General features: G+C 49.5%; 72 protein-coding genes and 1 pseudogene (1 of these 73 running past the window's edge). 34 read left to right on the forward strand and 39 right to left on the reverse strand.

The genetic code is table 11. The features are described from left to right. The 3 genes from ACN0YH_RS23890 to ACN0YH_RS23900 form a co-directional block, all read left to right on the forward strand. A protein-coding gene (locus ACN0YH_RS23890; protein WP_417382109.1) for a choice-of-anchor Q domain-containing protein crosses the window boundary here: on the forward strand, positions 1–105 show its end. The gene continues 17,109 nt to the left of window position 1, outside the view; only the last 105 of its 17,214 coding nucleotides appear in the window; its start codon lies off the left edge, out of view; it ends in the stop codon at positions 103–105. A 302-nt stretch (positions 106–407) separates the two neighbouring features. Then, complete coding sequence (locus ACN0YH_RS23895) at positions 408–1,193, forward strand: hypothetical protein (RefSeq protein ID WP_417382110.1); 786 nt, start codon at positions 408–410, stop codon at positions 1,191–1,193. Between the two features lie 13 nt (positions 1,194–1,206). After that, entirely contained in the window at positions 1,207–1,938 is a 732-nt protein-coding gene (locus tag ACN0YH_RS23900) for an endonuclease/exonuclease/phosphatase family protein (protein ID WP_417382111.1), read from the forward strand. Positions 1,939–2,025: 87 nt separating this feature from the next. Here the strand turns inward: ACN0YH_RS23900 and ACN0YH_RS23905 are convergent, their stop codons facing one another. Continuing rightward, on the reverse strand, positions 2,026–2,397 hold the full coding sequence (locus tag ACN0YH_RS23905) for a hypothetical protein (RefSeq protein ID WP_417382112.1): 372 nt from the start codon (positions 2,395–2,397) through the stop codon (positions 2,026–2,028). Positions 2,398–2,972: 575 nt separating this feature from the next. Between ACN0YH_RS23905 and ACN0YH_RS23910 the strand changes: the two genes are divergently transcribed. Then, positions 2,973–4,298: a sulfatase gene (locus tag ACN0YH_RS23910; protein WP_417382113.1), complete on the forward strand. Its 1,326-nt coding sequence runs from the start codon at positions 2,973–2,975 to the stop codon at positions 4,296–4,298. Between the two features lie 181 nt (positions 4,299–4,479). On the opposite strand, the gene ACN0YH_RS23915 is transcribed toward ACN0YH_RS23910, so the two are convergent. Continuing rightward, the gene (locus tag ACN0YH_RS23915) at positions 4,480–4,803 is read right to left on the reverse strand and encodes a hypothetical protein (RefSeq protein ID WP_417382114.1); all 324 of its coding nucleotides are present in this window, start codon (positions 4,801–4,803) and stop codon (positions 4,480–4,482) included. Between the two features lie 260 nt (positions 4,804–5,063). Beyond that, positions 5,064–8,762: a glutamine synthetase adenylyltransferase gene (locus ACN0YH_RS23920; protein WP_417382115.1), complete on the reverse strand. Its 3,699-nt coding sequence runs from the start codon at positions 8,760–8,762 to the stop codon at positions 5,064–5,066. A gap of 378 nt (positions 8,763–9,140) precedes the next feature. Between ACN0YH_RS23920 and ACN0YH_RS23925 the strand changes: the two genes are divergently transcribed. After that, the gene (locus tag ACN0YH_RS23925) at positions 9,141–10,412 is read left to right on the forward strand and encodes a hypothetical protein (protein WP_417382116.1); all 1,272 of its coding nucleotides are present in this window, start codon (positions 9,141–9,143) and stop codon (positions 10,410–10,412) included. Between the two features lie 22 nt (positions 10,413–10,434). Here ACN0YH_RS23925 and ACN0YH_RS23930 read toward each other — a convergent pair whose 3' ends face one another. The 4 genes and pseudogenes from ACN0YH_RS23930 to ACN0YH_RS23945 all read right to left on the reverse strand — a co-directional run bounded on the left by ACN0YH_RS23930 (position 10,435) and on the right by ACN0YH_RS23945 (position 16,039). After that, a complete protein-coding gene (locus ACN0YH_RS23930) occupies positions 10,435–12,621 on the reverse strand; it encodes a prolyl oligopeptidase family serine peptidase (RefSeq protein ID WP_417382179.1) in 2,187 nt (728 codons plus the stop codon). 279 nt (positions 12,622–12,900) lie between these two features. Next, positions 12,901–12,993, reverse strand: a pseudogene (locus ACN0YH_RS23935) (MJ0042-type zinc finger domain-containing protein); the annotation flags it as partial. A 237-nt stretch (positions 12,994–13,230) separates the two neighbouring features. Continuing rightward, positions 13,231–13,803 carry a hypothetical protein gene (locus ACN0YH_RS23940; RefSeq protein WP_417382117.1) on the reverse strand — a complete coding sequence of 191 codons (573 nt, stop codon included), beginning with the start codon at positions 13,801–13,803 and terminating at the stop codon, positions 13,231–13,233. A 154-nt stretch (positions 13,804–13,957) separates the two neighbouring features. Next, positions 13,958–16,039: an ABC transporter ATP-binding protein gene (locus ACN0YH_RS23945; RefSeq protein ID WP_417382118.1), complete on the reverse strand. Its 2,082-nt coding sequence runs from the start codon at positions 16,037–16,039 to the stop codon at positions 13,958–13,960. Between the two features lie 402 nt (positions 16,040–16,441). Here ACN0YH_RS23945 and ACN0YH_RS23950 point away from each other — a divergent pair, with 402 nt between their 5' ends. Further along, entirely contained in the window at positions 16,442–17,896 is a 1,455-nt protein-coding gene (locus tag ACN0YH_RS23950; protein WP_417382119.1) for an MATE family efflux transporter, read from the forward strand. Between the two features lies 1 nt (position 17,897). Here ACN0YH_RS23950 and ACN0YH_RS23955 read toward each other — a convergent pair whose 3' ends face one another. From ACN0YH_RS23955 to ACN0YH_RS23970, 4 genes are all read right to left on the reverse strand, one after another. After that, a complete protein-coding gene (locus tag ACN0YH_RS23955) occupies positions 17,898–18,635 on the reverse strand; it encodes a lipoate--protein ligase family protein (RefSeq protein WP_417382120.1) in 738 nt (245 codons plus the stop codon). Position 18,636: 1 nt separating this feature from the next. Continuing rightward, entirely contained in the window at positions 18,637–20,019 is a 1,383-nt protein-coding gene (lpdA, locus tag ACN0YH_RS23960; protein WP_417382121.1) for a dihydrolipoyl dehydrogenase, read from the reverse strand. 62 nt (positions 20,020–20,081) lie between these two features. Then, a complete protein-coding gene (gene odhB / locus ACN0YH_RS23965) occupies positions 20,082–21,269 on the reverse strand; it encodes a 2-oxoglutarate dehydrogenase complex dihydrolipoyllysine-residue succinyltransferase (RefSeq protein WP_417382122.1) in 1,188 nt (395 codons plus the stop codon). 315 nt (positions 21,270–21,584) lie between these two features. Next, positions 21,585–22,529: an SMP-30/gluconolactonase/LRE family protein gene (locus ACN0YH_RS23970; RefSeq protein WP_417382123.1), complete on the reverse strand. Its 945-nt coding sequence runs from the start codon at positions 22,527–22,529 to the stop codon at positions 21,585–21,587. A 214-nt stretch (positions 22,530–22,743) separates the two neighbouring features. On the opposite strand from ACN0YH_RS23970, the gene ACN0YH_RS23975 reads away from it, so the two are divergent. The 6 genes from ACN0YH_RS23975 to ACN0YH_RS24000 all read left to right on the forward strand — a co-directional run bounded on the left by ACN0YH_RS23975 (position 22,744) and on the right by ACN0YH_RS24000 (position 30,489). Further along, positions 22,744–23,925, forward strand: a complete 1,182-nt coding sequence (locus tag ACN0YH_RS23975) for a M20 family metallopeptidase (RefSeq protein ID WP_417382124.1) — start codon at positions 22,744–22,746, stop codon at positions 23,923–23,925. A 462-nt stretch (positions 23,926–24,387) separates the two neighbouring features. Further along, positions 24,388–24,720, forward strand: coding sequence for a PadR family transcriptional regulator (locus tag ACN0YH_RS23980; RefSeq protein WP_002643791.1), 333 nt, complete (start codon positions 24,388–24,390; stop codon positions 24,718–24,720). 220 nt (positions 24,721–24,940) lie between these two features. Then, complete coding sequence (locus tag ACN0YH_RS23985; RefSeq protein WP_417382125.1) at positions 24,941–26,068, forward strand: hypothetical protein; 1,128 nt, start codon at positions 24,941–24,943, stop codon at positions 26,066–26,068. A gap of 50 nt (positions 26,069–26,118) precedes the next feature. After that, on the forward strand, positions 26,119–27,576 hold the full coding sequence (locus ACN0YH_RS23990; protein WP_417382126.1) for a hypothetical protein: 1,458 nt from the start codon (positions 26,119–26,121) through the stop codon (positions 27,574–27,576). Positions 27,577–27,620: 44 nt separating this feature from the next. Continuing rightward, complete coding sequence (locus tag ACN0YH_RS23995) at positions 27,621–29,081, forward strand: hypothetical protein (protein ID WP_417382127.1); 1,461 nt, start codon at positions 27,621–27,623, stop codon at positions 29,079–29,081. Between the two features lie 40 nt (positions 29,082–29,121). Continuing rightward, positions 29,122–30,489: a prealbumin-like fold domain-containing protein gene (locus tag ACN0YH_RS24000; RefSeq protein ID WP_417382128.1), complete on the forward strand. Its 1,368-nt coding sequence runs from the start codon at positions 29,122–29,124 to the stop codon at positions 30,487–30,489. Here ACN0YH_RS24000 and ACN0YH_RS24005 read toward each other — a convergent pair. The 5 genes from ACN0YH_RS24005 to ACN0YH_RS24025 all read right to left on the reverse strand — a co-directional run bounded on the left by ACN0YH_RS24005 (position 30,452) and on the right by ACN0YH_RS24025 (position 40,257). Beyond that, on the reverse strand, positions 30,452–34,678 hold the full coding sequence (locus ACN0YH_RS24005) for a c-type cytochrome (RefSeq protein WP_417382129.1): 4,227 nt from the start codon (positions 34,676–34,678) through the stop codon (positions 30,452–30,454). The genes ACN0YH_RS24000 and ACN0YH_RS24005 overlap by 38 nt on opposite strands. A gap of 84 nt (positions 34,679–34,762) precedes the next feature. Beyond that, positions 34,763–35,368 (reverse strand): hypothetical protein, encoded by a 606-nt coding sequence (locus ACN0YH_RS24010; protein ID WP_417382130.1) that lies wholly within the window; start codon positions 35,366–35,368, stop codon positions 34,763–34,765. A gap of 285 nt (positions 35,369–35,653) precedes the next feature. Beyond that, positions 35,654–37,141: an AAA family ATPase gene (locus tag ACN0YH_RS24015; protein WP_417382131.1), complete on the reverse strand. Its 1,488-nt coding sequence runs from the start codon at positions 37,139–37,141 to the stop codon at positions 35,654–35,656. A gap of 71 nt (positions 37,142–37,212) precedes the next feature. Beyond that, entirely contained in the window at positions 37,213–38,934 is a 1,722-nt protein-coding gene (polX, locus tag ACN0YH_RS24020) for a DNA polymerase/3'-5' exonuclease PolX (protein WP_417382132.1), read from the reverse strand. A gap of 141 nt (positions 38,935–39,075) precedes the next feature. Further along, positions 39,076–40,257: a hypothetical protein gene (locus tag ACN0YH_RS24025; protein WP_417382133.1), complete on the reverse strand. Its 1,182-nt coding sequence runs from the start codon at positions 40,255–40,257 to the stop codon at positions 39,076–39,078. 763 nt (positions 40,258–41,020) lie between these two features. Here ACN0YH_RS24025 and ACN0YH_RS24030 point away from each other — a divergent pair. From ACN0YH_RS24030 to ACN0YH_RS24040, 3 genes are all read left to right on the forward strand, one after another. After that, positions 41,021–41,974, forward strand: coding sequence for a tetratricopeptide repeat protein (locus ACN0YH_RS24030; RefSeq protein ID WP_417382134.1), 954 nt, complete (start codon positions 41,021–41,023; stop codon positions 41,972–41,974). 399 nt (positions 41,975–42,373) lie between these two features. Further along, positions 42,374–43,384 carry a GTP cyclohydrolase FolE2 gene (folE2, locus tag ACN0YH_RS24035; RefSeq protein WP_417382135.1) on the forward strand — a complete coding sequence of 337 codons (1,011 nt, stop codon included), beginning with the start codon at positions 42,374–42,376 and terminating at the stop codon, positions 43,382–43,384. A 257-nt stretch (positions 43,385–43,641) separates the two neighbouring features. Continuing rightward, entirely contained in the window at positions 43,642–44,487 is an 846-nt protein-coding gene (locus ACN0YH_RS24040; RefSeq protein ID WP_417382136.1) for a 3-keto-disaccharide hydrolase, read from the forward strand. 204 nt (positions 44,488–44,691) lie between these two features. Here the strand turns inward: ACN0YH_RS24040 and ACN0YH_RS24045 are convergent, their stop codons facing one another. From ACN0YH_RS24045 to nadD, 6 genes are all read right to left on the reverse strand, one after another. Further along, entirely contained in the window at positions 44,692–45,984 is a 1,293-nt protein-coding gene (locus ACN0YH_RS24045) for an NAD(P)/FAD-dependent oxidoreductase (protein WP_417382137.1), read from the reverse strand. A gap of 148 nt (positions 45,985–46,132) precedes the next feature. Continuing rightward, a complete protein-coding gene (locus ACN0YH_RS24050) occupies positions 46,133–46,669 on the reverse strand; it encodes a hypothetical protein (protein ID WP_145230842.1) in 537 nt (178 codons plus the stop codon). A 67-nt stretch (positions 46,670–46,736) separates the two neighbouring features. Further along, positions 46,737–48,047, reverse strand: coding sequence for a coproporphyrinogen-III oxidase family protein (locus ACN0YH_RS24055; RefSeq protein ID WP_417382138.1), 1,311 nt, complete (start codon positions 48,045–48,047; stop codon positions 46,737–46,739). 80 nt (positions 48,048–48,127) lie between these two features. Beyond that, positions 48,128–49,363 carry a PQQ-binding-like beta-propeller repeat protein gene (locus ACN0YH_RS24060; protein WP_417382139.1) on the reverse strand — a complete coding sequence of 412 codons (1,236 nt, stop codon included), beginning with the start codon at positions 49,361–49,363 and terminating at the stop codon, positions 48,128–48,130. Next, on the reverse strand, positions 49,351–50,550 hold the full coding sequence (locus tag ACN0YH_RS24065) for an iron-containing alcohol dehydrogenase (protein WP_417382140.1): 1,200 nt from the start codon (positions 50,548–50,550) through the stop codon (positions 49,351–49,353). The genes ACN0YH_RS24060 and ACN0YH_RS24065 overlap by 13 nt, the downstream gene beginning before the upstream one ends. A gap of 371 nt (positions 50,551–50,921) precedes the next feature. Beyond that, the gene (nadD, locus tag ACN0YH_RS24070) at positions 50,922–51,524 is read right to left on the reverse strand and encodes a nicotinate-nucleotide adenylyltransferase (RefSeq protein WP_417382141.1); all 603 of its coding nucleotides are present in this window, start codon (positions 51,522–51,524) and stop codon (positions 50,922–50,924) included. 176 nt (positions 51,525–51,700) lie between these two features. On the opposite strand from nadD, the gene priA reads away from it, so the two are divergent. The 3 genes from priA (at position 51,701) to ACN0YH_RS24085 (ending at position 58,387) form a co-directional block, all read left to right on the forward strand. Next, the gene (priA, locus tag ACN0YH_RS24075; protein ID WP_417382142.1) at positions 51,701–54,028 is read left to right on the forward strand and encodes a replication restart helicase PriA; all 2,328 of its coding nucleotides are present in this window, start codon (positions 51,701–51,703) and stop codon (positions 54,026–54,028) included. 153 nt (positions 54,029–54,181) lie between these two features. Next, positions 54,182–57,160, forward strand: a complete 2,979-nt coding sequence (locus tag ACN0YH_RS24080; RefSeq protein ID WP_417382143.1) for a PQQ-dependent sugar dehydrogenase — start codon at positions 54,182–54,184, stop codon at positions 57,158–57,160. A gap of 192 nt (positions 57,161–57,352) precedes the next feature. Next, positions 57,353–58,387 carry a hypothetical protein gene (locus ACN0YH_RS24085; protein WP_417382144.1) on the forward strand — a complete coding sequence of 345 codons (1,035 nt, stop codon included), beginning with the start codon at positions 57,353–57,355 and terminating at the stop codon, positions 58,385–58,387. A gap of 9 nt (positions 58,388–58,396) precedes the next feature. Here ACN0YH_RS24085 and hemW read toward each other — a convergent pair whose 3' ends face one another. Next, entirely contained in the window at positions 58,397–59,623 is a 1,227-nt protein-coding gene (gene hemW, locus ACN0YH_RS24090) for a radical SAM family heme chaperone HemW (protein ID WP_417382145.1), read from the reverse strand. After that, positions 59,592–61,004 (reverse strand): hypothetical protein, encoded by a 1,413-nt coding sequence (locus tag ACN0YH_RS24095; protein ID WP_417382146.1) that lies wholly within the window; start codon positions 61,002–61,004, stop codon positions 59,592–59,594. The genes hemW and ACN0YH_RS24095 overlap by 32 nt, the downstream gene beginning before the upstream one ends. 202 nt (positions 61,005–61,206) lie before the next feature. Between ACN0YH_RS24095 and holA the strand changes: the two genes are divergently transcribed. The 3 genes from holA to murJ all read left to right on the forward strand — a co-directional run bounded on the left by holA (position 61,207) and on the right by murJ (position 64,567). Continuing rightward, the gene (gene holA / locus ACN0YH_RS24100; protein WP_417382147.1) at positions 61,207–62,223 is read left to right on the forward strand and encodes a DNA polymerase III subunit delta; all 1,017 of its coding nucleotides are present in this window, start codon (positions 61,207–61,209) and stop codon (positions 62,221–62,223) included. Between the two features lie 232 nt (positions 62,224–62,455). Further along, positions 62,456–62,878: a hypothetical protein gene (locus ACN0YH_RS24105; protein WP_417382148.1), complete on the forward strand. Its 423-nt coding sequence runs from the start codon at positions 62,456–62,458 to the stop codon at positions 62,876–62,878. Between the two features lie 63 nt (positions 62,879–62,941). After that, on the forward strand, positions 62,942–64,567 hold the full coding sequence (gene murJ / locus ACN0YH_RS24110) for a murein biosynthesis integral membrane protein MurJ (protein ID WP_417382149.1): 1,626 nt from the start codon (positions 62,942–62,944) through the stop codon (positions 64,565–64,567). 82 nt (positions 64,568–64,649) lie between these two features. Here the strand turns inward: murJ and ACN0YH_RS24115 are convergent, their stop codons facing one another. Next, a complete protein-coding gene (locus tag ACN0YH_RS24115; protein ID WP_417382150.1) occupies positions 64,650–65,690 on the reverse strand; it encodes a DUF1559 domain-containing protein in 1,041 nt (346 codons plus the stop codon). A 397-nt stretch (positions 65,691–66,087) separates the two neighbouring features. Between ACN0YH_RS24115 and ACN0YH_RS24120 the strand changes: the two genes are divergently transcribed. After that, entirely contained in the window at positions 66,088–66,267 is a 180-nt protein-coding gene (locus ACN0YH_RS24120; RefSeq protein WP_417382151.1) for a hemin uptake protein HemP, read from the forward strand. Between the two features lie 204 nt (positions 66,268–66,471). Here the strand turns inward: ACN0YH_RS24120 and ACN0YH_RS24125 are convergent, their stop codons facing one another. Further along, positions 66,472–66,954, reverse strand: coding sequence for a hypothetical protein (locus tag ACN0YH_RS24125; RefSeq protein WP_417382152.1), 483 nt, complete (start codon positions 66,952–66,954; stop codon positions 66,472–66,474). A 375-nt stretch (positions 66,955–67,329) separates the two neighbouring features. Between ACN0YH_RS24125 and xylA the strand changes: the two genes are divergently transcribed. From xylA to ACN0YH_RS24170, 9 genes are all read left to right on the forward strand, one after another. Beyond that, positions 67,330–68,640, forward strand: a complete 1,311-nt coding sequence (gene xylA / locus ACN0YH_RS24130; RefSeq protein ID WP_417382153.1) for a xylose isomerase — start codon at positions 67,330–67,332, stop codon at positions 68,638–68,640. 266 nt (positions 68,641–68,906) lie between these two features. After that, complete coding sequence (locus tag ACN0YH_RS24135; RefSeq protein WP_417382154.1) at positions 68,907–69,071, forward strand: hypothetical protein; 165 nt, start codon at positions 68,907–68,909, stop codon at positions 69,069–69,071. A 785-nt stretch (positions 69,072–69,856) separates the two neighbouring features. Next, positions 69,857–72,052, forward strand: coding sequence for a serine/threonine protein kinase (locus ACN0YH_RS24140; protein WP_417382155.1), 2,196 nt, complete (start codon positions 69,857–69,859; stop codon positions 72,050–72,052). Between the two features lie 22 nt (positions 72,053–72,074). Further along, positions 72,075–72,464 carry a DUF6547 family protein gene (locus tag ACN0YH_RS24145; protein WP_417382156.1) on the forward strand — a complete coding sequence of 130 codons (390 nt, stop codon included), beginning with the start codon at positions 72,075–72,077 and terminating at the stop codon, positions 72,462–72,464. A gap of 73 nt (positions 72,465–72,537) precedes the next feature. Then, positions 72,538–72,975, forward strand: a complete 438-nt coding sequence (locus tag ACN0YH_RS24150; protein ID WP_417382157.1) for an SMI1/KNR4 family protein — start codon at positions 72,538–72,540, stop codon at positions 72,973–72,975. 158 nt (positions 72,976–73,133) lie between these two features. Then, entirely contained in the window at positions 73,134–73,658 is a 525-nt protein-coding gene (locus ACN0YH_RS24155) for an RNA polymerase sigma factor (RefSeq protein WP_417382180.1), read from the forward strand. Beyond that, the gene (locus ACN0YH_RS24160; protein WP_417382158.1) at positions 73,648–74,787 is read left to right on the forward strand and encodes a hypothetical protein; all 1,140 of its coding nucleotides are present in this window, start codon (positions 73,648–73,650) and stop codon (positions 74,785–74,787) included. The genes ACN0YH_RS24155 and ACN0YH_RS24160 overlap by 11 nt, the downstream gene beginning before the upstream one ends. A gap of 100 nt (positions 74,788–74,887) precedes the next feature. Then, positions 74,888–75,244 (forward strand): hypothetical protein, encoded by a 357-nt coding sequence (locus ACN0YH_RS24165; protein ID WP_417382159.1) that lies wholly within the window; start codon positions 74,888–74,890, stop codon positions 75,242–75,244. 116 nt (positions 75,245–75,360) lie between these two features. Beyond that, a complete protein-coding gene (locus tag ACN0YH_RS24170; protein WP_417382160.1) occupies positions 75,361–76,098 on the forward strand; it encodes a hypothetical protein in 738 nt (245 codons plus the stop codon). A gap of 839 nt (positions 76,099–76,937) precedes the next feature. Here the strand turns inward: ACN0YH_RS24170 and ACN0YH_RS24175 are convergent. From ACN0YH_RS24175 to ACN0YH_RS24185, 3 genes are all read right to left on the reverse strand, one after another. Next, entirely contained in the window at positions 76,938–77,273 is a 336-nt protein-coding gene (locus tag ACN0YH_RS24175) for a hypothetical protein (RefSeq protein WP_417382161.1), read from the reverse strand. A 129-nt stretch (positions 77,274–77,402) separates the two neighbouring features. Beyond that, positions 77,403–77,717, reverse strand: coding sequence for a hypothetical protein (locus ACN0YH_RS24180; protein ID WP_417382162.1), 315 nt, complete (start codon positions 77,715–77,717; stop codon positions 77,403–77,405). A 234-nt stretch (positions 77,718–77,951) separates the two neighbouring features. Further along, complete coding sequence (locus ACN0YH_RS24185) at positions 77,952–78,089, reverse strand: hypothetical protein (RefSeq protein ID WP_417382163.1); 138 nt, start codon at positions 78,087–78,089, stop codon at positions 77,952–77,954. Between the two features lie 468 nt (positions 78,090–78,557). On the opposite strand from ACN0YH_RS24185, the gene ACN0YH_RS24190 reads away from it, so the two are divergent. Together ACN0YH_RS24190 and ACN0YH_RS24195 are read left to right on the forward strand one after the other, a co-directional pair. Beyond that, positions 78,558–80,030, forward strand: coding sequence for a hypothetical protein (locus ACN0YH_RS24190; RefSeq protein WP_417382164.1), 1,473 nt, complete (start codon positions 78,558–78,560; stop codon positions 80,028–80,030). Then, the gene (locus ACN0YH_RS24195) at positions 80,020–81,408 is read left to right on the forward strand and encodes an arylsulfotransferase family protein (RefSeq protein ID WP_417382165.1); all 1,389 of its coding nucleotides are present in this window, start codon (positions 80,020–80,022) and stop codon (positions 81,406–81,408) included. Before ACN0YH_RS24190 ends, ACN0YH_RS24195 begins: the two co-directional genes overlap by 11 nt. A 619-nt stretch (positions 81,409–82,027) precedes the next feature. Here ACN0YH_RS24195 and ACN0YH_RS24200 read toward each other — a convergent pair. Then, positions 82,028–82,543 (reverse strand): hypothetical protein, encoded by a 516-nt coding sequence (locus ACN0YH_RS24200; RefSeq protein WP_417382166.1) that lies wholly within the window; start codon positions 82,541–82,543, stop codon positions 82,028–82,030. Positions 82,544–83,251: 708 nt separating this feature from the next. Between ACN0YH_RS24200 and ACN0YH_RS24205 the strand changes: the two genes are divergently transcribed. Then, positions 83,252–87,628, forward strand: a complete 4,377-nt coding sequence (locus ACN0YH_RS24205) for a hypothetical protein (RefSeq protein ID WP_417382167.1) — start codon at positions 83,252–83,254, stop codon at positions 87,626–87,628. Positions 87,629–87,999: 371 nt separating this feature from the next. Here ACN0YH_RS24205 and ACN0YH_RS24210 read toward each other — a convergent pair whose 3' ends face one another. From ACN0YH_RS24210 to ACN0YH_RS24250, 9 genes are all read right to left on the reverse strand, one after another. Further along, a complete protein-coding gene (locus tag ACN0YH_RS24210) occupies positions 88,000–88,626 on the reverse strand; it encodes a recombinase family protein (protein WP_417382168.1) in 627 nt (208 codons plus the stop codon). A 304-nt stretch (positions 88,627–88,930) separates the two neighbouring features. Then, positions 88,931–89,335 (reverse strand): hypothetical protein, encoded by a 405-nt coding sequence (locus tag ACN0YH_RS24215; RefSeq protein ID WP_417382169.1) that lies wholly within the window; start codon positions 89,333–89,335, stop codon positions 88,931–88,933. Between the two features lie 20 nt (positions 89,336–89,355). Beyond that, positions 89,356–89,802 carry a hypothetical protein gene (locus ACN0YH_RS24220; protein WP_417382170.1) on the reverse strand — a complete coding sequence of 149 codons (447 nt, stop codon included), beginning with the start codon at positions 89,800–89,802 and terminating at the stop codon, positions 89,356–89,358. Positions 89,803–89,938: 136 nt separating this feature from the next. Beyond that, positions 89,939–90,418, reverse strand: coding sequence for a hypothetical protein (locus ACN0YH_RS24225; RefSeq protein WP_417382171.1), 480 nt, complete (start codon positions 90,416–90,418; stop codon positions 89,939–89,941). Positions 90,419–90,872: 454 nt separating this feature from the next. Continuing rightward, positions 90,873–91,439, reverse strand: a complete 567-nt coding sequence (locus tag ACN0YH_RS24230; protein ID WP_417382172.1) for a hypothetical protein — start codon at positions 91,437–91,439, stop codon at positions 90,873–90,875. A gap of 442 nt (positions 91,440–91,881) precedes the next feature. After that, the gene (locus tag ACN0YH_RS24235; RefSeq protein ID WP_417382173.1) at positions 91,882–94,101 is read right to left on the reverse strand and encodes a DNA/RNA non-specific endonuclease; all 2,220 of its coding nucleotides are present in this window, start codon (positions 94,099–94,101) and stop codon (positions 91,882–91,884) included. Positions 94,102–94,651: 550 nt separating this feature from the next. Beyond that, positions 94,652–95,233 carry a hypothetical protein gene (locus ACN0YH_RS24240; protein WP_417382174.1) on the reverse strand — a complete coding sequence of 194 codons (582 nt, stop codon included), beginning with the start codon at positions 95,231–95,233 and terminating at the stop codon, positions 94,652–94,654. Between the two features lie 256 nt (positions 95,234–95,489). Next, positions 95,490–96,881, reverse strand: coding sequence for a hypothetical protein (locus ACN0YH_RS24245; RefSeq protein ID WP_417382175.1), 1,392 nt, complete (start codon positions 96,879–96,881; stop codon positions 95,490–95,492). 217 nt (positions 96,882–97,098) lie between these two features. Further along, a complete protein-coding gene (locus tag ACN0YH_RS24250; protein WP_417382176.1) occupies positions 97,099–97,284 on the reverse strand; it encodes a hypothetical protein in 186 nt (61 codons plus the stop codon). Positions 97,285–97,399: the final 115 nt, after the last annotated feature.

The following is a 97,399-nucleotide window of genomic DNA, read 5'->3' on the forward strand; positions in this document are numbered from 1 at the left end:
GCTCATGCTGAAAATGAGCTGGAGTGGGATCTGGAAGTTGACCTGGATGCAGAGCAGGAAGCGATGGATGACGCCTTCACCAACTGGGAAGGACCACTGCTGTAAAGTCTGTTTCCGATTGTGCTGAATGGAATTAGACTGTATCCAGTTTTACTGTAGCGTCTCCAGGGCCATTTGGACCGAGTATAATAGTTTGAGAGACGCTATGGATAAATGTGATGCGCCTTAAAATTGGCCCTCTGTAGATGAATTTCATTTACAGAGGGTCTTTTTTTTGCAGGTATTAATATGCACTCGATTCTTTCCTCTCTCGCTGACGGGCGGTAAGATATGGTGAAGGGATAGTCCCCAGGATGAATCTTTTTGACAGATGTATCGTTTTGCCTGCTTCATGAGGAGAGACTGTTTTGCATCGTATTCGTTTTAAATATTGTTTATGGCTGCTGGTCTGTAGCCTGGCTGGCATGCTGACGACGACTGTCGCCGCTGCGGAGTGGGGAACTTTGACGGGGCAGTTTATCTATACCGGGCAGGTTCCTCAGCCTGAAAAGCTGGATATCAGTCGCGATGAGGCAATTTGTGGAAAATTCAGCGATCTGATTGTGGAGCAGGGCCTGCTGACAGGAAAAAATGGTGGATTGCAGAATGTCTTCATCTACCTGCGGGAATCGAGTCTGGATGAGTCTCGAATTCACGCTGATTATCAGGAGCTGCCTGAAACAGTCACGATTCAAAATAAAGGCTGTATCTTTCAACCGCATGTGGCGGGACTGTGGGTGAACAGGCAAAAATTACTGGCTGAAAATAAAGACTTGTGTGCGCACGGCTTTCAGGTGAAAGGTTACAGAAATACCAGTCTGAATCAGGTTCTGCCGCCTGGTCAAGAGATGACCCACACGTTCGAGTATGGTGAAAAACTCCCGCTAAGGATGAGCTGCAGCATTCATCCCTGGCAGGAAGGCTGGCTGGTTGCATTGAACCACCCTTATTTCGCAACCTCGGATGAAATGGGACGGTTCAAGATAAAAAACCTGCCGGTCGGCGCGTGGGAATTTCAACTCTGGCAGGAGAAGGCAGGTTATCTGGCAGCCAGACCAGAGTGGAAACGCGGACGTATTAAACTGCAAATCAAGCCTGGTGAGAATGATCTGGGGGTGATCAAGGTGGCTCCTGCGGTGTTCGCAGACAAATAACAGCGAATTGATTATGCGATTATTAAGCTATAATATTCATAAAGGCATCGGTGGCAGAGATCGTCGCTATCAACTGGAACGCGTCATCGGGGTGATTGAACAGGAAAACCCTGATATCATCTGTCTGCATGAAGTGGACCGCAACGTCAGACGTTCCCGGTTCAATAATCAGCCAAAAATCTTTGCAGACTATTTCAATATGCAGGAGTCGCTGTATCAGCTCAACGTCAAGCTGAAGACAGGCGGGTATGGTAATCTGATTATGTCGCGCTGGAACTTTTTATCTCAGCATCAGATTTCCTTAACCAACAAATGGCGTAAGGCACGTGGCGCGCAAATTGTGACGATTGATTCGCCGGAGGGGGCATTCCAACTGGTGAACTTCCATCTGGGCCTGGCGGAAAAAGAACGGCACTGGCAGATCAATCATCTGTTGACCCATCGCCTGTTTCAAGAGGGGAATGGTTATCCCACCGTGATTGTAGGGGATACGAATGACTGGCGGAACACACTGGCGAATGGAACGTTTTCAGAGCATGCGTTTCAGGAGGTGACACACCCTCCTTCCAAATATCGTTCGTTTCCCGCTTACATGCCTGTAGGGACTCTGGATAAAGCGTTTGTGCGGGGGGCCATTACGATTAAGCATGCCAAAGTTGCCAAATCAAAACTCGCGAAGCAAGCTTCAGATCATTTGCCGCTGGTGATTGATTTTCATTTGAACAAGTCTGCAGAGAGCTCATAAAAAAAGGCAGGGCAATCAAGTGCCCTGCCTGTATCTCAGGTTGAGAGTTTCGAACACATCCTGCTGGATGTGCTGATCTCAATTCAACTATTCCGCTTTCTTTGATGGTGGAATTTCATCTGCTTTGATGAAATCACCATAGGTTTTGCCTGGGACTGAACTAGGCATCTTTTCAGCATCTTTGAGTGCTTTTACGATGATTTCTTTATCAGCCTGCTTGCGTTTTCCCAGACCTTTGAAGACGGCTGCTGCGTAGTCGTTCTTTTCTTTCTTGGTTCTTCCAGGATGACAGACGCCACATTTTTTAGCGATCAGCATTTTGGAATCGGGATAAGTTTCAGCCCAGATATTTTTAAAGTTAGGTCGAGCCTCAACTTTATTCTCTGCGCAGATCATTGAGAGCCCTGCTACTGCCAGACCAAACAGTAAAGCTGTTTTCACATTCATCAGTTTCCGCATAAAATTCCTCATATTCTTCTAAAAAAGTAAGTGACATTTCAACTTCAATCACTCTAGTTTGAGCCAACCAGAGATATTTGGAAGTGGTTGCCCCGCATCACGTAACGTTCCAAATGGCAATCTAAAAAGGATTACCAATACATTAGAATTATCATTTTCCACGCTGTCAACGCATCCAAGCTGCTTTAACCGGAATGCTTAATTTGAAAAATTTGTTTCTTCACATTTTGTTCAGGCTCAGGAAAATTTCCCCGATGGAATTCAGTAAATCAATTCAGATCAACCTGAATGTTCAATGTAAAAGAAATTGTAAGTCTTTTTGGGTATTGATCTTAGTGAAGCAGTTGGTAGGATGGATAGAATGTGAAGCAGAAGTGTGTGTATGTCTTCTGCTTCTCAGTACGTCATTATAATGTTGAGCGTTGGGGAAATAAACGAAATTTTTCATAATAATTCCTGTTTGAATTATCTCATCATATCGTGGTTGGGAATGCCTGGCAGGTAAGATCCTGTTTATTCGACTGAGGTCCCCTCGTCAGCAAAACCATTGCGCTCTATTCCTGAGGAGTAACAACGTGAACTCATTTTTGAAGTGGTCCGGCTACTTGTTAGCGATTTTATGTGTCAGTCACCTGGCGGAACTGGTACAAGCTGAATCGAAGCCCAGTCACCCGAATATTGTGCTCATTCTCTCGGATGACCAGGCCTGGAACGATTATCGTTTCATGGGACATGACGTGATCAAAACGCCTGCTCTGGATAAGCTGGCTTCTGAGAGTGCGGTATTCAAAAGAGGCTATGTTCCCGTCAGCCTCTGCCGCCCCAGTCTGATGACGGTGATTACTGGTTTATACCCTCACCAGCATAAAATTACCGGCAATGATCCTCCTAAAGGGATGGACCGGCAAAAACTGTTGAAACATGTTAAGAACGCCAACTGCCTGCCGGAGCTGCTGGGGAAGATTGGCTACAAAAGCTTTCAGTCAGGAAAATGGTGGGAAGGAAATCCGTCGCTGGCAGGTTTCACGTCAGGCATGACCCATGGCGATCCCAAGCGGGGAGGCCGACATGGAGATCTGGGATTGAAAATCGGTCGCGAAGGAATGAAACCCGTATTTGAATTTATTGATGACTGTGGTGAGGATCCATTTTTTCTGTGGTATGCCCCCTTTCTGCCTCACACTCCCCATAACCCGCCACAACGTCTGTTAGATAAGTATCGCAGTTCTGAACTGCCCATCGAATTATCTTACTATTACGCAATGTGTGAATGGTTCGATGAGACCTGTGGACAGCTCATGAATTACCTGGATGAAAAAGGACTTTCAGAGAATACCATTGTTGTTTATGTGACCGATAATGGCTGGATTCAATATGTTCCGGAGACAGATCAGGAACGGAAGAAAATGAAACGCCGTTTTCGGTATGCTCCCAAATCGAAACGGAGCCCGAATGATGGTGGGGTGCGGACACCGATCATGTTTCGCTGGCCAGGCAAAATTAAGCCGGCTGAGTATGATACACTGGTCAGCAGTATTGATATTGCTCCTACACTGCTTAATGCTGTCGGTTTGAAACCGACAAAAGAGATGCCTGGTATCAATTTGCTGGAGATCATGCGCCAGGGAGGGAAAACAGACCGTAATGCCGTGTTTGGTGATATTTATGAGCATGATATGATCGACATCGACGATCCAGCTTCGAGCCTGAAATACCGCTGGTGCGTTCAGGGCGATTGGAAAGCAATCTTTCCGAGTTCGCACCTGAAAGATGAAAAAGTCGAATTGTACAATATTACCGAAGATCCTTTTGAGCAGCAGAACCTGGTATCAGAGCATCCCGAAAAAGCCAGACAGCTTTTGAAATTGACAGATCAGTGGTGGGATGCCAGTTCTCAATAAACCGGATTGATCAAAAACCAGGGCAGATCCCTCTCAGGACTGCCCTGGCTTTCTTTGCCACTTTTAAAGAACAGGAAAGTGGGAATTCACCCGATCCCCATTTCCAGACGCGTCTTCTTGACAGACTCATCAGATCGCCGGTCGCCATTAAATTGTGAGATCAAGTTACTTGAGATGCACTTTAATGGCGATGGTGACGATGATGGCGTCGTCCGCCGTCCCAGTGTCCTGTCTGGTGATAGTCGTAGTGGCCTGGTACATAATGGTAGTGATTTCCATGGCGCTGGAAGCCACCGGGATGATAGTCATAATGACTGGTATCATGCCAGTAGGCATGGCGTCGTCCATAGTAGGGGGTCTGGGTGAAACCCCGGTTTCCATAATATCCGCCGTAACCATTGCCAATTGTGATTCCAAAATTCACGCCGCCTGCTTGCGCTGTGGATGTCGTTCCGACGAAAGCCAAACCTGCGAATGCAACACAAACGATCAATAATTTTTTCATCTCTCCATTCCTTAAAAGAAACTACAGTCTTGTTTGAATCTCACGACCGCTTCTGAAGGATGTTAAAAAGCATCGATTGTGCCAATTAAACAGGTATTTCTGTAAGTGCTTGTTAATATTATCCTTAATGAAAATGGCATTATTTCGGATTAAATAAAATGTGCGCTCAAAATGATAAAAGTGATATCATAATGATGCTTGTTTATCAGCTGTTTTCGGCAGTTTCCTGCAGGTCATGAGCGGGACAGGATGTCTGGGGATCAGCCATTTGTCCGAATGGTCATGGCTTTGATCGGGGCGAGCAGGCGACTTAAGTCACGAACACCATCGATGGTCATGGAGATTTCCTGCTGAAGTTTCTCGGTATGAGAACCATAGCCCAGGCGTCTGGCGAGGAACTCGAACTCTTCCTGATCTTGAGGCGGGACAGTTAAATCCTTTGCGTTACCTCTCACCATGCGCAGTGCATCGATGAGCCTGCGGAGGAATATATAGGCATTCCGTAGTTTCACATAGTCATCAGGACTGATTAACCCCAGTTCTTTGAGTGAGTCAATCCCTTCCAGTGTATTCGTCGTTCGTAAGCCTGGATTTCGATGGCCATAGGTGATTTGCAGACCCTGTATCAGGTATTCACAATCAACGAGTCCTCCATCGCCGAGCTTGGCATTGATCGTCCCCCCCTTGACGAGTTGCTGAATCTGTTTTTCACGCATGGCCAGCATGGCAGCGACATCGAATGGTTTCCCGCCATAGATGATGGAATCCCTCATTCGGACAATCTGGTTTCCGAATTCTTCATCAGCGGCGATCGGGCGCAATTTCACCAGTGCCTGTCTTTCGTATGGCCACGCTGCTCCTTCATGAGAAAAATAACTCTGGAAGGCTTCGGCTGAAACGGCCAGGCTGCCTGCTTGCCCATAAGGTCGCAGCCGGAGATCGATCTGGAAAATGCCTTCACTTCTAGCCTTGATCATCTTGCTGAATTTCTCAACCAGTTTCAGATAGTATTCATTATTGGTGATCACTTCAGGCCCGGTCGTCTGCCCGGAACCTTCATAAATAAACATCAACTCAATATCCGAGGCGAAGCCCAGTTCACGGCCGCCACACTTACCCAGGGCACAGATGGAAATTCGACAGGGGGCTTCCGTCTCCAGTTGAGGAACGCCATACCGTTCCTGTAGCTGCAGATCACAGATTTCATATGCACCCTGGACGACGACTTCAGCGACATCAGTCAGTTCATCTGAAAACTGACCAAATTCAGAAATGTGTCCCAGAATATGTCGCATATCAGTACGTAACATAGCCCGGTCTTTGAATGCGTTCAGGCGTTCCTGTTGATCTTCGGCAGAAGTTGCCTCTGCCAGTTCGCGTGCGAGTTCTGCTTTTAACTCTGCAAAGGAAATGCGATTTTTCAACTCTTCCACGTTAGCGACTACCGGGAAGAGGTTCGAGTGCTGCAGCCGCAGGAAGTCTTCCCAGAGAAAGTCACTTACGCCCAGCAATCTGGCCAATGCGCTGAGAACGCTGGTGCGTTCGAGCGATGAAATTTCTTCTACCCAGTTTGGTTGTTTAAACAAATGCTCGAGGAATTCGCGGAAATGCAGTAATGCAGCTTCCGGGTTAGGTGAGCGGGGCAGCAGATGGGTAAAATGCTTAATGAGTACGATGGCGGCCCGCAATCCCTGTTGTTGTGCTTCGGCACTGATTTTTTCCCCTTTGTCATCAGTGACATAGAGCACATCGCTGACTTTGGTTCCTTCAGAATCAATGACCATTCTGGCGATATCAATGCCACTCATGGAGAGTGCATTTGTCAGTTCGTAGAGGAAGCCGATCGTGTCCTCGGATTGAATTCTTAAGATGGTGTAGCGTGCATCCGTATCGTTATCCAGTTCAATTTCGACCGGATACAACATCTGGCTGACTTGCGGTAAATCGTGCAGAGCCGCCGCGACCCGCTTGGCCAGTTCTCCCACAGCCTCCTCAATTTTCCCTGTTTCTACTTTATGCAGCAGTTCTGTCAGATCGTTTTTATAGCTGATCCAGACAGACGGCTGGACGGCTGCATCAGATGCTTTGACATCGAGTACGATGACGAACTTGCGAGTATTCTTCGATTTTTCGCTGGGCTTGGGAGAGCGACTTTGGGAGGAGGTCGCAGGTTTGACCTTCTGATTGGTAAACAGGTGCCCTTGCTGAATATCAAAACCATAGACAAACAGCAGTCCACAGATCAGGGACAGGTCCCCGGTCTGATCGATGCCAACCATCGTGAGACGCACCCGGTTTTCCGGGATTTTCTCGGTTTGAAGTTCCACATTGTTGGTTTCGCTCAGCTTACGGGCCATCTGGCTGTGTTTTTCGATTTCCGCTTCATTAAAGACTTTCGTGTAGGAAGCAGCCATCATGCCGATCGGATTGCTCTCCTGCTCCGATTGGGCCGCGCGCAGACCGGAATCTGAGTTGGAAGCATGGATATACTTCTTGAAGATACTGCGTACTGCTTTACGATGTTGTTCGTAATACTGAACCAGTTGTTGGCCTTCCTGGAAATCGAGTCTGCGTGCCAGGTAGGCCAGTTCCCGCTCATCGGTGGGCATCCGATGTTCCTGGTTATAATGCATCAACTGCAGTGCGTGCTCAATTTTCCGGAAAAAGACATAACCACTGGTCAGGTGCCGATATTCGTCTGCCTGAATCAGGCCATGGTCGACGAGCCTGACCAGTCCATCGAGTGTGTTGATACTTCGAATCGAAGGGTATTTGGCTCCATTGGCCATCTGCAGGTATTGTGTGGTAAATTCCACATCACGGATGGAGCCTTTTCCCGATTTGACTTCGCCCCAGTCTTTGCCTTTCTTTTTCAATTCGGCTTCAATCCTTTGTTTCATTTCCAGAACGTTTTTACGCACTTCTTCCGGATCGCAATTGAAAATCTGTGGTTCAATCCGCCGAAAGAAATCCATTCCCAGATTCTGGTTACCGGCGATCACACGTGCTTTGAGCATCGCCTGTTTTTCCCACAAGCGACCATGCCTGGCAAAATAGTCGACATAAGCATCTACCGTGGTGACCAGTGCTCCCGATCGTCCCCAGGGGCGCAGCCGCATGTCAACACGATATAGAAAGCCTTCTGAGGTGGATTCCATCAGAGACTTGATCAGGCGTTGCCCGAGTTGCCAGTACTGGGTTGAGTTGTCACCAGCGATAAAGACAAGATCAATATCCGAGCTGTAGTTTAACTCTTCGCCTCCCAGCTTTCCGAATGCCAGTACGGCAAAGTCATCAAGTGGGAGTTTCAATTCTTCCGAGAGAATCGTCAAACAGGTCTGGACCAGACCGTCCGCCAGCAGCGAAAGCTGAACGGTAATGTTTTTCAGGTCCATTAAACCAAAGGTGTCACAGGCACCGATGCGCAGGAGTTCCCACCGCTGGAACCGACGTAAGATATCAAATATTTCAGCGGTCGATTTCGATTCCTGCCGTGCCGCCGCCATCGCCTCTGAATAAAACTGCTGCTGGCTTTTGAATTCGGCAATCCGGTTATAACGGGTCAGACGTTCCAGGTAATCAGGGTTTTTGAGCAGGATCTCTGTGAGAAACTGGCTGCCCACAAATAACCTGACCAGAATTTCAACGGCGCGTGGATTGTGGGTGAGAAAATTCAGCATGGTCTCAGGTTCAGAGACACTGTTGATGAAGCGTTCAAAGTTGATCAGAGATCCATCGGGAGTAGCAGCATCCGTCAAAGCCTGTAATAGTGTCGGCAGGATAAGTGTCAGTTCTTTGCGGATGCCTTCAGAGGTACACATCTCACGAATGCGGGTTAATGCACGCTCCTGTTCTGTAAAACCAATTCCAGCCAGAATCTGTTGTACTTCCGGATCTGTGACGGGAAGCTGCTGGTCCAGGAGTTTTGCTGCGTTGGAAAAGAGCACGGGTTTATTCATAAAAACGGCAGAACCTGCTGAGTGAGAGACCTGGGATTCAGGATTGTTTTAAATCATGGGACAGAAGTTTGCGAGTCTGCAGAGGTGTTGGATAACCTGCTGAATGTTGCCTGATGGAAATCCAGCTCACAAAAATCTTGTGATGTGTCAGGCAGTATTATAAGGCCGATGCCGATCCAAAAGTAGGTTCTCCTCCGTTGAAATTGTACGAAATCAGTTGGTTCATCAATTCTGAACAGTTGATACTTCTGTCAAAGTCAGAATTACTGAATCCAGTTGCTTTTCTGAACTGTTTATTTTACTCTGATTCTATGTGGTTTTCAGTGTCGCAGCTGAGCTGTGCCGAGTCTTCCAGTTATCTCAATCAGAAGAAAATCAATGATTTATCCTGAATCAGTCAGCCGTCGTCAGTTTCTCTCACATATGATTGCCACCACTGGTTCTGCTGCTCTGGCCGGACTTGCCTTTGCTGACAAAACAGAGTTTCCTCCGACACGTGTGATTACCAAAGGTCCCCGGCATCACTGGTTTGGATATTATGACAAACTGCAGTTTGATCCTGCCAGTCGCTATGTTCTGGGGATGGAAGTTGCGTTCGAGCATCGCTCACCAAAGGCCGATGATGTAATTAAAATCGGGATGGTCGATCTGCAGGATCAGGATCGCTGGATCGAACTGGGGGAATCTTCCGCCTGGAACTGGCAGCAGGGGTGTATGCTGCAGTGGCTGCCTGGATCTGAATCAAAAATTATCTGGAATGATCGAGAGCAGGGACAGTTCGTGAGTCGCATTCTGGATGTGAAAACCGGCAAAGGCCAAACCGTTCCTTCCCCGGTATATTCAGTGAGTCCGGATGGTAAAACCGCGATTACTCCTGATTTTCGCAGGATTCAGGATGTTCGGCCCGGTTATGGTTATCCTGGTTTTCCAGATCCTCATTTTAAGGATCTGGCTCCCCAGGATTCCGGAATTTTCAAAGTAGATCTGGAGACAGGTAAGTCAGATCTGATTCTGACACTGGAAGAAATTTCACGAACCGGAAATATCCCCAGGCAGCAGCAAGGCATTAAACATTACTTCAATCATCTACTGTTCAGTCCGGATGGCTCCCGCTTTATTACACTCCATCGCTGGCAGTATCCCAATGGCAAACGACTTTCGAGAATGGTGACAGCGAACCTGGATGGTAGCGATGTGCGTGTCGTGGTGGATAATGGTTATGTCTCACATTTTATCTGGCGTGATCCAAATCATATTCTGACTCAGTCGAAAGCGACTCCTGACAGCCCTGCTTGGGGTGATTTTCTGGTGAAAGATGAATCAAAGGGTAAGTTGCAGCAAGTCGGTAAAGGAGTTCTGGATAATGGCGGGCATCTGACCTATCTGCCGGGTAATGAATGGATCCTGAATGATACGTATCCCAAAGGTAAAACGCGAATTCAGACGCCTCATCTGTATCATGTCGCCTCGGGCAAACGAATTGACCTGGGACACTTTCATTCCCCTGCCATCTATACTGGAGAATGGCGAGTGGATACCCATCCCCGTTTCAGCCCTGATGCGAAGTATGTTTGTATCGACAGTCCTCACAAAAATGAGGGACGGCAGCTGCATTTGATTGATATCTCGGAGATCATCGGGCAAGCATGAAATCAAGGTTGGGTGTGGATAATTATTCCGTTGAGGTTTTCTCTTTGGCTGCCGGTTCTGGAGAATCTGCAGGGAGGGCTTCATGTGAGATATCCAGCTGGTAGAACTTATTTCTCGTCAAAGCACGTTCCAGCACACCCGTATCAACGTCACTTCTGTTCGTAAACGAAATTTCTTTTTTGTGAGGATTGAACTGGATGGATTTCTGGTCGACCCACACAAATCCTTTCAGACTGCGTTGAACTGATTCTTTAGCGTCATCACCGCCGTATACTCCGTAGAGGATGACATATTTCTGACGAGTCGTCCCCGTGGTCCCCGGAGCTGCCTTTGTTGCTGGAGTTGACATCTTGGCGGGTTTTGTTGTCGCTGAGCCGTAATTCTCGTAGTTCGTAATATTTTCGGGAGTGAGTCGAACTACAGAGGAAGAAATCAGAATTCCCACATCGGATAGTATTCTGATTACCTGAAGCTTTAGATCTTCGTCACCAGTGACTTTGATGAAAACCCATTGATCTTCAAAGTTGATTCGAAGTGATCCGGGAATATAGCGATCAATCAGTTTTAATTTTAGCTCCGCAAGCCGGAGCGAAGTAATTTTATTAAAAGTAAAACTGTTAACGGAGGAGATTTTGAATAGCAGGCCCTGGCTGTTGTGGTCCGCATTGGGATCATTGCTTAATTTTTCAGTGACGGGCGGATATTTATCCAATGTCACCGCATTGGTTGATTTATCATCTGCAAGGAGCTGTGATAAGTTTGCAGGGAGTTTGCCGGAAAACTTAAAACTGATTAACTGATTCTGCAGATCGAGTCGAACAGAGTCCTTAACATACCCCGCCACATACCGCTCAAAACCAGTCTCCATTTGATCTTCAATGGAGTTAATCCAGAAATCAGGATTGTTTTTAAGGGCAGTTGTATAAAAGTCATTATATCCCGCTACTTTAAAAATAGCTCTCTGTTGAGGAAGACTGGGGTCAGGTTTGGCTTTGGATGAACTGTTTTGAAATCGCGTTCTCAATTTTTCCATCCTGTCGCGAGCTGCCGCTCTTTGTTCTTTGATTGTTTTATTCATCTCCGCCATGGAATCAGGTCTCGCAATCGGAATGGAAGCAGGGCTTGAATCTGGCGTCGATTGAGGCGGGGGGGCTTGCTGTCCATCAATTCTTTTTTGAATCCACCTGATTCCCTGAGGAATTCCTTCATCAATCATGGTCTGGTAATGGTCGAAGCCATTGCTGGTGACCAGTTCAGCGTCGATTCCTTGTGTACGCAACTTAGCAGCAAACTTTTTGGTATTTGAGTAGGAAGTGACCTGGTCACCAACGGAATGAAATAAGAATACCGGGCAATTAATCTTTTCTGTATATCTAACGGGAGCCGAGACTCGAATAAAATCTTCCACATCGGGGATGATGCTTTTGAAGATGGGCAGGTTTTCTTGGAAAAAAGCCCGGGGATCAACAGCAGGTGCGTACGCCAGGCAACCTTTGAGTTGATAGGAACTATCCTGAAATGCTTCAGTGAAGTACTCAGCAAAAAGTAAAGCAAGTGTACCAGCAGAGCTATGCCCGGCGATAAAGATATTATCGCGGTCAATACCTGGAACCGTTTCTTCAGCCTGGAGAAACGCATTGATACAATTGATAATTCCAGCCTGGCTACTACGGAATTTCATATGAGCCGCAGCAAACTGATCGTTGGTTGTATTTTCGATGTCCCCAATATATCCATCGATAGAAAACGTGACGACAGCGAAGCCTGCTTTGATGTAGGGCTCATGTTCAGAGTCCAGAGAGGTATCTTTCAGTTCGATATCCATACCCGTTAAGAGGGTTGCTCCTGCAGGAGGAACCAGTATGCAGGGAACCTGTGTGTTCTCCGGAATGTTGGGGGGGAGATAAACCTTGAATTTCTGGGGATTACCCGTAGCGGTATTTTCACCGGGACAGACGAGATCATACACTTTACCCATGGAAGCCGTTTTGCGTTCCTGGAATACCTGATCGCCTTGCACTCCCTGGTGAGGCCATTTTGTTTCAAGCTGCTCAACAGCAGGGAGAGTCAATTTATTCGCATTTTTTAAATCTGCTCCTGCCGCCATTTGATCGTTCATATCAGCGGGAATGTCGGTGCGTGGAGCGATGAACTTGATCAGGATGAAGGTGAAAAAGAGAAGTACAATACCTGCTGCAACTAAAATCATAGGCAGGTATCGATTCGCCTGAGTTGATTCAGTTCCGGATCGTCTTGTTTTCGGATTCGCTGCAGATTTCTTATTTTTCTTTGGGGCTGATCTCTGGTCCGCTGGGCCGTTGCTTAGATCCTCTTCCCAGTTGTCAAATTCGTCGTTGGCCAGACTGTAGGATGATTCGCTTTCATCACCAAAGAAATCCTCTGCGAGACTCGGCGGCTTCGATTTCTTTTTTTTCGAACTCGACTTGATCGAAGCTGGCTCAGGGATGACAAAAGGGGACTCGCATTTGGGACATTTCACCTTTTTCCCAAATGCGGACCTGTTTTTAATTTTAAAGGAGGCCTCACAGTGGGGACACTTTATTGAGAGTGGATCTACCATTGGAGCATCTTTGGTGTATCAGATGAAATAATAAGCAATTGAGACAGTCTCGTTCCGTTTTTCCAGAGCGCATCACATTTCACCATAGTGTCTTCCGTGCTGTGACACTCGTTCCAAATGCTTCTGGAGACGTTACCGTAAAACGGGATGCAGTCTAAATGATTCTACTGCTTGCCAGTACACGATGCAATTTGGATCTGCTCAATTCCCAAGCCGGAGCTGATTCATGAGAGAGGACTACTCAGCTGATTTGGATGTATGTTCTACAAGAATCGATCTGAGTTCATGCACTTCCCGTTTCAGTTCATTAATCTCGTTTCGCAGTTGCTGTAGCGAGTTCTGAACTTCTTGATGGGGAGCAGGGTCGGGGTGGCGTACGCGTTCGAGGTGTTGCTGCAGGCGCTGCTGTTGCTCTTCTGCTTCGCGATGTACCTGGTGCGCCAGTTCGGGGAGGCCAGCTTCCTCCAGGTGTTTTGCTGCAACATGAATTTTCTGGATTCGGTGCCGTTGTTGATCCAGATGGTGTTCATGCTCTCGACGGGCTTGATGGTGACGCTTCCGGGAGAGTTCTTCAGCTTCCCGGTGAGGCGACTGATCTTTTTCCGTGGCAGAGCGATGTGTATGTGCTCGCTGTTTTTTAAGCTCCGCTTCTGTTTCCAGATATCGGTCGATTGCTCCCGAGAGAGAGTCCTCTGCTACCTGGGCGGGGGGCTGTGCTTCGACTTTTGTTTCAGCGGAAAAAGGATTCTCTGAATTCAGCAGACTGGCAAGTACGAGAATGACTAAAATAGTAGTGAGCGTCAACTTCATGGTTCACAGTTCCTGTGGCTTCGAGTGATGAAACGAGAAGGATTCATATCAACAGCGCGTTATCATACCTGCCCCTTAACGGGGAGTCGAGATATTCATTAAACGAATGTGTCACAAGCCTGCTGTGCAGATGTTGCCAGAGGTCTGATTAATTTCAGGCAGAGCGCTGTCGAACCTGTGCACTGAGCAGACTTTGGTATTGCGGGCAGGAATCAACGAGAACGTGATGCGGTCCCGTGGCTACGACCTTCCCGGAATCCATGACAACAACTCGGTTCGCAAATTCCAGCAGACTTTGGCCGACGGAATGTGTGATGATGAAAACGGTTCTGCCGGGCGAAAATTCTTTCAAGGCTTTATGAATCAGGATTTCGCTCTGGGAATCGATGGCGGAAGTCGCTTCATCCAGAATCAGAATTTCCGGATCGCGGAGTATCGCACGTGCGAGCGCAATTCTCTGCCGCTGACCGCCGGAGAGTTCATGGCCTTTCTCTCCCACATTATAATGCAGTCCGTCTGGCAATTGTTCGGCGAATTGCATTACATGAGATTTTCTGGCGACCGATTCAATCTCGTGCCGACTGGCATTTGGACGACCATAGCGGATGTTTTCGAGAATCGAATCATCAAACAGCATAGTTTCCTGGGAGACCACTCCGATATGGTTTCTCAGATCCTTCAGGCGGATATCCCTGATATCGACTTCGTTGATGAAGATATTGCCTTTATCGGGATCATAAAAGCGAGGCAGCAGATTGACGAGCGTTGATTTTCCTGACCCGTTTTCGCCCACGACGAGTACAACTTCACCCGCATTGATTTCCAGGTTGACTCCGTCCAGAATCGGGTCGTTATTCCGCGTCGATTCTTTGCGTTGCGCGTACGTGAAATCGATTTTGTTGAATTTGACAGTCTGCACCTCTGTCGGGAAGCGCTGCGGGGCATCAGTTTCTTTAACCAGGGTTTCACGGTCGACGATCTGAAAAATCCGTTCCAGAGCGGCGACGGTTTTTTTCAGCTTAGAATAAACGGAAGACATTTTTCGAGCAGGATCAGAAATCCCGGCCAGTAAAGCGTACATCATGGAAAGCGTGGCAATATCCATGGGAGCAGAGGAGAGCTGGATCCCCCAGATTTCCGTCTTTTGACGCAGTACCAGGTAAGAGCCTGGAATCAATGCGATGAAAATGGCCATTAATCCCAGCATTTCGGTAGTGGGGCTGGTCAGGGAATCGATGCGGAGAATTCTCAGTGCTTTCTTGAAGAACTCTTTGTTCTCATGATGAAAGCGGTTCCGGTGTTTGCGTGCGCCGTTGAAGGCGATGATTACTTTGGAACTTTCGAAGGACTCTTCCAGAGTTTTGTAAATCCGCGACATGCTTTCCATCATCTTCTGGCTGGCATGTTTCAGAGTTTTTCCGATTTTATAAAACACGATGGCTATCAGGGGAGCGAACACGAAAGAGAGCAGAGTCAGTCGCCAGTTCACCATGAACGCGAAGATCACACAGGCGAGCGCCTTCAAAGGTTCACGGATGATTTTTCCCCCCATCAGTGTTAAACCCTGTGAGAGTTGCTGCATGTCAAACGTGAAACGCGACATAAGCGATGCCGTCCCCTCATCAGAGATACTCTGATAATCCAGATCGAGAACTTTACGAAAACATTCTTTACGAATCGCCATGGTCACCAGTTCCACGACTCCACCAACCATAACATCCTGCGTGAAGATACAAATGCCTTTGATCAAAGTGGTGACCAATAGTAACCCCAGAATCAGTACGAAGGTGTCAAACTGATCTTCGGGGATACGGCTGATAATGTTCGTCTGGATCCACTTCAAGACCAGCAGTTTTTGTGAAGCAGAATTCAATTTGGTCTGCTGGCGGGTATGCTCACTGAGCAAATCGACGGGGGCGGCAGCCAGGTCGGTTTGTGTGAGCGTGGTGTCAGATTTACTCTCCTCAGATTTATCTTTTGGATTTTGAGACTGAATCGAATTTGAGAGATCCTTCAAGACTTTTGATTTATCCTGAATGATTTCTTCTGTCTCACTGATCTGTTCCTGTACGTACCCGCCTAAGGTTTCGCCCTGCAACAGGACTTTAACTACCAGAAATGTGACGGAAAGATTTGCTCCCCAGAGGACGGCTACCATGATGGCAAAAAAGAACGAAACAACCAGTCGTCGACGGTAAGGCCAGACATAATGTATTAATCGCGTAAAACTGTTCACAGGATTCACTCTGGTACTATGGTTATGTTGTGTTGTGCTAAGGTTATAAATAACAGTGGGTTACGTTCTGTTATTAGATGCCGGTTTCAGAACTGTCAGGGGTTCTGGATCGGCGGCAGCCTGATGAAGCCCGTGAATTAAACTAGGAATTGCAAATCAGGTCCAGACGAGATTTTAAGTTCTGTGTATCTGGACAATTTGCCAGAGGTTTCAAGCAGCTGAATGAGGCATGATTGGTGCGAGAAATGCGAACTAATTCCGGATCTGACGTGTCGTGGGTAGAAGCATTTGTGTGAATATTGTGATATGCTGCCAGCCGGCGGTCTGCGTTTCTACTTCCCTGCTATTACAATTCCGGCGATTGTATTCTGCGCTCATTTACCCTGAATCGGATTGTGCAAGATGGACTCCTCGTCCCTTGAAAATCAGAATGACTTAGCACGACCGGGAAGTCTACGTGAACTGGCGAATGTGGCGATACCTTTGGTACTGAGCTGTGGTTCGCTGTCCATTATGCATGTCGTGGACCGTATCTTCCTGTCATGGTGGTCGACAGAAGCAGTGGCCGCTGCTTTACCCGCTGGTATGATTCAATGGGCGATCATGTCAATTGCGATGGGTATGGCGACATATGTGAACACCTTTGTCGCGCAGTACGAAGGTGCGGGCCAGAAGCAGCGTGTTTCAGAATCGGTCTGGCAGGGATTTTATGTGGCACTGTTCTGGGGAGGCCTGCTGTTACTGGGAATCCCTCTCTCCAGCACCTTTTTTCACTGGATTGGACACGCAGCTGAAATCCAGGAACTGGAAGTTGATTATTTTGCGATACTCTGTCTGGGATCAGGTCCCTCATTAATTTCGATGGTACTTTCCTGTTTCTATACTGGACGCAGCAAGACTATGGTCGTGATGTGGGTCAATCTGGCGAGTGTGCTCGTCAATATGATTCTGGATTACCTGCTGATTTTTGGTGCAGGGCCGATACCTGCCATGGGAATCAAAGGGGCCGCGATTGCGACGGTACTGGCTAATGTCGCAACGATGATATTTTATGCTGTGATTATCTTTGCCAGACATGAAGCCCGGGAATATGGCTTACTGAATCACTACCACTGGAATCAGAGTCTGCTCCTGCGATTGATCCGCTATGGATTTCCCAATGGGATGCTGTTTTTCGTCGATATCATTGGCTTCACCCTGTTTGTGGTTCTGGTTGGTCGAATCGGAAAGATTGAGCTGGCGGCCACGACGATCGCCTTCAATCTGAACTCGCTGGCATTTGTCCCGATGATGGGAGTCGGAACGGCCGTGATGACTCTGGTCGGAAAACGTATCGGTGAGGGGCGACCTCAACTGGCCGTCACGACCACCTGGAAAGCCTTTATTGTTTCGACTTTATATATGTCCGTTTTTGCGGTCATTTATGTGGGGTTGCCAGAAATACTTCTCAGTCCGTACCAGCCGGAAGTCATGACAGAAGAATTTCAGCAGGTCAAGCAGATGACAGTTGTCCTGTTGCGATTTGCTGCTCTGTTTTCATTATTTGACGCGCTGGCTGTGATTTTCGGATCGGCGATTCGCGGAGCCGGCGACACCCGGTTTTGTATGATTTATTCTCTGGTCACAGGCTGGGCCATCATGGTCATTCCCACGTTTCTGATCTGGAAATACGCGAATGAAAAGATCTTTGGCAGCTGGACTGCCTGTACGGCATATATCGGCGTGCTGGGATTTGGGTATCTGATTCGCTTCCAGGCAGGACACTGGAAAAAGATGCGGGTCATTGAAGATCACTTTTCGACAACGGAAGTCGAAGAGGAAGAGCAGGAGCAATCCATTCAGGAAGCATTGTCCTGACTCAGCGACGGAGATTCCAGCGCTCCGTCGCATATTTATTTTGGACCAGTTGCTGCACACTCTCAAGAGGCAATACGGGTTCTGGTTCATATGCCTGCCAGGTTTCGATCAGGGAGTCTGTGAGCCGAGCCGGGGCGATGTTGTAGTTTGTGACAAACTCAAGATGAGGCCGCTGCGAACGATATTCAGGCTCACGTTCAGGCCCGGTTAGATAACGGGGAATGCGATCGAGGTCAAAGTCATAGAGAATGGTACCATGATGCAAGAGTGTGGTCGTTAACCACCGCTGGGAATTCCCGGAAAATTTGTGCCCCTTTACGGTCAGATCACTGATGCCACGCACTTCGACAGTCAGTTCCGGTTTGAGCTGATTGAGAGTTCCGGAGATATGGTCCAATATTTCTCGCGTGGTGGCTTCGATGCCGGCCAGATGCTGTTCGGCTGTGATTCGTAGAAAAAGCGAATAGATAAAACAGCCGGGACCCAGTAAAACGGTTCCCCCCCCCGTGCAGCGACGGAGTACGGGAATCTGATCCTGCAGGCAGGCTGCCTGATTCACATTTTCAGCGACCTGATTGGAACTGCCCAGGACGACTGCATATTGATCCACTTCCCAGATTCTCAGACAACCCAGCGAATCCTGTTGATTGATCTGATACAGAAGGCTCTCATCAAGTGCCAGATTTTCAGCAGGAGTGGATAGAGTCGTGTCAGAAAAGTGGCAGCGGAAATCAGGCATTTCAGAAGTTAAGAGCTCGTTTGTCGACTGCCAGTGCGGCTTCTTTGACGGCTTCTGCCAATGTCGGATGGGCGTGGCAGCAGCGGGCGATATCTTCGCTGCTGGCACCAAATTCCATGGCGACGGCACATTCGGCAATCAAATCTCCGGCGCGAGGTCCCAGGATGTGAACCCCCAGGATGCGGTCCGTCTGCTTGTCTGCCAGCATCTTGACTTTGCCTTCGGTCTGCCCCATGGCGCGGGCGCGACCATTGCCCATGAAGGGGAAGACTCCTTTACGGTATTCGATGCCTTCTTCTTTGAGTTGTTCCTCGGTTTTCCCGACAGCGGCAATTTCCGGATTTGTATAAGCGACACTGGGAATTGCATCGTAGTTGACGTGTCCATAACCTGTGACCAGGCGTTCGGAGAATGCGACTCCTTCGTCTTCTGCTTTATGTGCCAGCATGGCTCCACCGATGACATCACCAATGGCGAAAATGCCTTTGACGGCAGTTTCATAATGGGCATTCACGGGAATGAAACCTCGTTTATCCAAGGCAATACCGATTTCTTCGAGGCCCAGATTTTCCGTATTCGGACGTCTGCCGACCGCAACGAGAACACGCTCACAGCGAATGGATTTCGCGTCTGCAATTTCGACATCACAGGTTTTGCGATTTGCTTTGACTCCGGTCACCCGGCAGCCCAACTGGAATTCAATCCCCTGTTTTTCGAAGATCTTCTGTGCCTCTTTGGCAATTTCTGCGTCCGTGGTGGGCAGGATGCGATCCAGGTATTCCAGTACGGTGACTTTGGCTCCCAGGCGACTCCAGACGGCCCCTAATTCCAGGCCAATCACACCGCCGCCGATGACGACGAGATGTTTGGGAACCTGCTCGTAGGAGAGCGCTTCCGTACTTGTGCCCACACGATCGCCATCGAGTTCGATTCCGGGTAACGTAGATGGTTCACTGCCCGTGGCAATCAGAATGTACTTGGCTTCCAGTTCGGTTTGTTCATCGCCATTATCAACAGAAACTTTTCCGGGAGCTGTGATCGTGGCATGACCGGAATAGCGGGTGATTTTGTTTTTCTTGAACAGGGAATCAATGCCGCCACCCATGGTTTTGACCGTTCGGTCTTTCTGGCTGAGCATTTTCTCCAGATCAAGAGACAGCGAACCAACGTTGATACCACGATCTTTGAATGTGTGTTCTGCTTCTTTATACAGTTCACTTGATTCGAGCAGCGCTTTACTGGGGATGCAGCCGACTCGCAGACAGGTGCCACCGAGCATGCGTTCTTTTTCGATGCAGGCGACATTCAAACCCAGTTGAGCAGCACGGATCGCTGCAATATAACCACCGGGGCCAGCACCGATAATAACCAGATCGTGGTTCATTTTCTCATTTTCCTGTGATGACAGGAAACCTTTCCAAGCCTCTTAAGATGTGCGTTTGATTCTCAGACTTCCATCAGCATGCGTGATGGTTCTTCCAGAACTTCTTTGACTCGTTTGAGGAAGACGACAGCTTCCCGACCGTCTACGACACGGTGATCGTAGGTCAAAGCGATATACATCATGGGACGTATTACGACCTGACCGTTGATGGCGACAGGACGTTCCTGAATTCCATGCATGCCCAGGACACCACTTTGAGGTGGGTTCACAATCGGAGTGGAGAGCAGTGATCCGTACACGCCACCATTGGTAATCGTGAAGGTGCCCCCCTGAAGTTCTTCGAGGCTGATCTTGTTTGCTTTGGCGCGTTGGCCGAAGTCATTGATTTTGAGTTCAATGTCCGCAAAGCTGAGTCGCTCTGCATTGCGCAGAATGGGGACGACCAGTCCTTTTCCACCGCCAACAGCGATGCCGATGTCATAGTAGTTGCGGAAGACCAGATCAGTGCCGCGAATTTCTGCATTGATTTGTGGATACAGGTTCAACCCATCAACCACGGCTTTGATGAAGAAAGACATGAAGCCCAGTTTGACATCGTATTTCTTGAGAAACATATCCTTGTACTTGGTCCGCAGTTCCATGACGGCTGACATGTCGACTTCGTTGAAAGTGGTCAGCAGGGCTGCGTTGGATTGAGCTTCAACAAGTCGTTCCGCAATCTTTTTGCGGATCGGACTCATGGGAACAATTTCTTCTTCGCGGAAGGCACCATTGTCTGAAGAACCAGGCGTTTGATAACTGAGCGCGTCTTCTTTCAGAATACGTCCCCCCGGTCCTGTCCCTTTGACATCCGCTGGGCTGAGCCCTTTTTCTGCCATGACACGAGCGGCAGCCGGCATGACCCGATCACCGGATCCTGCTGGAGCGCTTTGACTGGCAGCGGGCGCAGTCGCTGATTCTGCTTTGGCCGGGCTCTTTTCCGGGGCAGGATCCTCAACCCCTTCGGGGCGTTCTGCTTCTTCCAGATAGCCGATGACTTCACCAACGGCTGCCATCTCCCCGGTTTTTTTCAGGATTTCGATAATGATCCCATCCAGGGGAGCGGGGACATCGAAGGTCGCTTTATCAGTTTCGAGCTCGACAATCTCACTGTCCTGAGCGACCCATTTTCCTTCAGCGGCGTGCCAGGCTCCGATTTGGACTTCGGAGATGGATTCCCCCACCGAGGGGACTTTAATTTCAACAGACATCGGACACAATACTCCAACCGAGTCACGGGGAAAAAACGTATGTTTTCAGACTTATTTCAGATGTTTTTCTTCATTTTGCGAGCAGCAGTTTTGATTATGACTTCTTAAGAAAGCCAGCACAATTCCCGCGTACAGGGAAGATGATAATCAGGAAAAATTTTTGAACGGAATCGAGCGAAACGGGCAACTGCCTGTCGATTCGCCTGGTTTCATAAAAAACGCTGGTCTTTTTATCGGCTTTTCAGCCAGACCAGCGTTTAGTTTATCCCGGTTCACTCATTATCGAACCAGATGGAACAAGTCGCATTGCCGGTATCATGATGATTTACCCGGAAAACGGTGACCTTTCGCTTTCGTATCGACCCGATACAGCGAAGTGCGTGCGGTAATGAACAGGCTCGCATTATCTTTCCCGCCAAAAGTCACATTAGCCGGTTTTTCGGGGACTTCAATAATGCCCAGCAGTTTTCCTTCCGGGGAGAAGACCTGCAGGCCCAGGCCAGAGGTAATATAGAGATTTCCATTGGTATCGATTGTCAGGCCATCGCCTCCTCTGCCCGGTTCCGGTGTTCCTGGTTCCTGCTTGAGGCTGCAGAAAACACGACCTTTCCCGATTTTACCAGGTGCCGTCACCGGATAAGCCCACATTTCTTTTGACATACTGGGGATGACGTAGAGCGTTTTTTCATCGGGGGAAAGGATGACGCCGTTCGGGGCCTTAAGATCGTCCACCAGACGTGTGACTTCACCCTCGGCAGAGCGGTAGTAGACGGCGACTTTTCCCTGTGGTAGCGGTTCCGGAGACCGGAAATGTGGATCTGTGAAGTAAATGCCTCCCGTGCGATCAATGACAAGATCGTTGGGGGCGTTGAATCGTTTTCCCTTGTATTCCGGCGCCAGTGGGGTGACTTTTTTGTCTTTCAGGTTGATACTGACCAGTCGTCCGTCCATTTCGCAGGCCAGCAGCTTGTTTGCTCCATCGAGCATCAGGCCATTGCAATGATTGGATGGCTCCAGAAAAGTGGACAGTTTTCCCTTTGGATCGACTTGATAGATTTTATTATCGGGGATATCCGTGAAATAGAGGTTTCCCTGCAGGTCAAACGCAGGACCTTCCGTGAATTTGAAATCAGTAAACAATTTCACTGGCTTGCTGACAGGGCCCACGCCGGGGATTTCAGTCTGGTCTTCCGCCAGTGTCACGGCTGCAGACAGGGAAAGCATCAGGGTAGCCGCAGTCCAGTTCAGTATGTTTTTCATCGGAGACTCCTTGGAGTATGAGTTCAGCAAATATGGGGAACACCTATCTTACCATTAGAGCCTGATTGCTTCATAAAATTCAACCATCTGAAGATTCGGATTGCCGTATCAGTAGAAATCGATCCGTCCATGAGGGAAACTTGGCGGAGAGCTATGCTGCGCAACCAAGTGCTTGTAAACGTGTTTAGAGAGCTTGATGAGAGGTGAAATGTCGATGGATGCCGTTAGGCTGTTAAAACAACTGATTGCCATTCCCAGCGTGAATCCAATGGGGCGCGCTGTGACCGGTGATATCTACTTCGAAGGCAGACTGACTCAGTTTTTATGCAGCTATTTTGCAGAACTGGGAGTTGAATACGAATCGATCGAAGTCGTTCCCGGGCGAAATAATGTCATTGCACGCACTACTCCCAGGCCGGGGGTGCCTACAATCCTGATGGACGTCCACCAGGATACGGTTCCCGTGGAAGGGATGATTGTCCCCCCCTTTGAGGGCACGGAAAAGGAGGGAAAGATTTACGGGCGCGGTGCCTGTGATGTCAAAGGCAGTATGGCGGCGATGTTGATGGCCTTCACGCGACTGGTGAAAGACAATCCCCCGGACGCCGCAAATGTGATTCTGTCTTGTACCTGTGATGAAGAGGCGACCGTCAAAGGCATTAATCATCTGGTGCAACTCTGGGAAAACCCGAGTGGCTTAAGCAAGATTCTGACTGAGCCTCCCGATCTGGGGTTAGTTGCTGAACCGACCATGCTGGATATTGTCGTAGCACATCGGGGAGCCACTCGCTGGAAAATTAAAACAACGGGAAAAGCCTGCCATAGTTCTCAACCCAACGATGGAGTGAATGCCATCTACAAGATGGCGGATGTCATCAAGGCACTGCAGGCATACGCCGACGAACTTTCAAGCTGGGACGCGCATCCGCTGTGCGGTCCGCCGACTTTAAGTGTGGGGGTGATCGAAGGGGGCGAAAGTGTCAACATCGTGCCTGACTGGTGTACCATCGAAATCGACCGCCGTGTGATTCCGGGCGAGGATGGTATTGAGGTCATGAATCAGGTGGAAGAATACTTAAAGCAGACACTGCCTTTCGAATTCGAGATGTTGCCACCGTGGATCACCGGCGTTTCATTATCGGATCACAATAATGGAGAGTGGAGCGACCGACTGATGTCCGTGATCGACAAGCTGGAACCCGGTCACAAAAAAGTGGGTGTACCTTACGGAACGCATGCAGCGCGTGTGAACCAGGGGGGCGTCCCCTCAATGGTCTTCGGCCCCGGTTCGATTGCCCAGGCGCATACAGTGGATGAGTGGCTCGAGATTGATCAACTGCTGAAATCGGAAGAAGTCTACTACCAGTTCTGTGCCAACGCTGGGAGTCAAGCGTAAGAGACAAGGGCGTGGCCCATGTGTCCATCCGCCTGCCTCCCGATGGCGTCAGAAAATAAATCCGTGGGTGGGCTCGAATGTAAATCGGGCCGAGCGTAGCGAGCAGGAAACTGTCAGTGCAAGCACTCGACGTAGGGGCGAACCCATGTGTTCGCCCGCGGTCTAGACTTCCTTTACATTGTCACGCTACGAATGTTTTACTGGTCCCGTTCAGAGCGTAAAACAGTTCAATCTTCACCAGGCGGGCGGACACATGGGTCCGCACCCTACCGCAACCGGGGTCGGAAGTTTCCCTTTTATTGTGCGTTGACTCCGACAATTTCCTGGTGCCTGCGGCAATACCGAATTGCATTCGGTTTCACCCAGTGTATTTAATTTCTTTTCAAAAATCTTCTTGACAGTTAATACCTAGAGCGGCTATATATTGGATGTGTAGTCATCCTATGTATCGGAGGATAAGAGATGAATCCGCAATTATTTGCAGGCACGATGGAGATGCTCATTCTGGAACTGGTTTCGGAAGGGCCCACTTATGGCTATGAAATTACGCAGCGCGTCACGAATCGTTCGGCCAATGAGTTTGAGCTGAAAGAGGGGAGTCTGTATCCCGCGTTGCATAAGCTGCAGCGTAAAAAACTGTTGAAATCGTTCTGGCGTGAAGTCGATGGTCGTCGGCGGAAGTATTACGAACTGACGATCCAGGGACAGAAAGCGCTCAACGAGAAACGGCAGGAATGGAAGCAGTTCTCCTCCGCCATCGAACGTATTCTGGGAGCACAAAGTGGCCTGGCCTGAGCTCAGTATCGAAGACTTTCCGCCGCTGCGTGACGATGAACCTTCGTCGTTGCGGCAGGATATTATCGATGAACTCAGCGATCACTTTGCGTGTGCCTTGAATCGAGAACTGTTAAAAAATCCGGACGAACAAATCGCAAAACAACGCGTGTTATCTCAATTCGGTGATCCCATCAAAATTGCCCGCCAGCTCTGGCTGGACGCGATGAAGGAGAAAATCATGTCGCAACGCATTATGACCGGAGTCTCTGTCACCGCGGCAGTTTGTTGTATCGCCGTGGCGGGAATTGCCTGGTTGATGATGAAACGGAGCGAACAAGTCAATTTGAAACTTTTGGAACATCTGAACCAAACTCAAACTGATTCAGTTAGTGCTACTTCTGATGAGATGAATGAAATCTCCTTCCAACTGGTCCAGCAGGGAGATATCAGCAAACCAGCAGTCGGCTTTTCTGGCGAATTGACAAAGAGCGGAGATAAGACAGACTCATTTTCAATAAGTGCAGTTATCGATGAATCCGGAAAACTCGATTATGGTCAATTGCCCTGGGGAAGATACAATTTAAAATTGCATGCCCCTTGGAATGAAATGTGTTTTGAAAACAGTATTGTCACAATCCCGGGGCGTGATTATTTGAAAACAATCGTCTGTCCTGCGAGTGCTCCTAAAGGTGTTCCCGTACAATTCCATATCAACTGGCCGGACAAACTAACCCCAGATGACTGGGTTGTATTGTGTGATTTCCGATATCCGCTTCAAGGAAAAGAGCTCGTTCCATTCACGCTCAAAAGCAAACGAAGCATTGAAAATCACTTTTGGATCTACGATCAGGATCTTCAGCGCGACCCCAAAGGCGTTTATCTGATCAACAGTGATAATCGAGTAGGTTTCTGTCCCTTGACTTCAGAAGGGGATTATAAAAATATCAATTTGGAAGAATTAAAACTACATTCGGAAATCACGATGAATCAGGGAGAATATCATTTGTCTGTTTTTTATCTGACTCGAAAGGACACTTTGAAAAAACTGGCAGAGTTGAATTCTCCCCCGCCCTTTGGAATCCTGGCCTTCACTCCTGGACAGAATCCAGGTCTAAGAATCTACCCCAAATTGAGACGTGGGACCGGGTTCAGCTTTTTTGTTAACCCTTTCGAGGTACTGAAAATAGAATCTCCGTTTGAGAAACAGTTAAAATCACTTTCTGGATATGCTGTCACGGAACTCCACGGAATCCAACTGCCAGAGCCGCTCCTGTTTACAGCTGTTAAAGAATCACCGAATGTCTGGGAGATTAACATACCTAAGATAGAGTGGACTCGTTCGGATCTAGAAGCGATGCTCTATTAGATGTAAGGATCGTAACAGTATTTCATCGTTTGAAATTAGGGGAATACAAAGTGAACTGGCCTGAGCTGAGTATCGAAGATTTTCCGCCCAAGCGTGACGACGAACCTTCGTCATTGCGGCAGGATATTATCGATGAACTCAGCGACCACTTTGCCTGTGCCTTGAATCGAGAGTTATTGAAGAATTCAGACGAACGTCTGGCAAAACAACGTGTGATTAATCACTTCGGCGACCCCATCAAAATCGCCCGCCAACTCTGGCTGGATGCAATGAAGGAGAAAATCATGTCTCAACGTATTATGACCGGAATCTCTGCCGTGATGGCAGTTTGCTGTATTACGGTAGTGGGGTTTGCCTGGATCCTGGTGCAGGAGAGTCGGGTGGTGAACCAGAAAATGCTCGCGCATCTGGCGGCGATTGCGGATCGACCTCAACCCGTTGCCATGGTTGACAGAGATCAGCAAATCCTGGATCAGCTGAAAGAGTTAAAACAGGAACAACAAGCCGCAGCCAGTGTCAGCAGTGAAGAAATGAATCAGATCTCCTTCCAGCTCGTTCATGATAACAAAGACAAAACCCCAGCCATCGGTTTTACGGGCACACTGATGAAAGATGGAACTCTTATGGAGACCTTCACACTGGAAGCAGCCAGTAATGCAGAGGGGCTACTTGATTTTGGAAAGTTGCCCTGGGGGAAATATCAACTGAATTTGAACGCTCCCTGGGGTGAGACTTTTCATCAGCATGTATCGGTCATCCCCGGAAGGAAATATTTGCAGAAAATCATTTGCCCGGCTGCGGCACCTTCCCAGGTCCCTGTTCAATTTCAGGTGAAATGGCCTGGCGAATTCAATGCAGAAGACTGGGTACTGTTAAGTGACTTTCGTAATGCCTCAGGCCGGAAGCAGCAGGTGGAGAGCAGTAGACTTATTCAAGATAAAAACTGGATTTACCAACAGGATTCGACTGAACATTCCACTGGTGTCTATCTCATCAATCATCAGAATTTAATCACAGCATGTCCATTAGCTAAAGACGGGGAATTCAAAGACATTGATTCGCAGCAGCTGGTCGAATCGACCTCGGTAAAGATGAGTCAGGGAAAACATGTTTTGCCTGATCTGATTCTGATACAGAAAAAAGATTTGCAGAGACTGACGGAATTGAATGAAAAGCAAAACTATAACGTTTTAAATAACGGTAGATCTAACATAGGTGATTATAGTCTGAAATATAGAAGATCTCTGGGAGGAGAATCTGGATTTAATATTATCGAAGCTCATACTTTTCTTATGCTCCCCTTTCGAAATGCCCCCATTCATTTAGCTCAGGTTGATCTGATGAACGTGAATGAAGCACCACGGTATGCAGACGGGATCGAATTATCAAAGCGACTTGTCTTTACGGCATCTCAAGGCGAAGAGAATCTCTGGGAAATCAAATTACCTTACCTGGAAAATCTCAAGATGCCCCAGAGAATCGGCGGTGCCGGTCAGGGCTTATTCTAAGATAAACGGTTTCAAAAATCGTTTGCTAACTACAGGAGTAGAACGTGAACTGGCCTGAGATCAGCATCGAAGATTTTCCGCCCGAGCGTGACGACGAACCGTCATCGCTCAGACAGGATATTATTGATGAACTCAGCGACCATTTCGCGTGTGCATTGAATCGGGAACTGTTAAAGAACTCAGACGAACAACTGGCGAGACAACGTGTTATTCAACATTTCGGCGATCCCATCAAAATCGCCCGCCAACTCTGGCTGGATGCCATGAAGGAGAAAATCATGTCTCAACGTATTATGACCGGAATCTCTGTCCTGATGGCAGTCTGTGGTGTAATTGTGGTGGGGATGGTCTGGTCGATGATGAAGGAGAGCCAGGCGTTCAATACTCGAATGATGGCGCAGATGACGGAAATTGCGAATCGACCGGTGCCGGAAGTTCAAACTGAGTCAGCTGCCGGTGAAATGAATCAGGTTTCCTTTCAGCTGGTTCAAGGGAAGGAAGACGGGAAGCCAGGGGGCGGCTTTGAAGGGAAGTTGACTAAAATCGGGGATAACACAGATTCATTCACACTCAAAGAAAAGAGTGATGCTGAAGGAAAACTGGATTTTGGCAAGCTGCCCTGGGGGGTGTATTCGTTAAATGTCATCGCTCCCTGGGGAGAATCTTATCACGATGATTTGACTGTGTTACCGGGACGCAACTTTTCCCAGACCATCGTTTGCCCGAGTGCTGCACCCATTGAAGTCCCGGTCCGAATTGAGGTGGAATGGCCTGATGACTTGAAGTCAGATGACTGGCTGTTGTTGTGCGACTTTCGACCCCGGCACATTGACAGTGGACTCTCTGCCTTATCCCGTAAAATTGGAGCTGAGCTTTGGACCAGACCATATCCCAATCCGCTGGAGGGAACATGGGACTATCCGATGGCCTGTCTGATCAATCAGAAGAATCAGGTCTTTCGCTGTCCTTTAGATATCAATCGTAAGTTCCAGAATATTGATTTTGATAAATTAGAAGCAAAACAGTCGATCAATATGATTGAAGGAGATCAGTATCTGCTGCCGGTGATGTATCTTCTGTACCGGCAGGACCTGGCTGATCTACTGCTAGATAATGTTAATGTGGGGGAAGGTAGCGTTTCGTTTATGGTCTTGAATCACAGTCGAGAATCCTTACGAATGATTTCTCCAGCCAATCTCAACCTGCAGAATGCCGGAAGTTTTGGAGGTCCCAATAGCGTTGAGGCTACCACATTGATTGTCACGCATCGAAAGATCGCGGCTCTGAATGCAGCAGCTAGAGAGGAGAAAAAAGGAGCTCAAAATGCCAGTGGAAGTCCGTTTGCCTATGCCAGTGGAATTCAATTCGCAAAGCTGCTGAAGTTCACCGCTGCCAAAGACCAGGAGAATGTCTGGAAAATTAAATTGCCTGAGTTTGAGCAGTTACACGTTCCTGAAGAGGCGAAACAGGTTGAAGTTGAGGGATCTGGCGGGGGCTTTTTCTAAAGCGAAGCATTTCTGTCCCATTAAAATGAAGGGGTATTGCGTGGCCTGGCCTGAGATCAGTATCGAAGATTTTCCACCCGAGCGTGACGATGAACCGTCATCGCTCAGACAGAATATTATTGATGAACTCAGCGATCACTTTGCCTGTGCCTTGAATCGAGAGTTATTGAAGAATCCGGATGAACAGACGGCAAAACAACGCGTCTTAAATCAATTCGGCGATCCCATCAAAATCGCCCGTCAGCTCTGGCTGGACGCGATGAAGGAGAGAATTATGTCACAACGAATTTTGACCGGAATTTCTGCCGTGATGGCGGTGTGCTGTATCGCTGTGGTGGGCATTGCCTGGTCGATGATGCAGGAAAGCCGGGCGTTCAATCTACTGATGCTGGAACAGTTCAAGCAGGCGCAGGAGAAATCCGCATCTGAAGCGCCGGGGGAACTGCAGCCAATTTTGTTTCAGTTGGTTCAGGAGGGGAGTGAGGAACAACCGGCTGCAGGATTTGAAGGGACCTTGTCTAAGGGGGACGGCAACAACCCTGTTTTTACCGTTGAAGCTGTCAGTGACAAAAACGGCTTGCTGGATTTTGGAAAGCTGCCTTGGGGCAAATATCTTTTGACACTGAAATCGCCCTGGGGCGAGGCTCCTCAGGCTGAGTTGATCACCACGATTCCCGGCCGAAAGTTTGAACAGACCATCGTCTGTCCAGCCAGTGCTCCAGAAAAGGTGAAAGTTCAATTTCAGGTCAACTGGCAGAATATGCCCGACGATAAAGATTATTTCTTATTATGTGATTTCCGATCTCTTGATTTCGAAAAAACTACTGATGCAAGAAAATTCAGGCTGATATCAGCTGAAGATATTCATGATCGACTTTGGTTATATCGTCATAACATGAATCAGGAATCTGAGAGAAGCGTTTATCTGATCGATGTGAAGAATGACAGAGTAACTCGTTGCCCTTTGGCGGCTGACGGAAAGTATGAAAATCTTGATCCACAGAAACTGACCTGGCATCCGACAGTAGAGATCCTCGAGGGGAGATATAACACGCCAACGGTCTATCTGGTTAAGAAGAATGAACTCAGCCAATTGGCTGAGATTAATGACTTATTTGCCCCGAAAGTTTTATGGTTTCAGAATAATAGCCTTAAATTCACTAACTATCCATTACCACAAGGTGGTTTAGGTTTAATTATGTCTCCCTTTCACAATTTTGAAATCGATCCCGAACTGGTGGTGAATATGACCCCTTCGGAACTGAAACAGATTCATGGATTTAAAGCAAACAGATCAACTCATGAGACCTATATCGCAACGGCAAATCAGCCCAATATCTGGAAAATCAACATTCCCGATCTGTTTCCGGTTACTCTGGAATCCGGTTCATTGAGTAGTGCCCCGTGACCGGGAAGAGCTTTTCCTCTCCTTTCCCGATCTGTTGGCAGTTGACTTCGTAGACGAATTTTTCTTTGAGTTCGTTGACCTTGAGGCGAACCGTTTTTTTGTCGTCTGAAACTGTCGCTTCTTCGACTTCGACTTTATACCGGCCGCTGTCGGGGCTGGCGTAGCTGCCGCTCCAGACGCGGGTGTAACCGGCAATGGTATAGGCCTCTTTGTCGGCCGCTTTTTTCGCGTCAACAGGGGCGAAGAATTCGAGTTCAAAACCATCGTGAGTCGCGCGGAGTTCTTTGATACCGTTCGGCAGTTTGCCGTTGGGGGTCAGTTTGGTAATCGAACCGGTATTCTGACCGCCGAGCCAGCCGCTGTCGTGGATGCTGCCGACGTAGATGTCACCTTGGGGACTAACGGCAACCGACATGGGGCCGGCGAAATTGTGTTCATCGGGAGGCACATCGGCGCGGGTGAAATAATAAGTGGCGCCCTGAACGGTATCGCCGACTTTCTGTGTGGTGAAGCGGATCAGGAAACGTTGATTGTATTCGCAGCCCAGCCCTTGATCGAACAGACTGTCATAGGCGAACTGTTTCGGGATGCAGGTTAAACCGTTGACACTGCGCGTCCAGGGGTGAGGCACCTGGATGGCAGCGCGGGTTTCTTCGAGGTTTTCTTTGTTTCGCAAGTCAGACTGACTGGGAACGCCGTACGCTTTCCCGGGTATCAGTAAATTAATTTCGTTAAACGTATTCTGCACGCCCTGTTGATCGGAGATATAAATTTCATCTTTGGAGTTGATTGCCAGTCCCGTGGGATAGCGGAAGGCGTGTCCCAGGATTTCGAGATTGCCGTTATAGGTGATCTTGAGAATTTTGCCGCGCCAGTTGATCTGATCGTCGGGCCGTTTCATCTGGGCATAATCGCTGCCTAAGCCGACATACAGATTGCCCTGGCTGTCACGAATACAGCCGGTGGCCCAGTCATGGTAGTTATCATTGAAGCCCCAGCCGGTCGCGATGATTGTACGCTGGTCGGCTCTGCCATCCCCGTTGGTATCGGAGAGGCGAATGACTTCCGGTTTATGAGAAACAATGATATCGGAGCCATCAGCGATGATGCCGAACGGGGCGGAAAGGCCTTCTTCAAACAGGGTCAATTGATCTTCCACACCATCGCCGTCGGTATCTTTGGCGAGATAGACGTCTCCCTTGAGCGAGGTGAAAATCAAAGTGCCATCTTCACGCCAGGCGAGGGCCGTCGGCATGATGCCGCCATCCAGCGGCAGTCGCACGCCGTCAAAGCCGGGCGCGCTGGTGACGGTTTCGATTTCCGGCTTGGGTTGGGGCTTGGTTTTGACCTGCAGCCCTTCTGCTTTGAGTTTGCAGAGGTAGTTGAGTGTCAGGTTGGCCTGTCCGGAGGAGGGGCTGTCTGCCTGTACGTATTCATGAGAATTGTTATCGGTGATGTGCATCCAGGTTGCATCGGGTTTACCGGCAACCGTGATTTGGGGATTGCCGATGCTGGTGGAGAAACGAGGTCGACCAATATGGAGTGCGTAGCCTTCGGGAAGATTTCCTGCTTTGGTCGTGCGTTGCAGCCCCGTCTTACCCGGCTGATCGGAGAGCGTCTGGAAGGTGTCCGTCACTGAGACGGTTGTGGTCTTCTCGCCGATTTTAAAATTGAGTTCATAATTCAGAGTGACCTGATTCCCTTGGGATTCGTAGCTGCGCAATGTGCCTGCCAGGCCGTTCTGGAGCAGTGGATAGACGGCCGCTGCGGGCTTGTTACCGGTGGGAGTCAGCACAAATTCAAAGCCACGATCGTAACCGGAGATGATGGGGGAGCCGGCCATATCCCAGTACCAGCTTTTACCTTCGGTGCGCTGGCGGGCCAGGTCTCCCAGTGTCCATTGAACAATGGAGAATTGATCGAGGTCGAACAGCAGGTTGTGTCCGTTATCAAAGCCGACCACAAAGGCACGTGATACATAGCCGCCGCCGGTTTCTTTGGGATTGGTAAAGACATCGCGGACAATCCGCGCCGGTTCGCCAGCAGCGACAGTAAAGAACTGTTCCACGACAGAGGGGTTCGTCGGAACTTTGAACTGGGGATCATTCAAGCCGAGCCAGATGGCATCCAGCTGACGGTCGATATTGCCTCCCAGTACTTTGGGAACGCTTTTCTTGAGTGCGGGCATTTCCATGCCGGGCACGATCCGGAGTGGATTGTGAACCCAGCGGAGGAAGTATTCTTTCCGCATACGATCGCCGAGCATCAGCAGGTCAGAACCGCGGGTTCCCAGCGCGACGTTGCGCGGTTCATATTCGCCGAGTACGTGGCAGGAGATACAACTGAAACCTTTAGCGCCGGTAATGGTCTGACCGGCAATCAGCAGTTGCGCGCGATCCTGATCGGAGGAGTCGACCATGAATCCGGGCTGGCGCGGACCATCGTCGGGAACCCGATCATGGGCGACCAGGTAATCAAGCAGTGCCTGTTTGTCGTCTTTTGTATGCTGGAAGCGAGGCATGCGGACGCGCAGCCAGGGCATGCGCACTTTTTTCTGTTCGCCACTGACGGCTTGGGAAAGGGCTTCCTGCTTGAGTTTGTCGCCGACGGCGGTCAGCGCGGGGGGAATCATGCCTTCACTCTGTCCGGCGAGCGCGGGATCGAACTTGGCCATCTGACCGGCGATCTGGGTGATGCCTTCGTGTTTGTCCCGTTCGTGACAGTAGATGCAGTTGCGCTGTTCCAGGACGTAGCGGCCGCGATCAAATTCGTTTTCTGGAGACGGCGCTCCAGCGCTTGATTTGAGATAGGCGATGACGGCTTCCCGGTCGATGGTACGATAGGCGGGGCGCCCCTTTTTCAGGTCGGGGGTTTCAGCCAGACAGGAGTTTTTCCAGTCTTCAGTCGACTTGGAAAGATCGACGATCTGCTGAGTCGGTTTTTCAATGCAGGGAATCGTATGGCAGGCGGCACAGCGGGCCTGGGTGATCAGTTTTTTTCCCTCGGCGATGAGCGATTTATCAGTTGGTGGTTTTTTACCTTCAGGGAGATCGGCCTGTTTCAATTCTGAGAGCGCATAAGCCAGTTGGCGGCGTTCGGTGGTACTGAGTTTGATGACCGGCATACGATGGTCTTTATTGAGTTTCGCCGGGTCTGAGAGCCAGGTGTAAAACCACTGTGTCTCGCGTTTGTCGCCAATACTGCTGAGATCGCCACCACTGAAGGGTTGCTGATTGCCTTTGCCGTCAATCGTATGGCAGGCAAGACAGCCGACCGAACGCATCAGGATTTCGCCGGCACGTTGTTCTTCATCATGCGTGGGGGCTTTCTTCGTTTTTTTGTCTTTTTTCGGGGCTGGGATTTTATTGAGTGATGCCGATTTCGTATTGGCATATAAATATGCGGCGATGGCTTCCGCTTCCTGGTCATTAAAGCCGAAGAAAGGCATCTTTGCGTGGGCGGATACGGCGCTCTCGTTTTGAATTTTACGAACCAGCCATTCCGGGTTCAGGGCCGTTGTGACATGCGTCAGATCGGGAGCGGCAGGGCTGGTCAACTGCTGTTCGCGTTGATGACAGCGGTTACAGCGGTGAGCGTCGAAGTGAGTGCGTCCGCGCCAGATTTGAGCGACATCGGGATTGCCCTCTTCGCGATAAAGAATATTCGCCTGGATCGGTTCCAGTCCGAACCGATTCGAAGACCAGAAGAGTTGTACGCGTGCCTGCGGCGAGATTTTTTTATAGGCGACTTTGAGTTCGAATTCACCAAAGTTCTGTTTGTATTTTTTTCCGACGATCCAGCCGGCGGTATCGCGTTTGCCTTCCAGAACCGTTTTGCCGTCAATTTCAACGGTGAGTTCCCCTTCCAGGTAGGCTGAGATCTGGTAGTCACCAGGTTGCCTGACGAGGATCAGGCTGGTCCAGTCCGCGGAAAAGTGTTCTGCCGGCAGTTGAGGTAACGGGGCCTGTTGACCCCAGTCGAAGGCAATATCGGGATCAATTCGCTGGATCTGCGTATTTCCAGACTGGTAAGTTGCCAGCAGCCCGGGGGGATAATCGTCTTCTTCGGGATCAATTTCTTCTGCAGCCAGATTTCTATTGGCAATCGTGAGAAAGAGAGCAATAAGTAAGAATAATATCAGGGGCAGAACGCCCCTGATCCAGGCTGCAGGAATTCGCTGGGTGAGCATAATGATCCGGTAGATTCAGTGCTGAGGATTAGTTTTTAAAGAATCTGAAATAAGTCGTGATGAAAATAAAAAAGCAGCCATTCGTTATTGTTCGAATGGCTTTTCTTCTTTAGCGTCGGCACCGAAAGAGGCGCGGAATTCATCGACGATGGAAGCGACGGTCTTTTTAGGGCCGGTTAACTTCAGGAAGTAGTAAGCTTTTCCTTCCACAGCCAGGATGACACCCAGCATGCGCGAATCGGGAACCGCTTTGGTTTTGCGAAGGAATGGAGGTCCAATGGACTTGTTGTAGGTACCTGAGAGGTCGGCAAAGATATATTTACCGTCTTTGGATTCTCCCTGGGTGACTTTGACTTCGCGATCTTTTCCTGCTGCAAACTGTCCGATCCAGCGAGAGATGTTGGCAGAGACTCCACCACCAGTACCGCCAAAGGATGAGATGACCAGTTCTGCTGGTTCTTGATCACCCTTGACTGCGGGGATTTCAAATTGAGCCAGTCGCAGGTTGTTGGAGGGGGGAGAGCTTTTCCAGGCTTCTGGGATTTTGAGTGTGATGTCTTTGATTTTGACTTCGGTTGTTTTCTCTGTTTTTTCTTCTGTGTCGGCTGCTTTTGCTGAGCAGGCATAGATAGCAAGAGAAAGTCCCAGGACGGAATACAGTACTCTTCTGAATGTGGTGGGAGAAATCATATATAACCTCAATTTGAAATCAGGAGATAATGCGTACGACTGAGTTAGAGTACATCACAATTAAGCATAGCGCCTCTCAAACTATTCTACTCGGTTCAAATAGCCTTGGAGACGCTACAGTAAAACTGGACACAGTCTAATTGTCCCGCATTTCCTGCCGATTTTCAACTCGATGCTTCCAGAATTGGCTGACTGCGTCAAATTTTGCAGAAGTTAATGTTTTTGTATAAGCATGTTGCGAAAAAACAACAGGTCTGTTTTCAGTCTGAAACAGACTGGCAGTTGTTAATCAGCGGGAACACAGCGGTTCTGAGCCCAGAGGCGCAGTTGGGCGATCCGTTCCTGCATCAGTACGGCTAATGGGCGTGTTTTTTGAATTTCCGAGGCAATATGCCTGTCTTCGATTTCGGCATTTTCGGAAAAGGCGGCGAACAGGCCTGACATGACCGCCTGTTCCAGCTCGGCACCGGTAAAGTTTTCTGCGAGCGCTGCCAGTGAGCGCAGGTCGAATTGATCTGAATCGCGTTTACGCCTTTCGAGATGAATTTTCAGAATCTGTTCGCGGGCTGTATCAGTAGGCAGGTCGACAAAGAAGACTTCATCAAAGCGTCCTTTGCGCATCAGTTCCGGCGGAAGGGCGGAGATATCGTTGGCAGTAGCGATGATGAAAATCGGATGTCGATGGTCCTGCATCCAGGCGAGCAGGGTGCCAAACATCCGTTTGGAGAGACCTCCATCAGCGGACGAACCGGAGGCTGACGCGAATGCTTTCTCAATTTCATCAATCCAGAGAATCACAGGTGCCATGGATTCGGCCTGGGAGAGGGCCTGTCTTAACTGGCTTTCACTTTCGCCGATGAATTTCTGATAGAGCATGCCCGGGTCCAGGCGCAGGAGCGGCATATTCCAGTCTGCCGCAACCATTTTCGCACACAGGCTTTTACCGGAACCGGGTACACCCAGCATGAGTACGCCGCGCGGTGGTTCAATTCCGTATTCCCGGGCTTTCTGAGTAAAGCCACCCCGACGAAGTTGCAGCCAGTCTTTTAATTTATTGAGTCCACCCACTTCTTCTGATTTGACGTCGACGGCGATGGATTCCAGGCAACCAGTGGAGCCCAGAAGTGTGCGTTTGGCTTCAATGATATGTGGTAAATCATTGGCGTTGAGATCGTTGTCCTGCAAGATTGCTGAACTGATGACACGCTCGACTTCACTGCAGCTGAGCCCCCGCATGGTCAACACGAGCTGTTCCATTTCGCGGCGGGTCAGCCTGGCTTTGATTTCAGAATCACTTTCCCGTTTGATCTTATTGTAGGTCTGTTTAATGACATCTGATAATTCATCGGTCGTGGGCCAGCCCAGTTCATACCTGATGGTGAAGCGTTTGATTTCATCGGGTAACGGGAAGGCATCGATCAGGATGATGGTCGATTTTTTTTCGTGGCAGGTCTCCATCAGGTCGCGGAGCATACGATTGACGACACTGTCCCGACAGTAGGCACCTAAATCCTTAAATACAAACAGATCCTGGTCGGTGTTCTGACGGATGAAAGTCAAAGGCTGTTCCGGTTTTCCGCCGGGCACGGTCGCTGATTTCAGACTGCCATGTTCCAGCTTGCATAATCCGGCCGTCGTAGACCATTCGAAGATGGGTTTCTTCAACTTCAGTGCGATGTCCCTGATTACCTTTAAGGCACGCTGTTCATCCAAGGTCTCGATAGAGATTAAAGGGTTACCCGAGCGGATCAGCAGTTCCAGTGAATTCGGCATGAAATTTCGTTCCTGTTCAGTCTGATATTGTTTGAAGCGGTAACGGAATTCTCAGGAAAGCGGATGAAAGATTATTTCGATGTTTTCAACAATTTCTGAAATTGCTTCCAGGTTTTAGTGTTCGCGACATCTTTTTTCGTTAAACCGGCCCGACGTGCCTGGTAGATGCCGTACTGCATGACATCCAGCCCGGAGACGCTGTGGGCATCCGTGTTAATGACAATCGGGATGCCCAGTTCTTTGGCCCGGGCTGCGTGGATATCGTCGATATCGAGTCGCATGGGATGTGCGTTGATTTCCAGCATGGTACCATAGTCGGCGGCGGCTTTGAGGATCTCGCCGTAATTGAGATCAGCACCGGGTCGTTTGCCGATCAGACGGCCCGATAAATGGCCGATGATGGAGACGTTCGGGTTCTGGATGGCATTCAGCAGGCGTTGATTGATCTGTTTCTGGGGTTGCTTGAGACCATAATGCAAGACGGCAATGACCCAGTCGGCTTCACTGAGGACATCATCGGGCAGGTCCATGCTGCCATCTTCAAGGATGTCGCATTCGATGCCTTTGAGGATCTGAATACCGGAGATTTGACCTTGTACTTTTTCGATGGCTTTCCAGTGCGCCCGCAGTCGTTTGGCATCAAGGCCGTTCGCCATGGAGACCCGTTTGGAATGGTCGGTGATGGCAATATATTGATAACCTTTGGCTTTGGCACCTTCCGCCATTTCCAGGATGGAGGCCGTGCCATCGGTGGCTGTCGTATGCATATGCAGGTCGCCGCGAATATCTTTGAGATCGATCAGTTCAGGTAATTCATCCTTTTCCGCAGCGGCAAATTCCATGCGGTCTTCGCGGATTTCGGGCGGGATCCAGGGAAGATCGAGCGCTTGGTAAACTTCTTCTTCGGTCTTGCCTGACACCAGTTCGTCCTCGCGGAACAGACCGTACTCATTCAGTTTGAGACCACGATCCTGGGAACGGCGCCGGAGTACAATGTTGTGTTCTTTGGAGCCGGTAAAGTAGAGCAGGGCGGCGCCATACGATTCTTCGGGGACGACACGGAGATCCAGTTCGAGACCTGAGTTGAGCCGCACACGCTGTTTGGTATCACCGCGGGCGAGGACTTTGTTGACCAGTTCGTGATCCGCCAACGCGTCCATGACTTCCGCAGGCTGGCTGGAAGTGACAAGGACATCCAGGTCACCGACGGATTCTTTGCGTCTGCGACAACTGCCGGCTTCTGATATCTGCTGCACTGAATCGAGTTTACTGAGATCATGAATGATGGCATCGCATTGCGCTTTGGCCTCTGCCAGTCGGACGCGGTTTCCGGCCTGGCTGAGATGTTCGAGTCCTTCCAGAATGATCTGTTCTGTTTTTTTGCCGAAGCCTTTCTGCTCGGCGATCACGCCATTTTCGGCGGCTGCCTTGAGGTCGTCGAGCGAGTGGATTGAAAGTTCGGAAAACAGAAATGCGACTTTTTTAGGACCGATGCCGGGAATATCCAACATACGAACTACATCTGCCGGAATCTGTTCTTTGAGTTCTTCCAGCTGGGGGAGTGTCGAGGTTTCAACGATCGTGACAATTTTTTCGGCGAGGTCTTTGCCGATGCCCGGCAGCTCCTGCAGTTCTTGGGGATCGGACTCCACAATGTCCTGAATGGAGTCGGGCAGCCCAGTGATGGTTCGTGCGGCGTTTCGATACGCGCGAAGCCGAAAGGGGTTTGCGCCTTGAATTTCCAGCAGATCTGCCAGTTCCTCAAACTGGCGTGCGATTTCTGTGTTTTGCATGTTCCGAATCCGGCTGTTTGATCAAAGAGAGTGGAAACCAAAAGTGGTGTCGTATGCTATTTACGATAACGGGATTGGCGCATAAAAAAAGTGCAAGGCGGTCAGGCACTTGCACTTTGTTGAGACTTTGAGTTTCTGCGATTACTTGCTGGCAATTTTTGCAGAATCAGTAATGGCAAACCAGCCGGAATTAACAGGCACATCCTGTTTGGCAACCTGCGGTGCAGAGAAGCTGGTGCGAATCGTCAGGCGTTCGGCACGAGGTGCTGATTTCCAGGTGATTTTCTGGTCCAGATTCAGAGGACGCACCCGCAGAGGAGGAAAGTTCGTTTCCTGTTCTGCTTTGGGGGTTTTAATTGCAGGTTCCTGAATCGGAGCCGTCTTTTTCTGGGGGATGGCGGTTTTAGGAAGTTTGCCATCGGGGGTTGGTTTGAAGGCGTCTGTACTGCCACCACCGAAGAAATCATCGTTCTTTTTTTCTTCTGGCCCAAATGCTGGCTGCTTGCGTTCGGAACCGGGGAGTGCAGGGGTATTGCCAGGCATAGGCAGCTCTTCTACATCCCGTTTCAGCGGGGTTTCGAACAGGTCCTTGGCTTCATTTTTTGGCATGGGCGTTGAATTCATGGGGCTGCGATCATAGCGTCGCTTTTCGAATCCGGAATCTTCCACACCGGGATCTGGCTTGCTGGAATTCATGGGGTCATCGGCGAATGTTTTTGGTGTAGTGCTTTCCACTTCACGAGGTGGAGGAACTGGGTTTCCAGCGTTCGGATCGGGGGTGGGAGTACTGGCGGTAGCAGGATTATAGGAGACGCCACATTGTCCGGTACTGCAGCCGGCTGCACCGCAGGCACCGGTTGAGCATCCGCCGATACCACAGCCACCCATTCCACAGGAGCCACAGCCTACCGGGCCGTAATAACTGCCGGTGGAAGCATAAGCATTTCCACCACTGAAATTACGATAACTGACGCCCACCGCTTGAGGGTTGTTGAGGAGATACCAGCGGTATGCCGCGCGGGAACTACGTCTTGTCTGACTGCGATTCATGGTTCCACCATAGTAGCTGGTGTAACCGGGCTGGCCACAGCAGTTGCCGCCGTTCATCATGCCATATCCACCATAGTTGGTGGTATAGGGGGCAGGAGCGTATCCAGCACTATAAGCCATCGCACCATTACGACTCGGGCCAAACAGGGCGTTATACGTCCAGGGGATGACTCCCGCATTGGACTCTGCCAGGGACATCATGCCAATGGTCAGGAAACAACCGACCGTAAGGCATACTTTTTTCAGATTCATTTTTTTACGAAGACTCATCATCCATTCGACCTTTTTAAATCGAGCTTAACGATTGCACGACCAGGGGCAGTAAGCCATGCCGAAAGAAGACGTAGTCCATCACGCCAGATTCTCTATATTTCCAATTATTTCGAATATATCGAAAACTTATCCATAAGTTACTCTTTTGTACCCGGACGATCGTACCGATGTCAATGATTGGGTTTGTTGCTCTGGTCGGTTAAACTAAGTTTTTAAACAGTAATTTATAATAATTCGCGATAGTCTCTATTTTAACTAAAGTCAGATTTGTCGGGATTGCACCTGTATTTGAGGCTCAATTTTCATTCTGATCGTTCTAACGCGGGTTTTTTATCAATGAATAATTATAAGTTGATGTAATGGAAAGACTTAACGGAAATAATCTAAGCTAGAGTCTCGCTTCGACTGAGACTGCTAGACAGAATGTACCCAGGCTGGTGTTTCGGCCCGAAAAGCAGCGGAGTTCCTCTACCCCAAAATTCGAAAAAATGGTAACGTTCGCAGCCTGAATCTGGCAGCACCCTGTCAGATTTCAGTCTGGTAACCTGATATTTTTGATTCAGCTTCGTGACTTCAGGGAGGAAGATCACCAGAGCGTATGAGAGATCGTTGTGCCAATACGTTTACTGAGTCCCGGTTCGGCGTGCCGAATTTGAGTCGCTCAGAGTGCGCGCGACGTAGGATCTTCTGTAAAAGTAGGGGATGGTTCTGCCTGGCGGTTCTCTTACTGATCTGTTCGAGCTGTGTGAGCTGGAAACAGAAAATGGCGATTCTGGATTCCGAGTCGCAGGATCTGGTCGAGCAGGTGCGGGTTGCGACCGAGAGTGGTCGTCAGGAGCAGGCAGCAGAACTGTTAAAGCAGGCCGTCGCATCGAATCCCAATAATGCTGCTGTGCGTCAGCAGTTGTCGGAGTTTCTGATTGCCAATGGTTACTCGGAAGAAGCCATTCAGCAACTGCAGAAGACGACGGTTCTGGCCCCCGATGATCCGCGACCTTATATTGATCTGTCTTACCTGCTGTATGAGAAGAAACAATACACGGATGCGTTGAAAAATCTGGAACTGGGCCTGACGCTGGATCCGACGAATATTCGTGCCCTGATTCTGAAAGGGGAACTGGAGGAACTGGCGGGGCTGAATTCCTCGGCTGTGGAAACGTATCATCGCGTGCTGCAGGTCGAACCTTACAACATCGTCTCTCGGCTGAAGCTGGCCGGACTGGAAATCAAGCTGGGTGAACCGAACAGGGCCACCCCCATTTTACGCCCGATCTGTCATAACACGAGTGCGACGATTGACCAGCGGGCCGAGGCACAGTGGATGCTGGGGATCGCTTATGGTGCCGAGCAGAGATGGACGGATTCTGTAGCATCGCTGGAGCAGGCGCTGAAGAATCGGGAGCAGGTTTCTGCTGATGACTGGTATCGGGTGGCGTATGCCTGCCTGCAGGCCAATCAGATGGCAAAAGTATATCCGGCGGTGACCCAGGCTTTGACTTTGAATCCAATGCATACTGAAACGAATCGCCTGTCAAACTTTCTGACTCAACAGACCAACCAGATGAATATTCAACAGGCATCCATGTATACACCTCTGCAGCGTCCCGGTTTTATCGGACAGCAGCCGGAACGTATTCCGATTGAAACTTTGCAGCCCCCCCAGGGCTGGGAACGCAAAAACAGACTCTCTGTTTCTTCTGCCAGACTAAAACGGTAGAAAGTGCGTTTGTACAGAATCGGGGGCGTTAACTGTCTTCCTTGCCTGGCGATATGAACCAGATCACTCAGATCAGATTCTAACAGTTGAAATACTGTAATTTCAGGTCAGAAAAGGGCTTATTTCGACGAAACCCGGGCAATGAGATAATTTTGATACTTGAAAAAAGTATCTACGGGACTAAATGATATACAGGTAAAACTTTGCTATAGTATGAAATAAAGAGTGGTTTTGATTAATTTCAGATGAATTAAAAACGGTCCCCTCCCGCTCGGTGATTGAATCGTTGGAGTTCTTCCTTCGGATCTCCTCGTTCAGACGCCTTGAGGGAAACTTCCGTATAAAGCTTTCCAGTACCAGCAGCCTAACAGCAGTGACAGACCAACGAAAGACGTTTGTATGTTTGAATTTGTTTCCGATGCTCTGAATCTCAAACAGATGGGATCAACCGATCAGGGTATACCATCCGTTTCGTCCACAGACTCCCGCGCAGCATCCAAATCAAGCCTGATGCCAGATGTCGCGAATGAGTCACTTCCTTTAACCGGTGGGACGCTGGAACGTGTGGGTATGTCAGGGGTGGAACTGGTTCTTCGCTTACGCGACGCATCGGGCGAAATTTTTCGTACCCCCGCCCGGGCCGATGCTGCCGTCAGCCTGGATGATGAAAACGTCAAAGGCATTCACATGTCACGTCTGTTTCTGAGTCTGAACAATCGACTGGCGGACACTGAACTCACACTGCCTGTCGTGAACGAAATCCTGCAGGATTTTATCCATACACATCAGGATATGAGTTCGAGCAGTTACCTGACCTTAACTTACGAGCATTCCCTGAAACGTCCTGCGTTACTCTCCGATCATGCCGGCTGGCGAGCCTATCCGGTCAAGATTCAAAGTGCCTGTCAGCAAGGCGTCTTTCGTCATCAACTCCAGGTTCGGCTGACTTATTCCAGTGCGTGCCCCTGTTCAGCCGCTTTATCGCGTCAGTTAATCCAACAGGCGTTCGAAAACCGGTTCGCTGATCAAAGCGAACTGACACATGCTGAAATCGTGGAGTGGTTGGGAACACCGGAAGCGATACTGGCAGTGCCCCACAGTCAGCGGAGTCATGCTGATGTGTGTATCGAACTGGAAAGTGACGTCGAAGAATTTCCGATTGAGTCGCTGATTGATTACCTGGAACGCGTGATAGCCACCCCCGTGCAGACGGCTGTCAAACGACAAGACGAACAGGAGTTCGCCCGACTGAATGGTGCGAATCTGATGTTTTGTGAAGACGCCGCCCGAAAGCTGAAAGGCGCGCTGGAAGGGCATACCGGCGTGAAGGATTTCCGCGTGGAGATCAACCACCTCGAAAGCCTGCATCCGCATGATGCTTCTGCGGTCGCGATCAAGAATCGGTCGTAATCATCCCTGCCTGAAGTCACGATTTAAGCCTGCACTGTTGCAGGCTTTTTTTCTGGTGTGATTCAAAAACTGAGGTGTTGACCGAGTCGTCCCGGCTTTCTATTTTGACTCGAGTAGCGACTTTTTTGAACTTGCTTCTTGCCAAGAGTCTGCAGATTCAATAACTTAATTTTATTAAAGAAGCTACTTTTGGTTTATTGTAGCGGCATGCGGGAGTTCGGTTCCTGCTAAACGCGGTTTAATTCAGGAAAGCGCAAATGTATTTGAAACGACTACTAACGATCACCTGTGTCTGTCTGGCTGCTGTCTGGAGTGTTGGTGCGGAAGCGGGCGACAAAGTCATTACACCTAAAGATGGTGTGATTCATCTGTTTAATGGCAAGAATCTGGATGGCCTGTATGTCTGGAACCGCGACACCGCTTATGAAGATCCCCGCGAGATCTTCACTGTAAAAGATGACATGCTGCACATTTCCGGCGATGGTTACGGCGGACTGATTACCAAAAATGATTACCGTGATTATCACATGGTCATTGAATTCAAGTGGGGCGAAAAAACCTGGGGCAAGCGGGAAGACCGTGCCCGCGATTCCGGCGTGCTGATTCACTGTCATGGTGCCGATGGTGGTTACGGTAATACCTGGATGGCTTCCATCGAAGCACAGATCATCGAAGGGGGCGTGGGTGACATTCTGGTCTTAACAGGCAAAGACCCCAAGACCGGCGAAGCGATTCCCACTTCACTGACCACGAAAATTACCAAAGACCGCGATGGCGAAAAAGTCTGGAAGAAAGACGGCGAAGAAATCACTTTGAGCTCTGGCCGAATCAACTGGTTTGGTCGCGACCCTGACTGGGCCGACAAAGTCGGGTTCCGTGGTAAGGACGACGTCGAAAGCAAATTCGGCGAATGGACGCGGATGGATGTGATCAGCAAAGGTGGCGAGATTGAATACCTGGTCAACGGCGTCGTTGTGAACGCAGGATACAACGCCAAGCCAGATCATGGCAAGCTGCTGGTGCAGACCGAAATGGCTGAGATGTGGGTTCGCAAATGGGACCTGTATCCACTGGGCGAAGCACCCAAATACAAGAAAGACTAACTTTAGAGCGCATCACATTTAACCATAGCGTCTCGCAATCTAATATACTCGGGCCAAACAGCCCTGGAGACGCTACAGTAAAACTAGACATAGTCTAGTCGTTTCGAATCCAGCCCTGTTGCGGTGATGACCGGAGCAGGGTTTTTTTGTGCGCGGAGAGCATCCACAAACCAGTTACACAGAAGATCTGTCTATCGGAACGCGTTATTTCTTCATTGTCACCGGAGAGTCTTTAGTGTCAGCCAGTTCGGGGATTTCATCCTGCATGACGGTAAACATCTCGGCGACTTCGGGTTTGAAGACATCGCCGATCAGGATGTCGACGAGGTTCGATTTGTATTGCGGGTACTGTCTGAGGAAATTGCCGAAGCTGAATCCGGGGGTGTAGAATGCGTAAACCAGTTTGCGAAAGTTTTCAACGCCTTCTTTATATCCGGGATACCACTGGCTCAGACGCTCGACTGAAAAGTCGTTAGTTTCATACGCCTCATTGATGGCATCGGCGATCATTTCGCCTGATTTCATTGCCAGGAACACACCGCTGGAGTAGACCGGATCGATGAAGCCGAGTGCGTCGCCGGCGAGCATCCAGCCGGGACCCGCAGGTTGAGTCGAGTGATACGAGAAATCTTTGGTGGTCATGAACTCGGTGACGGGCTGGGCTTCGGTCAGCCGGCGTTTAATGCCGATACAACGCTCGACTTCCTGGAAGAAAATTTCTTCACTGTTCCCCCGTTCTTTGGGAAACATGTAGTTCATATCGCCGGTACAGCCGATGCTGACGACATTGTCTGGAAGTGGAATATACCAGAACCAGGAGTGTTTCCCTTCGGTCTGCAGGATGAGGGTAGCTCCTTCATCGATACCGGGATCGCGTTGTGCATTTTTGAAGTGTGCCCAGACGGTTCCTTTTCTTAAAACCGGGTCATTCTGTTTGAGCTTCAGTCGATTGGCAATAAATCCTGATTGCCCGCTGGAATCGACGACCAGTTTAGCGGTGATCTCGCGAGTTTCCTGGTTACTTAATTTGACTTTGACGCCGGTGACCTGTTCGCCTGTGGTGAGCAGATCAGTGACCTGAACTTCACTGTAAAATGTGGCGCCCCTGGTTTTGGCATTGTCGATGAGCATCTGGTCAAATTCTGCGCGGTAGACCTGCCAGGTTTGTGAGCTTTCGTGGTCTTTGTAGTCATGGAAGTAGAAGGGCATCGTCTCGACGCCTTCATCCGTCACAAACTGCACACTGAATTTCCTGGGAAAGGCAGTCTGTTTGAGCTGCTCAATCAGGCCGAGCCGTTTAAGGGGCCAGTAGGTTTCCGGGATCAACGATTCGCCGACATGGAAGCGGGGAAAATGGGCACGATCGACCACGAGGGTTTTACGACCCTGTTCTGCCAACAGGGCAGCCACGGTGGAGCCTGCCGGGCCGGCTCCGATGATTACGACATCGTATTCAGATTCGAGTTCAGGCTGTTCTTTCAGGTTTGAATCAGACATGGAAAACCCTTAGTCAGTCAGTTTTAATTCAATATAGCGAGCAAGCAGTTTTACTATTATGTCTCCATAGCCTTCCAGGCCGAGTCGTTTCGGGATGAAAGCTATATTGTTTCAGGGGAAATGCTCTCCCCGGCTGGATTCCAGTGAGTTATAGCAGCGGAGACGAAACTTCCAAGAGGTCAATTGCCGGTTGTTGATTACAAAAAATAGTCGCCAGGCGTCCATAGGTTACCTGGCCTGGTTCAATTTTCATCACTTTTGACAGGCCGGGACCGGCAGTAATACGGAGTACGGCGCCCAGGTCGACATGTCTGAGTACGTTGTGGTTGATTAACACACGACCCAGCGGAATTTCACCTGCGAGGATTTCGTCTTTGACGGCCTGGGTGACATAATCGAAATTGAATCTGACGATCCCGAACTGCACAACGTCGTCGGTGCCACTTTTGGATAACAGGATCTGTCTGCTGTAGATATTTCCGTCCAGTCGCTGATCGAGCACGGTGACGTCAACGGAGGTCTTGTGATATTCCTCCATTGTGACGGTCATATGATGATAATGTGCGAGTAATGATTTATAAGGTTCCGGGAGACTGGCAGAGGAAACGTGTTCAGCCCGTTCGAACAGTCGTTGTTCGTTGGGAAACAATTTGACAAGTGCATCGAGTTCGTCTTGTGGGTTCACTTGAAAATGATTTCTTTTATCAGGGGAGGGTCGGGAGGATTATCAGCTATCTGTTAGCATAGAAATTTTATGTGTATCTTACCATACGGTGTTCGGGTTCAAAATATTCGGTCAGCAGGCTGTCTGCCTGGAGCATGCCTTTGCGTGTCAGCTTCACCTGGGAATCGTCATAGGTGAGGTAACCCGCTTTCTGCTGATTTTCCAGCGCTTCTGAAAATTCCTCGGTCAGATCGACGCCAAATTTATCCTTGAAGGGCTGGGTCAGTACGCGACCTTCTTTGAGTTGCAGGATGAATTCACGAATGAGCCGCTGGTGTTCGGAAGGCTCCAGGGCGCGATTGATAGGCAGATCCCCTTTTTCGACGGTTTCCAGATAGTCTTCCAGTCGGTCGAGGTTCTGGTAATGGACGCCTTGCATATGCCCGAATGAAGAAACACCCGTGGCGATGATATCATTGCCTCGGAAGAGATTGTCACGGTAGACGAAACGATCTGTTTCGGGGTTTTTGACCAGTTCGTTTCCGCTGGCGAGGTGATAGCCTTTCGCCTGCAGTGTTTCGATGGCTTCGTTCATCCAGCGGCGTTTGGTCGTCCAGTCGGCGATAGGAGAGGTAAGGCCCATCTCTTTCATTTCTTTGGAAATGATCGTGTTGTGGGGGAGTTCCATCTGGTAGATCGTGATGTTATCGGGTGCGAATTCGGCGGCTTTTTCCACGGACTCGGACCAGTTCTCATCGGTTTCTCCCATCATGCCGGCAATCAGGTCGATGTTGACCTGGGGGAAGCCAACCTGTTGAATCCAATCGTAGGCTTTATAGACTTCAGGAGTGAGGTGGGCACGTCCGTTGGCTTCGAGCAGTTTGTCATTGAAACTTTCCACTCCCAGGGAGATGCGGGTGATGCCAATCTCTTTGAGGGTCTCGACCTTTTCCTGATTCAGCGTTCCGGGTTCACATTCAAAAGTGACTTCTTTCGCCGTTTCCCAGGAGAGCAGGCTGGAGAGGCGGTCGCGAACGGAGAGCAGTTGCTTTGAACTGAGGTAAGAGGGAGTTCCGCCGCCGAAGTAAGTGAAATCCAGGGTGCGTCCCTTGATGGCTTCGACCTGGCTCAGCATTTCGAATTCCTGCTGCAGCGCCTGTACATAGCGTTCGATGGTTTTGGCATTCTGTTTTTCGTAGACACGGAAGTAACAGAATTTGCAGCGTTTGCGGCAGAAGGGAATATGAATGTAGAGCCCCATGGGGATCGAAGTATCTGGACTTTGATGCAGAACTTCGTGGATGCGGGTGACGTATTCCTGCTTCCACTGAGAAAAAGGGGGGTAGTTCGAGACAAAGTAACTGCCGATTTCGGTGGTGCCTGTTGCTTCCAGATCCATAGTTCTCTCAACGTTTTAATTAAATGTTCAGTGGGATCAGCGCTTGCTTTGCTGCTGTTTGTGGGGCTTACCAGTTATTGTCACTTCTTTCCGAAACAATACAAGGCACCATTTCGGGATTCTGTGCCGATGATCAAATGTCCCGACCCAATGGCGGGTGAAGCGGTGATGTCATCGCCCAAATTCTTTTTCCAGATGGTCTGCCCCGTCTTCAGGTCGAGTTCATAGAGATTGTCATCGGACGAACCAATAAATACCCGGTTACCGAGGATGACCGGAGAACTGTCAACACGCCCGCGTGTGCCAAAATCCCAGACTGATTTTCCGGTTTTCCGTTCGACACAGTGGACCTGTTTATCACGGCCGCCCGCGACGACATATTCGTTGGTTACGGCTGCGGAGGAATGATAGGGGAATTCTTTTTTGGGGTCTTTAAAACGCCATTCGACTTTGAGGTCTTTCCAGTTAACGGCAATGATTTCACTCGCATAGGTGCCAACATACAGGGTGTCCCCCATCAAGGCTGGCGAAGCGATCAGGTAGGTTGCCAGAGGCATAATGCTGTGTTGTTTGCCGGTGGCGATATCAATGACGCGGAGCTGCTCATCGCAGCCGGTCACAAACGTGAAATTTTCCACGATCGCGGGGGAGCAGTTGACGTATCCGTCCGTTTCAAAACGCCAGATGAGAGAGCCATCCTGCTCTTTGAGGCAATACAATGAATTGTCATAGCTGCCAAACAGAAGTTTCCCGTCTGCAGTGACATTCGCGCTACTGATAATCTCGGCGTCGGTTTTGAATTGCCAGAGTTTTTTCCCCGTCTTCAGATCAATCGCGTGAAAAATTCCGTCTTCATCGCCCAGGTAGACGCCTTTCGTCGTGACCAGGGGAGAGGCTTTGAAACCGGGGGCAAATTCTTTGGGATCGGGGTTTTCAATCGAGCGGTATTTCCAGATCGGTTTCCCTGTCTTGAGCTCCAGACACTCGACATAGCCGTTGAGACCCGCCATATAGACACGATCGCCGACAATTGCTGCGGTGGAGGCGATGCCATCGGAGGACGAATGCTGCCAGAGCAGTTCCAGTTCGGCGGGCAGTGTTGATTCTGCGATTCCCTGCTGCAGTTTGCCATTGCGAAATGAAGACCAGTTTCCCTGTTTTTCCGGGGGAGTGTCCGCTGATGGCTTGTCTGGTTTGCCGGTGACGTCCGGCTTTTCGGCTGCGGGAGCACAACTGATCGAGCAGGCCAGCAACAGTGTGGTAATCAATGCCGGAGCAAGCCGGCTGACGAATCGGGAATCAGTTAAAACGCGCATTCGTACAAATCCCTTAGCGAGGATTGATCGACGGGACGGGGATTGAAGTTACCGGTCCACTGCCGAGATGCTTCTTCTGCCAGTTGGTCTACCAGGTTTGGATCGACTTCACATTCGGAGAGAGTTGTCGGTGCACCTGCCAGCGAAACCAGAGACTGAAAATGTTCAGCGAGTAAGCCTGCACCCGCGGGATCTTGAGGATCACAGAGACCGATGTCGGCTGCGAGTAGCGAGTACTGTTGTCCTACGAGTTCCGCATTATAGCGAATGACGTGGGGCAACATGATCCCAATGGCAATGCCGTGTGTCAGGCCAAAATGAGCAGAGAGCGGGTTGGCCAGGGCATGCGTAGCGCCCAGCATGGAGTTCTCGATGGCTGCGCCTGCGAAATGGGCGCCCAACTGCATATTTCCACGGGCTGTCAAATCGTTGGGGGAGTTGAGCACTTGTGGGAAGCTGTTTGCCAGCAGCGTCCAGGCACGGCGGCTGAAGAGCTGTGAGATTTCATTGCGTGGTTTTGTGACGAATGTTTCCAGAGCGTGGCTTAATGCATCGATGCCGGTGACATGCGTGACCGAGCGGGGCATGGTCAGTGTGAGCTCGGGATCGAGAATGGCGACGAGGCAGGCTGCTTTTTTATCGCCGCAGGCCATTTTCATATGCGTTTCGGGATGAGCGATGACGGCGAAGGACTGGGCTTCACTGCCGGTCCCCGCAGTCGTGGGGACAGCGATTAAGGGGAGCATCGGTTTGCTCGCTTTGCCGACGCCCCAGTAGTCTTCCATTTTTCCGCCATTGGTCAGCAGGAAATTGATGCCTTTCGCGCAGTCCATACTGCTGCCTCCCCCCAGTCCAACGATGAGATCGATCTCATGCTGGCGGGCGACCTGCAGGCCCCGTTCCACGTCTTTCGTGGTGGGATTTGCGTGGACATCATCAAAAATGGTGATATCAATGCCGCCCTCCTGGAGTGAAGCGACGGCACGGGCTTCGTGACCGGCGGCAGCCAGTCCTTTATCGGTGACCAGCAGCACTCGTTTTGCAGCAGCTGCTGAAGCGAGTTCTCCCAGGCGGTTCAGTGAACCGCTGCCGAACACAATACGTGTTCTCGGTTCATAATCGAAGGCAGAAAGTGAGGCCCCTTCTCCCAGTTCCGCATCGAGTTTTGTAGTAGCTTTCGAATCCATGACAACCATAATTTCCTTGCGATTTCTGTCAGGTTGGTCAGGCCGAGTGATGAGTCACACTGACAGGTTAAATTCTTAATCCGATTCTCTGGTGGTGAAGTTGATGAACAGGATCAAAGTTGTCTCAATATTATCTGGCGAGATTTTCAGGCAGGTTTCAACGGGTAAGCAAATTCAAAACGGAAGCGATCCATTTCCATTCTGTTTCCATTTAACACCGATGTTGTTAAGCAGGCATCGTTTGAAAAAAACTAAAACGCGTTGCTACTGACTAATTCTGATCGAAACCGGCAGGAATTTCCAGTAGTCAGCACTGATTTATAAGAGTTCCCTCCTCATAAGCGAAGTGAAAATGTAAGTTTGGGGAAATCTTACTCTAAATATAGTCTGTTATTGTGGATATAAACTTCGACGGAGCGCGGCGTCATATAGCGGACACTTCTATTTTCGTGAATCCGCTGCCGGAGGTCGGTTGAGGAAATTTCGATGCCCGGCATGGTGACCCAGAAGATTTTTGTGTCGATCGACTCGCCAAATTTCTGTTTCAGCTCGGTCAGGTCTGGTAGACTAATGTTAGGGCGATTAACGCCGATCAGGCTGGTCAGTTCCAGAATAGCCTCTGGTTCACGCCAGGTGTGCAGGTCGCGGACGGAATCTGCGCCGATAATGAGGAAGAACTCGTCCTGCGGGTGCAGTGACTTGAGTTCCTGCAGGGTTACTATTGTATAACTGGGGCCTTCGCGGTGCAGTTCCAGGTCTTTGATGAGAAATGCGGGGTGCCCGGCGGTCGCGAAATCGAGCATTTCCCGACGTTGTTTGCCAGGTGTAACTCCCGTGTCTTCTTTGTGAGGCGGATTACCGGCCGGGATAAACCAGATTTGATCCAGCTCACACTGCTCGCGGCACTGTTCTGCCATTAGAAGATGCGCATTGTGCACAGGATCAAACGTTCCGCCTAGTATTCCAATCCGCATCGATTTATCGTTTCTATCCTGATTTCCGCTCTCGGCTGCGGTTCATGTCCGCCTGGAGGGGAGTTGAGGAATCTTTTATCGCGAAAACTCGATAGTCGAGTTTGTTTGTTGAGTTCATCACGTGAAAGAGTTACAAAACAAAAGAACCCTTTCCCTTAGTATATCCAGCTGGCGTGATGAGTAAACCGAAGCAACAGAGCCTGTTCGAAGAAGAGGAACTTCCCGAGAACCCCATGCCCTGGGAACGGGAGTCGGCGCAGGATCAGTATCTTGCGGAAATCGTTCTTAATCGGCCCGTGGATCGCGTATTTCATTACAAAGTACCGGAAGAACTGAGGCCACTGCTGCGGGCGGGACATCGTGTGCAGGTCCCCTTTGGCAGAGGGAACCAGTTGGCGCCCGGTTATTGTGTCGGTGTGGGGCCGGGAGATGAGAATCTACCCAGTGTGCGGCTGAAAACGGTCGAAGCGATTCTGGACAGTCGTCCGTTATTCAATGCCAAAATGCTGCAACTCACGCGTTGGATTGCCGACCGGTATCTGTGCAGTTGGGGGCAGGTTCTGGAATGTGTGGTTCCCGCAGGAGTCAAAAACCAGGCTGGGACCCGGATGGTGACCCTGTATGAAATCGGAACAGCGGATGCGGTTGAGGGAACACACGACGTCATTGAGAAACTGCCTGCGAAACAACGTGCTGTTTATGATGCACTCAAGTCGGCTGCGAAACCGCTCACAATGGAAGAATTGACCCAGGCGGCGGAATGCGGTTCCGGTCCAGTGAATTCGCTGAAAAAGAAAGCGTTGATCAGCAGTCATCAAAAACGGATGCAGTATTTTGAGAATGACGATGATGTCGTGCATGCTCACATCCAGAAGCAGGATGACCTCAAGCTCAATCGAGATCAACGCCTGGCATTGGATCGGATTCTGACTGCCATTCGTGGTCAGCAGAGTGAGACGTTTGTGTTGCATGGCGTGACCGGGAGTGGCAAAACCGAAGTCTATATTCAGGCGATCCGGGAAGTCGTGAGTTATGGACAGCAGGCGATTGTGCTCGTTCCGGAAATCAGCCTGACTCCACAGGCGATTCAGCGGTTTCGTTCCCGCTTTGATTCGGTGGCAGTCTTGCATAGTCACTTAACGGACAGTGACCGACATTATCACTGGCAGAATATCGCCGCCGGCAAGGTGCAGGTGATTGTAGGGGCCCGTAGTGCTGTCTTCGCGCCGGCACCGCATCTGGGTTTGATTATCATCGATGAAGAACACGAAACATCCTTCAAGCAGGAGACCGCACCTCGCTATCATGCACGAGAAGTGGCCCGTAAACGATCCGAACTGGAGCGAGTTCCCCTGATTTTGGGCTCCGCGACACCTACGTTGAATTCCTGGTTACGGGTGATTGAGAAAAAAGACACGCTGATTTCCATGCCCCGGCGTGTGAATGACCTGCCGATGCCGGGCGTGAATATTGTTGATGTGCGGAATGATGTGCAAATCAGACGTAACGAGTCCATCGGCCGTATTCTGTTTACCGGCATGCAACATGCGCTGGGAGCAGGAGGGCAGGTGATTCTGTTTCTGAATCTGCGAGGTTATTCTCCGGCGCTGTGGTGTAAGGGATGTGGAAATTCGGTGAAGTGTCCACATTGCGAAATTTCACTGACATGGCATCGCGATAAGAATCTGGCGGTATGTCACAGTTGTGATTTTTCCGCCAAGCCACCGACGAACTGTCCGGGCTGTGGTGCGCCGGGGCTCCGTTTTGTGGGAGCGGGAACGCAACGGCTGGAGGAAGAGGTCAAAGCCAAGTTTCCCGGTTATTCCTGCCAGCGGATGGACAGCGACACGATGCGCGGCGCAGGCAGTCATGCGCGTGTGCTGAATGCTTTCGCCGACGGGGAAGTGGATATTCTGCTGGGCACCCAGATGATTGCCAAGGGGCTCGACTTTCCGAATGTCACGCTGGTGGGAGTTGTGGATGCGGATACCATGCTGCATCAACCCGATCTGTTTGCTTCCGAACGTACCTTTCAGTTGATCGCGCAAGTCGCAGGTCGAACGGGGCGGGGAATGCAGGGGGGGCGTGTGTTCGTGCAGTCTGCTTCTCCGACAGAACCTGCGATTGTGAAAGCAGCGGAACATGATTTTCTCGGGTTTGCCAGGCTGGAGCTGGGGCATCGCAAAGAGATGCTGGCACCACCCTTTTCCCATTATGCACGTGTGATTTTACGAGGCCCCCAGGAAGAACACGTCGAGCACTTTGCCCGTCAACTGGCAGAGATTCTGAGTGCTGCCGCAAAAGAAAAACAGCTACAAGTGCAGATTTTAGGGCCGGCACCGGCTCCGATCATTCGACTGAAAAAGTATTTCCGCTATCACTTTCAACTGGCAGCGATCGATGTCGAACAGATTCTGCAGCTCTGGCATGAGGTGGAAGGAAAACTACCTCGCGAAAAAGGGATCGAATACATTATTGATGTCGATCCGGTTAACATGCGATAACCGGTTTACGCAGTGCAGATTCCCTTTCCGCAGCGAATGCGGGGGTTTCGCAATTGCAATTGCCATGCGGGCAAGGTTGAATAGTATCAGTGTTTTTTAAGCCCTCAAAGCTTGCGATCCGTTCTGACGAAAAACCAATGAGGAAATTCTGGAATGTCAGCCCCTGAAAATAAGAATCGTTTGGATGTCTGGTTCCTTTTTTCTGCGGTTCTCACCTGTTTTGTGATTCAAGTGGCAGCGGTTCAGGCAGAAGATGCCCGGTTTGGTCTGGAACAGCGCGTCCCCTGGACCACATCTCGCATCAAAGGCACACCCGATCCGGCGTTACCTTATGAAACCGAACGAGCCTTTCCGCAATTGAAATTCAATCAGCCACTGGCGATTGCAACGGCTCCCGGAGAGAAGCGGTTCTTCGTGGCAGAACGCAAGGGTAAAATCTTCTCATTCAACTATGAAGATCAGCAGACTTCGCAGGCAGATCTGTTTTTTGATCTGAAGCTTAAAGAGCCCGCGTTGAATGAAATTTATGGGATTACTTTTCATCCCCGGTTTGCTGAGAATCGTTATGTCTATATCTGCTATGTGCTGAAACCGGGTTTGCCGGAGGGGACCCGCGTTTCACGGTTCAAAGTGCTGGACACAGATCCTCCGCGCTGCGATCCCGATTCGGAGGAAGTCCTGATCGACTGGTTATCGGGGGGACATAATGGGGGCTGCCTGCGGTTTGGTCCCGATGGTTATCTTTATATTTCCACGGGGGATGGTGGGCCCGCATCGCCTCCGGATATTCACAATGCCGGCCAGGATGTGAGTAATCTGTTGTCCTGCATCTTGCGAATTGATGTGGATCAAGTCGGTAATAAGAAGCCTTATTCGATTCCAGCCGACAACCCGTTTGTAAATCAAAAAAATGTGCGACCGGAAATCTGGGCGTTTGGATTTCGTAATCCCTGGAAGATGTGCTTTCATCCTGAAAATGGTGATTTGTGGGTGGGGGATGTGGGCTGGGAATTGTGGGAACTCGTCTATCGAGTGGAAAAGGGTGGGAATTACGGCTGGAGCATTCGAGAAGGACGCCAGCCAGTCAAACCAGACTTAAAGCCGGGCCCCACGCCGATTCTTCCGCCAACCGTGGCACATTCTCATCGGGAAGCACGTTCGATTACCGGGGGGTATTTCTATCAGAGTCCGCGCCTGAAAGGGTTAAACGATACTTATCTCTACGGCGATTATTCCACCGGAAAACTCTGGGGACTGCGGTACGCTGACAAGCGGGTCAACTGGCATGAGGAGTTGGCCAACTCCACGCTGAAAGTGACTGCGTTTGCCGTTGATCATACGGGAGAAGTTTATATCGTCGATATTGAAGGGGGGGGCTTTCACCGCCTGGTGCCGATTAAGGAATCAGATCACAATCCAGAGTTCCCGACTTTATTAAGCCAGACCGGGCTGTTCCAGGATACCGCGAAGCATGAAGTGGCTCCCGGCGTTATCCCTTACAGCATCAATGCGCCGGCCTGGGCTGACTATGCGACTGCGGAACGATTTGTAGCGTTGCCCGATGAGACCACAATCGATGTTGTCAGGAAAAAGATATGGAACTTTCCCAAAGAGAGTGTGCTGGTAAAAACGATTTCCATTGAGACCGAACGGGGAAATCCGGCGACTGCCTATCGTCTGGAAACCCAGTTGATGCATTTTAACGGGGCTCGCTGGCTGGGCTATTCCTATCGCTGGAATGAAGACCAGACCGACGCCACACTGGTTCCCGCGACTGGAGATCAGATCAAACTGGAAATCGTCACAGGCGAGCATGCAAAGAAAAAGATTACCTACGATTGGCCGATTCCCAGTCGGGCTGAGTGTGCGGTCTGTCATACGCCGTACCAGAACTATCTGTCGATCCTTTCATTTGAAGAGCCGCAATTAAATCGAAGTCAGAAGTATGGCGAAACGGTGGATCATCAACTGAGATCACTGGCACATGTGAAAGTGCTGCCGGAATCGGTCTGGACTGATTCGAAAGGGACGAATGCCAGTTACCTGGTCGATCCCTATGATCCGGCAGAGGCGTTAAATTCCCGGGCACGTTCCTATCTGCATACCAACTGCCGTCATTGTCATCGGAGTAATGGGGGAGGCGGCGCGACGATCGAACTGGGTGCGGCTCTGGACTTTGATGCCATGAAAGCCCTGGGTGTGAAGCCGACTCAGGGGACGTTTGGTATTCTTGATGCGCAGGTGATTGCCCCCAGTGATCCCTCTCGTTCAGTGCTCCTGTATCGCATGAGTAAGCTGGGCAAGGGCCGCATGCCTTATTCCGGTTCTTCCGTCGTTGATACGCGGGGAACGCGTCTGATTCGTGGCTGGATTAAAGGTATGGCCGGTATTGCCGGCGACAATACTTTTGAAGTATCTCGCTTGAGAAATCGTCAGCAGAATCTGTTGGCCGACGCCGTCCAGATTGAAGATCAGGAGTATGTGGGCCAGAAACTTCAGGAAATTCTGGGCACAACCAGTGGCGGGCTGATGTTACTTGGTGCATTAGACGAAACGCCGCTTTCCGATCAGATGCGTAAGCAGATGATTCAACTGGGTACAGAGCATCCCAGCGCTCAAATACGGGATCTGTTCGAACGTTTTCTGCCCGAGGATCAACGGGTCAAACGTCTGGGGGTCAAAATAGATTCCGAGGCCCTGGTTTCTCTGCCCGGGGATTCGCGTGAGGGGAAAAAGCTGTTTTTCGAAATGGCAGGATTGCAATGTCGGAATTGTCATCGCGTGCATCAACATGGGAAAGAACTGGGACCCGATCTGACGCAAATCGGCAAGAAACTTTCCCGGCAGGAATTACTCGATAATATTATTGATCCTTCCAGAAAGATCGACGAGAAGTATTTCACCTGTGTTGTTTTACTGCGATCTGGCAAAGTTGTGAGTGGCCTGTTACTGAAAAAAGATGAGACTGTAGTACGACTGAAAGATGCGAAAAATGAGGTGCTGGAAATCAGGCCGAATGAAATCGAGAGTCTTACGATGCAGAAAAAATCGATGATGCCCGATCAGTTATTGCGGGATCTGACCGCCGAACAGGCCGCTCATCTGCTGGCATATCTGGAATCATTAAAATAACTGGCCATGGAATCTGAGTGATCAGGCCAGAGAGTACGCAAACACTCTGGTTTTTCGTCTTTGAATCATTATAATTCCGTTCAGTCGCTCACGAGTTCCCTGCCGAAGCTGCCACAGCTGATCTCCGGATAATTGAACTCTTTCATCTGGTTCAATCCGTTTTTTATAATCTATTCTTCTCTGAGTTAAACCATGGCGATTCAATTTGATTGTCCTTTTTGCACGTCCACATTAAAAGTACCCGATGCGACAGCAGGAAAGCAGGGGGACTGCCCCCGGTGTGGCACAAAGCTGGTTATCCCCAATCCGTTTGCAGCGGGTTCAGCCACACCGCCCGCTGAGGCCGCGACTGCAGCACCGGTTCCACCTCAAGTGGATGCCCCCACGCCGCCTCCTGCCAGTTCGGATTCGGCACAGGCTTCTGAAATGCCCCCCGGCGATGTGGCTGTTTCTGTACCTCGATCAAGTGCCACGGCGCAATATTTACGGAAGCGACGAAAATCGAATGTGGGGGGAGTGGTCCTGTTTCTGTTTTTCTTTACAGTAATGGCAGGTGTCGCGGGTTATTTTTACTGGAACTTCGGGCTGCGTCTCGAGGGGAATCTGGTCGCGGCGCGGATTTCGCCTGAAGGCGCCAAACTGGAAAAGCGACTGATGCCTGAGAATGCCGGAGTATCGGAAGAGGTGATCAAGGCAGTCAATCAAAATCTGCTGGAAACACCGCGGCGTGTGCAGAGTGATCTGATGGAAATGTTGTTTTACGGTCCCGAGAAGGGCGGATTGGAAGTCCGTTTGAAGCCAGGAGCGAAAACCGAACTGGTGCGTGTCGATCTGACAGGCGATCCGGCGTTGATGGACTACATCAATAAACAGGGAACACAACTGGATCAACCCCGGTCAGCCGAACTGCAGAGTTCGTTGAAGAATTTCTACACTGACTGGAATGAATTTATACAGACGCAAAGCGTGATGCCCGACCTGCTTCATTATCGGAATTCTGTCGGCGTGAATTCCCTGCTGGGCGGATTAGGCTATCATACGGAAGCACGCGTGAATCATAAAATCTACCCTTGTGTGCATGATGATTTTAAAGGGGGACTCTACTTTCTCGTGCCGAAAGGAACGTTGCAGTTCAATATTCAGGGGCGGGAAATGGACAATGGCTGGACCACGTTTCCAGGAAAATATGAAGTCCAGGTGACCCAGGAATATCAGTCGCAACCCTGACAGTTCCGATCATAAAAAGTCAACGACGATGGAATCGGCGAGCAGGCAACCTGCTGAGGTCAGTTTGAGATGAGTCTCTGTCTCTTCCAGCAAGCCGGCTTCGAGATTGGTCATGATGGCAGATTCCGCCAGTTCATGCAGATCAAAGCCGTAGCGTTCCTGAAACTCACGTCGATTGATTCCGGCGCGGCGTCTTAAACCGAAGATGATGGCTTCGCGCGCCCGTTCTTCTGGGGCTAATTCTTCCTGGTCTGCGATAGGAGATTCACCGGCCTGAACTCTTTTTAACCAGGTGATCACACTGCGATGGTTCTGGCGTCGCACGCCATCCAGGTAACTGGCGGCACCGGGGCCAAAGCCATAATAGGGGTAGCCGGTCCAGTAGACTTCATTGTGGCGACATTCGTATCCGGGACGCGCGAAGTTGGAAATCTCGTAATGCTTCAGGCCGACCTCATCCAGAAACTCTAAGGCGAATTCATACATATCTCCGGCCAGTTCGTCGCGGGGCAGATCAAAGAGGCCCGCTTTCTTCCGGCTCCAGAAAGAAGTTCCCTTTTCAATCGTGAGTCCGTATGTGGAAAGATGTGGGATATTCAACTGCACTGCGGCCTGCAGCGTCTGTTTCCAACCGTCCAGGCTCTGTCCGGGTACGGCAAAGATTAAATCGAGGCTGGTATTGCTGATGTGAGACTGCAGTGACTTCACGATTTCAAAAATCTGATCAGGCCGATGGTCGCGTTCCAGAAACGTGAGAATATCGGCATCGAACGACTGGACTCCCAGGCTGACCCGGTTGATTCCCGCCTGCTTGAGAAAATCAATTTTATCCGTGGTCAGATTCAACGGGTTGGCTTCGATGCTGAATTCATAATCAGAGGCGAGTTGAAAATGAGAAAAAATGATTTCGAATAATCGTGAAAGCTGTTTGATACTGAGATGGGTTGGCGTGCCACCACCCAGAAAGAGTGTGTTTAATTCAATCCCTTCTCCCAGTTCTGATGTCTGTTCCGCCAGCGCATCCAGATACGCTTCAATCAGATGATCTTTTTCCGCGACGAGTGTGAAGTCGCAGTAGCCGCACCGATGTTGACAGAAGGGGACATGGAAATAAGCAGAGCCAGGGGTTTTCGGGTTTAACACATTCAGGAATCCGCTGGCTGTGTCAGCATGTTTGCGGGAATGGCTCAGCGTCTCTGCAAGATTATTGAGAGAGTACTTCGCTGAACGGGGCATCACTGAAACTCAAAGCAGCCAGAATATGAGCCAGTGTCAGAATCGCATCACAGGTGGGAACTGCATCCTTGAACCAATGATATCCGGACTGGCCTCCTGCGTAAACGGCCTGTCGTTGCAGCATCTGAAAATAGCCGTCTGCCAGCGTGTCGGAGTGTGGATGGATGTTCCAGCCTGCGGGTACGTCTTTCAGTTCTTCCAGACTTGCCCGATCCAGCAGAAAGTTACGGGATGACTGTTCCCGTGAAAGTGCCTGCATGACAAATCGGGAAACGTTGAAATTCGAGAGGAGCGTTCCGGTTTCTGCGAAAAAAGCACAGCGACGACTGTCATCATCGATAATCAGACCTAAATCAGCGGAATCCGCCTGGAGCTGTTTCTGCATTTTCAGGACATCGTTGTCCTGTGGACTGAGCAGGTTGCGTTTCTGATGTGGAATGTCTACCCAGGAGAGTTCGCAGGGCAGTTTTTCAAAGAGCGCATTGAGAGTTTCTCTGACCAGCCTCAGCGAGCAGGCGATTTTGATTTTGAGTGGTCGCAGGGCATGGAAGTGTTTCTGGAACTGCGCCCGATAGGCTTCCATGGGATGAAAGGTTCTTTGTGATCCCGGTTGACGGGAGGCGCGTCCAAAACCCCGCAGTGAGATCTGTTCGATCTTTTCCAGCTCTCGACCGGCTGAAACCGGCTGTGAGTTTTCCAGCAGGAAGTCGAGTCCTGTATAGGAGGGGCCAAATTGAGCGCCGGTGACCATGATCGCGCCTTGTGCCTGCAGGTGGTTCGTTGCGAACGAGAGAATCGACGGGACGGTCAGCCCCAGATCGATGACCCGACAGCCATTTCTGCGGAGAGCACTGGCGACACCGGTAATGATATCTGGCGATGAAGGTCGTTCATCATAACCGATGACAACACTCGGTCCCCGACTTTGCTCCTGGGTTACGGGCAATCTATCTGGAGTTGTTTCAGATTGGCTAACCAAATTTGTTTTTTGGGGCGCGATGCCTTTCAGGGGGAGTGATTCCCAGAGCATTGTGGAAAAGGCCCCGGCGATATGAGCGGCCTGGTACCGATTGATCTGATTCAGATAGACGCCGCGCACACCTTCTGAAGTGAACGGGTTTTGTGTGGACGCACGACTGAGTTGCGTCTGCTTTAATCGCTCGATGATTTCGAGGGAGAGGTTTCCGGTGTGTTCCTTATGCGGACACTCGCGACACTTTGGATAAAAAGCGGCCAGTCGGGAGAGGTGGATGGCTTTCGAGATCGGATAGTCTTCTCCCGGGCACTGAAAAAACACTTCTGCCGATTTGAGTAAAGCAGGTTGTAAAAGTTGAGGCAGCGGGGGCAGAATCTCAGATTTGATCTCAGTTAGATGTTCCACGTGTGATTCTGGTTCCAGTGAAATGGGAAAGTGCTCCCTAAGGATTTATGGTTTTTATGGGATCCGCGGGCGGCATCTCTCGAAATCAAAACACAAATTGATTGTAATGAGGGACAGGAATGTTTCCAGTTTTTCATGTCCTTTCAAGCTTGCGGTAGTCAATGTACGTCATCCCACTGATTTTGGTCAATAAGAGTTATTTATGAGCGTGCACGTTACTGAATTTCTGCTGAATCCTGCCGCCAATGAGTTTGGACCGGTAGTCGTCCTGCATGGTGATGATCGTTACATGAAGCAGGAAGCGATCAAGGCGATTGAACCGCTTGTCCTGGGTGAAGAGGAGGACACCAGTATCACGCGCTACGACGGAAAACGGCTCGAAAAAGAGCTGCCCCCCTCAACCTTGTTTGATGAGCTGAAAACGGTCTCCATGTGGGGGGACAAGCGTCTGGTGATTGTGGATGATGCGGAGAAGTTCGTCAGTGCCTTTCGTGGCAAACTGGAGAAATATCTGGAGGCTCCTTCCCGAAGCTCATTTCTCATTCTGGATGTGAAAAGCTGGAGTAAATCGACGCGTCTGGCCAAGCTGGTAGCAAAAATCGGTCTGGATCTGGAGTGTAAAGAACTTAAGGGGGGGGCTTTAGCAAAATGGATCTGTGATACGGCTGGACAACTGCATCAGAAGCAACTCTCCCGGGAAGCCGCGGTTTTGCTGGTCGAACTGGTGGGGACCCATTGTGGACAACTGCATCAGGAATTGGAAAAACTAGCGACATTTGTGGGGGAACAGCCCCGCATCAGTCCTGATGATATTCGTTCAGTTGTAGGAGGCTGGAAAGCGGAAACAACCTGGGCGATGACGGATGCCGTCCGCGATGGACAGATCGGGGACGCCTTGCATTACCTGGACAATCTGCTGGTTGCAGGCGAAGCGCCTCAGAAGATCCTGGGGGGGCTGAACTTTGTCTGGCGGAAATACTTTAAAGCGACACAGCAGGCAGTGCAGGGAACACCTTTAAAACAGGCGATTCGCCAGGCAGGGGTATTTCCCCGCGATATCGATTCGACAGAACGTTATTTGAGGCGCTTGACCAGGCAGCGAGCGGAAAAAATCAGTCACTGGCTGTTAGAAACCGATCTGAATCTGAAAGGAAAGAGCCGTTTAGCACCGCGTCTGGAGCTGGAGCGGTTATTGTTCCTTTTGAGTGGTTGTGTCTGATATTTTGATAAATATTTTCCGGTTCACTACTTAAAACGTGCACGTATCTTCATAAACTTCCTTTCAAAATTATGCATTTCTGTCGGAAATGAATCTTGCCTTCGATTTCGGGTAGGGGTATAAATCAGCGTTGATAAGGTTTTTGCGAAACTCATTGACGCTGTTTGAACCTTGCAGCGATTGGCAAAGTTTCGTGCACTATTGGGATCTCAGACGCACATTGAGGTGAAGCATGTCGTCCGAACTCTTAGATCCAGGTGTCGTCGCAAGCATCTACGAGGAAGCCCCTCTGGAAGCCGAGCGACACAAATGGATCGAAAGCCAAAAGAATGGCTGTGATCTGGGCAAGCTTGCTATCTCTGACTGGTATGCAAATCACTGGTATTATTTTTGCATCGGTAAGAAGATGGAGCATCTGTTAGGAAACAGATGCTGGCAGGAATTCAGTGACACTCGATTCGGTTTTTTAAAGTCACTGCAGCTTGAACATGATCTGTTAGCAGATCGGATTCTCGATCGGATTTTCTGGCTGCGAATGGAGAATCTGGATATTATTATCTGGGCTCGCGAGTGGAATATCCCACTTGACCGTGTGCTGGAAATACTCGAGTTGATCGATATTAATTCCGCACGACTCGAACCTGTATTATCCTGATTCGATTTATGTTTCATGGATGAACCTGCTCCACCTTCACATTCTTCTCAAGAACAATCACAGGTGGCTGCCGCAGAGAATACGCGCAAGTTGTTCTCGGGGCTTCGGGTTGTCAGCCTGCTGACTTTGCTGAGTCGCATCCTGGGGATGGTCCGCGACATTGGCATGGCAACTTTGTTCGGCAACGGTCCGATCATGGACTCCTTTTCGGTCGCTTTCAAGCTGCCGAACCTGATGCGACGACTTCTGGGGGAAGGAGCGCTTTCCACGGCGTTTCTACCGACTTTTATTCGCGAACTGGAAAACCAGGGGCGAGAATCGGCGTGGAAGCTGGTGACCGCTGTTTTATTCTGGTTAATGCTTTTTTCGGTGATGATCGTAGGAGCCGGCGAGATCCTGCTGATCTTTCTGAGCAGCCTGGAAGCGGCCAGTTCCGAGGCTCGGTTGCTCTACTGGTTGACCGGTTTATTGTTACCCTACCTGATTCTGATCTGCATGGCAGCCCAGGTGAATGCAACGCTGCATGCGTTGAATCACTTTTCGATTCCCGCCTTACTGCCCACCATTCTCAACCTGTTCTGGATGGGAGGAATCTGGCTGGTTGCGCCTTATTTTCCTGATGCCTCTGACAAGATTACCATCATTTGTTTAGCGATTCTGGCCGGTGGGGTCTTGCAGTTGATCTTACCCTGTCTGAAGCTGTTTTCACTGGGTTATCGCCCTCGGCTGGACTGGCAGGGAGGAGTTACGCAAATTCAGGCCATTGCAGTCAGTATGGCTCCGATTGTTGTCGGCCTGTCAATTACCCAGTTCAATACCCTGATTGACAGTGTGTTGGCCTGGGGACTGGCGCGGCCTGAAGGAGTCGTTGGGGCAGGAGAAGTTCCTGCCTGGGAAATCTTTGAATCAGGGACGGCATCGGCGCTCTATTTTGGTCAGCGCATGTATCAGTTTCCGTTGGGCGTGTTTGGGGTCGCGTTGGGGACGGTGCTCTATCCCCGACTGTCACGACACGCTGAGCGACAAGATGGTGAACTGTTAAGACGGGACCTGCTGTTGGGATTACAACTGGTTATTGGCGTGGGGTTACCGGCCAGCCTGGGGCTGTTTCTGATGGCGGAGCCTTTAGCGTCGCTGTTATTTCAGTATGGAGATTTTGACGTTTTCGATGCACGACAGACGGCCGAGATGATTCGCTATTATGGTGTGGGGGTCGTCGCTTTTATGGCGGTCTTAATTCTGAATCGAGGGTTCTACGCCGTGGGGGATACACGGACCCCGGTCAGGATTGGCGTGGTGATTGTATTCTGCAATCTGCTGTTAAACCTGGCATTGATCTGGTGGATGCAGGGGAAGGGGTTGGCTCTGGCGACATCGCTGGCAGCGATGATTCAGTCTGGCCTGTGCCTGTGGCTGATTCGAGAAAAGACAGGGGCAATAGATCTCAGGCAGTTAACCAATACGACATTGCGGGCAGGGATTGCTACTCTGGTAATGTCCATTCTGATCAGTGTTGAGTTATCTCTACTGCCTGTCTCTGATCAGTTTATTTCCAGGCTGGTCCGTGTGCTGCTCCCCGTTGCTTCATCTGTGATCTGCTATCTAGTGCTGGCCCGTCTGCTGGGGCTGAATGAAATCATGACCTTGATGACGTCTGGTAGAAAACCGCCGGAGAAAACAGAGTCTTGATCGTATTCGAAACTGGAAAAACAGACAGGCCCTCCGGACATCCCGCAGGGCCTGTGATTCTCAAGTCGATGCTAAACGCCTATTAGAATTCGCCAATCACTTCACCGCCACTGCGGGTACTGAGTGCACGGTAGGTATTGAGATCGATATTCTCACTGAGGGAGCGGACAGATCCGTCCATCAGCAAAGCATGTACGATCCCGGTGTGATAGCTGCGTGCTGTGACGGCAGCATAAGTCGGGCCGCTACAGGTCTGGGCTTCGCGGCAGGACGTGTAATCACCGGCACCTGTTGCGCCAGAGGCAGTTGGTACGACAACTTTGGTGTTGGGGGGCAATGTGGTCGTAAAACCGGTCTGGTGAACGCGTCCGTCTACCCATTCCGTGTGTCCGCTGTTGCCTTTGTTGTCTCCTCCACCGGCGATTAAAGCTTCCACTCCCCCGGCAGTACTGGGGATGGATGACGTACCTGCATCGCCGTCCCGGTTATAGGCAGTGAATGCTTTGACTTCCGCGAAGCAGAGCGTGTTGGTGGTCCCGTCGGTAAAGTCGCGAGGCTTGGTCTTACTGTTGGGGTAGAAAGAACCATCGCCCCCGCTCAGGCTGGTATTGGTGAAAACGCGCCAGGTGCCTCCGTTGTACCCATAACTGACTGGATAATGTTGAGGCGCTCCGGAAGAGTCCGTCCGAGTTTTATCGTTTACTTCACTGGGGCATATGAAAAAAGGGACACGAGTATAAGCGATGCTCGCGTCACTCTGGCCTGAATAGTTGGTTGAAAAATCAATGTTATTAAACAGGTTGGCTGCATCCCCGAAAGGAAGAATTCGCGCGTGAATGGACCATTGTCCGCCTTGTGTATAGCCGCTGCTTCCGTCAGGACTCACACTGAATGCAGGGGGAAAGACAGTGTAGGCGGAAAGGTAGTTGTGTAATGCGAGTCCAAATTGCTTGAGGTTGTTTTTACATTGGCTGCGGCGCGCTGCTTCGCGTGCCTGTTGAACTGCAGGCAGCAGTAATGCAATCAGGATGGCGATGATGGCGATGACGACCAGGAGTTCAATCAACGTGAATCCACGTTTGTATTGTCTCAGGGTTTGGCGGGAGTTTGAGTGTTGCCCCATTTCTCTTCTTTCTGGTGAAAAGGTGAAGTGGCAACGTGCTCCCAAGTATGCGTTCATGCAACGTGCATACAGATTCCGGCGGGTATCTGAAAATAAGCCGTCTTGCCGATAATTCAGTAAAATATAGGAGACTTGGTGTCAACTCTTTATTGACACTGAGTCTCAGGATCATTATGTTATCGGTCAGTCGGGTCAATTGCAAGTAATGAACGACTCGATTTTTCGCATTTTTTAGTGCGAGAATTCAACTCGGAAGAGGATGTTTGATTTAGATCCTGTCTGAGAATGCGGAAATGAATTTAGAGCATTTCAATTAGTAATGGTGAGAAATCACGGTTACTTGGGGCGTATTGACATGCGATTTTTGAAATCTCTTAATTTTGGTACGTATAAACCCATGAGCGAACAAGAAAACACGGAACGTCTGTCACCAGCCGCCCCCCCCCAAGAAATTCCTGCAGAAGTGATCGGTTCAGAAGCGATTCTGCAAGGCAAACAGGAGGTATTGATTCGGCACGGTGAGACCACCTACCGCCTGAGAATTACTCAGAACGGAAAACTGATTCTCTGCAAATAGCATAATGGTGCTACGCAGGCAGAGAGAGTGTTCTCAAGAGATAACCCGAATCTGAACCGATTGCTGGAACGCATCCTGTAGCTGATCGTGTTGCAGCCATTCTGAACAGAAGCTGGACTGTATCCCGTTTTACGGTAGCGTCTTCAGGACTGTTAGGCCTGAGTAGATTCGATTGCGGAACGCTATACTTAAATGTAATGCGCTTTAGTTAGAAAACGCGAGTTGGAGGCTATCCAGAAGATCCTGCTCCAGAGCAGGATCGCGTCCCCGTGGAATCCAACCGACCGGGTTGCTGCGCTCCTGGACCAGATTCAGATCTCGACGCAAACTGAGATCCTGCTGAAAAGTCGCTCCGCCCGGGGCAGTGGATGTGTTCGTATTCACATCTTCAATTTCCTTGAAGGCTTCGACTCCCAGCAGGTAGCCCCCCTCTATTGGCGTCACACTGACAAAAACGCGACGACGTATCGATTGCAGGCTGCTTTCCAGTCGATTATCAAATCCTACCGTGTCTCCGTGCCAGGGCTCCAGAAAGTTGGCCCCCACTTTATAATCTGTTTCAATTCTCCCATCCAGCTTGTTTTCGCGGGCGATGGCGAACTTGTAGTTATGGATCGTATCAACGACTCGTTCCCAGACCACATCCTGATTGGTACCCGTAATCTGGATCGGATTGCTGACGGTCATAGGCGCAGGTTGATTCCCGCCTGTGACACAGCTAGTGCACAGGATGCATAACATCAGCAATTTGATAAGGTTACAAGTCATTTACGGATGCCGTCAGTCAGACTGCATTTTGATCATTTTGTAATAGACAGGCACGATGAGAGTGATTTCTCAGTGGTCAACTTTGATGGGACGGGGAAAGGGATTGTCTTGAGGTTTCCTCAAACAGCTGCCAAGTTTCCCAGATTAATAAATCTGAGGCAAGATCACTTTGAAAATCCATTTGTAATGTTTGTTCAATAACTTCTGCAGGCTACTCTCTGTACTGAATTCTGTTTAAAATCGCTGATTGAAGTGATTGTCTTAAAACGTTTTAACCTCAATACAGGTAACACCATGGAATACTTTGCAGACGTCCCGAAAATTGAGTACGAAGGTCCCCAAAGCAAAAATCCACTCGCCTTCAAGCATTATTGTCCGGAAGAAGAAATTGAAGGCCAGACGATGCGGGATTTGTTTCGCTTCAGCATCTGCTACTGGCACACGTTTCGGGGCACCGGCAGTGATCCCTTTGGTGGCCCTACTCTGCAGCGTCCCTGGGATGATGGCACTGATTCCGTCGAAAATGCACTCAAACGGGTTGATGTTGCTTTTGAGTTCTTTGAAAAACTTCAGGCGCCTTATTACTGCTTTCACGATAAAGATGTCTCCCCCGATGGTGCGACTCTGAAAGAAGCCAACGAAAATTTTGATCGCATTGCTGACAAACTGCTCGAGGCCCAGGAACGAACGGGCATCAAGCTGTTGTGGGGTACCGCGAACATGTTTTCCCATCCTCGTTTCATGCATGGCGCAGCCACCAGCCCGAATGCAGACGTCTTTGCCTACGCCGCTGCCCAGGTCAAAAAGGCGATGGAAGTGACCCATAAACTGGGCGGAGAAAATTATGTGTTCTGGGGGGGCCGTGAAGGGTATATGAATCTCTTCAATACGGATATGAAACGGGAACTCGATCATTTAGCCCGCTTCATGCATATGGCGGTTGAGCATGCTCAGAAAATTGGATTCAAAGGACAGTTTCTGTTCGAACCCAAGCCCAAAGAGCCGACCAAGCATCAGTACGATTTCGACGCGGCCGCCTGTTTGAACTTCCTGCGTACCTATGATCTGCTGGACCATGTCAAACTGAATATTGAAACCAATCACGCGACACTCGCCGGTCATACGATGATGCACGAACTGGTTTACTCTTCTATTCAGGGTTCCCTGGGCAGTATTGACGCGAATACGGGTGACCTGCTGCTGGGCTGGGATACCGATCAGTTTCCGACTGATATTTACCTGACGACCCAGTGTATGCTGGCCATTCTGGAGCAGGGGGGACTGGCGCCGGGGGGAGTCAACTTCGATGCAAAGGTCCGTCGCGAAAGCTTCGAACCGATTGACCTGTTCTATGCACACGTCGGTGGCATGGATGCGTTTGCCCGGGGCGCAAAGATCGCGGCTCAGATTCGCAAAGATGGCATCCTCTCTGATTTCGTTGCCAAACGTTATGCCAGCTACAATGACGGGATTGGGAAACAGATTGAAGAGGGGAGTGTTTCGTTTGCTGATCTGGAAACCTACATGCTGGAAAAAGGAGATTCCGACGCGAACCTGAGTGGTCGTCAGGAATGGATCGAAAATGTGATCAACGATTATATTTAAAGATGCGACCAGGCTGAAAAACAATTGGATGGCCCTCTGTATTTTTGAAGTACAGAGGGCTGTCTGTGTTTTGCGTTCTGTATTTTTACGGTCTGCATTTTTATAGTCAAGATCTGGAAAATTCAAAAAAGCTCTGCCTGGCTGCCCTCCGTGAAGTATGTTTCAAACGGGACTCTCTTTTATTGAGCGACAGAACGATTTAATCAATCGCTGGAGTTCCTGTTGTCAAAGGACCACAGGTTGATATTCGAGAATTGAGGTGCAAGATGGTGGAAACAATACAGGATACCTGGCGTGAGTATTCCTCTTTTTATCTCAGCTATTTGAGCAAGCGATGGGATAATATCTCTCCCATGGAATACGGGATTGTGCTGGTTTCGATCGCAGTGGTGGGCTGGCTGCTGATGCGAAGTGGTGCCAAAAAGGCCTGAACTTTCGACAGTGCCAATCACGCAGATGCCCCGCTGACAGATAATGTCCCCCCTGTGCGCGGAGAAAAAACTTGTCTGCGGATTCCTCTTGCTCCCATTCCGGAAATCATTAAGATCTCCCCTCCTGCTGCGGGAGACGAGTTTTCCGGCGGATCGCCAGACCGACTGTTTTTTCTTTTTTTTGAAAAACGAGGCAACAGTCAGGCCTGTGAATGCCGATGAATTTTACAGCCTGCAGCAAGCAGTGAACAATTCAGATTCAATACCTGTGTCAGCGTGAATTTTTTGTTTTGATTTAATTCACCCATCGACGAGTGTATTGACGATGCATACAATGAAGTCAGTATTCTGTCATTTCAAATTCCGTCGGAGGATCCTAAAACTTAGCATGGACCGGAATCATTAGTGGTGAGTGCCAGGCACTACCCGATTCGCCGTCCTTCTTGCAGCGACCCCACCGTCGCAATGTTATGACAGCAATACGATGAAAGTCGTGACCTCAAAAGGGCGCGGCTTTTTTTATTGCGCGGATTTTAAGACACAGGCCAGCGTGGATTCGTTGACTGCCAGGGCGTACAGGGCTTGACTGGATTTAGAAGAAAGCCGTTTCATTTCTTGATACGGGGCTGTTTAGATGGCACAATCTAATAGAATTAGACTGTGTCCAGTTTTATCATAGCGTTTCCAGGGCTGTTTACCCTGAGCATATTAGATTGAGAGACGCTATAGTTAAATGTGATGCGATCTAGAATTCGCCGCAACTCTCCGGATCCTGATGTTGATTCATGAATATTTCGAAAACCTCACTGGGCCGCTCTTTTTCCCACTCGATACTGAAATCGTTTTCTCGATCCCGGCTGTTCTCCAAGGGGAGCATGTGGATCTGGCCGATCGCCGGTACGATCCTGCTGTTGATACTGGGCTTCATCGTTCGTTCGGTTGTGGAAGAGTCCGCACGACAGACTGTCGCAGATAATCTGCAGACCATTCTGGATGCAGATGTCGCGGCCCTTGAGATCTGGCTGGAGCGGGAAGAGTCCCTGGCGGAAGTACTCGCAGAAGAACCCCGCGTGCAGAAGCTGACAGCGGAACTGGTGGCTTTGAATCAGCAGAATGCCGACGACCGCGAAGCCTTGTTGCATTCCCAGGCTTTGGGGGAACTGCGGCAGGAATTCGAATCGGAACTCGAACATCTGAACTACCTGGATATCGGCTTGATCAGCCTGGAAGGCAGGATTTTAGCGTCTTCACGGGATGAACCGATCGGTCGGGCAGATTTACCGATTCAAGAGTCGGCTCTGGAAGCAGTCAGCCAGGGAAAGGCAACCGTAACGCGTCCTTTTGAAAGTGTATTCGTCCGCAAGGATAAAACAGGAGAACTCAAATCCGGATTACCAACCATGCTGGCGCTGGCGCCGGTGAACGATGCTGACGGGAATCCGATCGCCGCGCTATCTTTATTAATTCGTCCCGAGATTAACTTCACCCGTATTCTTTCTATCGCCCGCGCCGGGAAGACCGGGGAGACGTATGCGTTCGATAAAGAGGGGACGATGTTATCGCAAAGCCGTTTTGACGACGACCTGAAAATGATCGGCCTGATACCCGATCGCGCTGACGCACACTCGATTCTCAATATTCAGCTTCGTGACCCACAGGTGAATATGGCAGAGGGGAACCGACCCGCGTCAAGACTGGCGGATCGATCTTTAACCCGCATGGCGGCCTCGGCCGTACAGGGGGAGGCCGGTGTCGATGCGAACGGCTATCGCGATTATCGAGGCGTGCCTGTCGTGGGTGCGTGGGTGTGGCTGCCGGAATATGATTTCGGCGTTGCTACCGAGATGGACGCCGCGGAAGCGTATCGTCCCTTGTATCTGTTGCGTTACAGTTTCTGGGGACTGTTCGCGCTGCTGGCTTTGGGAGCGATTGTGATTTTTGTCTTCACAATTATCGTTGCCCGCAAAGAACAGGAAACCCGTCGTGCTGTGATCAAAGCCAAACAACTCGGGCAGTACGCGCTCGAAGAAAAACTGGGAGAAGGGGGGATGGGTGTTGTCTATCGCGGCCAGCATGCGATGCTCAGGCGACCGACGGCGATCAAGCTGTTGGATATTGAGAAAACCACCGATGAAGCCGTCGCCCGTTTTGAACGCGAGGTGCAACTCACCAGCCAGTTAAATCATCCGAATACGATTGCCATTTACGACTTTGGCCGTACCCCGGAAGGCGTGTTCTACTATGCGATGGAGCTACTGGATGGTATCAACCTGGACGATCTGGTCAAGCAGTATGGTCCGCAGCCCGAAAGCCGGGTGATTCATCTGCTGAAACAGATCGCAGGTTCTTTAGCAGAAGCACATCAGCTGGGAGTCATCCACCGCGATGTGAAACCGGCGAATATCTTCCTGACGCACCGTGGCGGCGTCTACGACTTTATCAAGCTGCTCGATTTCGGTCTGGTGAAAGCCGTCGATGGCAGAGAGCAGGCTTCATTAACGTCCACCAATTCGATGGCGGGCACGCCGATGTATCTCTCTCCGGAAGGCATCAATCATCCGGACGCCGTCGATGGTCGCAGCGATCTGTACGCATTGGGAGCAGTCGCCTATTACCTGCTGACCGGGACAACGGTGTTTGATGGAGAGTCGATCATCGAGATCTGCATGAAGCACGTGCAGGAACAGCCACAAAGTCTCTCGGAACGCCTGGGGAAATCGGTCTCCGCCGATCTGGAACAGATCGTCATGCAGTGCCTGGAGAAGGACCCGGAAAAACGACCGCAGACCGCCGGCGAAGTCCTACTGGATCTGTCGACATGCCAATATGATGGCAAGTGGTCGATCCTGGATGCCAGCCAATGGTGGGCGCAACAGATGCAAGGTCAGGCGACACAGTTTCAATCCGGCATTCAGGGCAAGACATCATCCAGCTCCGTAGCGGAAGCGACATTGATTGTGAATCTGTCGCAGGATCAGTAAACGTAAATAAGTGATCAATGAAATGTCAAATCCACAGACTGCACTCAGCGTCTATCAGACAATCATCGACGAGTTTGTAAGTAAAACTCGATTATATGGATCCAGCGCGCACGTAGCCGAGAGCGGAGTCTTCTCAAACGCTCCTGATCATGCAAAGTTCAATCAATTCATCGCGACTTTGACTCATCTGCAACGAGAACTCTTGTCAGAGATGCTGCAGGAAGAACGTGACAGCGCGATACATGATATTCTGGCGAGTTTGTCCGAGTGGATCGATTGCCAGGATGTTGGGCTTACCTACCAGGGGAAGCCCATGCCAGTCGACCTCAGCGGTATGGGATTGCACGGCGACTATGTCGGCCGACGAGAGGGATGGGAGTGGCCATCCCAAAGCGAGTCTGAAGATTCTTAGAGGGAATCAATTTACATGCGAGCAACTGTCGATTGTCAAAGAAATGATGACCAGTGGTACCGGGAATCGGTCTATGACTAACGAAGAAATTCGTCAGGTTTTAGATACATGTCTGGAACGGGAATTACCTGGTTTCGAACCCCCTTCATTGGAAGACTGGCAGTCACTGGAAAATCGATTCGCCTGTCGTTTTCCCGCCGAGATGCGTGATTTTATCGATCTCATGGCGGAGTATGAGTTTCCGGGAGAGATTTTTAATGTTGGCGCGAGACCGAACAATGGAAACGACACTATCGAATTCTCATACGACTTTGAATCGAAAGAGAACCCGACCTGGGCTGCAGAGATGATTCCTTTTTATTCGATTGGCAATGGAGATTACTTCTGTGTTTCCTCGCTTCAATGCCCGGAAACGCCCGTTTTCTATTACTATGCAGAACAGGGACGTTTTAAACACTATTCTGATCGTTTCGAGAAGTGGATCGAAGCGCTGCCTCAGTTTCTGTCATAGTTAAGAAACGATAGCTCCAGGACTCTCTTATTCGGGCCGCCTTATCGCTGGCTTGGGCTGCTTCTCATCTGAATTTCACCAAAATATTAAAGTAAGCCGTTTTTTCTGTAAGTCATCCTCTTTTCAAGTTACTAATACTTATGGAAAGGGGTGTGGGCCTGTTGAACGAAGCACAAAAGACGCTGTTCCTGAACTGGCTGGACGAGCATGGCTCGGCGGTCGTGAAAGTCGCACGCGCCTATACTCTTAACAGCGAAGAGACACAGGACCTGGCACAGGAGATTCTACTGCAAGCCTGGAAGTCCTTGCCAAGGTTCGAGCAGAAGTCGAGTGCTGCGACGTGGTTTTATCGCGTGGCACTGCAGACCGCGATGAACTGGCAACGTAAAGAGAAACCGCGGCGGATTATTCAGAAGCCTCTGCTCGAAGTTCATACCGTCATCACGGAAGGTGTGAATTCAGCCGACGCGGCTCAGCAGCGGGATACCGTGGAGCAATTGTATCGCGCGATTCGACAGTTACCCCAGGCGGATGCCGCGCTGGTACTGCTCTACCTGGATGAACTCAGTTACCGTGAGATGTCCGACGTTCTGGGGATTTCGGAAAATAATGTGGGTGTGAAACTGAACCGGGCTAAACAAAAACTGAATGAATTGATGAAAGGGGAAGCTGATGGCTCCTGATGAATTTCAACAAGCCTGGCAGGCACAGGCGTCCCGGACACGTGTCACCATCGATGCAGATTTGCTCCGCCAGGAAGTGCAGCGCGACCAGCAGGATTTCCGGACGAAGATTTTCTATCGCGATTTGGGGGAAGTCGGAGTCGCGTTAATGCTGATTCCCATCTGGATCACTCTGGGAGTCATGACGGAATCGACCTGGTCATGGTATCTGACGGTGCCGGTCCTGGTCTGGATGGCCGGCTTCATGCTCGTCTATCGCCGGCGTCATCAGCAGGCGCCGAGTGAACCGGATGAACCGCTGCTGAGTTGTGTGCAGCGTTCCATCACCGAGGTGGATGATCAGATCTGGCTGTTGCGGAATGTCTTCTGGTGGTACCTGCTGCCCCCCAGCGTTTCCATCCTGATTTTCTTTGCGCATACTTCCTGGTCAGCACGGTCGGGGCGCGAGTTGTATGCGCTCATTTTCTTCCTCCTGCTCGCTGGTTCTTTGCTGGCGATGTATTACTGGCTCTATTCATTAAATCAACGGGCTGTACGTCTCCAACTGGAACCGCGACGCCAGGAGTTGTTGACGTTGCTTGCCAGTCTGCAGGATGAAACAACGGGCAACGGTGCACAGGATCAAATCGCGCTGCCGGGATTGCCTTTTACGGACCAGAAACTCCGCATGCCAACTACTTCCCCGGTCCGGATTATCATCGGCGTGTTCGTTCTGCTGTTCATCATCATGCTACTGGTTGTATACTTGCTGAGTACGAACCTGCATTTCCTGTCAGCTAAAAACTATCCCAGAATATCTCCCTTCGCAGCAGTGCGCTGGCAGGAGTCCCAGCCGGAAGTCAAAGTAAAGGATGAATGGTATCAGCTCGTGTCGTTGAACGGCATCTCTGCCTCTGAGATCGTGGATTTCAGCAAGCAGATCTACGACGACAAATGGCAGAAACGGTTCGAAGAGGACCTCGTGGAACTGCTGACCCGCATGGGGCATCCGCCTGAGGATAAGGTGACGCTGGTCGTGCAGCCACTCACGTCGCCAGCGAGACAGACTCTAAAAGACGTTCCCATGACGTATGCCAACCGCCGGGCCATCCGGGAAGCAGCGCAACAGCGGGAGAGTTCAAATCCTTAGTGCGAGGAACACGAAGCAACCTCCAAACCACACAAAATACGAAATGATCCTGTTCGCAGAAGTTTTAAAAAGGTAGCATCAAGGGAGCAGAACAGGGGTGGTGGACAAGAGCCTTGAAATCCATAATTTCCAAAAGATATCCTGCGAGGTAATCAATAGAGAGATGGGACGTATCCAGGATGAGTTCTTAATAAATAGCGTGATCAAAGGGTTTCCGCCGATACTGAATCCTGAAGATGCCATATCTCTCGTTCGTTTTTGTCGAGAACAAAAAGTGAAAGTCTTAGGAATCGATGGCTTTCATGTTTATGGTCAGAGCATACAACCTGATATGACAGAGAGTATCGAATTTTCCAGTAATCTTCGGATGGATTCTGATTGCTGGTGTGCAGCAGAGCAGTTTCTTACAGCTCGTATTAATCGCGGATTATTTTTTGAAATCGTTGTGGATGAGTAGAAGAGTATAAGGAGGGGAAGGGGGCAGTGACAGTCTTGAATTGTGTCAAGAGGCAAGAAAAGTATGATTCCTACCTGCCCCTTTATTGATTAACAGTCGTCAGAGGATCATTCGACATGGGTGGAACGTCTTACCGGCTAAGTGGTGAATTGGAACCAGAGCGAATCGATTCCGGACCGCGGCACAAAACGCTCCTTGAAAAATTACTGAGCCGCCTCGGAGCTCGTAAGCAGAAGCAGGTTTCTGACTTCGACGCATCATTCATTGATCTGCCACCGGGTGGATTAGTGCAGATTGCATCAGCGTTCAGAGAATTTCTCACTCACGAATTAATTTCTCCGTGGCCTGCGACAAAAACACTTGGGGAATACCTGAAAATGGGATACCCTGCGGTCTATCTCCGTGGTGAAAAAAGTACAGAGCAAGCTGATGATGAATGGTTTGTACAAATCGCATTCTCCGGTTGTGCAGGAATGGCGCAAGTTTCGTCTGAAGTGGCAGTCCATTGGTTGGAAGCCTGGCTCAAGAACAATATTGAACAACTCAATGAAACGATTCTGAAACCGGAAGGATTCACTGCCTATCTGAAACTCAAAGAGATGGCCGATGATCCGTTAACCACCTTCGTTCCTGTCGGTACTGTGGAGTACGGCTGTTATGCCTCACTCACTTTCCTGGAGGGAGAGCCGCCCGAATTCAACATCGACGAAAGTCAGGTGGCGGCGTACGACGATTGTGGTGAAGAACTGTTGGCTGAAATTCAAAGTCAACTGGGTGAATTGATGGCCGACGGCCGCTGCCGTTGTCAGTTATGTATGCCCGACTACCAGCCGAAGAATTCCATCCCTCTTTAACGGCTACCAATCTGTACCCAATTGAGGAGGGAAGAGCATATCGGGGTCTGACCCCTTTTACGTTTCTTACAAAAGCGATTGAGCTCGCCATTCATTTTCGGGTACCAGCACGATAAAGCAGGAAAGCGCCAGCGCCGAAAACGCAAACGATTACGGCAATAATGACAATTTCAAAGAATCCAGGCATTGTTGTTTTCCATTTCGAGAGATCGGTTTGTTGATTAACAGTCATTCGCTGCAGGGCTAGCGAATATTGGCAACGAAATCATTTTTTGTTCGATTTTCGAAGAGATTACATTAATACTATTTGATACCTGAATTTGAGCCTAAAGTGTGTGAAAAGCTTGTTCTATTGTCCGGGAAAAAATCGTTTCCCGGACATTAAAAAAATAAGGACCGCGCAGTAAAAGTGACCGGGTAACATCATTTACCCGGTCACTTTATTTAATGAGAATCTCTTAAAAGGGTCGATATTCGACACGTTCGAGAATTCAAATCAAGCTCACGACGAGTTTCTGGGGCAGCGACTCGCCAACTTTCTACTTAGGTCTTTAACACCGACGCGAGTAATAGACTTTGCTTCGCCACAGAAGTTTGCCCAACTTCCGCGTGTTGTAATTGAGGCCAAGTATATTCATGGCGACCGGACAAGCATAACGATCACGGTCACCGGACCGTGGCTTGAGATGTTGAGTTCAAAATTTGTCAGACCCACGGTTCCAGTGCATCGTCTTGTTATTTGGCTGGTTTTGATTTTGATCAGACTTTACACCATAGCAACGTGGGGCCAATGAACCTGTATAAAAAAGACACGACCTTTAAGGTTGCCCGTGAAGCTTTTAATCTTGTGCAATCCAGTTCACATGCATGACTCCGGGGTCTTCAATATTCTGGGCATAAAAAAAGATCTGAGTCTCAACCGTATCGCGTGAACCCCACAGAGCAGACCATGCGAATAGCGGTGCCCCCCATTGAGAGTCTGTCTTGAACATTACCCATTCAATGGGGCGATATACAGTTGGTGTTCGATAATAGAAGCTTCCTGTGATTGGATCATTGGGGGCGGTGCACCGGACATACGGCGCATAGCTGAGAATGAAGACCGGTAGTGCGAGCAAGCAGATACAGAGCACGGAATAGATTATTCCGATCAGGTTGTATCTTTTGACGTTCATGCTTTCCACCGTTTCAATAAAGGAGCCCGGATCTACATTTGAAATGTTCCCAGCATAAATGTGGATAACCTTGGCTACTCTCGGGTAACATATCGTACGAAGTGCTGGTGAAATGGTCAATCTTTGAGTTTAGTGAATTATTTGCGAACCGCTCGTTGTGAAGCGGGCCAAGCGAGTCAGAAAATCGTTGATTTGGACGGGCACGCCGACAGTCATTCTGACCAACGTCTTCGCGTGACCCTTGATTCCGTGAAAAGGAATGGGTTCGACGAGCACGTGGGGAGTCAGCGAAAAGGGTGGTTTTACGATATGTCCGGAGACACAAAGGAGATCGCCGATCAGGAATCCATTTCGCTTTCTGGGGCCAAATCGCGCATTCAGCAAGGCCGCAAAACTCTTGAAGCAATGCTCAAAGCCTGTTGTCGGTTTCAGTTCGACAGGCATGAAAATATCTTGCAGTGTGAAGCAGAAGGTGACGACGACGATTGTCAAAGTAGGGACTGTTGCTAGTAACTCCGTGAAACAGGTGAACTAGTGGAATCTCAATTCATGGAGGATTTCACATGCTGATTTATTCAAAAGAACGGCATCTCGAAGTTCTAAAAGCGTATGAAACGGGTCTGACGACATGAGAGATTGCATTGCATTTTCAATGCAGCGAATCGTGGGTCAGACGAGTCAAACAAGAATTTCGAGCGCAGGGAAAAACCATTCAACCAAGCTATCGCGGTTCTTCAATGGCAGGAGCGCATTGGCACTGCCTTGGACGTTATACGACGCCGCCAGCGACGATTCATTCATCGACTTTGCCATCATTTATTGCTCCAGAAATCTTATTTCATGTAAAAAAAGGCGACACTCAGCAGGGCAGGTGCCCTGACTTTTCTTGACTCCCATCGTTGACTTGAGATATTATAAATCTCATAAATCGACCAATATCAAGGTTGATTCAGCCATTGTATTTTGAGTTTCTGTTAAGGATGGACTCGATAAACTCTGCGATGGCAGACTTGCAGGCGAAGAATGGGATGTGAAAGGCTTGATTCGCGTCTGAATTGAACTCGAAGAGTTGCGTTCATTTTTCACAGCTTTGACTTTTTGTCATCGCGGGAACCAAACAAAGGACTAGTTGAAAATGATCTTCGCATATCTCGGACCTGGTCTCGGCGCAAGTGCGCTACTGGTGGTAATCGGAGTTTTATCACTCATTGCCATTACACTGTTCACATTCCTGTGGTTCCCGCTGAAACGATTGCTGAAGCGGATCTCGGAGAAAAGGAATTCATGATTTTTGAATTCCTTTTCGGCGTTGTGGTCTCCCTTATTCTATTGATTGTGTTCAAGGGGCTCCAAATCCGTCACTCCGTCGACAGCTGGATTCTTTCGATCGCAAAATTCGCCTACCATAGCGGTCATCCCCTGTTGGACGATGATCAGCGGTTTAGACTTGCTAAGCGGGCATACAAACCGGTGGTCTTCTCTTTTTTGTCGGTGTTTTTCAGGATTGTATTGATCGTTCTACTTGTCGGCGCGACGATCGCTCTATTAGCCCTTACTTTGGAGTCGGCCAGAGGGGAAAACCAAAATACTTTTTTTTCTCCTGAGTTCTGGAGAGAGTCGGCTTTCCCGCAATACTTGCTACACTGGCCTTTCATCGTCGGGACTTTGCTTCCGCTCATCCTGTTGCCGTTCCTTCCAAAAACATCTGGTAGTTGGGAATACTCTGCCCTGGACAAATTTTTTCACTACCTCTTCCTCGGCAACAGAGGGATTACGAGACTCCAATGGTGGTTCGAGTGCCTTATGAACAGGAAGGAACTCGTTCCGCCTTTGCAACACGTCTACATCGCCGGGCTGGCACGGTCCGGCTCTACCTCGTTGATGCAGCACCTGGGTCAGTTGCCAGAATTTGTGAGCCTTTCCTATCGAAACATGCCATTTGTGTTGATGCCTCGAACTGGCCCAAAACTGATCTCACGCAAGACAGACAAGGAGAGGGAGCGGTCACATAAGGACGGAATGCTGCATAGCCTCAGCACCTATGAAGCGTTAGAGGAGCCATTTTGGCTACACTTCGCCGGGCCCGACTTTATTCAAGAGGAACACTTGATTCAACATAACGTTGCCGAAGACATCCACGTTGAATATCAGAAGTTTCGGAGCATGGTTGCAGGTGGCAAGACCTATCTGATGAAGAACAACAATCATCTCCTTCGCGCCAAGTCACTCCATCGACTTGATGCAGGGAACGGGCTGACCACAAGGACCGTGATTCCATTTAGAGAACCGTATGCTCAAGCGAAATCACTACTTGAGCAGCACAACATTTTATCCAAATTGCCGAAGGAAGACGATTTCGCCCTCGACTACATGGATCTCCTTGTCCACCACGAGTTCGGACTCCATTCGAAAACTCTGTTACTCGGCGAATATGATGACGAATCGCTTACAGCCTCTGACCCGAGTTGTCTTGAGCATTGGCTTCGCGTCTGGCACGTTTTCTACCGCGACGCATTCGATCTCTACGCGGGCGAACCCGACTTCTGTTTCTTTTGCTATGAGAAATATTTAGCAAATCCATGCGGGTCGTTGTTGAGTCTGTGCCCGTTTCTCGATATTGATGCCAAACGATTCGAAGCTATTGAAGTCAAGGAGTGGCGACGCACTCGCTCCGAACAGGATGAATCTACTGTTCCTTCAGACTCCAGACAACTCTATGACAAGCTGGTAAAGGTGGCCATCAATCATGAAGTTTAATCGCGACCAGGCAATCAGAGTTCTTCGACGTTTTCTGGTTCTGTTCTTTTGTCTTTGGGGGCTTGTCTGGCTGAGCATAAGAGCTGTCGAAAAACAGCCAAACGACCGAAACATCGTAGATAAATGCTTGCTGGCCGCCGCAAGCGTCCCTGAAACTGTGAAACTCTGGTTCTCTGTAAAATCGACCGGTCTGGAGCATCAGGAATTCGTGATGAATACAGAACCTGGTCTTGCCAGGCTGGGTGAACTCTCTGATATTCAACACCTGAACAACCACCTTTACCTGCTATATTACCGCTACGAGGGGACCGATACAGGTAGCGTTTATCTGCAGAACATCAAGACCGGTGAAGTGGCACATACCTGGCATGTTCCGCTACGGAAGATATTCGCAGACATACAGGGGTTAAAACAAGAAGTGAAGGCCGATTTCGAAGCACAGGAAATCTCAGTCTCTTTACATAAGCGGTTACCGAACAATCTCGCCGCGATTCGAATTCTTTCGCCGATTATGGAAGATGACTTGTCCCTGGTATTCCACTGCGGAGTACTGGGGTACATGTACAAGCTTGATGAGAAATCAGACCTGCTCTGGAAGAGTGAAGAGCTTGTTCATCATTCGATTGAATTGGACGACGACGGCAATATCTGGACTTGCTCCGTTGATTTGAGGCACTCACTCGCCAAAAACTTGCGATTTCGTGAGGACGCAGTGCTATGCCTTGATGCGGAGGGCAAGAGGCTCCATTTCTACTCACTGAGTGACATGTTTTCAAACAACGGTTTGCTTCAGACGCTGTTGGAGGCGACGCCGGCGACGACAATGCCAGACGGTCCCTACCGGGATCCGTACCATCTGAATAATGTGTTGCCCGTCAAGAGTGATGGTAAGTTTTGGAAGAAGGGAGATTTGTTTTTAAGTCTTCGCGATAAGAGTGCGATCGTTCAGTTTCGACCACAAGATGGTTCGATTGTGTGGTATCAACAGGGGCCTTGGCTTGCACAACATGATATCAACATCGTGAATGAGTCGACCATTTCGGTTTTCAATAATAACGTGAGCTTTACGTCCTGGGACTGGTCGGACATTCAAGGAGGGAGTAGCAATATTGCTTTTTTTAATTTCTCTGATGAGACCACAAAGTACTTCGGCAATGGTCTCTTCGTTTCGACAACTGAGGGGCGGCAAACGCAAACGGTAGACGATTGGATTCTGGTCGAAGAGACAAATAAGGGAAGATATCTCTTCATAGATTCTTTTGGCATCGTCCGCTGCCAATTCTATATCCCGTACCACAACGAACCTTCACACGCCATGAGCCCAAATTGGGCGCGTTTATATCTCAAGAGTGGATCAGAGTTTGTATTGCAGGAGTAAACGACTCTCTGGAAAATCAGCAACCTTCAGATTAACTTCCGGTCACTGTGAGGAGGACCTACAGTGACGTCTATTGAGAAGCAACGCCAATCCATCTTACGATAGTGTCTACAAACAGATTTGCCGCTTTGTCGTGAGACGTTCGTGTTACTTTTAGATACGAATTCCGCGACACCAGCAAGGAACTGTGGGGATGGCGTACAAACCACCCTCGAACTTACACCGAGTGGATAGACTGGAGTGCAGCTACAAATCTCAAAACCGTTCTTTGATTTGATCGAACGCTCCAGACGGGGATTATCACATCGAGCTTGATTCCGAGAAAATATATGGCTTCTTGGGTTATATAAGCTGTTCGTTTTAAGTTCGTTTGATCGAACACGTCAAGAGCCGTTCTGACCAGAGATTTCCGATTCTCGATGAATCCGCGAATACGCATGGCTTCCACGCACACATGTGGGGTCCGCGTTTTGGGTGGTTTAAAAACGCATTTGAGACAACGTTTGAGTAGATCGAACGAGGGCAAGAGTAATGACCAAGGTGACGGGGTGGGATGGTTATCGATGTGTACAAAAACCGGCTTGTTCGCCGCTCTGGTTCGTGCAATTATTATTTGCGGTTACTTGTGCCAACGGATCGCAAAATTGTGGGTCTCACCCAAGAGGTCTACTTTTCCAGTTATGTCCAGAGCTTTGCTGTCCTTGATCTGAATCTTTACGTCGTCGATGTCACTGTGTTTCATCATGTATATTGCGAGTTCGTACTCGTCAATGTCGTCGAGTGAGGCGGTTGCACTAACGTCTCCGACTTTATCGCCGGGAGATGCTGGAAAGTCTCTGATGTAGAAATGCGGCGTGTCGAGCGCCCACGACCACTTGGAGTCTTCCTCTGCAGTCAGCTTCTCGAATTCTTCTCCGCTGCCTATGATTTCGATCATCAGAAGCGGTTTTGTTGGATCGGAGTTGTCGATATCAAATGATGATTCGTCAACATTGATTCCAAAATCAGTGTCACCAATCACAAACGATTTGTTTGTCATATCGGCCTTCTTTGCATTTGATTCGCCTGGCGCGTGATCCGCGCATCCGATTGGAGCGAAAGCACAAGCGACAGCGATTAAGATCAGTTTGCGCATTCAAAACGACTCGTTCTCGACTTTGCCAAATAAATATTGATAACCAGAATTTGATTCAGTCTAAATCTATCAGAATTTCTGCCTATGATCAATTGACACCATGTGATCTCGCTTCGGTCAAACGACCGATGCGTCGAACCGCCCGAAAGGTGTTTCCAAGAAAACGTTGATTAAAAAGTGCATGCCAAAGCCCATTCACACGGAAATTGCATTGTCGAGTCTGAATTCGCGAAAAGGTATGAGTTCCCCTGGCACGTAGGGAGTCCGCGAATTGGGTCGTTTATTTTGCAGTACCGTATTCGACGAGTTTCGCGATAAGATCCGGACCTGAGTGGCGTTCTGCTTTCTCCTGATGAACGTTGCAACTGATCAAACACGATTGCATTTCTCTGAAATGACGTACAAGCAAAATGGGTGGAATTAAGGAATGTGCTGGAATACATATGAGTTTGTGGAACCTCAACCAGCCGAGATCTGAGAATCAGACGAGGCGCAAGTGTCGAACACTTTTTTGGCAAATCAGAGTCCGGCATAACTGCAAAGATTTTACACAACAGACGGATTGAGTAAGACCGTAATTTATCGAAATTCATGGAGACAATTAATCTCACTTCCAACTTGCCATCTGTCTACTCACTTTGGTAACCTTGTGAAGGCACTCCTTGTTTCAAATTCGAAGTATTCATCTGTAAATCCAAGTTCAATTAAATGCATTTCAAACAAAATCTGGTTGATCGAGCTCTCTACTTTTCCAGAGATATTCAAGCGAAGCTTCATCAATTGTGGCGATGTTATACTCTACCCACCGTTAAGCAGAGACCCAGGCCGTTAATTCACCAGATCGAATCCCTGGAAGATCGCACGTTGCTCACGGCAGCATTCCCCGAGTTTATCGATCCCAATCCGAGCGCTGAGAATGGATTTGGTGATACAGTTGTTGTATTGAGCACTGGCAATATTGTCATCACATCTCCCTATGATAACGCTGGTGGAACCGATGCCGGTGCTGTCTATCTGTTTGATGGTGAAACCAAAGAATTGATCAGCACACTTCGTGGCTCATCAAACTATGATCGTGTTGGGTATTCTAATGTAACAGTACTTCCCAACGGCAACTATCTGGTCAGCAGCAGTGACTGGAACAAGGGAGCAGGTGCCGTGACATTTGGAAACGGGATCACCGGAGTGAGTGGTGTCGTATCGGCCGCCAATAGTCTCATTGGGACAACTCAAACAGACAGTGTAGGCGGTACAGGTGTGACAGTGCTCTCCAACGGTAACTATGTGGTCAGCAGTGGTTACTGGGACAATAATGGTCTATCTAACGTAGGAGCCGTGACGTTCGGAGATGGGGACACTGGTGTGACTGGCGTCGTTTCAGCGACAAACAGTCTCGTTGGGTCAATGAGCTATGACGCCCTTGGTTCTGATGGTGTCACGGCGCTCTCTAACGGAAACTTCGTAGTCCGTAGTTCTTATTGGGATAATGGCTCGGTAGAGAACGCGGGAGCCGTGACGTTCGGAGATGGGAATATAGGTGTGACTGGCGTCGTATCCGTGGCCAACAGTCTCGTTGGGGCAACGAGCTTTGATCATGTGGGGAGGGACGATCTCACAGAGCTCTCCAACGGGAATTTCCTGGTGACGAGTCTTTCCTGGGACAACGGTGCGGCAGCTGACGCGGGGGCGGTGACGTTTGGAGACGGGACGACCGGTGTGACTGGCGTCGTATCCGCGGCTAACAGTCTCATTGGAGAATTCGCAGATGACAATGTGGGCAGCGAGGGTGTGACCCTGCTTCCCAACGGCAACTATCTGGTCGGCAGTGCGGATTGGATCCGTTCCCGTGGGGCGGTGACATTCGGAGACGGAATGACCGGCGTGAGCGGGGTGGTATCAGAAAGCAACAGTCTTGTCGGGGCATTCACTGATGACAGAGTGGGAAGGTTTTATGGTATAACACTACTCTCCAACGGCAACTACGTGGTCAGCAGTGGATTCTGGCACGATTCCAGGGGGGCGGTGACGTTCGGAGACGGGACGACCGGTGTGACTGGCGTCGTATCCGCGGCAAACAGTCTCATCGGGGAATCTGTAGATGACAGAGTGGGCAACGGTGGTATAACGGCGCTCTCCAACGGCAACTATGTGGTGACAAGTTCCTGGTGGAACAATGGCCCGGTAGACCACGTTGGTGCGGTGACGTTCGGAAATGGAACCACGGGCGTGAAAGGCACCATATCAAAAACCAACAGCCTCGTCGGGTCAACCGAAGATGAGCATGTGGGCAACGGTGGTATAACAGCGCTCTCTAACGGCAACTACGTGGTCAGTAGTTCTACGTGGGATAATGGCAGCATTATTAACGCCGGTGCGGTGACATTCGGAAATGGGACTACGGGCGTGACAGGTTTTATATCAGAAACTAACAGCCTTGTCGGGGCATCCATATCTGACCTAGTGGGTGCAGATGGAGTGACGGCGCTCACCAACGGCAACTATGTGGTCAGCAGTGGTTTGTGGGACAACGGCGAGGCAACTGCCGCTGGTGCGGTGACGTTCGGAAACGGGATCACGGGAGTGAGTGGAGTGGTCTCCGCAGCCAACAGCCTAGTCGGGTCATCTAAATTAGACTTTGTAGGCCGTGGTGATTTTCATGTTGCTGAGGGCGGTGGTCCTAGTGTGTTGGCGCTTCCCAATGGTAACTACCTGGTCCGCAGTGGTTACTGGAACAACGGCATGGCAGAGGAAGCGGGGGCTGTGACGTTTGGGAACGGGACGACTGGTGTAAGTGGTGTGGTATCCGCAGCCAACAGTCTCGTCGGGACAACGAGCTTTGATCATGTGGGTTTTCGTTCCAGTGTGACGGTATTCTCGAATAGTAACTATGTGGTGAGCAGTGCTAACTGGGACAACAACATGGTAGAAGATACGGGTGCCGTGTCGTTTGGAGACGGGAACACAGGGGTAAGTGGGGTTGTATCCGCAGCCAACAGCCTCATCGGTTCAACGAGCTTTGATCATGTGGGTAGTGATGGTGTGACGGAGCTCTCCAACGGAAACTATGTGGTCCGCAGTTCTTATTGGGATAATGCCCTGGTAGAGGATGCGGGGGCCGTGACGTTTGGCGACGGGACTACCGGTGTGACGGGTGTAGTATCCGCGGACAACAGTCTCGTTGGTTCAACAAGATTTGATAAAATTGGTAGTAATGGTCTCATAGAATTATCCAATGGGAATTTCCTGGTGAGAAGTTATTATTGGGACAACGATGGCATGATTAACGCAGGTGCAGTCACATTTGGAGACGGAAGCACCGGCGTTAGTGGCATCATTTCGACGTCAAATAGCATCGTTGGATTTGAGCCATCCTCCTACTATCTGACAGCAAAGTTAATGCAGACCATACTCGATGATCTTAATAACACATATTATGTCACAATGAAGGATGAAGGAAGGGTCTGGGTTGGTTCGCAGACCGATGGTTTTCAACCGAGAATCCTAAATCCTATCAGTGATGTCATCATCAGTGAAAATTCAACAGAGCAAACAGTCAGCCTCACGGGTATCACCGCTGGTAGCCGAAGTGGCAATCAGTTACGTGTGACCGCCACCAGCAGCAACCCAGACCTGATTCCCGATCCGGTCGTATCCTATCTATCTCTGGATACCACCGGCAGCCTGACATTCACTCCCGCGGAAAATCAGACAGGCACCGCCACGATCACGGTGACCATCGAAGACGGGGGCCTTGATGGTGAACTTGCTACAACTGAAGACAACTTCATGAGCCAGCGAACGTTTGATGTTCTCGTCAGCATTCCTGTCGATATCGATTTACGAGTTGTGAATTCTCCTGCGAGTGTCGGACCAGACGGTCAGACTTCTATTTTGCCAGCTCATCAGGACAGGGTTGATGAATGGTCATCTTTCTGGCTAGAGATCTGGGTGAGTACGACAAACATCGAAAGCCCGGGAATTTTTTCAACAATTCTCAATTTGAACTATCAGACAGAATATGTCTCACCGACAGTGATTGAATATGGCCCAGGCTTTTCTGTAAATCAAACAGGAACCATCAACGATTCTACCGGAGTCATTGAAAATCTCTCTGCAGTGACAAGTCAGACCGGTCTGGGCGTCTCTGATTTTCTTCTTTTTACACGCATCAAGTTCGAATCTCTCGCTGATGATGGCGTTCATCTTGACCTTCTGAATCAGCTGATTGGCCCGTATGATCTGGGCTTTTCAGTTAGCGCGCCTCAGGTGAGTGATGTCACAGGGAACCCGGTCAGCACGAACATCAATTCATTTCCGGGAACCAGCATTTGGGCGAATCCCTTTGATTTGAATGATGATGACAAGATCAATCATCGCGATCTGATCCTTTTAGTCGGTGTTTACGGTACGATTCCCAGCGAGTCAGATTCAGACTATGCCTGGGTTGCGGATCTGGATCAAAGTGATCGCGTCGATTACAGAGATTTGATTTCATTTGTTGGGAATTATGGTAAGGGAAAAGTGAATGATCCGGATGTGAATTATCCCAGTAATTATCCCGAAGCCTGGAATAATTTGCTGCGTGTCTCTTCAGAACCGCAGAGGAGAATAAAAACAGCCAGCCTGACACAGGCAGAAGCTGATCAGGTTTTAGGGCAAGCGATCGAGCAGGTCAGTGAGCAACTCACTCCCGAAATGAGTCAGTCGTTGTCAGGCGTTGAAGTCAAGGTGGTTGACCTGTCGGGTACGACCGTGGGGCGGGCTGTAGCAGGTACGATCTACCTCGACGTGAATGCCGCCGGTTACGGCTGGTTTGTTGATACTACCCCACTTGATTCCAGTGAATTTGTAATCAAAAATCAGTCATCCCTGATTGCTTTACCTGACAGCGCAGCCGCGGGCCGCATCGATCTCTGGACCGTGATTCTGCATGAACTTGGCCACCTGGTGGGTTACGAACATAAATCTGAGGGGGTCATGGAAGAAACGTTAGCCCCGGGAGTTCGTAAGCTGGCCGAGTGGGATGAAGATTCCGATCTGTTTTTTGCATCCGTACAGGAAGAAGTTGAATTATTACCGTTTTAGCTGTGTATCGCTTAAATCACGACCGACAGATTTTCATCTCTGGTAGGCCGAGTGACATCCTATCGAATCGTATTGGACTCGGTTTGTCGTGCCTGTCTCTTCATCTTTTAGTCATTTTAACTCTGTTTTGCAGGAAGTGCCAAATTTAAGTAGGTTCATAAATGAATTGGGCTTGCTCCGACTCACTGCGAGTTGAGAAATAATGAGTTTCGTATGCTTGCATGAATTCCGTTTTATTATTCGTATTCGTTTGCTGTCCTGGATTCAATGAGTTTCGCGAACAGATTCTGGGATTTGACGATTCAATATACACACATACCGAATCGTGGGATCGGTAGTGATGGAGTCAACCCTCCAAAAGCTTCATTCCGTTATTCAGACGTTTTCTCGGAACGAGTATCTTTTGTGTTTTGCATCGAAACGTATTTGTAAAGAGTTATTCTCGAAATTTTTAATGTATCACAAATATCGTCTATGCTATTTGATTTATCGCGAAACAACTTTTGTGCTAATACAACTCTGGGTGAATTTGGATCCAGCGCTGGTCGACCACCCTTACGCCCGCGTGTCCGGGCTGCAGCTAAGCCTGCTTTAGTTCTCTCTTGTATAAGTCGCCGCTCGAATTGAGCGAGAGCAGAGAAAACATGAAAGATCAGTTCTCCTGAAGGTGTTGTTGTATTGATGATACCATCACTAATCGAACGAAATCCGGTTTCTCGTTCCTTCAGGTCTTCGATCATAGTGACGAGATGACGCAGTGATCGTCCCAGACGGTCTAATCTCCAAACAAGGAGAGTATTTCCACGTTGCAAGCATTCTTGGCAGAGCAAAAGTCCGGGTCGATCAGCTTTAGCGCCCGAGAGTTTGTCGCAGAAGATGTACTCGCGTTTGACTCCATGTTTTAGTAGAGAATCAATTTGTAGGGAGAGTTCTTGATCACCTGTGCTCACTCGGGAATAGCCAATCAAACGATACTGCTGGAATTCATGAGATACCATCTTGAATCTCTCTCTTATGGACGACAACGTTTCTCTACCAATAGAGAAACATGGCAACATGAATTTGTTCTTTAATAGGTGTTACAAAGTTTCTGGATTTGAAAAAAATGTCTAAATGTGCCGAGTATTCAGGTTATGCTACCGACCCGTAACCTCTAGATACATCTAAATGCGAATTGTGTCGAATTACAGGACGTCTGAAGAAACAAATGAGTTTATTGTATAACGTCTGGCATAACCGGGCGGGGAGAGTTGATGTTCCATTTGAAAAGACACGCAAGCCCCGCTCCGGTGCAACCCATGGTTATCCGTCGTTTTTCTTTGGGTATGATTCGAGAAACATTTTGACAGAGTCGGTGGTCTGGTCCGTGGGTTGAACGACGACAAATACCTCGCGGTCGTCCTGGACGACGGCCGCCCCCGCAACATCGGACAGGTCGGCCAAGAAGCGATCAGTGTCGAACGGGGTGTCCAAATCGTCCGCGAAAAACGGCGGGATCGACTCGAAGTGTATCCAAACCGAACCGTCGGACATCTCCCGAATGACCGGCTCCGCATCAGTGTCGAATCCCCAAACAAGGGTTTCTTTGACGACCGACGCATTCGGATCGAGGCGTGCCGGGTCGGATTCAGCGGGACCACAGCCGCACAGCGATAGCAACCAGCTAAGCATGAAGAAAACCTTTAGAAGCTGAGTGCGTTTGGGCATTTCAGTCGGATAACTTGTTGTTATTTGGCCAATTCTTTCTTGAGAAAGATCACCGCATCGCCACGTCGAATCGGCAAATCCTTCACCTTGTCGACATTGTCGCCGGTCATGTCGACAAATTGAATCTGTTTGCCACGTTTCGTGATCACGGCGACAGTCGACAAATCGTAATCCTTCCAGTTGATCTTCCAGATACTCTTTACTCGTTCGAGCGTCCATTCGTCTGCATCGATCGTAATTCCGAGGCCGGGATCAGATTCACCAGCAATTCCTTCGGTGTTGTGCTGCTTCCAGGTTCGTATCCGGTTTTCTGGATTCGGAAACTCCATATGTTCGAGAGCGATGTAAAGGCGTTTGAGTTGCGCAAACTCTTTGAGCTTGAGAGCAGCGACGAAATCCACTTTAGCAGGTTTCTCTTGACCGTGGGAAATGGCGGGCGTCGCAATGGCGGCAAGCAATAGAATCATCGTTAGTCTCATCGAGACGCTCCGATCTGTGTGAGTATTCGTGATCGTGTCAAATAACGTTCAAAATCACCCGGTCGCGACGAGAGATTCTCAATTGTCAAAACGCCCGACTTCGCGACTCCGGTGCATGCCATTGTTAGCCAGCTCTCGGTTTAGCAGAGAATGGTGCGTTCAAGCTTGCGTCATCATCTGCCTTCAGATTGCTGTAACTGTCGGGGTGGCAAACAGCAAACGCTTGTCCGCTGCGACAAGCAATGCCAATGCCGTGCTCTGCCTCTAACTCGCACTGCAAGTGTATCAAAAAGTAGGAATCTGCAATGAGCTTGATGTGCGGAACTTCGACAGAATAGACCTCCCATTCAAAGTCTTCGGGTTCAAGGTCTTCCTGAAGATCTTGCTCCCATTCTGACGCGACCCAATCACGAAGAAGTCTGTCAATTGTGTGGTGAAATTCGGCAGGAAGAGATTCCGCGGCTTCAACAGCACGCAGTTGCGTCGGGGACGGCGGGCTTTCGGAGCCCGACGTGTCTACAAACACCGAGGTGCCATTGAACAGCGGTGTGTCGAGGGTGCCAACCCACGATTGTTCGCTTGAGGAGTATGCAATGGTTGCCATGAGAAACTCGTACTTTGCTGGCTAACTTAATATTAACCTGCACGGACTTGTTCTGATATGATTCTCCAAGAGCTTCATATCACACATAGATGCTGGAAATAATGCCAGCATGCTATAAATAATACCAAGCAAAATTAGATTTTCAATATGTAACTTTATTCTTGCTTTTTGTTTGTTGTCCTGCATTCAACGAGTTTCGCGGAAATTTGACCTTGTCTTCGATCTGAGTAGCATTCGATATCGAACAAAGCGCTCGCTGCCGATGCACTAATCTCGGTTACTATTTAACCAATGCTATTTCGCAAAAACGGTCGTTAAAAAACGCATTTAAGAAAACGTTTGAGAATAGCGAATGAGGGTAAGAGTAACGTCTGAGCTAATCGGTCAGCGGCCAGCGAGGTTGTTTCAGATTCCAGCTTTAACCGCCGCTCCAGTTGAGCGTTTTATTAGCTCGTCACGCAGGAGAGTCTACTCGCCTTGTTGGTTTGAACTTAAAGTTTGTCGGCTTGAAATCGGGTTCGTTGAAGTTCAATTCGCTCCGGCGGATCTCGCCGAAGAATAGCTTCTGCATGAAAACTACTACTGGCAAATCGAACTGAAAAGCGTCCTGCATGTCGCCATAGAAAATAGTCGGCCATCGATTGGATTCAGGGTCGTTTACGTGCCAGAACCAGTAATCACGGGAGTCATTCCAGCCACAAATCAATATGCCGGGACTCTCCGGGTAAACCGGGTAGGGCATGTACTTGTCGCCCTCTGATTCTCGATAATCCCTCAGAATATCGTGCCCTTCTTTGAGGCACTTCCGATGCCACGGATCGCGTGGATTGAACAGTTCGATGACGCATCCAATATCGCTGTGTGCAAACTCTCCACTGCCATATGCGTTGATGATCGCCTCGTGATCCTCAGGTAACTCAGGCAAAGATGGATCTAACAGGGGGCCGTCCACGTATCTCGGCTGCACGGGGGGTGGGATTGCGTCGAGCAGTTTCTTCAGTGAATCTTGCCACTGTGTCATGCAACGGTCTCCGAAAGCTAACTATTGATAGACAGAATATATTCTGTCAAAACCTAAAAGGTTTTCTGTCTATTGTCAATTGATACCATATGGCCTGGCGTTCACAAATCACCCAAACTCCTTGACCAGATGCGAATTAAGTTGCGAGTGATGCCTACAGCATCAAACACTATTCGCCTTCTTTCAAGCTCACTTTAGTGAAAAGACTGGTGCGTCGAATCGACCGGAAAGTGGTTCCAAATAACGTCGATTTGATCTGACACTTCAGGAGCCATTCTGACCAGTTATTTTACGGTTCGCGATGAATCCGCGAATACGTATGGCTTCTACGCACACATATAGTGTCCGCTTTTTGGGTTACTTTCTCGCCGTGACCTTTTAGTGTCCCTTTGAGGTTTTTCAACCAGCGGATCTTCAAGGGTTTCTTGGCATCGCCCCCGATTCACTTATTTTGCGGTTTCTTTCTTCTTCTTTTTTTCTTCGGATGAAGGTTAATGTCTTCGAAATCGGTGATTTCTCGGAAACCCTCTGCGCTCTCACCCCCACCAATGTGCTGGTAAAGGTCCGCCTCACGTACCTCCTCACCAAAGTCCAGACCTGTCAGCTGCTCGATGTCGATAACCGTGGTAACGAAGTCGCGGACACCTTCGTCATCGTCGATCGCTTCGGCCGTTTCAGGCAACTCCCGCAAGGCATCACTTTGGTCAGCAATCATGGCCAGGGCCGAAAGCTCTCCGTCGTCTTCCCAAACTGCAATCTTCCAAAACTTCAACGGGACTCTGAAACCGTCAAATACATCGTTACGATAAAGCGGATCGTCATCGTCCAATACCGTGCCAGTGAATACAGTCACACGAATATCATCGATGCGAGCATTATCGAGTACATGGTTCTCAATACCCTGCCACAACGTCTGGTTGGTGTTAAACCGACCGACCTGTGGTGTGCAATTCGTGAAATGGAATGTGTCGGCTTCGGCGCGCAATGCCCGACTGTCGCTGCCCCAACATGGATCCAGTCGTCGCACCATGTGACCCCGATGAAAAATGCGTGAGACACGATTGGGTCCCGCGGAAACAACTTGTCGTGTGTAGAGGTCGTCGTCTCCACATTCGTCCTCATTGATGCGAGGATCATCGTACCATTTTTCGCGCGCTTCAGGTCGCGACTCCGTTTCTATGTTTTCCGCACGCGTCACTCGCCCTGTCCGACGGTTAATGTTCTTGAGGTTTCTTCCGTCGATATTGCACGCGGTAGCCAGTGGCAGCCCACGAATCGAGTCAACATATACACTGAAGTGCTGGTAAGGAAACTCATTTGGATCGTCACCCGCCTCTGCATCCTGGTTGACAGCCAGTCTGGCCCTGACCGCGTCTGACGGTTGTGGCATGGGAATGATGTGCCCGTGCAGAAAACGTTCCCGGTAACCACGACGGTTGTCGTAATTGGGATCGACCCTGCGTCGGAAAGCTTCGGCCTGAGGGACCTGGTTCGAATTTGTGACGGCGGCCGCAGCAGCATTCATGGCACCATTCAATGCACAGTTAGTTGCAGCTGGCAATCCCACGGAGATTTCGATAGGCAAGCGCCAGACTGCCGTCCCGTCTGCTCTCAGGTGGACGCCCGTTTCGTTGCCATCCTCGACAGTCGCGGCCTGTGGAGCTTGGGGCCGCCCCTTAACGTTTTCACCCAACTGCAGCGCATTTTCAAGGCGATCGCGCTGTGACGGACTCAATTCACCTAGACGCAATTGCAGTTCATCAACGATTGCGCTAATCCGGATACCTTCGTTGACGAATCGCGGCAAGGGTGACCCGTCTTGCGCGAAGCGCTGCCGCCAAGGCCCTCCCCAATGGTGCAGTGCTATCGCCTGCCACTGGTTGTTAAAGACAGGAGAGCCCGAGGAACCGGGTTCGGTGTCGGCGACATAGTGCAGTACATGTGAGAGCCGCGAAATCAGCCGGTTCTCACGAAGTACAACTTCTTTAAATCGACCATCCGGATGCTGCACGATGTTGGCAACCTCGCCAAGTGCATGTTTATCACCAGCGTTCGTGAGTGGACAAAAGCCGAAAGCGTCGAGTTCCTTTGGACCGCTGATTTTACGACCGATGGCAATCACCGTGTAGTCGAGGTCGTTCGTATCGTCAGTGATGAATAGTTCATTCGGACTGAATTCGAAACGACAAATCTCATGGGGTTGCCCGTCGGGACCGACTTCGTAGTCAAATTCAACGACGAACAAACCGGCATCAGCCAACGATCCAAGAACATGGTTGTTGGTAAGAAACAGCCCAGGAGCGATCAGGAATCCCGTCCCTTGAGCGCGTCCATCCAAAAACGCGACGCGTCCGGTTGTTTGCGCGGCGTTAAAGCCTTGCTCCAGAAATGCGACGCCGACAAAATCAATCGAGTTGCCCCAGATCCGTTCAGGTCCACCCGGAGGCTGTTCCAAACTTTCATGTAGGCTGGACTCTTTCGCCGCAGCGATGATGCTCTTTATCGACATCTGGTGGCCAATAGCCGCGGACCGAGCGTCCAGACGCTCTTGGTCATTCTCGGCCGCCAAAGGTCTTCCATGACGTACAGCTTGCACAGTCCTCATCTGTTGATGCTGTGCCGATTTAATTCGTTTTAAGGCCGACTGTTCGATACGTTCCATGGCATAACTCCCGATGAAGTGAGAACTTGTTTAGGAATAACTTGTTATTCACCTGCTCTGACTTGTACTGATATGATGCCCCACGGGCTTCATCTTACACATAGATGCTGGATATGACGCCAGCATGCTTGTATTATGAGACTTGACATAATTGGCAACTCAAGGTTTAACCCATCGAGCTTAAACATTTACAGCAAGACTTCGCAGATATTGAAAAACAGAATACACAACAAGATCTAAAAACCATAGTATTAAACTCATTGAGCAACACAATCAGAAAACGTTGGTTTTCGCGAATGGCTGTAGAAACACACTACTAGATGCCCGAACTGATTCCGTTCTTGCCATAAGCGAATTCAAAACACTTGCTTCCCGTCAATGGTGATGAAAACGGTACATATCTGACTTGCTTTCTAAATTTAAAATGATGACCGGGAAATAACGGTTACCTGGTCATTAAAGCTGCACATGGTTCTCTCTCGGAAGACATATCGGGGTCTGACCCCTTTTACGTTTCCCATAATTATTTTATTATACAATCTTCTTAGAGTCAGAATTCACGTTCCACCTCATTCTTGAATTGAAGCATCTCAGACAACCATGCCTCACAGCCCCACAGAAACGACGCGAGCGGTTCGATATTCGCACGAAGCGTCGTCAGACTTATATGCGTAATGCCTTCAAGAGATTTTCTGCCTTTCACTTTGGTTGGATAACGAAACTCTTGTGCATCGTAATCGACGTCAGCAAACTGTTTGATGAATTTATCAATGCGAGAAAATTCTGGTGGGTCAGGTTGATTGGGCTCTGCTTCCCGGAGTAATCCTTTCGCTAAGGGCCAGAGATCTGACAATTTATGGTGTGATGGATGACCACCTTGCTTGTCCAATAATTTACGTCCAATGCGGATGATATTTTTGATCTGTAGCTCAAGAGCATGGCGGTACAAGAAACAGATAGGGTACACGAGGGTATCGTGATTTTGGTTCTCAGATTCCACATGATTGATAAGAAGTTCTGCAGCTAGTCGGTACCCTTCACTGTATCCATACGACATATCATGCATATAGTTGAGGCACGCATTAGTATGATCAGAGCCAGCCGCAAAAGGTGAAGGTATTTTTGATTTCATAGAATATTAGACACATTTCAAAAGAATCGGTTCACTGATTGGACTACTAGACCATTCTCTCAATTCCCATTAATGGTAGTAGTTCAGAAATTCTGTATGAGCTGTGATATAATATCAGGATTAAAATGACCGGGTAACATCATTTACCCGGTCATTATTTCGTGTAATTATTGCGCTAAACTCGTAACAATAGAGCTATAGGACAATCACTGTGTGCATAAGGTTTAATAACAATTAATGTTTTACAGCATGGCTATCAAAAGCCCATCACAGAAGGAACTTTTCGCAGGATTCTTTTGCCGGTTGAAACATCAATATCTTTGTTCTTGCCAAAAGGAGGTATACGATAACGCATTGACTTATTAGCTGTACCAACAGGAGGAGTCCTCCACATGACTGCTGCAGATCCACCGCCATCAAACATGATCCCGTGTTGCATTCCCTCATCTTTCATGAATGTCTGAAGCTCACCCATCGTCATACCATCAGTGGGGCCGATAGGCTCTTGTTTAGATGGATCTGACTCCCATTCAGGATACACTGGAGGTTTTTCATTTTTAGATTTGTCTATTTCTATTGATGGAATTATAAAAACAAATAATTCTTCTGCGTGAATCGACTTAATACCAACAGCAATTCTGGCTTTATGAGAATTTCCAGCATGAAGCTTAATCATTCCTTCAGGATTTATCTCATGACCTCTTTCAAGGATAATGTACCCACCTGCTGCGGAATTCACGGTACCAAGAAGAGGACTATTAGGATCATACAGTGCACGCCTCCCACTGATAATGCTGGCATTATCATCTTTATGAATCAAAAGTGCGTCGAGCTGGTATTCGATCCCGGTTTTTTTATCTTTTTCTGTTTTAGTAGCTTTGGGTACTCTTACACCATCTTTAATTGCAATACCGAAAATTTTTGCACAAGTAGATTTGTCATACCTAGGTCCATTAGGTTCAAAGAAGTTCGTATTAAAGACTATATTGGTCCCTGGATGCCTCTCTCTCCAGTAATAGGCATTCTTTACCGCGAATGGATAAATATCTTCGTCGCATCCAGATTTTTCTACCGAGATCCATTCCTTAGAATTTTTCAATGGAACGCGAAACATAAATCCGATGATTTTTTTACCAGATTTATCCGTTTTATATCTTAGCTTGGGCAAATCCACTTTTGAATCGGGGAGTTCTAATTCTCGTTTACGAGAGGCGGGGAGCTGTTTTACAGAGATTTTACCTGCTCCCCAGGCTGCATTCCAAGGGTAGGTACCCCATCCACTAGAATTTGCTAACCATTCATCAGCATAGGGGGTCACCGGCTGGAGTACCCACTGAGCCTCATTTTTCTCTTTCGTTAATTTGTGACAGTACAGGTAGTTATATCTGTATAGTGAATCTGTCGTTTCACGTTTATTCTCGATCTCGTATACTGGAAGACCGTTTATCAGCCGAGCGGACTGCACATAGATACCCTTGTATTGCTTTTGGGGATGATCAGTCACCTCAATTTGGTCTGGCCAATCGCGAGGACTTGTTAATGACTGAGCATTGCATCGTGAGCTGTAAATCAGGCACGACGCGAGAACAATGTAAAATGTTAAAGTGATAAATTGAGATCGATTACGGACTGGAATTGTGAAGTTCATTCGAAAATCTCCCCGATAATTGAACGTTTATATACAGTACAATATTCCACAGTGCCATAATTACACCTGTAAATCAAATGTATTATTAAAATTCTGTTGATCCCAGAGACAGATCAAAAAATCTGATTCTAATTTCTAGAACGATTTCTCTGAGATTCTTTCCGTAATGACTTTTCTTTCCCCTTCAATTGTTGTCCGGGTAATTAGCGTTTCCCGGTCATTGAGCGTCGCGCAGAACAGCCTGTTCCAGGGGAGTCAGATCCCAATGCGCAAGCACAACATACAGGCTTTTCCCCAGGTGCTTCAGTAACATCGGATCGACGGAGATCGTCTCCCATTCCGTTTCCCAGGGAAGAGCATATCGGAGTCTGACCCAATCCTGTTCGGCCCGGCGTTTGCTCACGGCGTTTGCTCACGGCGTTTGATTTTTGGATCAGGGCTTTTGGTGATTGTAAAATCTGCGGAGTGGCATTGCGAGCACTCGCACTCGGATAAATCGGCGCAGCATGAAGTAAGGC

This window comes from Gimesia sp., from assembly GCF_048262075.1.
GTDB lineage: Bacteria > Planctomycetota > Planctomycetia > Planctomycetales > Planctomycetaceae > Gimesia.

Excerpts from the sequence above, each read along its gene's own strand:
- ACN0YH_RS23900 (WP_417382111.1), top strand. The coding sequence starts at position 1,207 with ATGCGATTATTAAGCTATAATATTCATAAAGGCATCGGTGGCAGAGAT.
- ACN0YH_RS23905 (WP_417382112.1), bottom strand. The coding sequence starts at position 2,397 with ATGCGGAAACTGATGAATGTGAAAACAGCTTTACTGTTTGGTCTGGCA.
- ACN0YH_RS23915 (WP_417382114.1), bottom strand. The coding sequence starts at position 4,803 with ATGAAAAAATTATTGATCGTTTGTGTTGCATTCGCAGGTTTGGCTTTC.
- ACN0YH_RS23920 (WP_417382115.1), bottom strand. The coding sequence starts at position 8,762 with ATGAATAAACCCGTGCTCTTTTCCAACGCAGCAAAACTCCTGGACCAG.
- ACN0YH_RS23925 (WP_417382116.1), top strand. The coding sequence starts at position 9,141 with ATGATTTATCCTGAATCAGTCAGCCGTCGTCAGTTTCTCTCACATATG.
- ACN0YH_RS23930 (WP_417382179.1), bottom strand. The coding sequence starts at position 12,621 with ATGATTTTAGTTGCAGCAGGTATTGTACTTCTCTTTTTCACCTTCATC.
- ACN0YH_RS23940 (WP_417382117.1), bottom strand. The coding sequence starts at position 13,803 with ATGAAGTTGACGCTCACTACTATTTTAGTCATTCTCGTACTTGCCAGT.
- ACN0YH_RS23950 (WP_417382119.1), top strand. The coding sequence starts at position 16,442 with ATGGACTCCTCGTCCCTTGAAAATCAGAATGACTTAGCACGACCGGGA.
- ACN0YH_RS23955 (WP_417382120.1), bottom strand. The coding sequence starts at position 18,635 with ATGCCTGATTTCCGCTGCCACTTTTCTGACACGACTCTATCCACTCCT.
- lpdA (WP_417382121.1), bottom strand. The coding sequence starts at position 20,019 with ATGAACCACGATCTGGTTATTATCGGTGCTGGCCCCGGTGGTTATATT.
- odhB (WP_417382122.1), bottom strand. The coding sequence starts at position 21,269 with ATGTCTGTTGAAATTAAAGTCCCCTCGGTGGGGGAATCCATCTCCGAA.
- ACN0YH_RS23970 (WP_417382123.1), bottom strand. The coding sequence starts at position 22,529 with ATGAAAAACATACTGAACTGGACTGCGGCTACCCTGATGCTTTCCCTG.
- ACN0YH_RS23975 (WP_417382124.1), top strand. The coding sequence starts at position 22,744 with ATGGATGCCGTTAGGCTGTTAAAACAACTGATTGCCATTCCCAGCGTG.
- ACN0YH_RS23980 (WP_002643791.1), top strand. The coding sequence starts at position 24,388 with ATGAATCCGCAATTATTTGCAGGCACGATGGAGATGCTCATTCTGGAA.
- ACN0YH_RS23985 (WP_417382125.1), top strand. The coding sequence starts at position 24,941 with ATGTCGCAACGCATTATGACCGGAGTCTCTGTCACCGCGGCAGTTTGT.
- ACN0YH_RS24005 (WP_417382129.1), bottom strand. The coding sequence starts at position 34,678 with ATGCTCACCCAGCGAATTCCTGCAGCCTGGATCAGGGGCGTTCTGCCC.
- ACN0YH_RS24010 (WP_417382130.1), bottom strand. The coding sequence starts at position 35,368 with ATGATTTCTCCCACCACATTCAGAAGAGTACTGTATTCCGTCCTGGGA.
- ACN0YH_RS24015 (WP_417382131.1), bottom strand. The coding sequence starts at position 37,141 with ATGCCGAATTCACTGGAACTGCTGATCCGCTCGGGTAACCCTTTAATC.
- polX (WP_417382132.1), bottom strand. The coding sequence starts at position 38,934 with ATGCAAAACACAGAAATCGCACGCCAGTTTGAGGAACTGGCAGATCTG.
- ACN0YH_RS24025 (WP_417382133.1), bottom strand. The coding sequence starts at position 40,257 with ATGATGAGTCTTCGTAAAAAAATGAATCTGAAAAAAGTATGCCTTACG.
- ACN0YH_RS24030 (WP_417382134.1), top strand. The coding sequence starts at position 41,021 with ATGGCGATTCTGGATTCCGAGTCGCAGGATCTGGTCGAGCAGGTGCGG.
- folE2 (WP_417382135.1), top strand. The coding sequence starts at position 42,374 with ATGTTTGAATTTGTTTCCGATGCTCTGAATCTCAAACAGATGGGATCA.
- ACN0YH_RS24040 (WP_417382136.1), top strand. The coding sequence starts at position 43,642 with ATGTATTTGAAACGACTACTAACGATCACCTGTGTCTGTCTGGCTGCT.
- ACN0YH_RS24045 (WP_417382137.1), bottom strand. The coding sequence starts at position 45,984 with ATGTCTGATTCAAACCTGAAAGAACAGCCTGAACTCGAATCTGAATAC.
- ACN0YH_RS24055 (WP_417382138.1), bottom strand. The coding sequence starts at position 48,047 with ATGGATCTGGAAGCAACAGGCACCACCGAAATCGGCAGTTACTTTGTC.
- ACN0YH_RS24060 (WP_417382139.1), bottom strand. The coding sequence starts at position 49,363 with ATGCGCGTTTTAACTGATTCCCGATTCGTCAGCCGGCTTGCTCCGGCA.
- ACN0YH_RS24065 (WP_417382140.1), bottom strand. The coding sequence starts at position 50,550 with ATGGATTCGAAAGCTACTACAAAACTCGATGCGGAACTGGGAGAAGGG.
- nadD (WP_417382141.1), bottom strand. The coding sequence starts at position 51,524 with ATGCGGATTGGAATACTAGGCGGAACGTTTGATCCTGTGCACAATGCG.
- priA (WP_417382142.1), top strand. The coding sequence starts at position 51,701 with ATGAGTAAACCGAAGCAACAGAGCCTGTTCGAAGAAGAGGAACTTCCC.
- ACN0YH_RS24080 (WP_417382143.1), top strand. The coding sequence starts at position 54,182 with ATGTCAGCCCCTGAAAATAAGAATCGTTTGGATGTCTGGTTCCTTTTT.
- ACN0YH_RS24085 (WP_417382144.1), top strand. The coding sequence starts at position 57,353 with ATGGCGATTCAATTTGATTGTCCTTTTTGCACGTCCACATTAAAAGTA.
- hemW (WP_417382145.1), bottom strand. The coding sequence starts at position 59,623 with ATGCCCCGTTCAGCGAAGTACTCTCTCAATAATCTTGCAGAGACGCTG.
- holA (WP_417382147.1), top strand. The coding sequence starts at position 61,207 with ATGAGCGTGCACGTTACTGAATTTCTGCTGAATCCTGCCGCCAATGAG.
- ACN0YH_RS24105 (WP_417382148.1), top strand. The coding sequence starts at position 62,456 with ATGTCGTCCGAACTCTTAGATCCAGGTGTCGTCGCAAGCATCTACGAG.
- ACN0YH_RS24115 (WP_417382150.1), bottom strand. The coding sequence starts at position 65,690 with ATGGGGCAACACTCAAACTCCCGCCAAACCCTGAGACAATACAAACGT.
- ACN0YH_RS24120 (WP_417382151.1), top strand. The coding sequence starts at position 66,088 with ATGAGCGAACAAGAAAACACGGAACGTCTGTCACCAGCCGCCCCCCCC.
- ACN0YH_RS24125 (WP_417382152.1), bottom strand. The coding sequence starts at position 66,954 with ATGACCGTCAGCAATCCGATCCAGATTACGGGTACCAATCAGGATGTG.
- xylA (WP_417382153.1), top strand. The coding sequence starts at position 67,330 with ATGGAATACTTTGCAGACGTCCCGAAAATTGAGTACGAAGGTCCCCAA.
- ACN0YH_RS24135 (WP_417382154.1), top strand. The coding sequence starts at position 68,907 with ATGGTGGAAACAATACAGGATACCTGGCGTGAGTATTCCTCTTTTTAT.
- ACN0YH_RS24140 (WP_417382155.1), top strand. The coding sequence starts at position 69,857 with ATGAATATTTCGAAAACCTCACTGGGCCGCTCTTTTTCCCACTCGATA.
- ACN0YH_RS24145 (WP_417382156.1), top strand. The coding sequence starts at position 72,075 with ATGTCAAATCCACAGACTGCACTCAGCGTCTATCAGACAATCATCGAC.
- ACN0YH_RS24150 (WP_417382157.1), top strand. The coding sequence starts at position 72,538 with ATGACTAACGAAGAAATTCGTCAGGTTTTAGATACATGTCTGGAACGG.
- ACN0YH_RS24160 (WP_417382158.1), top strand. The coding sequence starts at position 73,648 with ATGGCTCCTGATGAATTTCAACAAGCCTGGCAGGCACAGGCGTCCCGG.
- ACN0YH_RS24170 (WP_417382160.1), top strand. The coding sequence starts at position 75,361 with ATGGGTGGAACGTCTTACCGGCTAAGTGGTGAATTGGAACCAGAGCGA.
- ACN0YH_RS24175 (WP_417382161.1), bottom strand. The coding sequence starts at position 77,273 with ATGAACGTCAAAAGATACAACCTGATCGGAATAATCTATTCCGTGCTC.
- ACN0YH_RS24180 (WP_417382162.1), bottom strand. The coding sequence starts at position 77,717 with ATGCCTGTCGAACTGAAACCGACAACAGGCTTTGAGCATTGCTTCAAG.
- ACN0YH_RS24185 (WP_417382163.1), bottom strand. The coding sequence starts at position 78,089 with ATGATGGCAAAGTCGATGAATGAATCGTCGCTGGCGGCGTCGTATAAC.
- ACN0YH_RS24190 (WP_417382164.1), top strand. The coding sequence starts at position 78,558 with ATGATTTTTGAATTCCTTTTCGGCGTTGTGGTCTCCCTTATTCTATTG.
- ACN0YH_RS24195 (WP_417382165.1), top strand. The coding sequence starts at position 80,020 with ATGAAGTTTAATCGCGACCAGGCAATCAGAGTTCTTCGACGTTTTCTG.
- ACN0YH_RS24200 (WP_417382166.1), bottom strand. The coding sequence starts at position 82,543 with ATGCGCAAACTGATCTTAATCGCTGTCGCTTGTGCTTTCGCTCCAATC.
- ACN0YH_RS24205 (WP_417382167.1), top strand. The coding sequence starts at position 83,252 with ATGCATTTCAAACAAAATCTGGTTGATCGAGCTCTCTACTTTTCCAGA.
- ACN0YH_RS24210 (WP_417382168.1), bottom strand. The coding sequence starts at position 88,626 with ATGGTATCTCATGAATTCCAGCAGTATCGTTTGATTGGCTATTCCCGA.
- ACN0YH_RS24215 (WP_417382169.1), bottom strand. The coding sequence starts at position 89,335 with ATGCCCAAACGCACTCAGCTTCTAAAGGTTTTCTTCATGCTTAGCTGG.
- ACN0YH_RS24220 (WP_417382170.1), bottom strand. The coding sequence starts at position 89,802 with ATGATTCTATTGCTTGCCGCCATTGCGACGCCCGCCATTTCCCACGGT.
- ACN0YH_RS24225 (WP_417382171.1), bottom strand. The coding sequence starts at position 90,418 with ATGGCAACCATTGCATACTCCTCAAGCGAACAATCGTGGGTTGGCACC.
- ACN0YH_RS24230 (WP_417382172.1), bottom strand. The coding sequence starts at position 91,439 with ATGACACAGTGGCAAGATTCACTGAAGAAACTGCTCGACGCAATCCCA.
- ACN0YH_RS24235 (WP_417382173.1), bottom strand. The coding sequence starts at position 94,101 with ATGGAACGTATCGAACAGTCGGCCTTAAAACGAATTAAATCGGCACAG.
- ACN0YH_RS24240 (WP_417382174.1), bottom strand. The coding sequence starts at position 95,233 with ATGAAATCAAAAATACCTTCACCTTTTGCGGCTGGCTCTGATCATACT.
- ACN0YH_RS24245 (WP_417382175.1), bottom strand. The coding sequence starts at position 96,881 with ATGAACTTCACAATTCCAGTCCGTAATCGATCTCAATTTATCACTTTA.